The 113,183-nt window shown below is 58.6% G+C and carries 111 protein-coding genes, 2 tRNA genes, 1 pseudogene and 1 riboswitch; of the genes and pseudogenes, 88 read left to right on the top strand and 26 right to left on the bottom strand.

Annotated elements, in window-relative coordinates; translation table 11 throughout:
* Positions 1–26: 26 nt before the first annotated feature.
* The gene (locus AB5Y86_RS13485; protein ID WP_013724000.1) at positions 27–926 is read right to left on the bottom strand and encodes a DMT family transporter; all 900 of its coding nucleotides are present in this window, start codon (positions 924–926) and stop codon (positions 27–29) included.
* A 233-nt stretch (positions 927–1,159) separates the two neighbouring features.
* Between AB5Y86_RS13485 and AB5Y86_RS13480 the strand changes: the two genes are divergently transcribed.
* The gene (locus AB5Y86_RS13480; RefSeq protein WP_368193050.1) at positions 1,160–1,945 is read left to right on the top strand and encodes a helix-turn-helix transcriptional regulator; all 786 of its coding nucleotides are present in this window, start codon (positions 1,160–1,162) and stop codon (positions 1,943–1,945) included.
* Between the two features lie 80 nt (positions 1,946–2,025).
* Here AB5Y86_RS13480 and AB5Y86_RS13475 read toward each other — a convergent pair whose 3' ends face one another.
* Positions 2,026–3,543 (bottom strand): aldehyde dehydrogenase family protein, encoded by a 1,518-nt coding sequence (locus AB5Y86_RS13475; protein ID WP_368193049.1) that lies wholly within the window; start codon positions 3,541–3,543, stop codon positions 2,026–2,028.
* Between the two features lie 236 nt (positions 3,544–3,779).
* Between AB5Y86_RS13475 and AB5Y86_RS13470 the strand changes: the two genes are divergently transcribed.
* The 11 genes from AB5Y86_RS13470 (at position 3,780) to AB5Y86_RS13420 (ending at position 13,773) form a co-directional block, all read left to right on the top strand.
* The gene (locus tag AB5Y86_RS13470) at positions 3,780–5,459 is read left to right on the top strand and encodes a sigma-54-dependent Fis family transcriptional regulator (RefSeq protein ID WP_368193048.1); all 1,680 of its coding nucleotides are present in this window, start codon (positions 3,780–3,782) and stop codon (positions 5,457–5,459) included.
* A 130-nt stretch (positions 5,460–5,589) separates the two neighbouring features.
* On the top strand, positions 5,590–6,000 hold the full coding sequence (locus tag AB5Y86_RS13465; protein WP_107682390.1) for a VOC family protein: 411 nt from the start codon (positions 5,590–5,592) through the stop codon (positions 5,998–6,000).
* Positions 6,001–6,101: 101 nt separating this feature from the next.
* Positions 6,102–6,791, top strand: coding sequence for a phosphate regulon transcriptional regulator PhoB (phoB, locus tag AB5Y86_RS13460; RefSeq protein WP_005338414.1), 690 nt, complete (start codon positions 6,102–6,104; stop codon positions 6,789–6,791).
* An 8-nt stretch (positions 6,792–6,799) separates the two neighbouring features.
* Positions 6,800–8,095, top strand: coding sequence for a phosphate regulon sensor histidine kinase PhoR (gene phoR, locus AB5Y86_RS13455; protein WP_111900370.1), 1,296 nt, complete (start codon positions 6,800–6,802; stop codon positions 8,093–8,095).
* Between the two features lie 178 nt (positions 8,096–8,273).
* Entirely contained in the window at positions 8,274–9,248 is a 975-nt protein-coding gene (locus AB5Y86_RS13450) for a PstS family phosphate ABC transporter substrate-binding protein (RefSeq protein WP_005338411.1), read from the top strand.
* Between the two features lie 181 nt (positions 9,249–9,429).
* A complete protein-coding gene (locus AB5Y86_RS13445; RefSeq protein WP_005338409.1) occupies positions 9,430–10,236 on the top strand; it encodes a M48 family metallopeptidase in 807 nt (268 codons plus the stop codon).
* A complete protein-coding gene (locus AB5Y86_RS13440; protein ID WP_103251509.1) occupies positions 10,224–10,730 on the top strand; it encodes a GNAT family N-acetyltransferase in 507 nt (168 codons plus the stop codon). Before AB5Y86_RS13445 ends, AB5Y86_RS13440 begins: the two co-directional genes overlap by 13 nt.
* Positions 10,731–10,838: 108 nt before the next feature.
* Positions 10,839–11,741 carry an ROK family protein gene (locus AB5Y86_RS13435; protein ID WP_335875184.1) on the top strand — a complete coding sequence of 301 codons (903 nt, stop codon included), beginning with the start codon at positions 10,839–10,841 and terminating at the stop codon, positions 11,739–11,741.
* A gap of 41 nt (positions 11,742–11,782) precedes the next feature.
* Positions 11,783–12,508, top strand: a complete 726-nt coding sequence (locus AB5Y86_RS13430) for a copper homeostasis protein CutC (protein ID WP_368193047.1) — start codon at positions 11,783–11,785, stop codon at positions 12,506–12,508.
* A gap of 150 nt (positions 12,509–12,658) precedes the next feature.
* Entirely contained in the window at positions 12,659–13,270 is a 612-nt protein-coding gene (locus tag AB5Y86_RS13425; RefSeq protein WP_368193046.1) for an FKBP-type peptidyl-prolyl cis-trans isomerase, read from the top strand.
* A 188-nt stretch (positions 13,271–13,458) separates the two neighbouring features.
* Positions 13,459–13,773, top strand: coding sequence for a DUF2845 domain-containing protein (locus AB5Y86_RS13420; RefSeq protein WP_279460892.1), 315 nt, complete (start codon positions 13,459–13,461; stop codon positions 13,771–13,773).
* A 52-nt stretch (positions 13,774–13,825) separates the two neighbouring features.
* Here the strand turns inward: AB5Y86_RS13420 and AB5Y86_RS13415 are convergent, their stop codons facing one another.
* Positions 13,826–14,044 (bottom strand): DUF1107 family protein, encoded by a 219-nt coding sequence (locus tag AB5Y86_RS13415; RefSeq protein WP_005338403.1) that lies wholly within the window; start codon positions 14,042–14,044, stop codon positions 13,826–13,828.
* Positions 14,045–14,247: 203 nt separating this feature from the next.
* On the opposite strand from AB5Y86_RS13415, the gene yfcD reads away from it, so the two are divergent.
* Positions 14,248–14,730 (top strand): NUDIX hydrolase YfcD, encoded by a 483-nt coding sequence (gene yfcD / locus AB5Y86_RS13410; protein WP_021229132.1) that lies wholly within the window; start codon positions 14,248–14,250, stop codon positions 14,728–14,730.
* Positions 14,731–14,821: 91 nt separating this feature from the next.
* Here the strand turns inward: yfcD and AB5Y86_RS13405 are convergent, their stop codons facing one another.
* Positions 14,822–15,748 carry a phenylacetate--CoA ligase family protein gene (locus AB5Y86_RS13405; RefSeq protein ID WP_368193045.1) on the bottom strand — a complete coding sequence of 309 codons (927 nt, stop codon included), beginning with the start codon at positions 15,746–15,748 and terminating at the stop codon, positions 14,822–14,824.
* A 155-nt stretch (positions 15,749–15,903) separates the two neighbouring features.
* Between AB5Y86_RS13405 and AB5Y86_RS13400 the strand changes: the two genes are divergently transcribed.
* Both AB5Y86_RS13400 and AB5Y86_RS13395 read left to right on the top strand, forming a co-directional pair.
* Positions 15,904–16,377 carry a peroxiredoxin gene (locus AB5Y86_RS13400; protein ID WP_368193044.1) on the top strand — a complete coding sequence of 158 codons (474 nt, stop codon included), beginning with the start codon at positions 15,904–15,906 and terminating at the stop codon, positions 16,375–16,377.
* A gap of 126 nt (positions 16,378–16,503) precedes the next feature.
* Entirely contained in the window at positions 16,504–17,472 is a 969-nt protein-coding gene (locus AB5Y86_RS13395; RefSeq protein ID WP_100646525.1) for a calcium/sodium antiporter, read from the top strand.
* Positions 17,473–17,556: 84 nt separating this feature from the next.
* Here AB5Y86_RS13395 and AB5Y86_RS13390 read toward each other — a convergent pair whose 3' ends face one another.
* Complete coding sequence (locus AB5Y86_RS13390) at positions 17,557–18,723, bottom strand: type III PLP-dependent enzyme (protein WP_368193043.1); 1,167 nt, start codon at positions 18,721–18,723, stop codon at positions 17,557–17,559.
* A 507-nt stretch (positions 18,724–19,230) separates the two neighbouring features.
* Positions 19,231–19,346: riboswitch (glycine riboswitch) on the top strand.
* A 107-nt stretch (positions 19,347–19,453) separates the two neighbouring features.
* Here AB5Y86_RS13390 and AB5Y86_RS13385 point away from each other — a divergent pair.
* Positions 19,454–20,830 carry a sodium:alanine symporter family protein gene (locus tag AB5Y86_RS13385; RefSeq protein WP_005338391.1) on the top strand — a complete coding sequence of 459 codons (1,377 nt, stop codon included), beginning with the start codon at positions 19,454–19,456 and terminating at the stop codon, positions 20,828–20,830.
* A gap of 114 nt (positions 20,831–20,944) precedes the next feature.
* On the opposite strand, the gene AB5Y86_RS13380 is transcribed toward AB5Y86_RS13385, so the two are convergent.
* A complete protein-coding gene (locus AB5Y86_RS13380) occupies positions 20,945–21,661 on the bottom strand; it encodes a protein ligase (protein WP_368193042.1) in 717 nt (238 codons plus the stop codon).
* A 102-nt stretch (positions 21,662–21,763) separates the two neighbouring features.
* Entirely contained in the window at positions 21,764–23,161 is a 1,398-nt protein-coding gene (locus AB5Y86_RS13375; RefSeq protein ID WP_368193040.1) for a nucleobase:cation symporter-2 family protein, read from the bottom strand.
* Positions 23,162–23,407: 246 nt separating this feature from the next.
* Between AB5Y86_RS13375 and AB5Y86_RS13370 the strand changes: the two genes are divergently transcribed.
* The gene (locus AB5Y86_RS13370; protein ID WP_005349944.1) at positions 23,408–24,529 is read left to right on the top strand and encodes a GGDEF domain-containing protein; all 1,122 of its coding nucleotides are present in this window, start codon (positions 23,408–23,410) and stop codon (positions 24,527–24,529) included.
* Positions 24,530–24,562: 33 nt separating this feature from the next.
* Here AB5Y86_RS13370 and AB5Y86_RS13365 read toward each other — a convergent pair whose 3' ends face one another.
* Positions 24,563–24,811, bottom strand: a complete 249-nt coding sequence (locus AB5Y86_RS13365) for a YciN family protein (protein ID WP_005338382.1) — start codon at positions 24,809–24,811, stop codon at positions 24,563–24,565.
* A 123-nt stretch (positions 24,812–24,934) separates the two neighbouring features.
* Positions 24,935–26,314 (bottom strand): MATE family efflux transporter, encoded by a 1,380-nt coding sequence (locus AB5Y86_RS13360; RefSeq protein ID WP_005343930.1) that lies wholly within the window; start codon positions 26,312–26,314, stop codon positions 24,935–24,937.
* Between the two features lie 120 nt (positions 26,315–26,434).
* On the opposite strand from AB5Y86_RS13360, the gene AB5Y86_RS13355 reads away from it, so the two are divergent.
* Together AB5Y86_RS13355 and AB5Y86_RS13350 are read left to right on the top strand one after the other, a co-directional pair.
* On the top strand, positions 26,435–27,292 hold the full coding sequence (locus AB5Y86_RS13355) for a helix-turn-helix transcriptional regulator (protein WP_368193039.1): 858 nt from the start codon (positions 26,435–26,437) through the stop codon (positions 27,290–27,292).
* 69 nt (positions 27,293–27,361) lie between these two features.
* On the top strand, positions 27,362–29,056 hold the full coding sequence (locus tag AB5Y86_RS13350; protein WP_368193038.1) for an NAD-dependent malic enzyme: 1,695 nt from the start codon (positions 27,362–27,364) through the stop codon (positions 29,054–29,056).
* Between the two features lie 85 nt (positions 29,057–29,141).
* Here the strand turns inward: AB5Y86_RS13350 and AB5Y86_RS13345 are convergent, their stop codons facing one another.
* Positions 29,142–30,179 (bottom strand): OmpA family protein, encoded by a 1,038-nt coding sequence (locus AB5Y86_RS13345; RefSeq protein WP_123173541.1) that lies wholly within the window; start codon positions 30,177–30,179, stop codon positions 29,142–29,144.
* 559 nt (positions 30,180–30,738) lie between these two features.
* Here AB5Y86_RS13345 and AB5Y86_RS13340 point away from each other — a divergent pair.
* The 5 genes from AB5Y86_RS13340 (at position 30,739) to AB5Y86_RS13320 (ending at position 36,548) form a co-directional block, all read left to right on the top strand.
* Positions 30,739–31,977: a uracil-xanthine permease family protein gene (locus AB5Y86_RS13340; protein ID WP_005334784.1), complete on the top strand. Its 1,239-nt coding sequence runs from the start codon at positions 30,739–30,741 to the stop codon at positions 31,975–31,977.
* 551 nt (positions 31,978–32,528) lie between these two features.
* Positions 32,529–33,260, top strand: coding sequence for an ABC transporter substrate-binding protein (locus AB5Y86_RS13335; RefSeq protein ID WP_005334783.1), 732 nt, complete (start codon positions 32,529–32,531; stop codon positions 33,258–33,260).
* 64 nt (positions 33,261–33,324) lie between these two features.
* Positions 33,325–34,851 (top strand): methyl-accepting chemotaxis protein, encoded by a 1,527-nt coding sequence (locus AB5Y86_RS13330; protein ID WP_043822455.1) that lies wholly within the window; start codon positions 33,325–33,327, stop codon positions 34,849–34,851.
* 454 nt (positions 34,852–35,305) lie between these two features.
* Entirely contained in the window at positions 35,306–36,019 is a 714-nt protein-coding gene (locus tag AB5Y86_RS13325) for a transcriptional regulator (RefSeq protein WP_368193037.1), read from the top strand.
* A 10-nt stretch (positions 36,020–36,029) separates the two neighbouring features.
* Positions 36,030–36,548 carry a hypothetical protein gene (locus AB5Y86_RS13320; protein WP_088868743.1) on the top strand — a complete coding sequence of 173 codons (519 nt, stop codon included), beginning with the start codon at positions 36,030–36,032 and terminating at the stop codon, positions 36,546–36,548.
* Here AB5Y86_RS13320 and AB5Y86_RS13315 read toward each other — a convergent pair.
* Positions 36,538–36,948 (bottom strand): N-acetyltransferase family protein, encoded by a 411-nt coding sequence (locus AB5Y86_RS13315; protein WP_368193036.1) that lies wholly within the window; start codon positions 36,946–36,948, stop codon positions 36,538–36,540. The genes AB5Y86_RS13320 and AB5Y86_RS13315 overlap by 11 nt on opposite strands.
* Positions 36,949–37,108: 160 nt before the next feature.
* Here AB5Y86_RS13315 and AB5Y86_RS13310 point away from each other — a divergent pair, with 160 nt between their 5' ends.
* The gene (locus tag AB5Y86_RS13310) at positions 37,109–37,609 is read left to right on the top strand and encodes an SRPBCC domain-containing protein (RefSeq protein ID WP_157161186.1); all 501 of its coding nucleotides are present in this window, start codon (positions 37,109–37,111) and stop codon (positions 37,607–37,609) included.
* A 205-nt stretch (positions 37,610–37,814) separates the two neighbouring features.
* On the opposite strand, the pseudogene glk reads toward AB5Y86_RS13310, so the two are convergent.
* Positions 37,815–38,786 (bottom strand): annotated as a pseudogene (gene glk, locus AB5Y86_RS13305) (glucokinase); the annotation flags it as partial.
* A gap of 347 nt (positions 38,787–39,133) precedes the next feature.
* Between glk and AB5Y86_RS13300 the strand changes: the two are divergent.
* The 42 genes from AB5Y86_RS13300 to AB5Y86_RS13095 all read left to right on the top strand — a co-directional run bounded on the left by AB5Y86_RS13300 (position 39,134) and on the right by AB5Y86_RS13095 (position 78,775).
* Positions 39,134–39,988, top strand: coding sequence for a MurR/RpiR family transcriptional regulator (locus AB5Y86_RS13300; protein ID WP_005334759.1), 855 nt, complete (start codon positions 39,134–39,136; stop codon positions 39,986–39,988).
* 163 nt (positions 39,989–40,151) lie between these two features.
* A complete protein-coding gene (gene pyk / locus AB5Y86_RS13295) occupies positions 40,152–41,591 on the top strand; it encodes a pyruvate kinase (protein WP_005362071.1) in 1,440 nt (479 codons plus the stop codon).
* Between the two features lie 213 nt (positions 41,592–41,804).
* A complete protein-coding gene (locus AB5Y86_RS13290; protein ID WP_069555618.1) occupies positions 41,805–42,581 on the top strand; it encodes a hypothetical protein in 777 nt (258 codons plus the stop codon).
* A 179-nt stretch (positions 42,582–42,760) separates the two neighbouring features.
* Positions 42,761–43,078: a flagellar hook-basal body complex protein FliE gene (gene fliE / locus AB5Y86_RS13285; protein ID WP_005353687.1), complete on the top strand. Its 318-nt coding sequence runs from the start codon at positions 42,761–42,763 to the stop codon at positions 43,076–43,078.
* Positions 43,079–43,140: 62 nt separating this feature from the next.
* Positions 43,141–44,850, top strand: a complete 1,710-nt coding sequence (fliF, locus tag AB5Y86_RS13280; RefSeq protein ID WP_005334750.1) for a flagellar basal-body MS-ring/collar protein FliF — start codon at positions 43,141–43,143, stop codon at positions 44,848–44,850.
* Entirely contained in the window at positions 44,843–45,904 is a 1,062-nt protein-coding gene (fliG, locus tag AB5Y86_RS13275; RefSeq protein WP_005334749.1) for a flagellar motor switch protein FliG, read from the top strand. Before fliF ends, fliG begins: the two co-directional genes overlap by 8 nt.
* Positions 45,905–45,972: 68 nt before the next feature.
* Positions 45,973–46,797 carry a flagellar assembly protein FliH gene (gene fliH / locus AB5Y86_RS13270; protein ID WP_368193035.1) on the top strand — a complete coding sequence of 275 codons (825 nt, stop codon included), beginning with the start codon at positions 45,973–45,975 and terminating at the stop codon, positions 46,795–46,797.
* 52 nt (positions 46,798–46,849) lie between these two features.
* On the top strand, positions 46,850–48,181 hold the full coding sequence (gene fliI, locus AB5Y86_RS13265) for a flagellar protein export ATPase FliI (protein WP_005334747.1): 1,332 nt from the start codon (positions 46,850–46,852) through the stop codon (positions 48,179–48,181).
* A gap of 27 nt (positions 48,182–48,208) precedes the next feature.
* On the top strand, positions 48,209–48,649 hold the full coding sequence (gene fliJ / locus AB5Y86_RS13260) for a flagellar export protein FliJ (RefSeq protein ID WP_368193034.1): 441 nt from the start codon (positions 48,209–48,211) through the stop codon (positions 48,647–48,649).
* Between the two features lie 67 nt (positions 48,650–48,716).
* A complete protein-coding gene (locus AB5Y86_RS13255) occupies positions 48,717–50,855 on the top strand; it encodes a flagellar hook-length control protein FliK (protein ID WP_368193033.1) in 2,139 nt (712 codons plus the stop codon).
* A gap of 57 nt (positions 50,856–50,912) precedes the next feature.
* Complete coding sequence (gene fliL, locus AB5Y86_RS13250) at positions 50,913–51,428, top strand: flagellar basal body-associated protein FliL (RefSeq protein ID WP_040065335.1); 516 nt, start codon at positions 50,913–50,915, stop codon at positions 51,426–51,428.
* Positions 51,429–51,435: 7 nt separating this feature from the next.
* Positions 51,436–52,506 carry a flagellar motor switch protein FliM gene (fliM, locus tag AB5Y86_RS13245; RefSeq protein WP_005334736.1) on the top strand — a complete coding sequence of 357 codons (1,071 nt, stop codon included), beginning with the start codon at positions 51,436–51,438 and terminating at the stop codon, positions 52,504–52,506.
* A 49-nt stretch (positions 52,507–52,555) separates the two neighbouring features.
* Positions 52,556–52,948: a flagellar motor switch protein FliN gene (fliN, locus tag AB5Y86_RS13240; RefSeq protein WP_005298791.1), complete on the top strand. Its 393-nt coding sequence runs from the start codon at positions 52,556–52,558 to the stop codon at positions 52,946–52,948.
* On the top strand, positions 52,945–53,325 hold the full coding sequence (gene fliO / locus AB5Y86_RS13235) for a flagellar biosynthetic protein FliO (protein ID WP_368193032.1): 381 nt from the start codon (positions 52,945–52,947) through the stop codon (positions 53,323–53,325). Before fliN ends, fliO begins: the two co-directional genes overlap by 4 nt.
* Positions 53,312–54,085, top strand: coding sequence for a flagellar type III secretion system pore protein FliP (gene fliP, locus AB5Y86_RS13230; RefSeq protein WP_064340920.1), 774 nt, complete (start codon positions 53,312–53,314; stop codon positions 54,083–54,085). Before fliO ends, fliP begins: the two co-directional genes overlap by 14 nt.
* A gap of 25 nt (positions 54,086–54,110) precedes the next feature.
* A complete protein-coding gene (fliQ, locus tag AB5Y86_RS13225; RefSeq protein WP_069529536.1) occupies positions 54,111–54,380 on the top strand; it encodes a flagellar biosynthesis protein FliQ in 270 nt (89 codons plus the stop codon).
* Complete coding sequence (gene fliR, locus AB5Y86_RS13220) at positions 54,377–55,174, top strand: flagellar biosynthetic protein FliR (RefSeq protein ID WP_019444720.1); 798 nt, start codon at positions 54,377–54,379, stop codon at positions 55,172–55,174. Before fliQ ends, fliR begins: the two co-directional genes overlap by 4 nt.
* Positions 55,167–56,297, top strand: a complete 1,131-nt coding sequence (flhB, locus tag AB5Y86_RS13215) for a flagellar biosynthesis protein FlhB (protein ID WP_368193031.1) — start codon at positions 55,167–55,169, stop codon at positions 56,295–56,297. The genes fliR and flhB overlap by 8 nt, the downstream gene beginning before the upstream one ends.
* Positions 56,298–56,404: 107 nt before the next feature.
* On the top strand, positions 56,405–58,507 hold the full coding sequence (gene flhA / locus AB5Y86_RS13210) for a flagellar biosynthesis protein FlhA (RefSeq protein ID WP_005353675.1): 2,103 nt from the start codon (positions 56,405–56,407) through the stop codon (positions 58,505–58,507).
* A 16-nt stretch (positions 58,508–58,523) separates the two neighbouring features.
* Positions 58,524–59,948, top strand: coding sequence for a flagellar biosynthesis protein FlhF (gene flhF / locus AB5Y86_RS13205; protein WP_368193030.1), 1,425 nt, complete (start codon positions 58,524–58,526; stop codon positions 59,946–59,948).
* A 1-nt stretch (position 59,949) separates the two neighbouring features.
* Positions 59,950–60,825 carry a MinD/ParA family protein gene (locus AB5Y86_RS13200; RefSeq protein WP_013723550.1) on the top strand — a complete coding sequence of 292 codons (876 nt, stop codon included), beginning with the start codon at positions 59,950–59,952 and terminating at the stop codon, positions 60,823–60,825.
* The gene (locus AB5Y86_RS13195; RefSeq protein ID WP_368193028.1) at positions 60,818–61,537 is read left to right on the top strand and encodes an RNA polymerase sigma factor FliA; all 720 of its coding nucleotides are present in this window, start codon (positions 60,818–60,820) and stop codon (positions 61,535–61,537) included. The genes AB5Y86_RS13200 and AB5Y86_RS13195 overlap by 8 nt, the downstream gene beginning before the upstream one ends.
* 111 nt (positions 61,538–61,648) lie before the next feature.
* Positions 61,649–62,032 (top strand): chemotaxis response regulator CheY, encoded by a 384-nt coding sequence (cheY, locus tag AB5Y86_RS13190; RefSeq protein WP_013723552.1) that lies wholly within the window; start codon positions 61,649–61,651, stop codon positions 62,030–62,032.
* 12 nt (positions 62,033–62,044) lie between these two features.
* Positions 62,045–62,785 (top strand): protein phosphatase CheZ, encoded by a 741-nt coding sequence (locus tag AB5Y86_RS13185; protein WP_005353668.1) that lies wholly within the window; start codon positions 62,045–62,047, stop codon positions 62,783–62,785.
* Between the two features lie 11 nt (positions 62,786–62,796).
* A complete protein-coding gene (locus AB5Y86_RS13180; RefSeq protein ID WP_368193027.1) occupies positions 62,797–64,989 on the top strand; it encodes a chemotaxis protein CheA in 2,193 nt (730 codons plus the stop codon).
* 32 nt (positions 64,990–65,021) lie between these two features.
* Positions 65,022–66,137, top strand: coding sequence for a chemotaxis response regulator protein-glutamate methylesterase (locus tag AB5Y86_RS13175; protein ID WP_139731732.1), 1,116 nt, complete (start codon positions 65,022–65,024; stop codon positions 66,135–66,137).
* Between the two features lie 2 nt (positions 66,138–66,139).
* Positions 66,140–66,877 (top strand): flagellar motor protein, encoded by a 738-nt coding sequence (locus AB5Y86_RS13170; protein WP_368193026.1) that lies wholly within the window; start codon positions 66,140–66,142, stop codon positions 66,875–66,877.
* A 2-nt stretch (positions 66,878–66,879) separates the two neighbouring features.
* On the top strand, positions 66,880–67,800 hold the full coding sequence (locus AB5Y86_RS13165; RefSeq protein ID WP_368193025.1) for a flagellar motor protein MotB: 921 nt from the start codon (positions 66,880–66,882) through the stop codon (positions 67,798–67,800).
* 4 nt (positions 67,801–67,804) lie between these two features.
* Complete coding sequence (locus tag AB5Y86_RS13160; protein ID WP_236356160.1) at positions 67,805–68,599, top strand: ParA family protein; 795 nt, start codon at positions 67,805–67,807, stop codon at positions 68,597–68,599.
* Complete coding sequence (locus AB5Y86_RS13155) at positions 68,596–69,468, top strand: chemotaxis protein CheW (RefSeq protein ID WP_368193024.1); 873 nt, start codon at positions 68,596–68,598, stop codon at positions 69,466–69,468. Before AB5Y86_RS13160 ends, AB5Y86_RS13155 begins: the two co-directional genes overlap by 4 nt.
* Before the next feature lie 69 nt (positions 69,469–69,537).
* Positions 69,538–70,026 (top strand): chemotaxis protein CheW, encoded by a 489-nt coding sequence (locus AB5Y86_RS13150; RefSeq protein WP_005298836.1) that lies wholly within the window; start codon positions 69,538–69,540, stop codon positions 70,024–70,026.
* 28 nt (positions 70,027–70,054) lie between these two features.
* A complete protein-coding gene (locus AB5Y86_RS13145; protein WP_005334692.1) occupies positions 70,055–70,432 on the top strand; it encodes a DUF2802 domain-containing protein in 378 nt (125 codons plus the stop codon).
* A gap of 198 nt (positions 70,433–70,630) precedes the next feature.
* Positions 70,631–71,275 (top strand): cytochrome c biogenesis heme-transporting ATPase CcmA, encoded by a 645-nt coding sequence (gene ccmA / locus AB5Y86_RS13140; protein WP_368193023.1) that lies wholly within the window; start codon positions 70,631–70,633, stop codon positions 71,273–71,275.
* Positions 71,276–71,279: 4 nt separating this feature from the next.
* The gene (gene ccmB, locus AB5Y86_RS13135; RefSeq protein WP_005353658.1) at positions 71,280–71,948 is read left to right on the top strand and encodes a heme exporter protein CcmB; all 669 of its coding nucleotides are present in this window, start codon (positions 71,280–71,282) and stop codon (positions 71,946–71,948) included.
* A 170-nt stretch (positions 71,949–72,118) separates the two neighbouring features.
* The gene (locus AB5Y86_RS13130; protein ID WP_005334687.1) at positions 72,119–72,859 is read left to right on the top strand and encodes a heme ABC transporter permease; all 741 of its coding nucleotides are present in this window, start codon (positions 72,119–72,121) and stop codon (positions 72,857–72,859) included.
* A 2-nt stretch (positions 72,860–72,861) separates the two neighbouring features.
* On the top strand, positions 72,862–73,068 hold the full coding sequence (ccmD, locus tag AB5Y86_RS13125; protein WP_005353657.1) for a heme exporter protein CcmD: 207 nt from the start codon (positions 72,862–72,864) through the stop codon (positions 73,066–73,068).
* A complete protein-coding gene (gene ccmE / locus AB5Y86_RS13120; RefSeq protein WP_005334685.1) occupies positions 73,065–73,556 on the top strand; it encodes a cytochrome c maturation protein CcmE in 492 nt (163 codons plus the stop codon). The genes ccmD and ccmE overlap by 4 nt, the downstream gene beginning before the upstream one ends.
* An 82-nt stretch (positions 73,557–73,638) precedes the next feature.
* Positions 73,639–75,594 carry a heme lyase CcmF/NrfE family subunit gene (locus AB5Y86_RS13115; RefSeq protein ID WP_076491433.1) on the top strand — a complete coding sequence of 652 codons (1,956 nt, stop codon included), beginning with the start codon at positions 73,639–73,641 and terminating at the stop codon, positions 75,592–75,594.
* Positions 75,591–76,121 (top strand): DsbE family thiol:disulfide interchange protein, encoded by a 531-nt coding sequence (locus tag AB5Y86_RS13110; RefSeq protein WP_005353655.1) that lies wholly within the window; start codon positions 75,591–75,593, stop codon positions 76,119–76,121. Before AB5Y86_RS13115 ends, AB5Y86_RS13110 begins: the two co-directional genes overlap by 4 nt.
* 11 nt (positions 76,122–76,132) lie before the next feature.
* Positions 76,133–76,612 carry a cytochrome c-type biogenesis protein gene (locus AB5Y86_RS13105; protein ID WP_017788562.1) on the top strand — a complete coding sequence of 160 codons (480 nt, stop codon included), beginning with the start codon at positions 76,133–76,135 and terminating at the stop codon, positions 76,610–76,612.
* On the top strand, positions 76,609–77,877 hold the full coding sequence (ccmI, locus tag AB5Y86_RS13100; RefSeq protein ID WP_139731738.1) for a c-type cytochrome biogenesis protein CcmI: 1,269 nt from the start codon (positions 76,609–76,611) through the stop codon (positions 77,875–77,877). Before AB5Y86_RS13105 ends, ccmI begins: the two co-directional genes overlap by 4 nt.
* Before the next feature lie 85 nt (positions 77,878–77,962).
* Positions 77,963–78,775 carry a VacJ family lipoprotein gene (locus tag AB5Y86_RS13095; RefSeq protein ID WP_005334673.1) on the top strand — a complete coding sequence of 271 codons (813 nt, stop codon included), beginning with the start codon at positions 77,963–77,965 and terminating at the stop codon, positions 78,773–78,775.
* A 112-nt stretch (positions 78,776–78,887) separates the two neighbouring features.
* Here AB5Y86_RS13095 and sodB read toward each other — a convergent pair whose 3' ends face one another.
* Positions 78,888–79,472, bottom strand: a complete 585-nt coding sequence (gene sodB, locus AB5Y86_RS13090) for a superoxide dismutase [Fe] (RefSeq protein ID WP_005334664.1) — start codon at positions 79,470–79,472, stop codon at positions 78,888–78,890.
* Positions 79,473–79,760: 288 nt separating this feature from the next.
* On the opposite strand from sodB, the gene AB5Y86_RS13085 reads away from it, so the two are divergent.
* From AB5Y86_RS13085 to AB5Y86_RS13060, 6 genes are all read left to right on the top strand, one after another.
* The gene (locus tag AB5Y86_RS13085) at positions 79,761–80,105 is read left to right on the top strand and encodes a Grx4 family monothiol glutaredoxin (RefSeq protein ID WP_005353650.1); all 345 of its coding nucleotides are present in this window, start codon (positions 79,761–79,763) and stop codon (positions 80,103–80,105) included.
* Positions 80,106–80,464: 359 nt separating this feature from the next.
* Complete coding sequence (tdcB, locus tag AB5Y86_RS13080; RefSeq protein WP_368193022.1) at positions 80,465–81,469, top strand: bifunctional threonine ammonia-lyase/L-serine ammonia-lyase TdcB; 1,005 nt, start codon at positions 80,465–80,467, stop codon at positions 81,467–81,469.
* An 11-nt stretch (positions 81,470–81,480) separates the two neighbouring features.
* Positions 81,481–82,812: a threonine/serine transporter TdcC gene (gene tdcC / locus AB5Y86_RS13075; protein ID WP_019444738.1), complete on the top strand. Its 1,332-nt coding sequence runs from the start codon at positions 81,481–81,483 to the stop codon at positions 82,810–82,812.
* 199 nt (positions 82,813–83,011) lie between these two features.
* On the top strand, positions 83,012–84,220 hold the full coding sequence (tdcD, locus tag AB5Y86_RS13070) for a propionate kinase (RefSeq protein WP_368193021.1): 1,209 nt from the start codon (positions 83,012–83,014) through the stop codon (positions 84,218–84,220).
* 44 nt (positions 84,221–84,264) lie between these two features.
* On the top strand, positions 84,265–86,559 hold the full coding sequence (gene pflB / locus AB5Y86_RS13065; RefSeq protein ID WP_368193020.1) for a formate C-acetyltransferase: 2,295 nt from the start codon (positions 84,265–84,267) through the stop codon (positions 86,557–86,559).
* 69 nt (positions 86,560–86,628) lie between these two features.
* Complete coding sequence (locus AB5Y86_RS13060) at positions 86,629–87,012, top strand: RidA family protein (RefSeq protein ID WP_368193019.1); 384 nt, start codon at positions 86,629–86,631, stop codon at positions 87,010–87,012.
* Between the two features lie 81 nt (positions 87,013–87,093).
* On the opposite strand, the gene AB5Y86_RS13055 is transcribed toward AB5Y86_RS13060, so the two are convergent.
* The 3 genes from AB5Y86_RS13055 to AB5Y86_RS13045 form a co-directional block, all read right to left on the bottom strand.
* Complete coding sequence (locus tag AB5Y86_RS13055) at positions 87,094–88,305, bottom strand: RsmB/NOP family class I SAM-dependent RNA methyltransferase (RefSeq protein WP_042082464.1); 1,212 nt, start codon at positions 88,303–88,305, stop codon at positions 87,094–87,096.
* 247 nt (positions 88,306–88,552) lie between these two features.
* A complete protein-coding gene (locus tag AB5Y86_RS13050; RefSeq protein ID WP_005338217.1) occupies positions 88,553–89,938 on the bottom strand; it encodes an ATP-binding protein in 1,386 nt (461 codons plus the stop codon).
* Positions 89,938–90,612: a response regulator transcription factor gene (locus AB5Y86_RS13045; RefSeq protein ID WP_041201856.1), complete on the bottom strand. Its 675-nt coding sequence runs from the start codon at positions 90,610–90,612 to the stop codon at positions 89,938–89,940. The genes AB5Y86_RS13050 and AB5Y86_RS13045 overlap by 1 nt, the downstream gene beginning before the upstream one ends.
* Positions 90,613–90,811: 199 nt before the next feature.
* Between AB5Y86_RS13045 and AB5Y86_RS13040 the strand changes: the two genes are divergently transcribed.
* A complete protein-coding gene (locus tag AB5Y86_RS13040) occupies positions 90,812–91,492 on the top strand; it encodes a polymer-forming cytoskeletal protein (RefSeq protein ID WP_323874783.1) in 681 nt (226 codons plus the stop codon).
* An 87-nt stretch (positions 91,493–91,579) separates the two neighbouring features.
* On the opposite strand, the gene AB5Y86_RS13035 is transcribed toward AB5Y86_RS13040, so the two are convergent.
* Together AB5Y86_RS13035 and tsaA are read right to left on the bottom strand one after the other, a co-directional pair.
* Positions 91,580–92,128, bottom strand: a complete 549-nt coding sequence (locus AB5Y86_RS13035; protein ID WP_184232455.1) for a cytochrome b — start codon at positions 92,126–92,128, stop codon at positions 91,580–91,582.
* A 288-nt stretch (positions 92,129–92,416) separates the two neighbouring features.
* On the bottom strand, positions 92,417–93,121 hold the full coding sequence (gene tsaA, locus AB5Y86_RS13030) for a tRNA (N6-threonylcarbamoyladenosine(37)-N6)-methyltransferase TrmO (protein ID WP_368193018.1): 705 nt from the start codon (positions 93,119–93,121) through the stop codon (positions 92,417–92,419).
* A gap of 213 nt (positions 93,122–93,334) precedes the next feature.
* On the opposite strand from tsaA, the gene AB5Y86_RS13025 reads away from it, so the two are divergent.
* Entirely contained in the window at positions 93,335–94,333 is a 999-nt protein-coding gene (locus AB5Y86_RS13025; protein ID WP_368193017.1) for an NAD-dependent epimerase/dehydratase family protein, read from the top strand.
* A gap of 175 nt (positions 94,334–94,508) precedes the next feature.
* Here the strand turns inward: AB5Y86_RS13025 and AB5Y86_RS13020 are convergent, their stop codons facing one another.
* The 4 genes from AB5Y86_RS13020 to cydD all read right to left on the bottom strand — a co-directional run bounded on the left by AB5Y86_RS13020 (position 94,509) and on the right by cydD (position 98,942).
* On the bottom strand, positions 94,509–94,895 hold the full coding sequence (locus AB5Y86_RS13020) for a DUF488 family protein (RefSeq protein ID WP_335818663.1): 387 nt from the start codon (positions 94,893–94,895) through the stop codon (positions 94,509–94,511).
* 9 nt (positions 94,896–94,904) lie between these two features.
* The gene (gene rcsF / locus AB5Y86_RS13015) at positions 94,905–95,276 is read right to left on the bottom strand and encodes an Rcs stress response system protein RcsF (RefSeq protein WP_013723982.1); all 372 of its coding nucleotides are present in this window, start codon (positions 95,274–95,276) and stop codon (positions 94,905–94,907) included.
* A gap of 173 nt (positions 95,277–95,449) precedes the next feature.
* The gene (cydC, locus tag AB5Y86_RS13010; protein WP_368193016.1) at positions 95,450–97,180 is read right to left on the bottom strand and encodes a cysteine/glutathione ABC transporter ATP-binding protein/permease CydC; all 1,731 of its coding nucleotides are present in this window, start codon (positions 97,178–97,180) and stop codon (positions 95,450–95,452) included.
* A complete protein-coding gene (gene cydD / locus AB5Y86_RS13005) occupies positions 97,173–98,942 on the bottom strand; it encodes a cysteine/glutathione ABC transporter permease/ATP-binding protein CydD (RefSeq protein ID WP_368193015.1) in 1,770 nt (589 codons plus the stop codon). Before cydD ends, cydC begins: the two co-directional genes overlap by 8 nt.
* A gap of 201 nt (positions 98,943–99,143) precedes the next feature.
* On the opposite strand from cydD, the gene AB5Y86_RS13000 reads away from it, so the two are divergent.
* Together AB5Y86_RS13000 and AB5Y86_RS12995 are read left to right on the top strand one after the other, a co-directional pair.
* Positions 99,144–99,217, top strand: a tRNA-Gly gene (locus AB5Y86_RS13000).
* A gap of 15 nt (positions 99,218–99,232) precedes the next feature.
* A tRNA-Gly gene (locus tag AB5Y86_RS12995) sits at positions 99,233–99,307 on the top strand.
* A 161-nt stretch (positions 99,308–99,468) separates the two neighbouring features.
* On the opposite strand, the gene arcA is transcribed toward AB5Y86_RS12995, so the two are convergent.
* Positions 99,469–100,188, bottom strand: a complete 720-nt coding sequence (arcA, locus tag AB5Y86_RS12990; protein ID WP_005338193.1) for a two-component system response regulator ArcA — start codon at positions 100,186–100,188, stop codon at positions 99,469–99,471.
* Between the two features lie 396 nt (positions 100,189–100,584).
* On the opposite strand from arcA, the gene AB5Y86_RS12985 reads away from it, so the two are divergent.
* Positions 100,585–100,992, top strand: coding sequence for a DUF3293 domain-containing protein (locus AB5Y86_RS12985; RefSeq protein WP_368193014.1), 408 nt, complete (start codon positions 100,585–100,587; stop codon positions 100,990–100,992).
* 42 nt (positions 100,993–101,034) lie between these two features.
* Entirely contained in the window at positions 101,035–101,514 is a 480-nt protein-coding gene (locus AB5Y86_RS12980; protein WP_043818759.1) for a putative 4-hydroxy-4-methyl-2-oxoglutarate aldolase, read from the top strand.
* Position 101,515: 1 nt separating this feature from the next.
* On the opposite strand, the gene AB5Y86_RS12975 is transcribed toward AB5Y86_RS12980, so the two are convergent.
* On the bottom strand, positions 101,516–101,995 hold the full coding sequence (locus AB5Y86_RS12975) for a hypothetical protein (RefSeq protein ID WP_005338186.1): 480 nt from the start codon (positions 101,993–101,995) through the stop codon (positions 101,516–101,518).
* Between the two features lie 157 nt (positions 101,996–102,152).
* Here AB5Y86_RS12975 and AB5Y86_RS12970 point away from each other — a divergent pair, with 157 nt between their 5' ends.
* The 7 genes from AB5Y86_RS12970 (at position 102,153) to AB5Y86_RS12940 (ending at position 108,581) form a co-directional block, all read left to right on the top strand.
* Positions 102,153–102,551, top strand: coding sequence for an META domain-containing protein (locus tag AB5Y86_RS12970; protein WP_005359119.1), 399 nt, complete (start codon positions 102,153–102,155; stop codon positions 102,549–102,551).
* Positions 102,552–102,792: 241 nt separating this feature from the next.
* Complete coding sequence (locus tag AB5Y86_RS12965; RefSeq protein ID WP_005338181.1) at positions 102,793–103,161, top strand: helix-turn-helix transcriptional regulator; 369 nt, start codon at positions 102,793–102,795, stop codon at positions 103,159–103,161.
* A 4-nt stretch (positions 103,162–103,165) separates the two neighbouring features.
* A complete protein-coding gene (arsD, locus tag AB5Y86_RS12960; RefSeq protein WP_201909432.1) occupies positions 103,166–103,534 on the top strand; it encodes an arsenite efflux transporter metallochaperone ArsD in 369 nt (122 codons plus the stop codon).
* A gap of 27 nt (positions 103,535–103,561) precedes the next feature.
* Positions 103,562–105,325 (top strand): arsenical pump-driving ATPase, encoded by a 1,764-nt coding sequence (gene arsA, locus AB5Y86_RS12955; RefSeq protein ID WP_368193013.1) that lies wholly within the window; start codon positions 103,562–103,564, stop codon positions 105,323–105,325.
* A gap of 109 nt (positions 105,326–105,434) precedes the next feature.
* Positions 105,435–106,499 (top strand): ACR3 family arsenite efflux transporter, encoded by a 1,065-nt coding sequence (arsB, locus tag AB5Y86_RS12950; RefSeq protein WP_368193012.1) that lies wholly within the window; start codon positions 105,435–105,437, stop codon positions 106,497–106,499.
* Between the two features lie 89 nt (positions 106,500–106,588).
* Positions 106,589–107,014 (top strand): glutaredoxin-dependent arsenate reductase, encoded by a 426-nt coding sequence (arsC, locus tag AB5Y86_RS12945; protein ID WP_368193011.1) that lies wholly within the window; start codon positions 106,589–106,591, stop codon positions 107,012–107,014.
* Positions 107,015–107,372: 358 nt separating this feature from the next.
* Complete coding sequence (locus AB5Y86_RS12940) at positions 107,373–108,581, top strand: NupC/NupG family nucleoside CNT transporter (RefSeq protein WP_362784281.1); 1,209 nt, start codon at positions 107,373–107,375, stop codon at positions 108,579–108,581.
* Between the two features lie 77 nt (positions 108,582–108,658).
* On the opposite strand, the gene AB5Y86_RS12935 is transcribed toward AB5Y86_RS12940, so the two are convergent.
* On the bottom strand, positions 108,659–110,758 hold the full coding sequence (locus AB5Y86_RS12935; RefSeq protein ID WP_368193010.1) for a hypothetical protein: 2,100 nt from the start codon (positions 110,756–110,758) through the stop codon (positions 108,659–108,661).
* A gap of 444 nt (positions 110,759–111,202) precedes the next feature.
* Between AB5Y86_RS12935 and AB5Y86_RS12930 the strand changes: the two genes are divergently transcribed.
* Positions 111,203–111,352 carry a hypothetical protein gene (locus AB5Y86_RS12930; RefSeq protein ID WP_005338159.1) on the top strand — a complete coding sequence of 50 codons (150 nt, stop codon included), beginning with the start codon at positions 111,203–111,205 and terminating at the stop codon, positions 111,350–111,352.
* A gap of 181 nt (positions 111,353–111,533) precedes the next feature.
* Here AB5Y86_RS12930 and AB5Y86_RS12925 read toward each other — a convergent pair whose 3' ends face one another.
* Complete coding sequence (locus AB5Y86_RS12925) at positions 111,534–112,310, bottom strand: BPL-N domain-containing protein (RefSeq protein ID WP_368193009.1); 777 nt, start codon at positions 112,308–112,310, stop codon at positions 111,534–111,536.
* A gap of 347 nt (positions 112,311–112,657) precedes the next feature.
* On the opposite strand from AB5Y86_RS12925, the gene AB5Y86_RS12920 reads away from it, so the two are divergent.
* A partial coding sequence (locus AB5Y86_RS12920; RefSeq protein WP_368193008.1) for a metal-dependent hydrolase occupies positions 112,658–113,183 on the top strand: 526 nt, incomplete at its 3' end.

Here is a 113,183-nt window from a genome sequence, read left to right as displayed (position 1 = left end):
TTGTTGTTTCCGGACGATGTTGGTTCTTAGGCGGCTTCCCGTTCGGCTACCGGCGCACGCCCCTTCAGCTGGGAGGCCATCACCCCGCCCAGGATCAGCCCGCCACCCAGCAGGTGATAGCCGTGGATTGGCTCGCCCAGGCCGACGACGGCGATCAGCGCCGTACAGAGCGGCATCAGGTTCATAAAGACCGAGGTGCGCTCGGCGCCCATGCAGGCGAGGCCGCGCATCCAGCAGTAAGCCGCCAGCAGGGAGGAGGCAAGCCCGGCGAAGAGCACCAGTCCCCATCCTTCGGCTGGCACCGCCATCGAGTCGGCGCTGAGAGCGAGCGGCACCAGCAGCAGTACCGCCAGCAGGATCTGCATGTAGAGGTTGAGCCAGGGGCCAAACGGCAGGTGCCAGCGGCGGATCAAGAGGCCGTAAAGGGCGTAGCTGGCGGACCCCAGCAGCATCATGCCATCCCCCGGGTTGATGCCGTTATGGAGCAGGGCAAGCGGTTCGCCCTTGCCAAGCAGCCAGAGCACCCCGAACAGGGAAAGACTCATGCCGAGCAGTGCCTGTTTGCCGGGACGCTGGCCGAAGAAGAGCGCCCCTTGCAGCAGGGTGAGCAGCGGAATGAGGGAGCCGATCACCCCCATATTGGTGGCCGAGGTGCTGTGGGCAGCGTAGTAGGCCAGACACTGGTAGAGCACCATACCGAGCGCCGCCAGCACCAGCAGCTTGCCGAGCCAGGGGCGAACCTCACTGCGTCGCCGCCAAAGGGTGGGCAGGCAGAAGGGAGTCAGCGCCAGGGCGGCGATCACCCAGCGATAGAAGGAGATAGCCGCGGGGTCGAGCACGCTGGCGGCCGCCTTGGACACCACGGTATTGGTAGCCCAGATCAGCACCGCCATCAGCGGAAAGAGAAGAGGGGAAAAGATTCGCATCAGAGGCTCCTTATTAACAGGGGGCCAAGTCTACCCTTGTCTTTATATTATCAAGTAGCGTAAAACAGACAGATGACCCAGCAGAAAAGACAACTCTTTCTGATGTACCTTATTCCGGCCCACACGGGCTGCGTCTGCCCGCAGCTGATGGCTGCTTTTGACTTGTGCCGGAGACCGAGCCAACAGGGCGTTGCATCACGCCTGTTCTTCCCTCTCGCTGACAAGGGGCGCTGATGGCCACTCACCATTTTCAGCCGGTAGATGCCGTTCTGCCCGCTCCCAATCCGCTCTATTTCAGTTACCAGCAGATGCTGGCCGACAGCGCGACCGTGCTGCACTCCCACCCCTGGGGCCAACTCAACATGATCAGCCTAGGGATCATGGAGATAGAGCTGGGGGATCAGCGACTGGTGGCCCCTGCCGACTACCTTATCTGGGTACCGGCGGATCTCGACCACACCTCCTACAACGAGCAGACCCTCGACTACACCTCCATCTACGTCAGCCACGAGCTGGCGGCCAAGCTGCCGTCAGAGCCCCGATTGCTGCTACTCACCCCGTTGATCCGCGCTCTGCTGAGCGACTTTTGCGAACGGCGGGTAAGCCATATGGTGGATGAGTGGGATCAGCGTCAGGCCGAGTTGCTGGTGGAGCGACTGGCGCGCACCCGTTGTCAGGAGAGCTACCTGCCGATGAGTCAGGACAAGCTGCTGGCTCCCATGCTGGCGGCGTTGCACAGCGATCCTGCCGATCCCCGAACTCTGGCCCAGTGGGCCGGACAACTGCACACCACAGAGCGCACCTTGGCACGGCGCTGCCTGCGGGAGCTGGGGATGAGCTTCGGTCAGTGGCGGGCGCGGCTGCGGCTGCTCAAGGCACTGGCCTGGCTCAAGGGCGACATGCCCATTCAGGAGATCAGCTGGCGGCTCGGTTACGGCTCCACCTCGGCCTTTATCGCCATGTTCAACCGGGAGCTGGGCTGCTCCCCCCAGCGTTATCGCCAGCAGTCGGGCAGATAACTAATTGCCGGACATGTCATCTGGTAAAGCAAAACAAGGAGGGCGCCCGCAGGCGCCCTTTCTGATGGTATCTGCTCGCGCTAGAAGAAGCCGAGCGGGTTGATGTCGTGACTCACCAGCAGGTTCTTGGTGTTCTGGTAGTGGTCCAGCATCATCTTGTGGGTCTCGCGGCCGATCCCCGACTTTTTGTAGCCGCCAAAGGCGGCGTGTGCCGGGTAGGCGTGGTAGCAGTTGACCCAGACCCGGCCAGCCTGAATGCCACGCCCCATGCGCCAGGCCAGATTGCTGTCGCGGGTCCACAGGCCTGCCCCCAACCCGTACTGGGTGTCGTTGGCAATGGCCAGAGCATCGGCCTCGTCCTTGAAGGTGGTGACCCCGAGTGCCGGCCCGAAGATCTCCTCCTGGAACACCCGCATCTTGTTCTGGCCGGAGAAGATGGTGGGCTGGATGTAGAATCCCCCCTCCAGTCCGCTCACCTTGGCCGGGCCGCCGCCGATCAGCATCTTGGCCCCTTCGCCGCGGCCGATCTCCAGGTAGCCCAGGATCTTGTCGAACTGTTCGCGGGACGCCTGCGCCCCCACCTGAGTGGCGGTATCGAGGGGGTTGCCCTGAACAATGGTGCGGGCGCGGGCCAGCACCCTGTCCATGAAGTCGTCATAGATGCTGGCCTGCACCAGCGCGCGGGAGGGGCAGGTACACACTTCCCCCTGGTTGAAGAAGGTCATCAGCATCCCTTCTACCGCCTTGTCGATGTAGCTGCTCTCGTGCTGCATCACGTCGGCGAAGTAGATATTGGGGGACTTGCCCCCCAGCTCCACGGTGGAGGGGATCAGCTTGTCGGCGGCGCAGCGCAGGATATGGGCGCCCACTTCGGTCGAACCGGTGAAGGCGAGTTTCTGGATCCGGTTGCTGGTGGCCAGAGCCTGACCTGCCTCGGCGCCGAAGCCGTTGACCACATTGACTACGCCGGGGGGCAGGATGTCCTTGATGAGATCCATCATCAGCATGATGGTGACCGGGGTCTGCTCGGCGGGCTTGAGCACGCTGCAGCAACCCGCCGCCAGCACAGGGGCGAGCTTCCAGGCGGCCATCAGCAGCGGGAAGTTCCACGGGATGATCTGGCCGACCACGCCGATGGGCTCTTTGAAGTGGTAGCTGACGGTGTTCTGATCCAGCTCGGCGGCCGAGCCCTCCTGAGCACGAATGCAGCCAGCGAAGTAGCGGAAGTGATCCACCACCAGCGGCAGGTCTGCCGCCAGGGTTTCACGCACCGCCTTGCCGTTCTCCCAGGTTTCGGCGATGGCGAGCCGTTCGATGTTCTGCTCGATGCGATCGGCGATGCGCAGCAGCAGGTTGCTGCGCTCGGTGACGCTGGTTTTGCTCCAGCTGGTGAACGCCTTGTGTGCTGCATCAAGCGCCAGCTCGATATCGGCGGCGTCGGAGCGGGCGACCTCGCAGAATACTTTGCCATCCACCGGCGAGATGTTTTCAAAGTAGCGGCCGGCGCGAGGAGCCACCCACTCACCACCGATGAAGTTGTCGTAACGGGATTTGAAGCTGACCAGGGCACCTGCCTGACCGGGAGCGGTATAAATCATCTCATCATCCTTTATGTGTGTGATCCTGACCGGACTGGCTGACAGACCGGTTGCCAGCTGATATCGCAAGGGGCGTGCCAAAGGGTCTGACCAGCAGACAAAAGGTTACAAAAACGTTATCAAATGGGGTGTGGCAGCGTATCTTGGTTAACCAATGTCCACGGCTATTGCGATAAAACTGTACCGTTTCTGGACAGCGGCCGAGACAGTCGTGCTGTTTGTGAACAGGAGGCGTGATGAGTGAGTCACTTCAACCCGGTCCCGGTCCGATCCAGCGTTCCTGGCAGCGCTGCCTGCATCAGGGGCTGAGCCGCCAGCAGAGTGCCGATCTGGACTTGCTGCCCCTGGGGGAGCTGTCGGCCCGTCAGGAGCAGCACAGGGCTCTGATTTCCTGCTTCCAGCGCTTCGTGCTGCCGCTGTTTGCCCAGTTGCTGGCCGGTCGCCCCTGTCGCCTGTTGTTGTGTGACGGTGAGGGGGCCATTCTGGCCGCCAGTGGTGATGAGGGTTTCGCCCGTCATGCCGAGCGTATCTTTTTGCGCAGTGGTGCCCGCTGGGGTGAGGCGAGCAAGGGCACCAACGCCATCGGTACCGCGCTGGCCGAGCAGAGCGAAGTACAGGTGCTCGGCAATCAGCACTTCTTCGCCCAGCACAGCTTCCTCAGTTGCAGCGCTTGCCCGTTGCTCGGGCCAGATGGGCAATTGCTCGGGGTGCTCGATATCTCCACCGATGCGGCCCATCACGATGGCGACATGCTGGGCACGGTGCGGCTGCTGGCCATGACCCTCGAAAACGCACTGCTGGCGCGTCAGCCGGGCTGGCTGGTGGATCTCGATCCCCAGAGCCTCTGGTCCGCTCGCCTGTTGCTGGGAGAGGAGGGGGAACTGCTCGGCGCCAACCGGGCAGGCCGACTCTGGCTCGGCCAGCACCCTTTCGATGGCAGGCAACTGCTGCGCGAGGGGCGTGGCTTGCGGCTGGTGCCAGAAGCGGACGTGACACCTTCCCGCGCCGTCCTGCCGGGTCACTCAAGCTCGGTGCTACCTCCGCAGCAGGTGCCGCTCAAGATGCTGGAGCGCGGCATTTCGCTGCTTATCGAGGGGGAGACCGGCAGCGGCAAGGAGCATCTGGTGCGGGCCCTGCACCGAGCGTCCAGTCGGCGGGAGCAGCCACTGGTGTGCGTCAACTGTGGCGCGTTACCAGCAGAACTGGTGGAAGCCGAGCTGTTTGGCTATGTGGGCGGGGCCTTCAGCGGTGCCCGCAGCCAGGGCAGTCAGGGTTATCTGCGTGCAGCCCACGGCGGCATGCTGATGCTCGATGAAATTGGCGAACTGCCGCTGCAGGCTCAAACTCGACTGCTGCGGGTATTGCAGGAGCGCTGCGTGACGCCGGTTGGCAGTCACAAGCCGGAGGCGGTGGATTTCTGGCTGGTCAGTGCCAGCCACCGGGATCTGGCGGCCATGGTGCAGAGTGGCGCATTTCGCGAAGACCTCTATTACCGGATCTGCGGCTGGCGCCAGCAGCTGATGCCGCTGCGCCGTTGGCCTGCCGCTGAGCGTCTGGAGCTGATCCAGCGACTGCTGGCGGAGATGGACCCGACCCTGCGTCTGACCCGCGATGCGGAGCAACAGCTGCTGGCCCATCCGCTGCCCGGCAACGTGCGCCAGCTCAAGCAGGCACTGGAAGTGGCCTGTGTGCTGGCAGAGGGGTTGGGTTGGATAGAACCCGCCCACCTGCATCTGCCCAGTGTGGCCACAGAGCCCGGCGTCTTGCCGATGGGGGAGGCGACCAGCTTGCGTGAACAAACCCGGCGGCAGGTGCAGCAAACGCTGGCGGCATGCGGCGGCAACGTCAGCGAGGCCGCACGCCAGCTGGGGATCAGCCGCACCACCCTCTACCGGACGCTGCGCGAAGCCCCTTGAGTGCTCGCTCCCCCTCATCGGTCGTTTTCAAGACGCACATGCCGGCTGGAGCCCTGCCCGTCCAGCCGCTATGATGCGCCCTTGCCGGGGGCATTGCGCCCGTTGACTCATCCGTTGAGGATTTTCTGCCATGTCACAACACATCGGTGCATTGACCCTGCTGGTCGCCGATTACGATCAGGCCATTCGCTTTTTTACCGAGGGACTTGGCTTTGCGCTCCTGGAAGACACTCGGCTCGACGAGCCGGGCAAACCGGGCAAGCGCTGGGTACGGGTTGCTCCCAAAGGCGCTCCCGGTTCCGCGCTGCTGCTGGCACAAGCGGCCAATGCGCAGCAGCAGGCCGCCATCGGCCAGCAGGGCGGTGGCCGGGTATTTCTGTTCCTCGAGACCACTGATTTCTGGGGGGATTACCAGCGCATGCAGGCGTACGGTGTTCATTTTTGTGAACAGCCCCGTGACGAGCCTTATGGCACCGTGGTGGTGTTTGAGGATATCAGCGGCAACCGGTGGGACTTGTTGCAACGTACTGCTGCCAACTGAATCTGAAAACGTTTATCATCCCGCCTGTCATAAAGTCATAAAAGTGTCACAGAAAATTCTAATAATTGGCGCACCCATCTTCACAGAGGAGAGAGAAGGGAATGGCTAAGCGAATTCTGGTGGTCGAGGACGAAGCACCGATCCGCGAAATGCTCTGCTTCGTGTTGGAGCAGAAGGGATATGAGACGATTGAAGCGGAAGATTACGCCGATGGACTGGCGAAGGTGCGCGAACCCTACCCCGAACTCATCGTGCTCGACTGGATGATGCCGGGCGGCAGTGGCATCCAGTTTATCAAGCAGCTCAAGCAGGATGAGGTGACGCGCCAGATCCCGGTGGTGATGCTCACCGCCCGCGGTGAAGAGGAGGACAAGGTGCGTGGTCTGGAGGCCGGTGCCGACGACTATATCACCAAGCCGTTCTCGCCCAAGGAGCTTACCGCTCGCCTCCATGCAGTGATGCGCCGCGTGTCGCCCACCTCGGTGGACGAGGTGATCGAGGTGCAGGGGCTGAAACTCGATCCTGTCTCCCACCGGGTCAGTGCCGAAGAGAAGGCGCTCGACATGGGGCCGACCGAATTCAAGCTGCTTCACTTCTTCATGACTCACCCCGAGCGGGTCTACAGCCGTGAGCAGCTGCTCAACAATGTCTGGGGTACCAATGTGTACGTCGAGGACAGAACCGTGGATGTGCATATTCGTCGCCTGCGCAAGGCGATTGAAGAGACAGGGCACGACAGATTGATCCAGACGGTGCGTGGAGCCGGATACCGCTTCTCAACCCGTCTCTAGAGGCAGTTATGTTGCAACCTTACGCCTGGCGGCGACAGTTGTGGCGAATGGCGTTTTTTTACGCCCCCTTCGCATTGGTTGGCTGGTTGATTGATCATCTTGCCCTCTGCCTGTTGGTGGCGGCCGTGTTGCATCTGGGCTGGCACTATCGCTTCCAGAAGCGGCTCTCTGACTGGCTGTGGCACGACCGCAGCCTGGTGCCCCCCAGCGGCAATGGCAGCTGGGAGTACATCTTCAACGGTATCTACAAGTTGCAGCAGCGTCACCGTGCCCGTCGCCGCGAGCTGGCGGGGCTGATCCGCCGCTTCCGGGAGGGTGCCGAGGCGCTGCCCGATGCCGCCGTGGTGTTTCGCACAGATGGCAGTATCCTCTGGTGCAACCGGCTGGCGGAGCAACTGCTCGGTTTTCGCTGGCCGGAGGATGCCGGCCAGCATATCGGTAACCTCATTCGCAATCCGGCCTTTAACGCCTATCTGGGCAAGGGAGCGTATGACGAGCCCCTCGAGATGCACTCCCCGGTCAACGAGGAGAAGTTTCTCGAGTTTCGCATCATGCCCTACGCCTCGGATCAGGCGATGCTGGTGGTGCGGGATGTCACCCGCTTGCGCAGTCTCGAGAAGACCCGCAAGCACTTTGTCTCCAACGTCTCCCACGAGCTGCGCACTCCGCTGACCGTGCTCAAGGGTTATCTGGAGATGACCGAGGAGCCGCCCCCGCCTGCCATGTGGGCCAAGGCGCATCGGGTGATGATGGAGCAGACTATCCGGATGGATAATCTGGTCAATCAGCTGCTCACCCTCTCCCGTATCGAGGCGGCCCCGACCGTGGATCTCTCCCACCTGGTGGACATGCCTGCCATGCTGGGGCTGCTGGAGCAGGAGGCGCGGGCGCTCTCGGGGGAGCGGGCCCACCAGCTCGAATTTGTGGTGCAGCCCAATTTGCTGGTGCGCGGGGATCAGGAGCAACTGCGCAGTGCTGTCTCCAACCTGGTCTACAACGCCATTCACTACACCCCGGCGGGGCGAAAAATCAGCGTGGAGTGGCGCAAGCAGGGGGCGATGGCGCTGTTTGCCGTGAGCGATGAAGGGGAGGGGATTGCCCCCGAGCATCTGGCACGGCTGACCGAGCGGTTCTATCGGGTGGACAAGGCACGCTCGCGCCACACCGGCGGCTCAGGCTTGGGCCTTGCCATCGTCAAGCATGCCCTCAGTCATCACGACTGCCAGCTCGATATCGAGAGCCGGGTCGGCCTTGGCAGCCGCTTCAGCTTTCTCATCCCGAGCCGCATGGTGGTGATTAAATAGTCTTTTATGGCAATGGGTTAGCTGCAAAAAGAGGGCCTTTCAACGGGCCCTCTTTTCATTTGTTCAAATCTGTCGCCATGTCATTAAAGTGTCACATTAAATCCATAAATTTGTCACTGCCAGGTCAGATACTGGCGCCGTCTTAAGAACGGACCTTCTGTAACTTTGGAGAGATTGGATGAAACTCAACAAACTGGCTGGTGTAATCGGATTCACCGCAGCAACCCTGTTTTCTGTCAGCGCCCTGGCTGCCGGTGTGGATAAAGACCTGCCGGATTACACACCGACCAGCGGCATTTCGGGCAACCTGTCCTCTGTCGGCTCGGACACCCTGGCCAACATGATGACTCTGTGGGCCGAAGAATTTAAGCGTTTGTACCCCAACGTCAACGTGCAGATCCAGGCCGCCGGTTCTTCTACCGCCCCGACTGCCCTGACCGAAGGTGTTGCCCAGTTCGGTCCGATGAGCCGTGCAATGAAGGCCGGTGAAGAGGAAGCATTCGAGAAGCGTTACGGTTACAAGCCGACTGCCATCCGCGTTGCAGTCGATGCCCTGGCGGTGTTCGTCAACAAGGACAACCCCATCAAGGGGCTGACCATGCCGCAGATCGACGCCATCTTCTCCAGCACCCTCAAGTGCGGCGAAGCCAAGGCTGCCACCAAGTGGTCTGATCTGGGTCTGGACGGCAACTGGTCCTCTAAGGATCTGCAACTGTTTGGTCGCAACTCCGTATCCGGTACCTACGGTTACTTCAAGGAGCACGCCCTGTGTAACGGCGACTTCAAGAGCGGCGTGAACGAGCAGCCGGGTTCTGCCTCCGTGGTGCAGTCTGTCTCTGCCTCCCTGAACGGCATCGGCTATTCCGGTATCGGTTATGTCACCTCCGGTGTGCGTGCAGTACCGCTCTCCAAAGATGGCAAGACCTTCATCGAAGCGACCTCCGATAACGCCATCACCGGCAAGTATCCGCTGTCACGCTTCCTGTACGTTTACGTGAACAAGCATCCGAACAAGCCGCTCTCCCCGATGGAGCAAGAGTTCGTCAAGATGATGCTCTCCAAAGCGGGCCAGAACATCGTTGCCAAAGATGGCTACGTGCCGGTGCCGGCCAAGGTGGTACAGGCTGACCTGAAAAAGCTGGGTATCATGTAACTGCCCGCAGTCAGCATGCCCTGATAAAACGAGCCCCAAGCGGGCTCGTTTTGTTTTTGGCGGCTGTCAGTTTTGTTAATAGCGCTGGATGGATATTTTTCCGCCAGCCGGGGGCTGGCTCCCTTGCGTAGCCGGGCGGCATTTCCGAGAATAGGGCAACGTTATGGCAAAGGATCCCTTCATGATTGCGTCCCTCACCAAGTTTGGCATGGTAGCCCTCTGTAGTTCCCTGCTGGTCGCCTGCGCCCAGTCGCCGACCGGCCGCAGCCAGATGCTGCTCTACTCTCCCCAGCAGATGAACCAGCTGGGCGCTGACTCCTTCGAGCAGATGAAAAAGCAGGAGAAGGTGAGCAAGGATGCCAAACTCAACGCCTATGTCTCCTGTGTCGCCAAGGCGGTGACCGCCCAGGTGCCGGCCAGCTATGGCATCACCAACTGGGAAGTGGTGGTGTTTGACTCCAAACAGGTCAACGCCTTCGCCCTGCCCGGCGGCAAGATCGGGGTCTACAGCGGCCTGCTCAAGGTGGCCAAGAATCAGGATCAGCTGGCGACCGTCATCGGTCACGAGCTGACTCACGTACTGGCCCAGCACTCCAACGAACGACTCTCGCGCAGCCAGCTGGCGGGGATCGGTCTGGCGGCTGCGGACATTGCCATGGGCACCAGCGAGTACCGCGGCGCCACCATGGCCGCCCTTGGCCTCGGGGTCGAGGTGGGGGTGATGTTGCCCTATGGCCGAACTCAGGAGAGCGAAGCGGATCGGCTGGGGCTTGAGCTGATGGCGCGCGCCGGGTTCAATCCGGCCGAGGCAATCCCCCTGTGGCAAAACATGAGTGCCGCCGCCGGTGGCAACACGCCGCCGCAACTGCTCTCCACCCACCCGAGCAACGAGAACCGGATCGCCGAGTTGCAGGCGCAACAGGCGCAAGTGCTGCCGCTCTATGAGCAGGCCCGCGCCAATGGTCTGGTGCCCCAATGCAAGGCATAAGCCTGCGCATGGCGCGCAGCGACGATGCCGCCGCCATGACGGTGATGCAGCGAGCCAGCTGGCTCGCTGCTTATGGCCAGGTGCTCGGTGCCGACCTGCTGGAGCAGCTGGACGTCACCGCTCATCTGCAGATCTGGCAGAGCCGTCTGGCCGAGCCGGGCCCAAGGCCCATGCTGCTTTGTCTCGATGAGGTGGTGATTGGCCTGCTCTACTGGCAACCACAGCAGGAAGCGGGGCAGAGCAGCGCCCTGATCCGCGCCTTTTACCTCCATCCCGACCATTGGCGACAAGGCTATGGCAAACGGCTGTGGCAGGCGGTGGCGATGCAGATGCGCCGCGCCGGCTGCCATAGCGTCAAATTGTGGCTGCTCGATGGCAACCACATCGGCGAGGGGTTCTACCTGCGCCGTGGCTTCGTCTTTGATGGCGAGGAGCGTACCCTGATAAGCCTCGGGCAGCCCTGCCTGCAGCGACAAATGAGCCGTTTGCTCTGATCACTCTCCCGTTTTTCGCCTTCGGTCACTTTATTTTTTTTGCGAATTAATACAATGTCCCCCTTGGAACAGAGTTGGATAAACACGGGCTGACAAGGGAGTGCTGGCATGTATTACGGCTTTGATATCGGTGGCACCAAGATCGCTTTTGCGGTCTATGACGGTGCATTGAACCTGTGCCACGAGGAGCGCATGAGCACCCCGGGCAACGATTACGAGGGGCTGCAGCAGCTGATCCGCTCCCGGGTCGAGCAGGCAGATGCCCGCTTCGGCGCGCGGAGCTCGGTCGGCATCGGTTTCCCCGGTGTCATCAACAGCCATGATCACAGCATAGTGGCGGCCAATCTGCCCTCCATCAATGGTCGCCATCTGGGTGCCGATTTGGCCGAGCTGCTGGAGCGGCCGGTCAAGGTGGATAACGATGCCAACTGCTTCCTCTGGTCCGAAGTGCATCAGGGAGCCGCCGACGGCGCAGGCAGTGCGCTCGGCGTCACCATCGGCACCGGCATCGGCGGCGCTGTTTATCTGGCGGGCAAGCTTATTCAGGGGCGCAACTGGCTGGCTGGCGAGATTGGTCACTACCCCTTGCCCGCGACCATGCTGATGAAGTACCCCGAGTTGCCCCGTCCCCGTTGCGGCTGTGGCCGTCTGGTCTGTTTTGAAACCTATGCCTCCGGCACCGGTCTGGAGCGTCTCTATCACCATTTCCATGGCCAGCGCGCCACGGGTCACCAGATTGTGGGACGCTTCGAGGCCCATGAACCCCATGCGGTCGAGACGGTCGACTGCTGGTTGGAGATCATGGCCGCCGGGCTTGCCACCGCCATTTCGGTGATTGATCCCGAAGTGGTGGTGTTGGGGGGCGGCCTGAGCGGCCTGCCCACCCTCTATGAACAGCTGCCGCTGCGTCTGCCCGGTCACTTGCTGCCCGGGGTCGCCCTGCCCGAGATCCGCCAGGCCCGCTTCGGCGGCGCCGGTGGTGTGCGCGGCGCAGCCTTGCTCAATCTATGAGATCAGATGTGGGGTCTGATCTCCCCGAAAAAGGAGTCCTCATGACCCGTCTTGAAATCTGTATCGACAACCTGGAATCCCTGTTTACTGCCCAGCAATCCGGGGCAGATCGCATCGAGCTTTGCTCTGCGCTGGGTCTGGGCGGCCTGACCCCCTCCTACGGTTTTATGCAGCAGGCGGCCCGCCATGCCACAGTGCCGGTTTATGCCATGATCCGCCCGCGCGCCGGGGATTTTTGCTTCAACGACGGCGAGTTCGAGATGATGCTGCAAGATATCGCGGCCGCACGTGCTGCGGGGCTGCAAGGGGTGGTGGTCGGTTTGCTGGATGAGGAGGGGCGGGTGCCTGCAGCCAAACTCAAACAGCTGGTGGATGCAGCAGGGCCGTTGGGAGTCACCTTCCATCGCGCCATCGACCTCTCTTACGACTGGCGCCTCGATCTGGAGACCATAGTCGCTGCCGGTTGCGAGCGCATTCTGAGCTCGGGCCATGCGCCGACCGCGTTGGCGGGGCTGGAAACCCTGCAGGAGATGCAACAAGCGCTGGCGGGGCGTGCCAGCCTGATGCCGGGGGCCGGGGTCAATGCCGACAATGTGCGTACCATCATCGAGTTCACCGGAGTGAGCGAAGTGCATATGTCCGGCATGGGCTGGCGCGGTGGCATGGTGCCGCACGGAGTGAATATGGGTACTTCGGATGATGGTCGGGTCAATATCACCGATGGCGCCAAGGTGGCTGCGGTCAGAGTCTTGCTGGATCGCGGTTAAGCAGATCGCCGCCGTTGGGCGGCGTTCATCCGCATCTTGTGTGAAGTTCCTCCCACTGACGGGGAAATCAGGGGCGCCCCCGGCAGCACCCCGGCCAAAAGTCTGATATTATCCCGCCTCTTTACTACATGGATCTGGAGCAACATCTCAATGTCCCAATACGACTCTATCGAACAGAAGGCCAGCTATGGCATCGGCCGCAACATGGGTGATCAGCTGGCGCAGCAAGCCTTCGCCGGTCTGGATATCCCGGCCCTGCAACAAGGTCTGGCAGATGCCCTGAATGGTCTGGAGTTCGCGGTCAGCCGTGACGATATCAATGATGCCTTCCAGGTGATCACTGCGCGTATGCAAGAAGAGCAGGAAGCCGCCGCCAAGGCCGCCGCTGCTGACGGCGAAGCCTTCCTGGCTGACAACGCCAAGCGCGCTGAAGTGAAGGTGACCGACTCCGGTCTGCAGTACGAAGTGCTGGTAGAAGGCAACGGTGCCGTTCCGGTAGCCGGTCAGTCCGTGCGTGTGCACTACCACGGTACCTTCACCCACGGTGGCGTATTCGACAGCTCCGTCGCTCGCGGCCAGCCGGCTGAATTCCCGGTGACCGGCGTGATCGCTGGCTGGGTTGAAGCGCTGCAGCTGATGCAGGTTGGTTCCAAGTGGAAGCTCTACATCCCCCACGATCTGGCCTACGGTGCCCGTGGCGCGGGCTCCATCCCGCCTTACTCTGCACTGGTATTTGAAGTCGAGCTGCTGGACATCCTGTGATCCTGCTGGCTTGATGCAAACGGCGACCCTCGGGTCGCCGTTTGTTTTTGGGCTATGTGATAGACAGCATTTGTCGCGTCCAGCGGGCTGGAGAGCAGAAAAGGGCGGCACTTTTGCGCTTTTTACTGGTTTTTTCAGAAACGGGAACAGGCATACTGCGACTCATTAGAGAGGATAAGGAGAACCCGATGAGCAAGAAGATGAAGAAAGTAGCGGGGCTTGCTCTGTTGCTGCTGAGCATTCCGGCCAGTGCTGATGCCATGCGCTGCAAGAACGCCCTGATCACCGAGGGAGACACCACCGCCGAGATGCTGCTCAAGTGCGGCGAGCCGATGTTGCGGGAAGATATTACCCGTAACGAGGAGAATCTGCACGGCACTGTGGTTGAGGTCAAATATGGTGAACGCTGGACCTACAACTTCGGCAAGAACGAGTTCATGCGCTTTGTGACGGTGCGCAACGGCATCATTACCGATATCGAAAACGGCCCGCGCGGCCAGTAGCCGGCGGGCAAAGCATGGATGCACAACAGACAGTAGGGCAAGACCCTTTGACTCACATGTCCGGCAAGGGGTCGCGGTGACCAAGTTGTCTGACAGCCAGATTGATCTGGCGAGCCAGTCTTAGCCGCTGGCGGCAGGTCAGGCCATGGAGGCTGATCCTGCCCGCGTTGAATTCAAATGTCCCCAGCGACTCGATGGCAAAATAGCCTCGATGAAAGCTCTTGATGTAGCGAGCGATCTGCCGTGGGGATAACTGCTTGAATACCTTCATCACACGGTTCCCTGATTGCCTGGACAGGGCACACTATGGTGTCGGTCGATGACACTGATATGACGGTTTATAAAGATTTGCATGAATCCTTATTTTGCCAGTGAGCTCGGCAAATTGACGGCGTCATTGAAAAAGTTGTGCCATGACAAACCACCGCACCGATATACTGCGGGCTTGAATGGAACAAATAAAAGGGCCTGTGCGTGGAATGGGTTGATGTGGTGGACGGGAACAACCGGGTGATTGGCGTGGCCGAGCGAGCCAAGGTGCGGCGGGAGAATCTCTGCCATCGCGCCAGCTATATTCTGGTACTCGACGACGCGGATCGGATCCTGGTGCAGCGACGCACCCTCAGCAAGGATTTCTGCCCCGGTATGCTGGATGCCTGCGCCGGTGGCGTGGTCACCACCGGTGAGGAGATGGAGCGCTCCGCCCGCCGCGAGCTGGCCGAAGAGCTGGGGATTATGGATGTTCCCCTGCAGGGCTTTGGCAGCTTTTATGCGGAAGGGGAGGGCTACCGGGTCTGGGGTGGCCTCTTCAGTTGCCGTTATCAGGGGCCGCTGCAGTTGCAGGCCGAAGAGGTGAGCGCGGTGCACTGGATGAGCCTGGCCGAGATTGCCGAGCGCGCCAGCGAATTTACCCCCGACTCCCTGCTCGCCATCGCCACCTGGCAGGCGAGACGCTAACGTCTCTCTTTAGATATTTTCTTTTCCAGTTCAGAGACAAGACGGGCAGCCTGATGGCTGCCCGTCTGCCTTTGTGCATTTACTTGGTCTGCTACACCAGCTTGAGGCGCCGGTTGGTGCGCCCGCAAGCGCTCTGCTTGGCGAGCCAGTGCCCCTGCCAGTCGGTGGCCAGACGCAGTAGGGGATACTCCAGATCGAGTCGGGTCACCACCAGCTGGCCGGTCTCGTCGCCACTCACGGGATTGCCGCTGGCGGGATCGATGATTTCGACGATGCAGCTCTCGTTGACGATAAAGCCCTGACCGGGCTGACTCTCGTAGGCCACCACCCCCACATCCTGCCACACCAGACAGTTGAGGGCCGCAATGCCGTGAATGGCGCGCAGTGGCGCGGTTTCAGGATGGGTTGCTTCACACAATAAGGCGCGGCGCAGCGAGTCGCTCGGGATCTCCGCTGCCTCGGCCGCTTCCAGCAGGTCGAGCAGGGTCACCAGCGGGCCGACATAGCCGGTGGGTTGATAGCGCAGCAGTGCCTCCAGCTGGCGCTGGGTATCCTGGGGCCCGCAGGGTACCACTGGAGCCCCCAGTTGGCGGGCGCCGTTATCGAAGATAAAGGCGGTGGGGCCAGCATGATAGTCGTGGCCGTTGAGCATCACTTCCCCCGCCTTGAAACCGGCGGCAAACAGTGCTCGGGCGGCCCCCCACCAGTCAGCACCCGCATATTCGGGGATGGCCAGCTGGCCCGGACAGGAGAAGACCCGCAACGCCTGACTGGCCGGACGGCCGGTGAGACCGGCAAAGGGGGGATGAGCCTGCTGGGCGGCAAAGAGTTCTTTGCTGTCGAGCAGTGGCAGGGTGGCCAGCTCTGCCAGATCCTCGAGGCGGCACTGGCGATAGGCGCTGGAGTAACCGGCGCAATATTGACTGACATGGGTAAGCTGATGATTTAGCTGGTCCAGTTGCTGCTGTTCGCGCATGGCGGGGGGACGAATTTCCAGACCATCGTAATAGTGTTGCATGGGGCCTCCTGGCGCCGTGAAACCAGCTCAAGAGTAGTCTGCCCAAGGGGAAAATGCCTGCCGCTATCCATGGTCAGGCTCAGAGCCGCTGTTAGGCGGCATCGTCACTCAGGGATAAACTGGCGACTTCCCATCACGACTCAGGACGAGAAATCATGATTGCTGTAGGACAACCCCTGCCTGCGGGCGAATTTACCTTTATCACCGCCGAGGGTAAGCAGTTGCGGGATAGCCAGACGCTGTTCGCCGGTAAAAAAGTAGTGCTGTTTGCGGTACCCGGTGCTTTTACTCCCACCTGCTCCAATGCCCACCTGCCCGGTTATGTGGTGCTGGCCGATCAGTTTATGGCCAAAGGGGTGGATGCCATCTGCTGTCTGTCGGTCAACGATGCTTTCGTGATGCGTGCCTGGCAGACGGCCCAGAATGCCGAGGCGATCACCATGCTGGCAGATGGCGATGGCAGCTGGACCCGGGCGCTGGGCTTGGCCAAGGATACCGGCGCCTTTGGCGGCATCCGTGCCCAGCGCTTTGCGTTGATCGCCAACGATGGTGTGGTCGAGCAGCTGTTTGTGGAGGCTCCGGGCAAGTTCGAGGTCTCCGATGCCGCGAGCCTGCTGGCTGTGCTGTGAAATGTTAATCACGGTTTGATTTCCCCTTGAAATGGAAGGTGGCACAGCTACACTGGCGCCACTTTCCCATGGTGCCTGCCCGTTCGGGCTGGCGCTTCGTTGCAGATAACAAGAGATGAAGATCCTATGACCCTGGCTTTTGTTGCCCTGATTGCCGGACTGGCGCTGCTGGTCTGGAGCGCAGACAAGTTTGTCGACGGCGCTGCCGCCACCGCCCGTTATGCGGGGATGCCGCCGCTGCTGATCGGCATGGTGATCATCGGTTTTGGTACCTCGGCCCCGGAGATGGTGGTTTCGGCGCTGGCGGCGTCCCAGGGCAATCCCGGGTTGGCGCTCGGCAATGCCTATGGCTCCAACATCACCAATATCGCGTTGATCCTGGGTCTGACGGCACTGATCAGCCCTATCGCGGTGGCCTCTCAGGTAGTACGCAAGGAGATCCCGATCCTGCTCGGTATTACCCTGCTCTCTGGCGCCCTGCTGATCGATGGCCATCTGGGCCGGATGGATGCGGTCATTCTGGGGGCCGTCTTCGTTGCCCTGATGGGCTGGTCTATCTGGGCTGGCATGAATGGCAAGGGAGATGCGCTGGATACCGAGACCGCCGAGGATATCGAGAGCGAGGGGATGTCCCTCAAGAGCGCTATCTTCTGGCTGGTGGTCGGGCTGGTGCTGCTGATCGGTGCTTCCCGTCTACTGGTCTGGGGGGCGGTGACCATCGCTCAGGCGCTTGGTATCAGCGATCTGGTGATTGGCCTCACCATAGTCGCGGTGGGAACCTCCTTGCCGGAGCTGGCCTCGTCGCTGATCGCCATTCGCAAGAACGAGCATGATCTGGCCCTTGGCAACGTGCTCGGCTCCAACCTGTTCAACACCCTGGCGGTGGTGGGGATCGCGGCGGGCATCCACCCGCTCGATGTGGCGCCGGAGGTGCTCACCCGTGACTGGAGCATCATGATGGGGCTGACCCTGCTGCTGCTGGTGATGTGTCTGGGCCGCAAGGGGCAGGGCCGTATCAACCGGCTGGAGGGGGGCTTGCTGCTGACCTGCTTCGTCGCCTACACCGGCTGGCTGCTGACCAGTCAGTTTATCTGATAGGGGTTGGTGAAATGAGAGAGGGGGAAGCTCAAGCTTCCCCCTCTTGTTTTTGCCCAGTGAACCTGTTGGCGAGCGGTGTGCTCAGGCTACTGCCACCAGCTTCTGCCCCTTCTGGCTGCTGTCCAGAATCAGGATGCTGGCCTTGGGGAAGAAGTTGAAGGTGGAGGCGGAGGCCCAGGTGTAGGCACCCATTACCTTGCCTACCACCAACTCGCCGATAGCCAAATCCGGCAGCATGATGCCGTCGCGGATCACATCCACGCTGTCGCAGGTGGGGCCTGAAAGCACCGAATTGTGCTGCTCGCCACTGGCATAAGGTGTGCTAACCGGATAGGTGACGTGGTCATAGAGCTGGCCGTTGTAGCTGCCGTAGAGACCGTCATCCAGGTAGTACCAGATCTTGTCGCCGCGGTGCGCCTTGCCCATCACGCTTGATACCGAAGTCATGGCCGGCGCGCTGATAAAGCGGCCCGGTTCGGCAATCTTCTGCACGGTAGCGGGCAACTTGGCCAGCGCTTCGCGGATCGGCGCGCAGAAGCCGTCGATATCGAACTCGCCCCCCTCATAATCCACCGGGAAACCGCCGCCGATATCCAGCACCCAGGGCTTGAGCCCGAGCGCCCAGGCCTGCTCCATGATCTCGCGGCAGGCGTCGATGGCCTGCACATGGCGACGGGCGTGGGGTACTTGGGAGCCGACGTGGAACGACAGCCCCATCACCTTGATCCCCTTGGCGTGGGCCAGTTGCAGCAGCGGCAGCGCCTGCTCCGGAGTGCAGCCGAACTTCTTGGAGAGATCGACCTTGGTCTCGGGGTTCGGGAAGCTGACCCGCAGTAGCAGTTTCACTTCGTCCTTGTAGGGAATGAACTTCTCCAGCTCCAGCGGGTTGTCGTAGACAAACACGGTGCAGCCAAACTCCAGCGCATAACGGATATCGCTGTCGCGCTTGATGGGATGGGTATGAATGCAACGTCCCGGGCGAACCCCCTGACTGCGCACCAGATCCACTTCGCCATTGGTGGCCAGATCGAAACAGGCCCCCTCTTCCTTCAAGACAGAGACCACCGCCTCATGGGGCAGGGGTTTGAGTGCATAGTGCAATCGTACATCGGGCAGGGCGGCGGCCAGGGCCCGATACTGTTTGCGGACGGCTGCCTTGTCGAGCAGCAGCAGGGGGGAGCCGAATTGTTCAACCAGCGGACGGTAATCTTGTGCGACCACATCTTTTGCAACCAGGGTCTCGTTCATTCTCTTTTGGTCATCCTTAGGGGGCGTGATATGCCCAAGCCATATGCGATTGAACCGGCGACGGCCGGGTCAGGCGAGCGGTCCGGTGGGACCAACCGAACACAGTGCATAAATTGATGGCAAAGTGCTTGGTTATGCAGCGGATTATCGGCTTATTGATTCTGTGTGCAAGCATTTTGATTGGATATGTCGGCAAGATTTTCTTGGCGAAACGAGAGGGATCACTGTTCTCTATCCGCCATTTTTCCCGTTTGGGCCACATTTGATGCGTGATAGCCTAACTTGTTGATAGTTAACTAACATTTAACATTCTTGCCGCGGTTCTGGTGGTCACTAAAAAAATATAAATGGGGGCGGCCAAGTGCGAGACAGCTCACATTTTTTGGATTAACATGCCGACTTCCTAATCCAAACTAGTTCGGATGAAGGTAGCAGGAGAGCGATGGGCAACCATCCACCGAAGAAGTGAATCTTTCAGGTACTGGGCAACCGGTGTGGACTGCTACTGGACGATACTCTGGAGAGACCCGTTAAATCGGGCGCCGAAGGAGCAAGGCACCATGACTACCCGCAAGGGCAGGCTGGCGCCGGAAACTCTCAGGCAAAAGGACAGAGGGGATGGGATGGTTGTACCTGGGCTTGGCCCGCATCCGATCGCCTCTGGCCGATCGTGACACCTATGGGAAGATCATCCTTCTCCTCCTTAATTTCTGTTTCTTAAGGAGGATGCATGTCATCAATTCAATCGGCGTTAACCGCCATCGATAGCTTTATCTGGGGGCCGCCCCTGCTGATCCTGCTGGTCGGGACCGGTATCTATCTCACCCTGCGTCTGGGTCTGCTTCAGGTGGTGCGCTTGCCGCTCGCTCTGCGGCTGGTTTTTGGTCGCGATCAGGGGCAGGGCAAGCAGGGAGATGTCTCCAGCTTCGGCGCCCTCTGTACCGCACTCTCTGCCACCATCGGCACCGGCAATATCGTCGGGGTGGCCACCGCCATCAAGCTCGGTGGTCCCGGTGCCCTGTTCTGGATGTGGATGGCGGCGCTGTTCGGCATGGCCACCAAGTACGCCGAGTGTCTGCTGGCGGTGAAATATCGCGAGCAGGATGCCAACGGCCAGATGGCGGGTGGCCCCATGTACTATCTGGAGAAGGGGCTCGGCTCCAAGCCGCTGGCCAAGCTGTTTGCCCTGTTTGGCATCGGCGTGGCCTTCTTCGGCATCGGTACCTTCCCTCAGGTCAATGCCATCTCCGACGCCATGAGCCTCTCCTTCTCGGTGCCCCGTGAAGCGACCGCCGTGGTGCTGACCCTGATCGTGGCGCTGGTGACCCTGGGAGGGATCAAGTCCATATCCAGCGTGTCGAGCAAGGTGGTGCCCTTCATGGCCATCTTCTACATCGTCGCCTGTCTGGGCGTGCTGGTGAACAACGCCAGCGCCCTGCCCGATGCCGTCATGCTGGTGATCGAGAGTGCCTTCACCGGCCATGCGGCGACCGGCGGCTTCGTCGGTGCCAGCATCATGCTGGCCATTCAGTCCGGGGTGGCGCGCGGGGTCTTCTCCAACGAATCGGGACTGGGCTCTGCGCCCATCGCGGCGGCGGCAGCCAAGACCGATTCGTGCGTGGAGCAGGGGCTGGTCTCCATGACAGGTACCTTCATCGACACCATCATCATCTGCACCATGACCGGCCTGACCCTGGTGGTGACCGGGGTGTGGAGCGGCGATGCAAGCGGTGCGGCCATGACCAGTCTGGCCTTTGCCCAGGGGCTCGATGCTCATGTCGGCCAGTATCTGGTGAGCATTGGCCTGCTGTTCTTCGCCTTTACCACCATCCTTGGCTGGAACTACTACGGCGAGCGCTGCACCGAGTACCTGTTCGGGGTGAAGGCAATCAAGCCCTATCGTCTGGTCTATCTGGCGCTGGTGGCGAGCGGTGCTTTCCTCCATCTGGATATGATTTGGCTGCTGGCCGATATCGTCAACGGCCTGATGGCGGTGCCCAACCTCATCGGCCTGATTGGCCTGCGCCATGTGGTGATCGCCGAGACCCGCGCCTACTTTAGCCGTGATCTGGATAGCGAAGCCGAGCCGGAGCCGCAGACGGCCTGAACGCCTCAGCCCGTTTCACGTTCCCATTGAAAAGAACAAGCCACGACTCCGGTCGTGGCTTTTTTGTGCGCCGTGTCTCTGGATGGGGACTTTCCCTCTCCCTTCGGGATAAGGTCAGGATGAGGAGGATAGCCCCTCGCTCAGCAGGCTATCCAGACGTGCTCGCACTTTCTCTACCAGTGCCTGATCGCTACCGTGCCAATCGATGCAGCTTGCTAGCGTGGTGGAGGTTCCCGCCATAAAACGCAGCTCGCCGCCCGCCAGCTCGTAGAAGCGGCTCGCCATTCTGGTTCCCTCATCCACATCACCCGCCACCAGCAGCATGGCTTGCGCCAGCACGGCGCCTTGGTGATCCTGCCCCGGCGCCAGCCAGCGCTGGGCGGTACCGGTGATCTTGCGTCCCCCGATCACCAGATTGTACTGACCATCGCAAAAGGAGCCGGGTACGAAGTCATAGCTTCCCTCAAGGCCGTACTCCGCCAGCAGGGTCAGCAGTGGCGCCCCCAGCAGCCGGTAGTAGTGGGCGAGATCTGTGGTGGTACGAGGCAGCAGCAGGGATAGGTTGAGGATCCCCGCCCCGTGGGGCACGGCGGTGCCGCCACTGTCGCGCACATGTACCGGCCAGCCTTCAGCTGCAAGTTGCTGGCAGGCAGCTTCGTAACGGGGGAGGCGGGTATCCTTGCGAGTGACAATCAGGCATTGGGGCGCCTGCCACAGGTGAGCGCGGGGCTGGCCGTCATGGGCACAGTCGCGCAGCCAGCACTGCTCTTGCGCCAGTATCTGTGCGGGTGAAGCGGTATTGGATAGGGGGGAGAGCAGGCGATAGGGCATGGCGGCATCCTCAAAAAAGGCTGCCCAGCACACTACCCGTGGCGACTGGCAAGGTAAAGCCCCGCAGTGCGGGGCTTGGGTTGGCTATCGGTGGACGATGTCTCAGGAGTGGCGCGCTTCGCGCTTGGGCAGCAGCAGGTTGAGCACGATGGCGGTGATGCCACCGGTGGCGACGCCGTAGGAGAGCACACTCTTGGCCAGCTCCGGCAGGTGTTGCAGCACTTCCGGCACCTGTGCGACCCCCAGCCCCATGGCCAGCGACACTGCCAGGATCATCAGGGCGCGGCGATCCAGCTCCTCGCGGGCAATGATGCGCACGCCAGCGGCGGCGATGGTGCCGAACATCACGATAGTGGCGCCCCCCAGCACGGGCTCGGGGATCTGCTGCACCAGACTGGCGACCGCCGGGAACAGGCCAAGCAGCGCCAGCATGGCGGCGATAAAGAGCCCGACGTGACGGCTGGCGACGCCGGTCAGCTGAATGACGCCGTTATTCTGGGCGAAGGTGGACATGGGGAAGGTGGAGAAAACTGCCGCCAGCATGGAGTTGGCACCATCGGCCAGCACGCCGCCTTTGATCCGCTCCATATAGACAGGCCCTTCCAGCGGCTCGCCGGAGATGTCCGAGGTGGCGGTCATGTCGCCGATCGCTTCGAGCGCCGTGACCACGAAGATGATGGCGAGCGGCACGAACAGCTGCCAGTCAAAGCCGAGACCGTAGTGGAGCGGAATGGGCACCACCACCAGCGGGCCGTCGAAGGTGGGGGCGCTCACTTTGCCCAACAGCAGGGCCACGGCATAGCCCGCCAGCATGGCGATCATGATGGCGGAGAGGCGCAACCAGGGGTTGCGACTGCGTTGCAGCAACACGATAAGGCCGAGCACCAGCAGGGAGAGGAAGAGGTTGGTGTGACTGGCGAAGCTGCCATCAGAGAGGGCTGCATAGCCGCCGCCCATGCTGATGAGACCGACCTTGATCAGGGTCAGGCCGATCAGCAGCACCACTATGCCGGTGACCAGCGGAGTGATGATCCGTTTCACCAGATGGAGGAAGCGGCTCATCACCACGATAGTGAGTGCGGCAACCATCATGGTGCCGAACAATGTGCCCAACAGATCCTCGGTGGGCATGGCCGCCTGTTTGAGGGCGAGACCGGAGGCGATGATGGGGCCGAGGAAGTTGAAGCTGGTGCCCTGTACCGAGAGCAGGCCGGAACCGATGGGGCCGAAGCGGCGGGTTTGAATGAAGGAGGCGATGCCGGACATGACCAGCGACATGGAGACGATATAACGGGTGTCGGCGGCAGGGAGGCCGAGGGCATTGGCGATAATCAGGGGCGGGGTAATGATGGCGACAAACATGGCGAGCATATGCTGCAGGGCGGCGAACAGCGTCTGGGGCAGAGGCGGGACATCCTCTATGCCATAGACCAGTTCGCTATGGGCTCGCCTGGGTGGATGTGCCTCTCGATTGGCGCGTGTGACAGCAGCCTGTTCCATAAGTACCTCGAATTGTGTGGGGAGGGGGAGAAAATTGGGCGCTATTGTAGTGATTGAAATGAGGCTGACCAGCGCTAATTATGCAAAAAAAGGTTTATTTTTTGATGGGTTGAAACGTTTGCGCGCTGAGATTATCATCTGTCGGTTTGTGTGATCGACCTCTCCTTTTTATTCTCCCCGCTAATGACATTTTTACCACTTTGTAGGTGTAGAATGAGCCCTCAGTATTCATCGTGGAGACTCTGGATGCTCAAGTTGTCAGAGTTCTGGAGTGCGAGGGTTCACTCCGAAGATTTTACTCGTACTCGCATGGGGTTTATGACGGTGCGGTTGCGCCTGCTGACCTGCTTGCTGATGCTTGGATTGCCCGCCTGGGCAGTGGTGGATTGGTTGACCTTGCCCGCCGTTCATTTCGAGCAGCTGTTCCAGGCCAGGATCTTCTGCACCCTGGCGCTCTCGCCACTTATTCCGCTCTCGTACCTCATCCACTTCAAGCGGGAAAGAATGAAGCTGGCCCTTGGCTACCTGATGGCCGTGATGATGCTCTTCTCCCTCTTCTGCCTGAACAGCTTTGGCGCCGGACAGGAGTTGCAGGCGGGTTATGCGGCCTTTCCCTATCTGCTGATCACCCTGTTTGCCATCTTCCCCATCCCCCTATCCCTCGGCTTGCAACTGGCAGGCGTGGTACTGGTGACCATGCTGCTGGGCCACTGGCTGCTGGTGGGACAGAGCATCTGGAGTCAGGCCACCCTGAATCAGGTGTGGGTGCTCGGCATGTTTACCATGGCCAGTTGCTGGGTGCAGTGCGGCCAGCTCAATATGCTGCTGCGGCTATATCGGGAATCGACCACTGATGAGCTGACCGGCATGATGAACCGCCGCCTGCTGATGAAGCAGCTGGAGCAGGCCAGAATCCGGCTGCAACTCAAGAAGAAGCCCTTTGCGGTGATGCTGCTGGATCTCGATCGCTTCAAGCGGATCAACGATATCTACGGCCATCTGGCGGGGGATGCGGTGCTCAAGGAGGTGGCGACCACCCTGGGCGAGCAGCTGGAGCCTGACATGGTGCTGGGGCGTTATGGCGGCGAAGAGTTTGCTATCCTGATGCACAACTGTGCCGATCCGGCGCTGGCGAGCAAAATGGCCGAGCGGCTGCGCATTGCCGTTGAGGCGCGGCTGGTGAAGAGTCCCACTTCGGATGAATTGCTGGAGGTGACGGTGAGTATCGGGATTGCCATGGCTCGTTCCGATGACACCATCGATATTCTGATCAACCGTGCCGACGAGTGTCTCTATCAGGCCAAGATGGCGGGACGCAACTGCGTGGTGGTTGAGGGGCAGAACCGCGCAAAAACAGATGCCGCCTGAGGGCGGCATCCTGTTGGCAATGTGCTGGCGAGATCAGGCCAGCTTGTACTTGCCGGAGAGTTGCTGGGCCAGCAGCTTGAACATGTTGAAGACCGCCATGGTCTTGCCGGTCGGGGTGCCATCTTCGGCCAGGAAATACTCCCCCTTGAACACCAGAATATCCCCCTTCTGCTCCACCGAATCGGCGCGCATACCGTGGATGAAGTCTTCATGCTCTTTAATGATCTTGTTGGCCATCTCAAGCAGGGCCGTCTCGGTGATCAGCTCTTTCTGTGGTTGCATGCTCGTCTCCTTAAACGACTACTGGACAGGGAGATCGTGGATCCCTGCCTCTGATTGAAGAGGCGCCCAGCATACTGCAAACAGGGTTTTTCTGTCATTGATATGACCCCGATTTGTGGCTGTTTATCCGATCACCAGATTCTTCAACCAGCAGCGCTGGCGAATACGGCGCTGCACCAGCAACACCTTGCTGAGCTCCTCCAGCAAGACCACCGCCACCACCCAGGAGAGGGGCCAGCCGAGTAGCGTGACCGCCACCCAGGCGAGCGGGATGCCGATGCACCACATGCCGACGATGTCGATAAAGATGCTGTAGTTAACATCGCCGCCAGAGCGCAGCACCCCGATGATCCCCACCATGTTGAACACCTTGAGCAGCATCCCGAGACACATGATGCCGAGCACCTGACCCGCCTCCGTCATCAGCTCGGGGGGCAGGTTGCCGACCCACTGCAGCAGGTTGGCTTGCAGCAACCAGACGATGATCCCCACCAGTAGCGCGCCAATCGGTGCCAGCAGCAGGAACAGCTGGGAGTGCTGCCAGGCAATCTCGTACTCCTCGGCCCCGAGCCGGTGGCCGAGCAGGGTGGAGCAGGCCACCGCCAGTCCGAAGAAGAGGGAGATAAGGATGCTCTCCAGGGTGCCGAGGGTGGTCATGATGGCCAGCGAGTCAGTGCCAAGATGGGCGTAGAGAAAGCCGTAAATCAGCATGCCGAAGGCCCAGAGGCCGTCATGGAACAGCAGCGGCAGGGCGATCAGGGTAAAGCGCACCACCTCCTTGCGCTTGAAGGCGGCCAGCCAGTCTGGTGCACGCGGGATCAGGCGCGCCTCATAACGCTTTACGTAGAGCAGCAGCAGGGCTGTCTGCAGCAGCCGGGAAATGGTGGTGCCCCAGGCCGAACCGGCGACCCCCATCGCCTCGAAGCCGAAGTGACCGAAGATGAGGGCGTAGTTGAGGATGACGTTGGCGATGATGGCGATAATGCCGATGCGAGTCGGCGCGGCGGCATTGCCGACCGAGCGCAGGGCTGACTCCAGCGGCACCACGATGGCGGTACAGAGGATGGTAGCGCCGGTGATCATCAGGAATTGATCCGCCAGCTCGCGCAGTGCCGGATCCTGACTGGCAAAGCCGAGTACGCTGCCCGGTGATAACACATAGATGAAGGCAAAGGGCAGGGTGACCAGCAGGGCGCCCACTATGGCCAGCGCCAGGGAGCGGCGCACCCCGGCCATCTCACCTCGCCCGAAGTATTGTGCTGCCAATACCGAGACCCCGCCCGCGAGGCCCGCTATCACCAGCAGATTGAAGAAGAAGACCCGGTTACCCAAGCCGACCGCCGCCACAGCCGTGGTGCCAAGCTGGCTCACCATCATGATATCGATGAGGCCGAGCAGGGAGAACATCATGGATTGCAGCGAGACAGGCAGAGCCAGCCGCCACAATCGGGTCATGAACTCGCGATCGGTGGTTTGTTTTAAAATCGCTTGCCAATAATTCATAGTTGTTAACCGAGTATGAGAAAAGCAAGGTTTGTCAGGGGTATGATAGGGGCTGATGAGGCTCTTCTCACTGTGAGTAGCTCTCGATTTTCTTGTGTAAAACTATCCTGTTGAGGTGTTATGCCATTTGCCAGCGAGTGTCTGGAGATAGCGCCAGCCTGTGAAGAGCAGATGCTGGGACGTGAAGGGCTGCCCCTGCTCGGCGAGGCAGGGATCTTCCTGACCGGCCTCTCCCGCGTGCGGGATCACTACCTCATCCGCCGCAATCGCCCCGAGTTTCACATCCTGATGATGAGTCATGATGAGGGGGGCGCGCTGCTCACCGACGAGGGGGAGCAAGCCATTCCGGCCGGGTCGCTGATTTTCCTGCCCGCCGCCGTGCCCGGTGGTCTCAAGCTGATTGGCGAAAGCTGGCAGATCAGCTGGATTTTGCTCGATGACGTGCCGCGCTGGCAGCACCTGCATCGCCTTGGTCACCGTATCTGGCAAGGGGATGGCGGCGATCAGCTCTACCATCTGCTCAGCCTGATGCAGGGGGAAGGGGTTCGCTCTTCGCTGCAACCTCAACTGCTCAGCCTGTTGCTGGCGCTGCTGGAGCGCACCCTGCAAGGGGAGGTGCGCGGTACCCCTGAACTCAGGTTGCAGGCACTGTTTCGCCGGGTGGAGGCGCGCCTGGACGAACCCTGGAGTGTCGCCCTGCTGGCCCGACAGATGGCCTGCTCCGTTCCCCATCTGTACCGGCTCTGTCAGCAAGCGTTCGGTATGGGGCCGATGGCGAGGGTGACCGAGCTCAGAATGAACAAGGCGCGCCAGCTGCTGCTCTATACCAACTGGCCACTTGGCGAGCTGGCGGCCCGGGTCGGTTACAGCGATGGGGCCAACTTTGCCAACCGCTTTCGTCGTCTGACTGGTCAGACCCCCGGCGCCTTTCGTCGACTGGGTCGCAAACCTTTTGCAACGGATGTGCAAACTCTTTGAAATTAATGAGACAAGCCCCTAGGATCGGCGGGTCCCTGCGTCTAGCTAACCGTTTAGGTACCAAGATCCATGTTTGAAGATAATAACCAGAAACGTCCTCTCTACATTCCCTACGCCGGTCCCGCCCTGCTGGAGACCCCTTTGCTCAACAAGGGCAGCGCCTTCACCAGCGAAGAGCGCAGTAACTTCAACCTCGAAGGTCTGTTGCCCCAGAATATCGAGACCATCGAAGAGCAGGCCGAGCGCGCCTATCGCCAGTTCATGGCGTTTGGCAACGACATGGACAAGCACATCTACCTGCGCAACATCCAGGATACCAACGAGACACTGTTCTACCGTCTGCTGCACAACCACCTGACCGAGATGCTGCCCATCATCTACACCCCGACCGTCGGTAAGGCGTGCGAGGAGTTCTCCAACATCTATCGCCGCGCCCGTGGCCTGTTTATCTCCTATCCGGACAAGGACAGGATCGATGACATGCTGCAAAACGCCACCAAGCAGAACGTCAAGGTGATCGTGGTGACCGATGGCGAGCGGATCCTGGGTCTGGGTGATCAGGGGATCGGCGGCATGGGCATTCCCATCGGCAAGCTTTCCCTCTACACCGCCTGTGGTGGCATTTCGCCCGCTTACTGCCTGCCGGTAGTGCTGGATGTCGGCACCAACAACCAGCAACTGCTGAATGACCCCTTCTATATGGGGTGGCGCCATCCGCGTATCTCGGGGGATGAGTACGCCGAGTTTGTCGATGCCTTCATTCAGGCGGTCAAGCGCCGCTGGCCCGACATCCTGCTGCAGTTCGAGGATTTCGCCCAGAACAACGCCATGCCACTGCTCAACCGCTACAAGAACGAGCTCTGCTGCTTCAACGACGATATTCAGGGTACTGCTGCCGTGACACTGGGCAGCCTCATCGCCGCATGCAAGGCTTCCGGCGCCAAGCTCTCCGAGAAGCGGGTTGCCTTCCTCGGTGCGGGCAGCGCCGGTTGCGGTATCGCCGAGCAGATCGTGGCACAGATGAAGGCCGAGGGGCTGACCGATGCCCAGGCCCGCAGCCGTGTCTTTATGGTGGACCGCTTTGGTCTTATCACCGACAAGATCCCCAACCAGCTCGACTTCCAGCGCCGTCTCTCCCAACCGGTGGAGCGCATCGCCGACTGGCCGGTGGGTGACAACATCTCCCTGCTGGAGGTGATGGAGCACGGTCGCCCGGACATCCTGATCGGGGTATCCGGTCAGCCGGGGCTGTTCACCGAAGAGGTGGTCAAGACCATGCACAAGCACTGTACCCGTCCCATCATCTTCCCGCTCTCCAACCCCACCTCCCGGGTCGAGGCGACGCCGGCTGACCTCATCCGCTGGACCGACGGTCAGGCGCTGGTGGCCACCGGCAGTCCGTTTGCACCGGTGGAGCACAAGGGCAAGCGCTACGTCATCGCCCAGTGCAACAACTCCTTCATCTTCCCGGGGATCGGTTTGGGTGTTATCGCCTCCGGCGCCACCCGGGTGACCGACGCCATGCTGATGTCGGCCAGTCGCGCGCTGGCGGAGTGTTCACCGCTGGTGAAAGGGGAGGAGGGCTCCCTGCTGCCGGATCTGGCGGATATCCATCAGGTCTCCCGCTACATCGCCAAGATGGTGGCCAAGACCGCCATGCTGCAGGGCAAGGCGGTGCAGACCCCGGACGAGGTGATCGATCAGGCCATCGACGCCAACTTCTGGCATCCGGAATATCGCCGCTACCGCCGCACCTCGTTCTGATTTCTGCGGGAAGTGGCAAAGCAAAAGGGATGCCTCGGCATCCCTTTTTACTGCACGTCTGACATGGTTATCGCCTCAAGATGAACTACTCGCTGCCGCCCTGTACGCCGGTGACACGCACCTCTACCCGGCGATCCGGCCCAAGGCAGTCGATGAGCGCCGCCTTAGCCTTGATGGCATCACACTGGTTGCCGGTGACCGGATTACTCGCGCCATTGCCCTGGATGCTCACCTTGTCGGCAGGCAATCCCTTGCTGATCAGAAAGTCGGCAACGGTTTGCGCCCGAGCTTCTGACAACCGCTGATTGTTGGCATCCGAACCGATACGGTCGGTATAACCCATCACGACTGCACTGCCATCCTTGGGCTGCACGTCGACGATCTGCTGGTAGAGATCGTCCAGCGCACTCATCCCCTCCTGTTTGAGGTCCGCTTTGCCAAAGGCGAACAGCACATCGGAACTGAGGTTAAAGGTCTGATCCACCACCTCCGGTTCGGCCGGTGGCGGGGGAACCACGACCGGGGCGGGCGTGGGGGCTGCTTCTTTGGGTTGGCTGCGGTTCGGGTGGATCACCAGCTCCAGCGTGGCGGTGCTGATGTCGCTGACCCAGCGCTGGGTGCCGCTGTTGGCTTTGCCGTTATCCGGATCATCGCCAACGCGCACTATGTAACGGTAGCGTGCCTGCAGATCGACCCAGTCATGGAGCCGGGCCGTCACTCCCAGACCCGCCAGCGGCGCCAGGTTGTCGTCCCCGCCATTGACCGACTCGACGTGATAGATATAGCCACCGCCCTCGGCAAAGAGCGAGAACATCTCGCTGAGCGGCAGGCGGCCAATGACTGACAGCGTGGCTCCCTTGCTGTTGAAGTCATGGCCGCTGATATCCCAGTCACCGGTGGAGAGATAGCCAATCTCGGCCCCCAGGTTTTCCGTGAAGTTGTAGCCGCCAAACAGGGAGAGCGCAGTCGCATCCTTGCCGACATCCTGACTGAAATCATTCAGATTGTGGGCAATGGCCCAGCCACCGCCAACCCCGGCATACCAGTCGTGAACCGGTTCCGCTTGTGCGCCTGTGCTCGCCAATGCCAGTGCAATCCACACAGGTTTTACTCTTATGTTCATCGCGTATCCTCGTCGATGTTTGGTGTAGTGGGGTTGCCTGCTGGTCAAACCCCACACTTATGTATAGGTGACGGGCTGTTTTTAACCACCAAAGAGGTATGGGGGGCGACACGCCGTGAACCATGGCGCGAGACGGGAAGAGGAAGGGGGCAATAGAGGGTTACAAGGTGGGTGAAATAAGCGGCAAGAAAAAGGAGGCCAGGTGGCCTCCTTGTTATGTCGGATGTGTCCTGGTATTGGTTGCCAGATAGTGAGCGTGTCAGCATCGGGGTCAAGTCCCCGCCGTTTTCTTCATTTAGCGCACAAAACATCACCCTGTTGAATGGGGTTTCAATAAACCGGTCAGAAAAACGATTGGCGTTCGTCACAATAATGCGTAAAATCGCATACTCGATGCTTGTAGCAACGAATCCTGCCTAAAAAGCCAGTTTCATGCCCTTCCCAAGCAGTAAAAGGTAACAGGTGACGCATTTGTGTTCATTTCGTGCCTTGAAAAAGTCTTGTGATAACTGAAAAGTGATAAATATCCCCATCAGTTATCAAATAATTAAGGACATCCATGTTTTCCTTAGTCAAGCAAAGTGTCGCCGGGCTGCAAATCCTGTTTGTCGCCTTCGGTGCCATGGTTCTGGTGCCTCTGCTCACCGGGTTGAACCCCTCCATGGCCCTGCTTGGTGCCGGTGTGGGCACCCTGTTGTTCCAGCTCTGCACCCGCCGCCAGGTTCCGATTTTCCTCGGTTCCAGCTTTGCCTTCATCGCCCCCATCATCTACGCCACCCAGACCTGGGGATTGCCATCCACCATGTTTGGCCTGTTTGCCGCCGGTTTCATGTATTTCATTCTGGCTGCGTTGATCCGGGCAAAAGGGATGGGGTTTGTGCACAAATTGCTGCCCCCGGTGGTGATTGGCCCGGTGATCATGGTGATCGGTCTTTCTGTGGCGCAGGTTGCCTGCAACATGGCGATGGGCCGTGCCGGTAGTGAGCAGGTAGTACCTGCGGGGACTGCGCTGACGCTGGCCGGTATCTCGCTGGCGGTCACCCTGATTGCAGCTGTGTTCTGCAAGGGGTGGATCAAGCTGATCCCCATCCTGTGCGGCGTGATTGCCGGTTATGTCTCGGCGGTCTTCATGGGCCAGGTGAGTTTCGATGGCATGGTGAACGCCCCCTGGTTGGCGCTGCCCCACTTCGAAACCCCGGAGATCAACTGGGCTGCTGCGTTGTTCATGTTGCCGGTAGCCATCGCCCCCTGTATCGAGCATATCGGTGGCGTGTTGGCGATTGGTGGCGTGACTGGCAAGGATTACACCAAGGATCCGGGTTTGCACCGTACGCTGGCCGGTGACGGCATCGGCGTCTGCTTCGCCGGTTTCATCGGTGGCCCACCCGTGACCACCTACGCCGAAGTGACCGGTGCCGTGATGATCACTCGCAACTTCAATCCGGTCACCATGACCTGGGCAGCCGTGTTTGCCATCATTCTGGCCTTCTTCGGCAAGTTCAATGCGCTGCTTACCTCCATCCCGATGCCGGTGATGGGCGGTATCATGCTGCTGCTGTTTGGATCCATCGCTGCCATCGGTCTCAAGACGCTGGTGGAATCCAAGGTGGATCTGGGGCTGTCACGCAATATCGCCATCGTCGCCGTGACTCTGACCGTCGGTGTCGGTGCGCTGGAGATGAAGATTGGCGACTTCGCGCTGGCCGGTGTTGGCCTGGCTTCTGTTGCCGCCATCCTGCTCAACCTGATCCTGCCTGCGCACTCCGAAGAGGGTGTGATGGACGCGGCCAAGGATTGAGTTTCACCAGACGTTCATTGTTGATTTGGAGAAGGCCACCTCGCGGTGGCCTTCTCATTTTCGGGTATCTAGCGCCACTTTGTGGCTCGACGGAGCTCATCTGGAATCTAATTTGGAAGCAGATGAGGGGGTTAGCATTCTCATTTGACGTATCTCTTTTCGTGACCTTAGCTAAAGGACAGGTTTGGCTCTGAGGTCTTCTCGAGCAGTATGGGAAAATGGATGTTGGCGTTTTATATCATTTCTCTCCCAGACCCCTGTCATAAAACGATGCGCTTCTTCTTTGCCACGGCGCTGTTGTATGGCAGAGGCTTATCCGCCCCACTCCGCACACCCCTTATGCTGCCCTGGCATGTTTCCACCTCGATTTGGTGTGAGCCTCCCTCGCCGGTTGCGTTTCGTTACGCACAGGCAAAATCCGGATCTGTTTGCTGCTGCACATGGGTGGGCGGCGAGCCGTGAAAGCCGGCATGACCCCAGCGGGTCAAACGTGCACCGCCATCGGTAACGGCGGATGTTCAGGGATGAATGGCAAGCAAAGCGAGGTTGCAATGAACTATCAACTGCTGTGGAAAAGTGCAATTTTTTCAGTCTCTTCCATGATGGCGATAAGCGCTGTTCAGGCTGCGCCACTGAATGTGATGACCGAGGATTACCCGCCATTCAACATGCAGGGAGAGGGGGGCAAGATTGTCGGGCTGTCGACCGAGGTGGTCGAAGAGCTGTTCAAGCGTGCTGGGGTCGAATACAAACTGACCCTGATGCCCTGGAAACGGGCGTACGAAGATACCCTCGGTACTCCCAATACCGCCCTCTACTCCACGACCCGCACTCCGGAACGGGAAGCACTGTTCAAGTGGGTAGGGCCGCTGGTCAATAACAACTGGGTGTTTTTCTCCAGTTCGACCGCCAATATCACGGTCAAGTCGCTGGAAGATGCCAAGCAGTATTCGGTGGGTGGCTATAACGGTGATGCGGCCGCCGAATATCTCAAGGCCCAGGGATTTGCCAAGTTGCAGCTTGCGGCCAACGATACCGCCAACGTGAAGAAACTGGAGGCCGGCCGCATCGATCTTTGGGCAACCGGCCAGTATCTGGCGCCCTATCTGGCCAGCAAGGAGAAGGTGGCCTCACCCAAGCCGGTCTTCGTGTTCAAGGAAACCCAGATGAGCTTGGCGTTTAACAAGGATACGCCCGATGAGCTCATCACCAAGCTCAACGAGATCCTCGCTGCCATGAAGGCGGATGGCACCATCGACAAGATCAATGCCAAGTACCAGTAACAGTACCAATAGCAAGTGCCGCTCAATGGCACTGCGCCGGCTGCCGTAAAACCGGGAGGAAACCATGGATTGGAAAAGTCTGACGTTCAGGATTGCCGTGTTGACCTCCTTGTCGGTGAGTCTGCTACTGGTGTTGTTTGGCGCTTACAACTACAACGCGGTCAGGGCGGAGAGCTACAGCAAACAGAGTGCGCTGGTCGAACAGGCCATCGGCCGGCTGCAGCTCTCCCTGCCCGGCCCGCTGTGGAATTATGAATCGGCCTTCATCGAGGCATCGCTCAAGTCCGAGCTGGCGGCCGATATCCTGAGTGCTTTGCTGGTGGTCAACAAGGACAAGCTGGTTGCCGGGTTTGCCCGTGACACGGCGGGGAGCATTGCCCCCGTGACAGCCATGCCTGCCGATACCGCTGCCTATGGGGGATATGATCTGGTCTATGACGACAGCGGCCAGAAAAACACCGTGGCTCGATTGCTGGTGCAAACCAGTGATGCCGCCATTCAGGCCCAACTGCGCCAGCAGTTGATCACCACCGTCTGGCAGATCCTGGTGCTCGATCTCTGCATCATCGCCCTGTTGATGGTGCTGATTCATCGCAATGTGCTCAGGCCGCTTCACCAGATGAATCAGGCGGTGTTCGATCTGGCCAAAGGAGAGGGGGATCTGACCCGGCGTCTGAAGATCAGCCGTCAGGATGAGATGGGCGCGCTGGCCACCAACATCAACCACTTTATTGCCAAGTTGCAGGAGATGGTGGCGGAGATCAACGAGCTCTCTGCCGGTGTGTTGCAAACCGCCGAACTCTGTGACTCCCTCTCGGCAGATACCCGGGTAGGCAGTGACGCCCAGCAATCCGAGTTGGATCAAGTCGCCACCGCCATCACCGAAATGAGTCAGGCTGTGCAGGAAGTGGCTGGCAATGCGGTGAAAACCTCTGGCGCCACCGATGAGGCCAACCTCTATGTGGAGCAGGGTTACAATCTGGCGGGCCATGCCAATGAGGCCATCCATCAACTGGTGGGGGAGGTGGAGCGGGTCGCCACCCTGATGCGCACCCTTTCGACCGAAAGCAGCAGCATTGGCACCATCATCGAGGTGATCAACGGAATTGCCGAGCAGACCAATTTGCTTGCCCTCAACGCGGCCATCGAGGCGGCGCGGGCGGGTGATCAGGGACGCGGTTTTGCGGTGGTGGCGGATGAGGTACGCACCTTGTCGGGCCGTACTCGCCAGTCGACGGAGGAGATAAGCGCCAGTATCAAGCGGTTGCAGCAAGCGACCCAGAATGTCGGTGCCGGCATGCAACAGAGTCAGGAGAAGGCATCCCGCGCCGGCATCGAGGCGGCAGATGTGCAGACATCGGTGGAGAAGATTAAAAATCAGGTCAGCCTGATCCGCGAGATGAACATGTATATCGCCCAGGCATCGGAAGAACAACACTCGGTGGCAGAGGCGGTCAGCCACAGCGTCAACCGGATTGCGACGCTCAACAGCGAGAGTGCGGCCAGAGTGGCAAAGGTTGCCGAGGCCAGCAGCGATCTGCGGCAGCTGTCGGCCCAACTCGACACCCTCCTCAAGCAGTTTCGGGTCTAGTCAGTTCACTTCGCCCCGTTGGATCATCCTGCGGGGCAGGCCAGTTCCCATTATTTTGAGGCGCTGCGAGATGTCGTGAGGGGCAAGGGGCCTTGTCCTGCAGCGCTTTTCGTCATGCCCATGTCACTGTTCAGCTGAGATTGGCGTGACCGCGATACGCGAAACTCGCAGCATCATGCTCTGCCCGATACGCAGTTCGACAGCGCTGGACGCATATTTTCATTTTCCCCGCTCATGCCTGCTTGCATCTATTGTGCCGCTGATCTCGACCCTTTAGAATTTCGTTTAATTACAGCGAGTCCTGAGCCGCCATCTGGCTTTATCAGGTGTGGAATCCCATCTTCTTCATGATGAATGCAAATAACAGGTGGTTGGTATGACGGGTGTTGCGCCAGGCAATAACATATCAGCCTATCACTTCGGTGATTATGTCTTTGATGTCAAAAGGCGAGAGTTGATCTTCTGTGCCGACAAGGACAACTTGCAAAGCGCCCGGGTGGTGCGCTTGTCATCGGCAGAGAGCCTCATTTTCAGCTATCTGCTCGATCACCATGACGAGGTGTGCGACAAGGATCTGTTGCTCGATATCGGCTGGTTGGGTCGCCCCATCAGCCCCAACTCCCTGAACGTGGCCATCGCCAATATTCGCCGCCACTTCGCCTCATCCCCCCAGACGCTGGATATCAGAAGTACCCCGAAAAAAGGGTACTCCCTGCATCTTAACTGCAAGATGAAGAGCTATTACGGCAAGGCACTGCCAGCAGAGAGTGAGCCCTTGCCCGAGCCGATGAGCGTGCCCACGCCTGCAGCGGCTGCGCAGCCACCGTCGACATCACCAAGCTCCGACCACGAGGTCATCAAAGAGCCTGCAGCTCCCCGTTCTTTTGGTGAGCGCGCCAAAATTGCCTTTCTCAGCGGTATCGGGCGGCCAATGCTGGCAAGGGGCCTGATGTACGTCAATCTGCTACTGGTTGTGCTGGTGGCGTTTGTCGCCAGCTATCTCCATTTCGAGTGGCTCCATGTGCACTGCACCGACTCGCCGACCGGCGTTGTTTGCCAGATGGAGGCACGGAGCGACGTGCCACAAGTCAAACCAGCATCGCTGGTGCTTGTCTCCGGCCACCAGGTTCGCGTGCTTTCCTATAAAGAGCTCGAAAAAACGCTGTAAGGGATCTCTGATGAAACGAACGCTGAAAAATACCTTGCTGCTGTTGCCACTGCTTGTCGTGCTGCTGTTTGTGGTCGGGATGTTTATCAACAGTCTGGGCTGCCATTACGACCTGAAAATGTCGGCCAATGGAGTCAACTATCACGGGGTGTGCCGCTGGGGCAAAATCACCGTGATCGAAGAGGAGGAGGCGACCAGGGAGAAGTGGCGAGTGACCGGTTTTCAACTTACTTTCTTCAACCAGCTTGTTTACCTCATCGACAGTCGCACCCAACTGCACGAATCGGGTAACGATGACTCCTACCTCAATGAGTACAACCTGATCCAGTCGCAATATGCGCTGGTCAACTATGCCTGGGTGCCACTGACAGAAAACAAGGTGGCGATCTTCCAGCGCGATCCGGTGCATGAGGTCGTGATTGCCCAGCGAGATGGCTGGTTCGATCTCTACCGCTGGTTCTTCCCCCCGGCACCGCTGGTACCTGTTCAGCCGCAAAACGCAGGTGCCGGGCGTCCCGCTAGCTTCTAAGCAACTTGCACCAGGGGCCGGTGAGGCCTGTCTCATCACTCTTTTGCCAGCCCAGCCGATGGTAGAAGGCTACTGCCGCCGTGTTGCGGGTCGCAACCTTGAGCGAGCCGTGCGGCGAATCAGCGAGGCCCCGCTCCAGCAGGGCGCGCCCTATCCCCTGACCGTGCCAGTCGCTTGACACATAGAGGTGATGGATGAAGTGATCGGGTTGCCAGATGGCGATAAAGCCGCAAATATTGCCCCCCTGTTCGGCCACCCACACCTGTTCACCTTTGGTCTGCACTTCGAAATCCTCGAGTTGGAAACGGGCGGGATCGACCCAGTGAAAAGTGTGGCGGCGACTCTTTAAAAACAGCCGGGCCAGTTGGGGAATATCGTGTTCTTCCATGAGCCGGATCATGATGCCCTCCCGGATCAAGCCAATGTTCATTGAGGCAGCTGCACAGCGGCAGGTTAATCGATGCAAATGACAAGGGTGTGATTAAGCACTGTCCATTGTATTTGCCATGGGGCTATACTGCCGGAGTCCCTTGTATGGATGGCTTGAGGATCGCTGATTTATGGACAATAAACTGATTGAAGGCAACATTTTTGTTCCGGCGCACATAGACGATGTCTGGCACGCCTGGACTACCGAAAGCGGTCTGCGCAGTTTTCTGGCTCCCGAATGTTTGATGGTGGCCGAACCGAATGGTCCTTTCGAGATCTACTTCAGGCCTGATGCCCCGCTGGGTGAACGTGGCAGCGAAGGGTGCCGGGTCATGGCCGTCATGCCCTATGACTTGCTCAGTTTCAGCTGGAATTTCCCGCCCAGCCTGCCCCATATCCGCCAGCAAAAGACCCAGGTTTGCTTGCGATTCCTGCCGGAAGGGCAGGGCACTCGCCTCTACTTCCTCCAGAGCGGTTGGGCCAATGATCCGGATTGGGATCAGGGTTATGCCTATTTTCGGGAAGAGTGGCTGGAGACCAGCCTGCCACGGTTGCAGTACCGTTTTACCCACGGTCCCATCGACTGGAACAATCCGCCAGACAAGGCGCAGTTGAAGGCGCTGGCCCAGTAATCCCGGATATCAGACATAAAAAAAACCGGCCAAAAGGCCGGTTGAAACAGTTCAGGCTTGTCAGGTGACAAACGTATCCAGCGGATGAGAGTCGCTTTCCACTCCTTGTGAAGCACAACACTCTTGGTTACGTGCGGCCACTTTATGCCATTCACACTGAATCGAGGCTGAACCATGGATGATCCCGCCTCGTTCCCCTCTTCAATCAGATTGTGATCCCCATCGACTGGCGCAAGTAAGCGCCTGCACCGAGCAGCCCCGGCCCTTCATGGGTGATCAGAAACACCGGGATCTCCTTGAGGTAGGACTTGAAGCGCCCCTTGTCTTCAAAGGCGACCCGGAAACCGGAACCGGTAAAGAACTCCTGGAAGCGCGGCACTATGCCACCTGCTATATAGACGCCGCCAAAGGTGCCCATATTGAGGGCCAGATTGCCGGCAAAGCGGCCCATCAGTACGCAGAACAGGCTCAGGGTGCGACGGCAATCGAGGCACTCCCCGGCCAGTGCGCGCTCGGTAATGTCTTTGGGGGCAAACGGTTCGGGCTCACGGCCATCGGATTTCACCAGCCCGCGATAGAGATTGACCAGACCCGGGCCGGAGAGGAACCGCTCTGCCGAGACATGGCCCAATTCGCCTCGCATTACTTGCAGCACCGCATCTTCCTCTTCGGTGTTGGCAGCAAAATCCACATGACCACCTTCACCCGGCAGGCTCAGCCACTGCTCACCCGCCTTGACCAGATGGGCGACCCCAAGGCCGGTGCCCGCACCATAGATGGCGATGGGCTTGCCAGCCACCGGCGCGGCGCCGCCCAGCTGGATGCGATCCGATTCAGCCAATACCGGCACCGCCATCGAGACCGCAGTAAAGTCGTTGATCACTTGCAGGCGTGCCAGCCCGAGATTGCTCTGCATCTCGCTGATGGAGAACTCCCAGCTGTGGTTGGTCATGGCAACCCAGTCACCGTTGATGGGGCAGGCGATGGCGATGCAGGCTTCAGCCACCTGTACCTTGTGTTCCTCCAGATAGAGGCGTACCACGGCTTCAAGGCTGGGATGGGCCAGACCTGAGTAGGTCTTTGCCTGAGAGATAGTTCCGGTGGCCAGCTCACACAGGGCCAGACGCGCATTGGTGCCGCCGACATCGCCGACCAGCGCATGGGTATGCTGCATAACAACTCCTTCGTTACAGGATGGGGACGACTCTGGTGTCCCGAGATTATTGTTGGATTATGACGGCCCATTCTATCCGAGCTCAGGCTTGCTCACCCGCCGGATCGATACAAACGTGCGCCTGCTCACAGTGTTGTTGCTTTGCAACATTTGTAAGCGCTTTCATGGCTAGGTGACGTTTTGTAACGAAAAGTACGAAATAATTAGAGATGAGTCATACTTTGTATGGCAGGCGTTAGTTGCCATAACCGCTTGTCTTGTATAGTCCTTAGCTTGAATGGAAACTTGCTTAGCCGTAGATTGAGTGCAAAGACACTGAAGCTAAATTACAAAAACGCCTGGTGGTGATGATGAATACCCTTGATAAAATTACGAACAACTTGGAAAGTTTCAGTAAATCAGAACGCAAGGTTGCCGAGGTGATCCTGGCGTCTCCCCAGACCGCCATCCACTCCAGCATCGCCGCTCTGGCCAAGATGGCCGACGTCAGTGAACCGACCGTCAACCGCTTTTGCCGCCGTCTCGATACCAAGGGCTTTCCTGATTTCAAACTCCATCTGGCCCAGAGCTTGGCCAATGGCACCCCTTACGTAAATCGTCATGTGGAAGCGGAAGATGGGCCCGATACCTACACCGCCAAGATTTTCGAATCCACCATGGCCTGTCTGGATGCCGCCAAAAACAGCCTGGATATCTCCGCTATCAACCGCTGCGTCGATATCCTGACCCAGTCCAAGAAGATCAGCTTCTTCGGCCTTGGCGCCTCCTCCGCCGTTGCCCGCGATGCCCAGAACAAATTCTTTCGCTTCAACATTCCGGTAGTGAGCTTTGACGATATCGTCATGATGCGCATGAGCTGCATCAACAGCAGCGAAGGGGATGTAGTGGTGCTGATCTCCCACACCGGTCGCACCAAGGCGCTGGTCGAAATCGCCGCGCTGGCTCGCGAGAACGACGCCACCGTGATCGGCATGACCGCCAAGGACTCCCCGCTGGCCCGCGAGTGCAATCTGGTGCTCTCCATGGATGTGCCGGAAGATACCGATGTCTATATGCCGATGGCATCCCGCATCGCCCAGCTGGCGCTGGTGGATGTGCTGGCGACCGGTTTTACCCTGCGCCGGGGGATGAAATTTCGTGAAAATCTGAAGAAAGTAAAAGAGGGATTGCGCGAATCCCGCTTCGAAACCCCGCACTCTTCCTGAACCGTCGGGGGCTCCGGCCCCCGACTGTCTATGCCACCCACCTTGGTGTAGTATTGTAATTTAATAACAAAAACCACCCAGATGGTTTGCAAACGGGTGCATCGAGCCATGGGCTTGATGGGGCAGAATCTCAAGTCATATCAACTTCATATTGGAGTCTTTCATGCCTAGACGTACAAAGATTGTAACCACACTCGGTCCGGCTACTGACCGCGAAGGGATCCTCGAAGGGATCATCCGCGCCGGGGCCGACATGGTGCGGATGAACTTCTCTCACGGCACTGCTGAAGACCATATCCTGCGCGCCAATCAGGTGCGTGACATTGCTGCCAAGCTCGGTCGTCACGTCGCCATCATGGGTGATCTGCAAGGCCCGAAAATCCGTGTTTCCACTTTCAAGGATGGCAAAATCTATCTGGCCATCGGTGACAAGTTCATTCTCGACGCGGCACTCGGCAAGGGTGAAGGTTGTCAGGAGCAGGTCGGTATCGACTACAAGAGCCTGCCAGACGATGTGGTGCAGGGCGACATCCTGCTGCTGGACGATGGTCGTGTGCAGCTGAAGGTCGAGCAGGTTGAAGGCACCCGCATTCACACCACGGTGACCGTGGCCGGGCCGCTCTCCAACAACAAGGGCATCAACAAGAAAGGGGGCGGTCTCTCCGCTCCGGCCCTGACCGAGAAAGACAAGGAAGACATCAAGACCGCTGCCCGCATGAATGTGGACTATCTGGCTGTCTCCTTCCCGCGCTGTGGCGATGATCTGCGTTACGCCCGCGAGCTGGCCCGCGAAGCCGGTTCCAATGCCAAGATCGTGGCCAAGGTTGAGCGTGCCGAAACCGTCGCCACCGATGAGGCGATGGAAGACATCATCCTCGGTTCCGATGCTGTGATGGTCGCCCGTGGCGATCTGGGTGTCGAGATCGGTGACCCCGAGCTGGTTGGCGTACAGAAGAAGTTGATCCGCCACTCCCGTCGCCTGAACCGCGTGGTGATCACCGCTACCCAGATGATGGAGTCGATGATCAATGCGCCACTGCCGACTCGTGCAGAGGTCATGGACGTGGCCAACGCCGTGCTGGATGGTACAGATGCGGTGATGCTCTCAGCCGAGACCGCCGCAGGGCAATTCCCCATCGAGACCGTGACCTCCATGGCGAGCGTCTGTGTCGGTGCCGAGAAGCACCCGAGCCTGAACGTCTCCAACCACCGCATGAGCTACACCTTCACCTCGGTAGAAGAGGCGGTGGCCATGTCCACCATGTATGCGGCCAACCACCTGGAAGGGGTCAAGGCGATCGTGGCACTGACCGAGTCCGGCACCACGCCGCTGCTGATGTCCCGTATCAGCTCCGGTCTGCCGATCTTCGCCATGTCTCCCCACAACAAGACCCTGGCTTGGACCAATCTCTACCGTGGCGTTACCCCAGTGATGTTTGACGGTGACGAGACCAAACCGGTCTACGAAGTGTGCCGCGATGCGCTGGCCGTGCTCAAGGAGAAGGGGCTGCTGCAGAGCGGCGACATGGTGCTGCTGACTCACGGTGACAAGATGGAAACCGTGGGTAGTACCAACACCTGCAAGGTGATGATGGTCGAATAAGCCCGTCCGGTTTTACTGTGCTTAACAAGGCTGCTCCTCTTTGATGAGCAGCCTTTTTGTTAACCGCTGTTAGGCTGTAGCGGGATAAACAGGACTCAATGATTGCTTAACTGGATTCCCCTTCCGATAATGCGGGAGTGATTTTCAGCGGGTAGCCTGTTGTAGGTGATCGTCCCAGGTAACCCAGACACTCGACAATACGGGAGTGAAAAAATGAACAAGCGTAACTGGTTGCTGGCCTTGTCACTGAGTCTGGCCTTCTCACCCTGTTATGCCGACTGGGCCAAGCTCAAGGCCGCAGCGTCCGATCTGGGAGCGGCAGTGAGCGAGACCAGCAAGGAGGTGTGGCAGGATGTCAGCGATTTTTCCAAAAAGAGCTGGGCTTCCATCTCGGCCTGGGGGGAGGATGCCTTCAATACCGCCGGGGTCTGGACCGACAAGAGCATCGCGACCGGCAAGGAGTGGCTGAAGGCGGCCGACAAGGAGCTCAACGAGATGCTCAACCCCAAGACGGCGAAAGAGGCGAGGATCGCGCTCAATACCATGGCCGACACTGCGCTGATCCGGTTGTTCAACGAGCAGCCATCAGCCAAGTTATTGTTTGACAAGGCTTATGGCTATGCAGTGTTCGATTCGCGCAAGTTCTCCCTGATGCTGCATACCAATCAGGGGGCCGGGGTGGCGGTCAATCGCAAAACCGGCAAGCACACCTATATGAAGATGTTTGGTGCGGGTCTGGCGGCCGGGATTGGTGGCAAGTTCTATCAGCAGGTGATCCTGTTTGAAGACAAGGCCAGATTCGATGCTTTCGTGACCCAGGGGTGGGAGGCTACTTCCGAAGTGGGCGTGGTGGCTGGCAAGGAGAGCGCCGAGTTGACCGCCAAATATAATGGCGGCATGGCCATCTACCAGATTGGCGAGAAGGGTTTGCTGCTCGATGCCAATATCTCCGGCTCCAAGTACTGGATTGACAAGGACTTGACTCAATAAGGTGACCCGCCTCTGCCGGTTACGTACCAAGGTTCCACTACCGGCAGTAGCGCTCGCTTTTTACACATCTTATCCTGCTGATGACCCCGCAATACCCCTTGCCTGGCATGAGTTTTATCTGATTGGCACTCTAATTGCTTGTTGCATGCCAGCGTCAATGATTTGTCTGGGGATGGAAAATGGAAATTAGTGCAAGCAGCCTGATGCAAGAGATGCAGGCGCTCAAGATCGAAGCAGGCGCAACGCCGCTGGCACAACCCGGTCGTCAGGTAACCTCCGACTTTGGTCTGCTGCTGCAACAGGCGCTTGGCAACGTCAACGAGCTGCAAGGGGCCGCCAATGATCTGCGCACCCGTTTCGATATGGGCGACAAGTCGGTGGATCTGGCCGAAGTGATGATCGCGGGCCAAAAATCCTCCATCGCCTTTGAAGCCACGGTACAGGTGCGCAACAAGATGGTCGATGCCTACAAGACCATCATGAACATGCCGGTATAAGCGACGCCAATAAACCATGACGACTGAACATCATGAACATGTCAGCAATAAGGACATAAATCGTGGCTACTGACCAAAACGGCGATCTGCTGATAAACGATGAGGGCACCGCCGCCCTCGATGAAAATGAGCAGAAGAGTTCGGCGCTGGGCTTCCTGTCCAACACCGATGTGCTGCGGCAAATCACCCTGATCTTGGGGCTTGCCATCTGTCTGGCCATTGCGGTGTTTATCCTGCTGTGGGGCAAGGAGCCGGACATGCGTCCCCTCGGCACCTACACCACCCAGGAGCTGGTGAAGACTCTCGACTTCCTCGATCAGCAGAAGATCCCCTACGAGGTGGATGGCAAGAGCGTGCTGGTCAACGCCGAAAGCTACCCCACTATCCAGCTGGCCCTGACCCGTGCCGGTCTTGCCAATGCTACCGATAGCAACATCGGTGGTGAAGATATCCTGCTCAAAGATTCCAGTTTCGGCGTCAGCCAGCGGATGGAGAGCGAACGTCTGAAGCTGAGCCGCGAGCGCCAGCTGGCGAGCGCCATCGAGCAGTTCCAGAATGTGGCCAAGGCCCAGGTGCTGCTGGCTATCCCGAAAGACAACGTGTTTGCCCGCAACGAACGCAAACCCAGTGCCACCGTGGTGCTCAACCTGAAAGGGGCGGCGCTGGGGCAGGGGGAGGTGGACTCCATCGTCGATATGGTTGCCTCTGCCGTGCACGGTCTCGAGCCGACCCGCGTCACCGTCACCGACCAGAATGGCCGTCTGCTCAACTCCGGCTCGCAAGACCCGATCTCGGCCCAGACTCGCAAAGAGTTTGCCATGCAGCAGAAGCAGGAGCTGGAGTACAAACAAAAAATTGACGCCATCCTGATCCCGGTGCTGGGGGCCGACAACTATACGGCGGAAGTGGATCTCTCCCTCGACTTCTCCCAGCAGGAGCAGACCCGCAAGACTTACAACCCGGATCTGCCTGCAGTGCGCTCCGAAATGACCATGGAAGAGAACAGCGCCAGCGGCAGCAACGGTGGTGTGCCTGGCGCCCTCTCCAACCAACCCCCTGCTGCCTCCAATATTCCCGAGGAGGCGACCGGTGGTGATGGTGCCAGCGCTGCCGCTTCGGGCCGTTCCCGCAAAGAGGCGACCCGCAACTTCGAACTGGATACCACCGTCAGCCATACCCGTCGCCAGATGGGAGGCATTCGCCGCATGACCGTCTCGGTTGCCGTGGATTACAAAGCGGTACCCGGTGCCGACGGGGCCGTGACTCGTGAGGCGCGCACCCAGGCAGAACTCGATACATTGCGTCGTTTGCTGAGTGGTGGCCTTGGCTTTGATGTGACCCGTGGTGATACCCTTGAGGTGGTCGCGATTCCGTTCAATCGCCCAGAGCTGGATACCGTGGCTGAAGTGCCGCTCTACGATCAGCCCTGGTTCTGGCGTGCGGTGCGGATTGCCGCCTCGGTACTGGTGATCATCGTCTTGATCGTCACCGTGGTTCGCCCCATGCTCAAGCGACTGCTCTACCCGGATGCCAAACCGGAAGGGGAAGTGGATTTCGACAACCACACCGTACTGGGTGGCGACGACGAGTTGAGCCTGCTGTCAGCACAAGTCGAGAACGATCAGGTATTTGGTGTACGCGATGGCCAGCTGAAACTGCCGGATCTGCACCGTGATGAAGACTTGCTCAAGGCGGTACGTGCGCTGGTGGCGAACGAGCCGGATCTGGCCGCTCAGGTCATTAAAGAATGGGTAACGAACAAAGATGCCTGAAGAAAAGAAGAGTCAAGTCACCGGCAATGACATCACCGACAGTCAGCGCCAGATCCTCGACCAGATGTCGGGGATGGAGATGGCTGCGGTGCTGATGCTGAGCCTCAATGAAGAGGATGCCGCCCAGATCTTCCGTCATCTCGAGCCCAAGCAGGTGCAGCGGCTCGGTATGTCGATGGCCTCCATGTCTGACTTCAGTCACGATCGGGTGGCGGCGGTGCACCGTCAATTCATCGACGATATCCAGAAGTACACCAACATCGGTATCGGCAGCGAAGACTTCGTGCGCAAGGCGTTGGTGGCGGCCCTTGGCGAGGACAAGGCGAGCAATCTGGTGGACCAGATCATTCTCGGTTCCGGCGCCCGTGGCCTCGATTCGCTCAAGTGGATGGATGCCCGTCAGGTGGCCAGCATCATCCAGAACGAACACCCGCAGATCCAGACTATCGTGCTCTCCTATCTGGAGCCGGAGCAATCCGCCGAGATCCTGAGCCAGTTCCCGGAGCAGGTGCGCCTCGATCTGGTGATGCGTATCGCCAACCTCGAAGAGGTACAACCGGCGGCATTGCAAGAGCTGAACGACATCATGGAGAAACAGTTCGCCGGTGCGGCCGGTGCCCAGGCAGCCAAGATGGGCGGCCTGAAGGCAGCCGCCAACATCATGAACTATCTGGATACCAATATCGAAGGCCAGCTGATGGACTCCATCCGCGAGTCGGACGAAGAGATGAGCCAGCAGATCCAGGATTTGATGTTCGTGTTCGAAAACCTCATCGATGTGGACGATCGCGGCATCCAGACCATGCTGCGGGAAGTGCCGGGGGATCTGCTGCAACGTGCCCTCAAGGGCTCCGACGATCAGATGCGCGAGAAGATCTTCAAGAACATGTCCAAACGGGCGGCCGAAATGCTGGCGGACGATCTGGAGGCCATGGGGCCGATCCGGGTCTCAGAAGTGGAAGCGGCCCAGAAAGAGATCCTCTCCATCGCCCGTCGTCTGGCGGATGCCGGCGAAATCATGCTGGGTGCCGGTGGCGGTGAGGAGTTCCTCTAAGCCATGGCCCATAAACAGAATTGCGATGACAAGCCCGCATCAGGCAGTGGTGAGGAGCCGCGCAAAGCATGAACAACAAACTGCGTGGTTATGTGCGCCCCGAGGGCGATGATGCCCGGGTTGAGACTTGGGGCTGGCCCGAGATGGAGGTCGAGGTAGAGGCGGGAGCGCCTACCAATGCTCTTGGCCTGGCCCCTGACTGGTATCAGCAGGAAGAGGAGGTGGTGGAGCCGGAGCCCGAACAGGAGCCGGCCCCCAGCATCACCGCCGAAGAGCTTGAAGCGATCCGTCAGGCCGCCTGGGAAGAGGGGATGGCCGAGGGGCGCGAGTCCGGTTATGCCAAGGGGATGGAAGAGGGCAAGCTGGAAGGATTGCAACAGGGCCACTCTGCCGGTCTCGAACAGGGGCGCGAGGAGGGGCTGGCCATGGGGCGCGAGCTGGTGGAGCAGGAGATCGCCCACTGGCAGGGGCTCGCCGCCCGCCTTGCCAATCCGCTTAACGAGCTGGATCAGGCGGTGGAGCAGCAGCTGGTCTCGCTGGTGATGCAACTGGCCCGCGCGCTTATTCGTCACGAAGCGGAGACCTCTCCTCGTATTTTGCTGGAGGCGCTCAAAGAGGGGCTGGCCTTGCTGCCCGCCGCCGAGCAGGGGGTGACTCTGATGTTGCATCCCGACGATATAGCGCGAATCGAACAGGCATTTGGCGCCGAAGAGTGCGCCAAGCGCCACTGGCGATTGCAGAGCGATCCCACCCTCTCCCCCGGCGATCTGCAACTGGCGACCGAGCTCTCCAGCATCGATTTGACCCTCTCCGCGCGCATCGATCAGTTGCTGCGCAACTTCTTGCGGGATAATGCGTCGCAGAAACCGGCTTCGCCGGACTCACGCCCATAACCGATGCTGGACGTTGCCGTCCGGCTGCACTTTTTAGCTCTCAGGAGGCCAGATGAGCGGCTCGCTATTGAACCGGTTGCAAGGGTACAAGGTACGCGACAGCGCCCCCAAACCGCCGGTCGCCGGCAAATTGACCCGGGTGGTGGGGCTGACCCTCGAAGCCATCGGCTGCCGTGCCGCCATCGGTGCCCTCTGCCGCATCGATACCCTTGATGGGACGCTGGAGGCTGAAGTGGTCGGTTTTTCTGGCGATCGCCTTTATCTGATGCCGAGCGAGCAGCTCAAGGGGGTGATCCCCGGTGCCCGGGTGGTGCCCATCACCGAAGAGCACGGCATTCCGGTTGGGATGAACCTGCTTGGTCGGGTCATCGATGGCATTGGTCAGCCACTCGATGGGCTCGGTCCCATTCTCTCCTCCCAGACCGTGCAGTTTGCCCAGCATCGCATCAATCCGCTCTCTCGCCGCCCGATCCATCAGCCGATGGACGTGGGGGTGCGTGCCATCAACGCCGTGCTGACGGTGGGTCAGGGCCAGCGGATGGGGCTGTTTGCCGGTTCCGGTGTCGGTAAATCCGTGCTGCTTGGCATGATGACCCGTGGCTCGGTGGCGGATGTGGTGGTGGTCGGCCTCATCGGTGAACGAGGCCGGGAAGTTAAAGAGTTTATCGAAGACATTCTGGGAGAGGAGGGCCGTGCTCGCTCCGTGGTGGTAGCGGCTCCCGCCGACGCCTCGCCGCTGATGCGGCTCAAGGGGTGTGAAACGGCGCTGGCCATTGCAGAATATTTCCGCGATCAGGGGCTTAATGTGCTGCTTTTGATGGACTCCCTCACCCGTTACGCTCAGGCCCAGCGGGAAATCGCGCTGGCGGTGGGCGAGCCGCCGGCGACCAAGGGTTATCCGCCCTCGGTATTTGCCAAATTACCGGCGCTGGTGGAGCGGGCGGGTAACGGCAGTGACGGCCAGGGCTCCATCACGGCATTCTTCACCGTACTGACCGAGGGGGATGACCTGCAAGATCCCATTGCCGATGCGGCGCGGGCGATCCTCGATGGCCACATAGTGCTGTCGCGCGAGCTGGCCGATGCGGGCCACTATCCGGCCATCGATATCGAGAAGTCCATCAGCCGGGTCATGCCCATGGTCACTTCGCCGGAACATATGGATTTGGCGCGCACCCTCAAGCAGTTCTACTCCCTCTATCAGCAGAACCGGGATCTCATCACCATCGGTGCCTATAGTCAGGGTTCCGATCCGCGCATTGACCGCGCCATCATTCAAAAACCTTATCTGGATCAGTTCTTGCAGCAGGGGATGCGCGAGGTCATTCACTACGATGATGGCCTGCAAGCCTTGCAGATGGTGGCGATGCCATTGATGCGCTGATGATGGTCGGTAACAGAGAGGTCGACGATGAGTAAAGGGTTGGTATTGTTGGCCGATCGGCTGGTGGAGGCGGAGCAGCAGTGTGCGCTGGCACTGGTGAAGGCGCAGCAGGATCTCAAGCTGTTCATGGATCAGCAAAATGCCCTCAACCAGTACCGCCAGATCTATCACCAGCAGTGGACCGATCGCGGCCTGCAGGGGATTTCACCCCAGCAAAACACCCAGTATCACTCCTTTATCAACAAGCTCGAACAGGCAGCGACCCAGCAGTACGAAGGGGTGTTGCAGGTGCGTCAGGCGCTAGAACAGCGCCGTGAAGAGTGGCTGGCAGCCCAGCAGCGGCGCAAGGCGGTAGAGCTGTTGCTGGAGAAGCAAGCGAGCCGCGAGCGGCAGAAAGCCCAGCGTCAGGAGCAGAAGATGCTGGATGAGTACGCCATGTTGCGACGATTTCATCAATCTGGCCTGTAACTTGCTTTGATATGGACATTGTCGGCGGCCATCTCTTTGGGGGCCACCAGAATTCAGGGATCCCATCATGATGCAGACACTGTTGACACAAACGCCTTCGGCTCCGGCCAACGGGTTGGACAAAACGCCTCTGAGCGGTTCCGTCGAGAGCAAAAGTATCGATGGGGGAACCGGTAGCGACAGCAAGGGTGATTTCGCCACCCTGATTGCCAAGGCCCGGAACAGCGAACAGGGCGCCGCCGAGGCCACTCAGGGCGGTAACCATGTTCGATCAGCCAAATCTTTGGCGACCGAAAGCGCCTCTCCCAAAGAGGAGACCAGCAAGGAGCAGGATCCTGACGCCGACAACAAGGTGGAGGAGGTCCCTGCCACCGACTTTCTGCTGCGCCTGCAAGACTCCCTCAAGCTCGATACCTCGCTAGTGACTCCCCAGCCGGCGGTGGCGGCCCAACAGAGCGCCACTGCGGTAGACGGCAATCCGTTGCCGCAAGAGGGTGAGCAGGAGGGGATTGCACTTGATGAAGGCAAGCAGACTCCTGCCGCTGCCAGAATTGCCAGCCAGCTTGCCGGTCAGACCGGGGCGCAGTCGCCGCTGGCGACGACCGCCAATTCGACTCTTGATCCCACGGTATCGTCCTCAGCGGCGCGAGTGGTGGCTAAGGGCGATGCCTCTGCTGCCGTTCTCTCATCTGAAGGTGAAGATGCCGCCACTACTGCAGATGGGCAGGCCGGGAATAAAGCCTCTGCCAAGGGCGAAACCCTCGGGGCAGATGGCAAGCACACCAAGCCCCTCACGGGGGCAGAGCGAATGGCCCAGCTGGCCAAGGTGTTGCCGGTCGATGAGTCGACAAGCACTGCCAAATCCGCTGAGTCTCTCGCTGCAAACGAGGCTGGCGACAGCAAATCCGATCTCGCCGCCAGCAATGCTTTGACTAACAAGGGGCAGGCGACGCAAGCCACAACTCAGGGGGCTGCGCTCAAGGCTTTCAGCGAGGGGCTTTCAGCTACCGTAGAGGGGCATGATGGTCATAAAAGTGCGGGCAATAGCAGGGCTAAGGGGAATCAGATTGACGAATTGCTTACCGTTAAACAGGAAGAGCGATTAACAGAGAAAAAGAAGGGCGACAGCAAATCCGACACCACCGCCAGCAATGCTGTGATTAACAAGGGGCAGGCGACGCAAGCCGCGACTCAGGGGGCCGTCCTCAAGGCCTTCAATGAGGGGCTCAAGCAGCCTGAGGCTGGCACAGCTACAGCCACGGCTGAGGGCAGTGGTGCAACTGGCAAGGGGGCAGAAAAGGGTGCCGCTGAGGGTAGCCAGCAGCCAGCCACCGCCGCTAATCAAGGTTCGGCGCCCGTGGCGACGGCGCAAAGTGCCGCAGCCCAGAGCAGCGTAACGACAAATGCGACGACTCCAACCGATAGTGCTGCCGCCCCCGTGATGGTGGCGCCGCAGCAGGTGTTGGCACAGGCTGAATCTCAGGGGCCGCAAGCGCCGTTGTCGACCATTTCAGCCGGCATCAAGCAGATGGAAGTGACCGGCACCGACGAGGTGCGCAAAGCGGTTTCGCTTGAGGTAAAACCGAAGGCCGGTGAGGCGGAGAAGAGCCTGGTTGCGACGACATCTAGCAGTGAGAGCAGCCCGAGCCAGACCGTTCAGCATGGCCAGAACAGCCAGACTCAGCCACAGGTAGCCGATAGCCGGGCGCCCGCCGCTGAGACGACGCTGCGCCGTGAGCCGCAGAATTTACCCCATTTGAAACTGGCCAGCCAGGAAGCGCCTGCCGAATTGCACCAGAAGGTCAATGTGATGCTGGCCGAAAAACTGCAACAGGCGGAAATTCAGCTCGACCCCCTCGGCCTTGGCAAGATGAAGATCCAGATCCAGATGGGGGCCGACAGCCAGGCCAACGTCCATTTTGTGGTACAACATGGACAGACCCGCGAGATGCTGGAGCAGGCGATGCCCCGGCTGCGTGACATGCTGGCAGGGCAGGGGATCCAGCTTGGTCAGACGCAGGTGCAGCAGCAGTCGCAACAACAGCAGCAACAGGGCCAGCCCACTTTTAACGGGCAGGGTCAGCAGGGGCAGAGTAGTGGTCAGCCGCGGTCCGGTAACGGGCTGGTTGAAGGGGAACTCACCACTTCCAACCCCAGTTTGCTGGTGGAATCGACAAACGGTTCCGGAATTGATTTCTATGCTTGATGCAATCCCGAGTAAGTTTATGATATCGAACAAGTTTGAGACTAGGGTGGACAAGGGATGGCTGACGATAACGAGTTGACGCTAAAAGACCCGGCTGCGGGCAAGAAAAAGAAGCTGATCATTATCATTGCCCTGGCGGTTATTTTGCTGGGCGGTGGTGGTGTTGGCGCCTTCCTGATGCTCTCCGGCTCCGATAAACCGCCTGCTGAAGCGGCGGAAGGTGCCGAGGCCACACCCAAGGAGGAAGCGCCTAAACCTTCCCTCTATGTCGGTATGCCACGCCCCTTTGTCTTCAACGTCGCAGGTGCCCAGCGAGATAGACTGGTGCAGATCAAGATCCAGCTGATGGTGCGCGGTACCGCCGACGAGACGCTGGCCAAACAGAATATCCCCCTGATTGAAGGCACCTTGCTGCGGGTATTCAGCGCAGCCAGTGCCGAACAGCTGATGACCTTTGAAGGCAAGGAGAAGCTGCGCAAGGATTCACTGGAAGAGTGCCGTCGGGTGCTCAAGGACCTGGTCTCTTCCCCCGTTATCGAACAAGTGCTGTTTACCGGCTTTGTAATGCAGTAGGTGAAGCGTGAGCGATCTGTTAAGTCAGGACGAAATTGATGCCCTCTTGCACGGTGTCGATGATGTCGAAGAGGAAGAGATAGGCGGCGCTGGAGACCCCGGCGTAGCCCAGTTTGACTTCTCCTCCCAAGACCGCATCGTCCGTGGTCGCATGCCGACGCTGGAGCTGGTGAATGAACGTTTCGCCCGCCATATGCGGATCAGCCTGTTCAACATGATGCGTCGTACCGCCGAGGTCTCCATCAACGGCGTGCAGATGCTCAAGTTTGGCGAGTATGTTCATACCCTGTTTGTGCCGACCAGTCTCAACATGGTGCGCTTCCGCCCGCTCAAGGGGACGGCGCTCATCACCATGGAGGCCCGACTGGTCTTCATCCTGGTAGAGAACTTCTTCGGTGGCGATGGCCGTTATCACGCCAAGATTGAAGGGCGCGAATTTACCCCGACCGAACGGCGCATTATCCAGATGCTGCTCAAACTGGTGTTTGAGGATTACAAGGATGCCTGGGCGCCGGTGATGGACGTGGGGTTCGAGTATCTCGACTCCGAAGTGAACCCGGCGATGGCCAACATCGTCAGCCCGACCGAGGTGATCGTGGTCAGCTCGTTCCACATCGAGCTCGATGGTGGCGGCGGCGACTTCCACGTGGCGATGCCCTACTCCATGCTGGAGCCGATCCGCGAGCTGTTGGACGCCGGTGTGCAGAGTGACAAGGGGGATACCGACGTACGCTGGAGCAAGGCGCTGCGTGACGAGATCATGGACGTCAAGGTGGAGCTGCGGGCCAAGCTGCTGGAGACCGAACTCACCCTGCGTGAACTGATGGAGCTGAGACCCGGTGATATCATTCCGGTCGATATGCCGGAAAATCTGCTGGTTTTTGTCGAGGACTTGCCCACTTTCCACGCCAAGATGGGCCGCACCAAGGATAATGTGGCGCTCAAGATCACCGACAAGCTCAAACGTCCGGAAGGGGTCAAGACGGAGATGCATCTGGTGACCCGGGGCGGGGTACGAATTGATGGCGAGGCCGAGCTGGAAGAGCTCGAGCGCAGTATCGAAGATCAACAGCGATAATTGACGGTTTATTACGGTAAACGGTCACGAAGTAGCATAAGGAAACAAGATGAGCGGAACTGAGGAAGAGGATCTGATGGCTGATGCCTGGGCTGCGGCTCTTGAGGAGCAGGTGACGGCGGAAGCCAAGCCAGCCCCGCTGGAAGAGTTGAAAGATGATGCCCCCATCAGTGCCGAGGAGCGTCGCAAGCTCGACACCATTCTCGATATTCCGGTCACTATCGCCATGGAGGTGGGCCGCAGCCAGATCAGCATCCGCAACCTGTTGCAGCTGAACCAGGGCTCGGTGGTGGAGCTGGATCGGGTTGCTGGCGAGCCGCTGGACGTATTGGTTAACGGCACCCTGATCGCTCACGGCGAGGTGGTGGTGGTGAACGACAAGTTCGGTATCCGCCTGACTGACGTCATCAGCCAGATTGAACGGATCAAGAAGCTTAAATGATGCGCCTCCTGTTGTTATTGATGCCTGTTCCGGCCTTTGCCGAGACAGGGGCATCTGCCAACGTGCCTAGCCTGAGCTCCTGGTTGCTCTCCAGTCTGATGGTGATTGGTCTCATTCTGGTGCTGGGCTTTCTGCTCAAGAAGAGCAAGCTGGCAACCGCCATGGGGGGCGGCCAGATGCGGGTCATCGCCTCGTTGCCGGTGGGTTACAAAGAGAAGCTGCTGGTGGTCAAGGTGGGCGAACAGCAACTGCTGGTCGGCGTAACACCGCAGCAGGTCAACTTTCTCTACCGGCTGGAGGAGCCGCTGGACGAAAACCAGCCGCAGGCGTTTTCCCAGCAGCTTGGCAAATTGATGGGCAAGCATGAAAAAAGCTAACGGCTTATGGCTGAAAACGGGGCTGCTGGTCAGCCTGCTGATACCACTGTTTTGCTCCTGGCCTACGCTGGCACAGGACGCCATGTCGGCGGTGACCGTCAAGACCATGGGGGATGGCTCTCAGGAGTACAGCCTGACCCTGCAAGTGCTGGCGCTGATGACCGCGCTCTCCTTCTTGCCGGCCATGGTGATCATGATGACCTCGTTTACCCGCATCATTGTGGTGTTGGGTATCTTGCGCCAGGCGATCGGTCTGCAACAGAGTCCCTCCAACCAGGTGTTGATCGGCATCGCCCTGTTTATGTCGTTCTTCATCATGTCGCCGGTGCTGGATCGCATCAATGATGAGGCGTTGCAGCCCTATCTGGCCGAGACCATTCAGGCAAAGGAGGCGCTGGAGCGGGCCGAGTTGCCCATCCACCAGTTCATGCTGGCCCAGACCCGGATCAAGGATCTCAATACCTTTATGGAGATCGCCAACGTGCAGGTGGAGAAACCTGCCGATGTGCCGCTACGAGTGTTGATCCCGGCGTTTGTCACCAGCGAGCTGAAAACCGCATTCCAGATTGGTTTTATGCTGTTCCTGCCGTTCCTGGTCATCGATCTGGTGGTCGCCAGTATCCTGATGGCGATGGGGATGATGATGCTCTCGCCGATGATCGTCTCGCTGCCCTTCAAGCTGATGCTGTTTGTGATGGTGGATGGCTGGAACCTCATTTTGGGGTCACTGGCCAACAGTTTCGGACTGGGTGCCGGTTAGCCGGTCGAGCGCAAGGAGCCCGAACATGAGTCCTGAAACCTTTGTCGACGTCTTTCGCGAGGCGCTCTGGTTGGTCAATATCATGGTCAGCGCCGTGATCCTGCCCAGCCTCGCAATCGGACTGGTGGTAGCCATCTTTCAGGCGGCCACCTCCATCAACGAACAGACCCTGAGCTTTCTGCCCCGTCTCATCGTGACACTGTTTGCGCTGGGGGCTGGCGCTCACTGGGGTCTGCAGAGTCTGATGGACTTCTTCATACTGATGGTCAATCAAATCCCCGAGGTGGTGGGATGACCTACACAACCGCTCTGATCATGGAGTGGTTGTCTTCCATCCTCTGGCCGCTGGCGCGGGTGAGCAGCCTGCTGATGGTGATGGCGGTGTTTGGCAGCCGCCTTGCTCCTGCGCGGGTACGGATGGGGCTGGCGCTTGCTATCACCTTTCTGATTGCCCCGCTGCTTCCGAAAATGCCCCCTATCGAGCTCTTCTCTGCCGGCAGTTTTCTGGTATTGGGCCAGCAGCTGCTGATCGGTATTGCACTCGGCCTGATGACCCAGTTTCTGATGGAGAGCTTCGTGATGGCCGGTCAGGTCATCGCCATGCAGACCAGCTTGGGTTTTGCCACCCTGGTGGACCCGATGAATGGCCAGTCGGCTCCCGTGGTGGGTCAGTTCTATCTGATGTTGGCGACCCTGGTGTTTCTGGCGCTGGATGGTCATCTGGTGATGCTGCGGCTGGTGATCCTCAGTTTTGAGACCTTGCCGGTGTCGGACGCCGGACTCACTTTACCGGCCATCCGTACCCTGATCGGTTTTCTCGGTGTGATGTATCAGGCCTCACTGGTGATGGCCCTTTCTGCCATCGTCGCCTTGCTCTTAATCAACTTCGCCTTTGGTGTCATGACCCGGGCTGCGCCGCAACTCAACATTTTCAGTATCGGTTTTGCGGTCAGCATGATGTCGGGTCTGCTGATCCTCTGGCTCACTATCGGCGGGTTCCTCGGCCACTTCGACATCATGTGGGAGCGGGTGCAGGAGGTCAGCTGCGAGCTGATCAACACCCAGTGCTTCGGGGGCGCTCATGGCTGATACCGACCAGGAACGTACCGAACAACCCACGGGCAAACGACTGCAACAGGCCCGTGAAAAAGGGCAGATTGCACGTTCAAAAGAGCTGGGGACCGCTAGCGTTCTGCTCTCGGCGGTATTTGGCCTGCTGATGCTCAAAGCCTCGCTGGCGACGGCCATGATCAAGGTTGTCACCATGGGCTTTACCCTGGACAGGGAGCAGGCTTTCGATCCCAATGCCATGATCGCTATGGTGCCGGCGCTGCTGGGGGAACTGGTGCTTCCGCTGGGACTCTTGTTTGCACTGGTGGCGATTGCCGCTTTTATCGGCAACACCCTGATGGGGGGGATGAACTTCTCCACCGAAGCCATGATGCCCAAGATGAGCAAGCTGAGTCCACTCAGCGGCCTCAAGCGCATGTTCGGGGTGCAGTCGCTGATCGAGCTGGTCAAATCCATCGCCAAGGTGGTGTTCATCACCCTGTTTGCCTGGTGGATGCTATCCAGCCAGTTCAATCACCTGCTTAACCTCTCTATGGAGGGTTTCCCCGGCGGTATTATCGATGCGCTGGAGTTGTTTCTCTGGATGTTGATCATCCTCTGCTGCGCCCTGCTTCCCATCGTTGCCATCGACGTGCCGTTCCAGCAGTGGAACCACATGCGTCAGCTCAAGATGACCAAACAGGAGGTCAAGGACGAGTTCAAGGACAGCGAAGGCAAGCCTGAGGTAAAGGGCAAGATCCGTCAGTTGCAGATGCAGATGGCGATGCGCCGGATGATGGGGGATGTACCCAAGGCCGATGTGGTGATCACCAACCCGACCCACTACTCGGTAGCGCTCAAGTATGATGCGGGAAAACCCGGTGCCGCGCCCAAGGTCGTGGCCAAGGGCACCGATGAAATTGCAATGAAGATCAGGGAGATCGCCAGAGAGTACGAGATCCCCATCATGCCGTCACCGGCTTTGACCCGGGCTATTTACCACTCAACTGAGCTGGGCCACGAGATCCCGGAAGGGCTGTTTGCGGCGGTTGCCCAGGTGCTCGCCTATGTCTTCCAGCTCAAGAAATTCCGCCGCGGTCAGGGGCGCCGTCCCCAGCCGCTGGCTAAAGATCTCCCCATTCCGACCGAATATCGCAAATGACAAAGTTCTGACGTAGTCAAAATAAATCCATTGCATTTCAATGTCTTGTATTGTTGGCTTGATGTTTGCTTTAATCTGGCACCAGCAGGTTGAAATTGAGAAGCGCGATGGAATTCAAGGCAGTATTGGGCCAGTTCAAAGAGTACCGGGGAGTATTGGGCAAAGGCCTTGGCACCCCTCTGCTGGTATTGGCCGCGCTCGGTATGGTGGTGTTACCCATCCCGCCGCTGATGCTGGACGTGCTCTTCTCCTTTAACATTGCCCTCTCCATCGTGGTGCTGCTGGTATCCGTCTATACCCGCCGCCCCCTCGAATTTGCGGCCTTCCCGACCGTACTGCTGCTCGCTACCTTGCTACGGTTGGCGTTGAACGTTGCCTCGACCCGGGTGGTGTTACTGGAAGGCCATAATGGCAGTGCGGCGGCCGGCCATGTGATCGAGGCGTTCGGTAACGTGGTGATCGGCGGCAACTATGCGGTCGGCATCATCGTTTTTACCATCCTGATGATCATCAACTTTGTGGTGATCACCAAGGGTGCCGGGCGGATCGCGGAAGTGAGTGCCCGTTTTACCCTTGATGCGATGCCGGGCAAACAGATGGCCATCGATGCCGATTTGAACGCCGGCCTCATCAATCAGGAAGAGGCGAAGAAGCGTCGTCAGGATGTGACCCAGGAAGCCGACTTCTACGGCTCCATGGATGGTGCCTCCAAGTTTGTCAAAGGGGATGCCATTGCGGGCATCATGATCCTCTTTATCAACATTATCGGCGGCTTCATCATCGGGATGATGCAGCACCAGCTGACCTTCAGCGAATCTGCCGAGATCTATACCTTGTTGGCCATCGGTGACGGTCTGGTGGCGCAGATCCCCTCCCTGCTGCTCTCCATCGCCGCCGCCATCATAGTGACCCGTCAGAATACCGATCAGGACATGGGTACCGCAGTACTAGGCCAGCTGTTTGACAATCCCAAGGCGCTGATCATCTCGGCCGGGATTCTGCTGATGATGGGGCTGGTGCCGGGGATGCCGCATTTCGCCTTCCTGAGTCTGGGGGCTCTTGCCGCCGCTGGCGCCTGGTGGTTGCTGCGCCGCGAGAAACTGGCTGCCGCCAAAGCGGCTAAGGGCGAGCTGCTGCCTGCCACTGCCGAACAACCTCATGAGCAGAAAGAGCTGAGCTGGGATGATGTGATGCCGGTGGACATCATCGGGCTGGAAGTGGGTTATCAGCTGATCCCGCTGGTGGATCGCAATCAGGGTGGCGAACTGCTCAACCGGATCAAAGGGGTGCGCAAGAAACTCTCGCAAGAGCTGGGCTTTCTGGTCCCGGCCGTCCACATTCGCGACAACCTGGATCTGGCGCCAAACCAATACCGCATCACCTTGATGGGGGTCAGTACCGGCGAGGCCAATGTCTACCATGATAAGGAGATGGCCATCAATCCGGGGCAGGTGTTCGGCCAGATCCAGGGGATAGCGACCCGGGATCCCGCCTTCGGGCTGGAAGCGGTCTGGGTTGCCAAGGAGATGGTCTCTCAGGCACAGACGCTGGGGTATACGGTGGTGGATACCGCGACCGTGGTGGCTACCCATCTGAGCCAGATCCTGACCAACCATGCGGCTCTGCTGCTGGGCCATGACGAGGTACAACAACTGCTCGACATGATTGGCAAACATCAGAGCAAGCTGGTCGAAGGGTTGGTACCGGAAGTGATCAGCATGGGTAACCTTGTGAAGGTATTGCAGAATTTGCTCAATGAAGGCGTGCCAATCCGCGATATGCGCACTATCCTGCAGACCCTGGTTGAATACGCGCCGCGCAGTCCGGATCCGGAAGTGCTCACGGCCGCTTGCCGGATTGCCCTGCGTCGCCTGATTGTGCAGGAGATTGCAGGCCCCGATCCCGAGCTGCCGGTGATTACCTTGGCGCCGGAATTGGAACGTATATTGCATCAATCCCTGCAGGCTGGTGGCGGTGATGGTGCCGGTATTGAACCGGGTCTGGCAGAGCGGATGCAGCGCTCGCTGGTGGAAGCCACTCAACGACAAGAGTTGGAAGGCCAACCGGCCGTGCTTCTGACATCGGGGATCTTGCGCAATACCCTGGCGAAATTTGTCAAGAATGCCATTCCTGGATTGCGCGTTCTGTCTTATCAGGAAGTGCCTGACGACAAGCAGATCCGCATCGTCAGTGCGGTAGGGCAGAACTAGTTAGCGGAGACGACGGGTGAAGATTAAGCGGTTTTTTGCCAAGGATATGCGAACGGCTCTGGCCGAGGTCAAGGAGACTCTCGGGCCTGACGCCGTCATCATGTCCAACAAGAAGGTCACCGGAGGGGTAGAGATAGTCGCCGCAGTCGATTATCAATCCCAGATCCCGGGGCCCAAAGATGCGCCGGTTCGCCGTCAGCTGAACGATGAGAGCGTCAATATTTCGTCTGCTGCACGGCAGATGATCCGCCCCGAGCCGTCGCCGGCGAAGGAGCAGAACGAACATTATGCCGATACCCTGGCCGCCTTGCTGGCGCGCCAGCAGAAGCTCAAGCCGGGCAATGGGGCGCCACTGGGTAATATCCAATCGGCCGGTCTGGCCGCTGCCAATGCTGCGCCCAGAACATTGGCCGAGCAGGGGCAGTGGGGCGCCGCTCCGGAACCTGCCAAGCCCAAGGCCCGGGTTGCGTCCGGCCAGCGCCCCCCTCAACCTGCTCAGCGGGATCAGGAGATGGAGGGGATGCGCAAGGAGATGGCCAGCATCCGCAAATTGCTGGAGCACCAGATCTCCGGGCTGATGTGGCAAGAGGTGGAGCGCCGCGAACCGATGCGGGCTCTGCTGATCAAGGAGCTCAAGAAGCTCGGCTTTGATGATGCCTTTGCCGATCAACTGGCGGGACTGATCCCCGAAGATATGTCCATCCATCAGGCGATGGCCCAGTTGGCCGAGGTGTTGACGGCCCAGCTCAAGATCAGCGAGGACGAGATCATGCGTCAGGGCGGCGCGGTGGCGCTGCTTGGCCCGACCGGGGTGGGCAAAACCACCACTATTGCCAAGCTGGCGGCCCGTTTCGCCATGAAGTATGGCGCCGAGCAAGTGGCGCTGATCACCACCGACAACTACCGGATTGGTGCCCATGAACAGCTGCAGACCTATGGCCGCATCATGGGTTGCCCGGTACGGCAGGTGCGTGATGCCGAAGAGCTGGCCAATGCCCTTTATCAGTTCCGCCATCGTCGGCTGGTACTTATCGATACGGCCGGGGTTGGCCAACGGGATATCCGCCTGACCGAGCAGCTCGATACCCTGGTCAAGAATGCCAAGGTACGGATCCGCAGTTATCTGGTGATGTCGGCAACTTCCCAGCGTCGGGTGATGCAGGAGGCGGTTGACCATTTCCGGCGTATTCCATTAAGCGGCTGCATACTTACCAAATTGGATGAAAGTCTGAATCTGGGCGAAGTGATTAACGTGTGTATCCAGAATTCATTGCCCATCAGCTATATCACTGACGGACAAAGGGTTCCGGAAGATATTCAGGTTGCCAATGCGGCGCAGCTCGTCGGGGCTGCCATGGGCTCGCTGGAGCGAGAAACAGAGGAGCCCTATTTCTGGGGCGCAGGCTTTGGCGAGGCCGAAGATTCGGAGTTTTATGAGTAACATGTATATGGATCAGGCGAGTGGTCTGCGCAAAATGCGTCAAAACAATCGAGTAAAAGTAATCGCCGTTTCCGGTGGTAAAGGTGGCGTGGGCAAGACCAACGTGACCCTGAACGTGGCCGGAGCGATGGCCGCCCAAGGCAAGCGGGTGATGGTGCTGGATGCCGACCTGGGTCTGGCCAACGTCGACGTCATGCTGGGGTTGCGGGTTCATCGCAACCTCTCTCATGTCCTGGCTGGTGAATGCACCATCGACGATATCATCGTCGAAGGCCCCTACGGCATGATGATCGTGCCTGCGACCTCGGGCACCCAGTCCATGGTCGAGCTTTCTCCGGTGCAGCATGCCGAGCTTATCCGTGCCTTCAGCGAAATGAAGACCCAGGTCGACATCCTGCTGGTGGATACGGCTGCGGGGATCTCCGACATGGTGCTGAGCTTCACCCGCGCAGCGCAAGACATCATGGTGGTGGTCTGCGATGAACCGACCTCCATCACCGATGCCTACGCCCTCATCAAGATCCTCTCCAAGGATCACGGTGTGTTTCGTTTCAAGGTAGTGGCCAATATGGTGCGCAGTCTGCGTGAAGGGCAGGAGCTCTTTGCCAAATTGACTCGGGTCACGGATCGTTTCCTCGACACCTCGCTGGAGCTGGTCGCCTGTGTACCCTATGACACCAATCTGCGTGCCGCCGTGCGCAAGCAGAAGCTGATTGTCGAGGCGTTTCCCAAGTCGCCGGCCGCACTGGCGTTCCGTGCCCTTGCCAACAAGGCGGCGAGCTGGCCGGTTCCTAATCAGCCGGGCGGCCATCTGGAGTTTTTCCTGGAAAATTTGTTGCAGAAACCGGCCACAACACAGGAAGGTTCCCGTGAATAAAGCCCAAGCGTACTTGCGTCATCAGGATTCCTACGTGCTGGTGGAGCGTCATGCTCCCCTGGTCAAGCGAATTGCCCAGCATTTGTTGGCTCGCCTGCCCAGCAGTGTCTTGCTGGATGACCTGATCCAGGCAGGTATGATTGGGCTGCTTGAAGCCTCCCGCAACTTTGACGGTAGCAAGGGGGCCAGCTTCGAGACGTATGCCGGGATCCGCATCCGAGGCGCCATGCTGGATGAGATCCGGCGTGGTGACTGGGTACCCCGCTCTGTGCATCGCAACAGTCGCGCTATTGCAGAGGCGATCGAGAGTGTCGAGCAGACTCACGGGCGTGACGCGCGAGATACCGAGGTTGCTGCCGAGATGGGGGTATCCATCGCTGATTACCATGCGATGCTGCAAGATGTCTCCTGCGGCAAAATTATCGGCATCGAAGATTTGGGGGTCAGCGAGGATGTGATCGGCAACACCGATGATGCCCATTCAGGCTCGGGATTCGATGAATTGGCTGCCGAGCGATTTCAGATTCAATTATCCGAGCAAATTGGTCGTCTACCAGAGAGGGAGGCTTTGGTTCTCTCTCTTTACTACGATGAAGAGCTGAATTTGCGTGAAATTGGCGAAGTTTTGAATGTCAGCGAGTCGCGTGTGAGCCAGATCCACAGTCAGGCAATGCACAGATTGCGTGCTCGTTTGAGAGATTGGCATCTATAAGTGTTTGTACTGGCTACACTGAGATGAAACTCTAAGGCATAATCCGCACGACACAACCCGTTTTTAGCATCATGTAAGTGAGCCACTCTGGTGGCTATTTAGGAGGGAATTTTGGACAAGAACATGAAAATCCTCATTGTTGACGATTTTTCAACGATGCGCCGGATTATCAAGAACTTGCTGCGCGACTTGGGATTCAACAATACCCATGAGGCGGATGACGGCAATACAGCGCTGCCGATGCTGAAAAATGGTGATTTTCAGTTTGTAGTTACCGACTGGAACATGCCTGGCATGCAAGGTATTGACCTGCTTAAAGCCATCCGTGTCGATGAGAAGCTCAAGCATCTGCCGGTACTGATGGTAACCGCTGAAGCCAAACGTGAGCAGATCATTGAAGCCGCCCAAGCTGGCGTCAACGGTTACATCGTCAAGCCCTTCACCGCAGCAACGCTCAAAGAAAAACTCGACAAAATTTTCGAACGAATTGGCTAAGGAGCTGCAGGGATGATGGCCAAAACGAGAGCAATGATTTCGCTCGACCAGGCAAGGATGCTTGTTGCTCATCTGGAGCAAGGCGAATTTGAGCTGGCCGATGAACTGCTTGCCGAAGTATGTGCCCCCAACGCAGCCGATCTGTTTGAAAAAGTAGGTCAGCTGACCCGACAACTGCATGATTCACTTCAAGAATTTCGCCTTGATCCCCGTATTCCCGATTTGGCTACTCATGATATTCCCGATGCTCGGGAGCGCTTGAGCTACGTTATCGATATGACCGACAAAGCGGCCAATCGCACAATGGATGCGGTGGAAGCCAGTTTGCCGATAGCGGATCGCCTGAATGACAATATCCAGCTGGTGATGCCGAACTGGAATGCCCTGATGTCTCGTGACATGAGCGTGGGGCAGTTCAAATCCTTATGTCACCAACTTGATGATTTTATTAAGGCTTCAGAGTCTGATGCCGATAAATTACGGCAACTGCTGACAGAAATCCTGATGGCACAAGATTTTCAGGATTTGACAGGTCAGATGATCCGCAAGGTCATCAAGCTTGTTCAGGAAGTTGAAACAAAATTAATAGAAATGCTGACCATGTTTGGTGAGGCTTCTGCTGAGCATTCAACTCGTAGTATTCCTGTCAACGGGATTGAAGCAGAGGGCCCTATCATGAACCCCGAGGCTCGTGCCGATGTGGTCAATGGTCAGGATGATGTGGACGATCTGCTGTCTAGCTTGGGATTCTAATGGAGTGACGCATGGCCTTCGAAGTTGATGAAGACATACTGCAAGACTTTCTGGTCGAAGCATCCGAAATATTGGAACAGTTGTCTGAACAACTGGTCGACTTGGAAAAGCGGCCCGATGACAAGAACCTGTTGAATGCCATCTTTCGCGGTTTCCATACCGTGAAAGGGGGGGCAGGTTTTCTGTCGCTCGGTGAACTGGTTGATGTATGCCACGGTGCGGAAAACGTGTTCGATATCTTGCGTAATGGCAAGCGAACCGTTACTGCGGAGCTGATGGATGTGATCCTGCAAGCGCTGGATGCCATCAATGTCATGTTCGCCCAGGTTCAAAATCGCGAAGCACCCAGCCCTGCGTCAGATGATTTGCTTCATGACCTCCATGAGTTGTGCAAGCCAGAAGGGGAAGAGCAACTGCGCACTGCTACCAGTGCGGCTGCGGCTGTAGAATCTGAACCTGCAGCACCGGTAGTTGTTGAAGAAGTTGCTCCAGAAGTTGTTGAACCCGCAGCCATCAGCAGCGAGCCTGCTCCTGTCAATGGCGGCGGCTCGATCGATGAAATTTCTGCAGACGAATTCGAGCGTCTGCTGGACGAACTCCACGGCGTGGGTGGGGCTCCGACCAAGACGGCTGCAGCAGCCCCGATAGCGGGTGGCTCTGGCGATATCACCGATGATGAGTTTGAGGCCTTGCTGGACCAGCTCCATGGCCAGGGACAGCACATGGGGGCGCCAGAGGTGAATCCTCTGAAGTCCGTGCAAAAAGAGGTGGACGAGCTTATCGATGATGATGAGTTTGAACGCCTGCTTGATGAATTGCATGGTCGTGGTCAAGGGCCTCAGAGTACTATGGCACCTGCCGCACCTGCCGCACCTGCCGCACCTGCCGCACCTGCTGCGGTGACTCCGCCCAAACCGGCCACACCTGTAGCCAAACCAGCACCGGCTGCTCCCGCAAAACCTGCCGAAGCAGCCAAGGCACCAACGCCTGCCGCCAAGGCGGCGCCTGCGCTAGTAGAAAACAGTGCCGTGCAAAGCGATACGACGGTGCGGGTGGATACCAAGACCCTCGATGTCATCATGAACATGGTAGGCGAGTTGGTACTGGTTCGTAATCGGCTGGTGAGCTTGGGTATTGCCAGCAATGATGAAGAGATGTCAAAGGCGGTTGCCAATCTGGATGTGGTAACGGCTGACCTGCAAGGTGCGGTGATGAAAACCCGCATGCAGCCAATCAAGAAGGTATTTGGTCGTTTCCCGCGCGTGGTGCGTGATCTGGCCAGAACCCTCAAGAAAGAGATTGAGCTGGTGATGGTGGGGGAAGAGACCGATCTTGATAAAAACCTGGTAGAGGCGCTCGCCGATCCTCTGGTTCACCTCGTTCGCAACTCCTGCGATCACGGGGTCGAAATGCCGGATGTGCGGGAGAAAGCGGGCAAACCGCGGCAAGGGACGATCACCCTTAGCGCCTCCCAGCAAGGCGATCATATCCTGCTTTGCATCGAGGATGATGGGGCTGGGATGGATCCGGAGAAGCTCAAGTCCATCGCTATCAGTCGCGGTGTTCTGGATGCAGATACTGCCGCTCGCATGAGCGACAACGATGCCTATAACCTGATCTTTGCCCCGGGCTTTTCAACCAAGGCCGAGATCTCCGATATATCTGGCCGTGGTGTCGGAATGGATGTGGTTAAAACCAGCATTGTCAGCCTCAATGGGTCGGTGCATATCGATTCCACTTGGGGGAAAGGTACCCGTCTCGAAATCAAGGTTCCGTTGACGCTAGCCATTCTGCCGACTCTGATGGTTGAAGTGGGTGAGCAGACCTTCGCGCTTCCCCTTGGTTGTGTGAACGAGATTTTCCATCTGGACCTGAAAAAGGCCAACATGGTTGATGGCCAGCTCACCATCATTGTGCGCGAGAAGGCGATACCGCTTTTCTATCTGCATAAATGGTTGATCCGCGGCGCCAACAAGCGTTCACGCCAGGATACCGGACATGTGGTGATCGTGCAGATTGGCACTCAGCAAATCGGGTTTGTGGTAGACAGCCTGATTGGTCAGGAAGAGGTGGTGATCAAGCCACTTGATAACCTGCTGCAAGGCACCCCTGGCATGGCCGGGGCGACAATTACCAGTGATGGCGGAATTGCTCTTATTTTGGATGTGCCGAGTCTGCTCAAAGCATATGCGCGTAGACATTAATAGCTCAGGCCCAAGGAGTTAGAAAAACAACAATGGCAGTCAAGGTATTAGTTGTCGACGATTCGAGCTTCTTTCGCCGTCGGGTGAGCGAGATCATCAATCAGGATCCCATGCTGACGGTGATTGATACGGCCCAGAATGGACGTGAGGCGGTGGACAAGGCGATGTCGCTGCGCCCTGATGTGATCACCATGGACATCGAAATGCCCGTCATGGATGGCATCAGTGCGGTGCGGGAGATCATGGCCAAGTGCCCAACCCCCATTCTGATGTTCTCCTCCCTGACCCATGAAGGGGCCAAGGCTACGCTGGATGCGCTGGACGCCGGTGCCCTAGACTTTTTGCCCAAGAAGTTTGAGGACATTGCCAGAGACAAAGATGAAGCGGTCAGACTGTTGCAACAGCGGGTAAAGGAGATCTCCCGCAAGCGCTTCCTGATGACATCCGCTGCTCGTCCCAAAGCACCTGAACCGGTTGCTCGTGCTCCTCTGGGCAGCACTTCACCCAGAACTCCTGATCGTCAGCCTGACCTGCAACGCACTGTGCCAAGTGCTTCATTCAAGCGCAGTGGCAAGAGTTATCAGTTGGTGGCGATCGGTACTTCTACCGGCGGACCTGTTGCTTTGCAAAATGTGCTGACCAAGTTGCCGGGGGATTTTCCCCATCCCATCCTGCTTATCCAGCATATGCCAGCCACTTTTACCGCCGCGTTTGCTGCCCGTCTCAACGGGTTATGCCAGATTGGCGTCAAGGAAGCGGAAGATGGCGATGTGCTTAAACCAGGGCATGCCTATCTTGCTCCCGGTGGCAAACAGATGCTGTTGGAAGGTCGTGGTGCAGGGGCCCGCATTCGCATCGTGGATGGCAACGACAAGGTAAATTACAAGCCTTGTGTGGACATCACCTTTGCCTCTGCGGCCAAAACCTATGCCGACAAGGTATTGGCGATTGTGCTGACCGGTATGGGTGCTGATGGCCGTGATGGCGCCAGACTGCTGAAAGAGCAGGGCTCAACCATCTGGGCTCAGGATGAGGCTTCCTGCGTGGTATATGGTATGCCGCAAGCGGTAGCCAAAGCGGGGATTGCCAGCGAATCACTCCCTCTGGACAAGGTGGCCCAGCGTATTCTGGTTGAGTTGGGGCGCTAATCATGGGCTTGCTCGGTCTGCTCCTGGCATTGGGGGCTATTGCCATTGCCCAACTGTGGCATGGCGGCTCCCTGTTGACGCTGGTGGACGGCCCTGCTTTTTTGATCGTGCTGGGGGGTACCGTCGGTGCCGTCACGTTGCAGACTCCAGCCAAGTACATCCTGCTGGCGTTGCGCCAGCTGTTATGGATTTTTACTCCTCCCCGCCAGGATCTTGCGACGCAGGCCGAACGGTTACAGTCGTGGGCCGTCTTTGCGCGCCAGCAAGGGCTGCTGGCTCTTGAAAATCAGGCTGAGCAGGAGGAAGACAACTTTACCCGTCAAGGGCTTGGCATGATTGTCGATGGAGTATCCACGGAGGATATTCGCATGTTGCTCGAAGCCGATATCGATATCGAGCAGGAGAGTAATGAACATGCCGCCAGGGTATTTGAAGCTATGGGGGGGTACAGTCCGACCATCGGGATCATCGGTGCCGTGCTGGGCCTGATCCAGGCCATGTTTCATCTCGAAGACCCGTCAGCGCTGGGGGCGGGTATCGCAGTGGCATTTGTGGCAACCATCTATGGAGTGGGGTTTGCCAACCTCATCTACCTGCCTATCGCCAACAGGCTACGCGCATTTCACTATCACTATGCACTCTTTCAGGAGATGACCCTGGAAGGGCTGCTGGCTATCGCCCATGGTGAAAACGGCTTGCAGGTTGAACGCCGGCTCAGGGCCTATTTGAAAGGAGAGTAGCCATGCGCAAGCGCTATCGGTTGCACTTGCAGGGTCGCGAGCATCTTGACCGCTGGCTGGTCTCCTATGCCGATTATATGACGCTGATCTTTGCCTTGTTCGTGGTGCTCTACTCTGTTGCATTGGTGAATAAGGACAAGTATCGCGCGGTGATTGATGGTATGAGCCAGGCGTTCAGTGTCATGCAGTCTGGCGGCAATGGCTTGCTTGAAGGGCAGGGTAATTCCCTGCTGGATAACCCGGTATCTGCCTCTCTATCATTGCTGGAAAGCCCAGCATCCCCCTCTCCTTCACTTGCTCCTATTTCTGGTGTGCCAGTGCTGCAAGATGGCGCGACACTTGCAAAACTCGATATGCAGTTGCAACAGAGCATGGGCTCGCTGGTGGATGCCGGTATCGTCAAACTGACGCAAGATGAGAATTGGCTGACGATAGAACTTAGTTCCGGGTTGTTGTTTGGCAGCGGCAGTGCCTTTTTGGGACCAAACGCTGCACCGGTCATTAATACTCTTTCAAGTATTCTCAAACCGGTCGATAACTATGTAAGGGTTCGGGGTTATACCGATAACCAACAGATAAATAATGAAATTTATCGTTCTAACTGGGCGCTTTCTGCTGCTCGGGCCGAAGCGGTACTCAATGGCTTGATTGCTGATGGGATCGCCCCCCAGCGTCTGGCGTTCGAGGCATATGGCGAGTTTTCCCCCTTTGCTGACAACGGCAGCGAGCAGGGCAGACTGCAGAATCGCAAGGTTGTGGTCGCTATCTCCAAGTTTGCCTGGGTGCCGCCAGCACCTGTGGTTGCAACGCCTACGGTAGTTGCCGAACCGGTTCCTGCTGTACAACAGGCTGTGGATGCAGGAGAGATCAAGGTGATCGCCTTGCCCGGTGGTGGCATACGCATAACAACAAGGCAGGATTGATACAGTGATTGTTTGGACGGTTGCCAACCAGAAAGGTGGTGTGGGTAAAACCACCACAGTGGTCTCGCTTGCGGGGATCCTGGCCCAGCGTGGCCAGCGGGTGCTGTTGATTGATACCGACCCCCATGCTTCGCTGACTGCATATCTTGATTTTGATTCAGATCGCCTGGATGGAACCCTCTATGAGTTGTTTCAAGCTGTCAAACCGACAGCCGAGCTTGTCAATAAACTGACGCTCAAGACCAAATTCGAAAATATCAACTTGCTGCCAGCATCTATTACCTTGGCGACCCTTGATCGGGTGATGGGCAATCGTGAGGGGATGGGACTGGTACTGAAACGGGCACTGCTGCGCATTCAGGATCAATATGATTACGTGCTGATCGATTGCCCGCCAGTGCTGGGGGTGATGATGGTCAACGCGCTGGCTGCCTGCGATCGCATTCTGGTGCCTGTCCAGACCGAATTTCTGGCCCTCAAGGGGTTGGAGCGGATGATGAAAACATTCGAGATCATGCAGCGTTCCAAGCGTGACAAGTTTCGCTATACCGTGATCCCGACCATGTTCGACAAGCGCACTCGTGCCTCTCTGATGACCTTGAAGTCGATTAAGGATCAATATGGTGATTCGGTGTGGAATGCGGTGATCCCTATTGATACCAAGTTTCGGGATGCCAGCTTGCTGCATATCCCCCCGTCTATCTATTCTCCCGGGAGTCGTGGAACCTATGCATATGAAACGCTGCTCAACTATCTTGATGCCCTTGAGCGGCAACGGGTTCATGAGGTGACGGCATGAGAGATACCATTCAAGTTCGGGCGATGGATGACTATTTCCATTCTCTGCTGCTCGATGAGCCACTGGCGCTGGATGAGGTAGAAGAGGCTCAATCTGCCCCTGTTTTACAGTTGCAACGTCAGCCCCAAAGCGTCCCCGAGGTAGTCGCTGCACCTTACCTCGAAAGCGATCCACGGCTTGCCCAACTTGGTGAACTATTGGCTCAGGTGGGACAAGTCCAGTTCGAAAATGATGCCTTCACCCAAGAGATAACACTCACCACTCCGCTGGAGATTGTGGCAGAGGAATCACTGCTGCCGGTGGAGCCTGAATGGCCTGCGGAGGTGCTGCTCCCCGAGGTTGCGGAACCCCATACTACTATCCTGACCGAGACGGCGCTGGAGGTTGCTCCGGTAGAGGCCAGTGAACCTGTTACCTGGGAAAATATCGATACCGGTAAAGAGTTTCAGGCCCTTTTCTTTGAAGTCGCGGGCGTGACGTTTGCGGTGCCGTTGACCGAGCTGGGTGGTATTCATCAGCTGGGCGAGATCACCTCACTGTTTGGCCAGCCAGGTTGGTACAAGGGGATCATGACCTCCCGCGAGCAGAAGATGAATGTGGTCGATACTGCCCAGTGGGTCATGCCGGGTCAGCATCTCGAGATGGATGATTACAAGTATTTGATTATGCTTGGTGAATCTCCGTGGGGATTAGCCTGCCATCATCTCAAAGGGACTGAATTGTTACACCGTGACCAGGTGAAATGGCGCCATCAGGAGGGCAAGCGCCCCTGGTTGGCGGGCATGGTCAAAGAAAAAATGTGTGCCCTGTTACACGTCCGCGAACTGCTCCTGTTGCTGGAACGTGGGGTTAACATAGAAGGTCGCTGATAACTTCTGCAATCGAGCTGTTTTATTGCTAGTTTTAGCAGTAGACGTTTTCATAAAAGGAATAAAAACATGACAGAAAAGCGCAATATTGCACAGAATCTGGCCGAAGATGAAGTGCTGCAATGGGTAACCTTCCAACTGGAAAACGAAACCTACGGCATCAATGTGATGCAGGTTCAGGAGGTGTTGCGCTACACCGAAATTGCACCGGTGCCGGGTGCGCCTGAGTACGTACTGGGGATCATCAACCTGCGTGGCAATGTGGTGACTGTCATCGATACCCGTTCCCGTTTCGGTCTGCCTTCCGGTGATGTGAGTGAAAACTCCCGGATCGTGATCATCGAGGCCGAGAAGCAGGTGATCGGCATCATGGTCGACAGCGTGGCGGAAGTGGTTTATCTGCGCTCTTCCGAGATCGATGCGGCACCTGCGGTCGGCACTGAAGAGAGTGCCAAGTTTATTCAGGGGGTGAGCAACCGCGATGGGCAACTGCTGATCCTGGTTGACTTGAACAAGCTGCTCTCCGATGAAGAGTGGGAAGATATCGGTTCCCTCTGATAAGTAAGGTGATGTTTTGATAATCGAGATGGTTGCCTTGGGGATGTCCCTGATTGCCTTGGCGTTTGCCTCTTATATCTGGTTCAAGAGCAAGCGCAGCAAGCAGGAGTCCGAGGCCAGTGTGGCAACCCTGCAAGGTCAGTTGGAAAGCTTGCGCAAGCAGATGATGGAACTCCATACCGGCGCTATTGGCATGGGGCAGCGTCTGCAGTCGGTGGAAGGGGCGATGCAGCAGGTCAATGAGCGCCAGCAAGAGCTGACCATGCAGGATCCCGAACGCAGGCTCTACAGCCGAGCGGCAAAGATGGTCGAACTGGGCGCCGATCTTGATGAAGTCATGAGTGAGTGCGAGTTGCCAAAGGCAGAGGCTGAGCTCTTGATATCGTTGCGAAAAGGTCGCTCTTGATGATTCAGGAAGGCAATTGCCTTCCTGAATTTTATGGCGTGCAGCCGCTTTTCCCCCAGCAGCGTTGAGCGAGTAGTTTCTACCGTATTTTCTTTGTGATCCCGGTCGCCAGTCAGTTCAATTGTTGCATCTTTGAAAAGACGTATTCGAATACTGTGTTAAGATGCAGACCGCTTCATTTTCTCTGAAAAAATCCCCATGCTGCTTCAAGTTAACAATCTGAGCTGCGTGCGTGAAGATCGCACTCTGTTTGAACACCTCTCTTTCTCTGTTGCGCCCGGCGATCTGGTGCAAATTGAAGGGCCCAACGGGGTCGGCAAGACCAGCCTGTTGCGATTGTTGACCGGGCTGTCGCAGCCGTTTGCCGGTGAGGTGTGCTGGAATGGGGAGAATATTCGTCACTGTCGTGATGAGTATCATGCCAATCTGCTCTATCTCGGCCATCAGCCCGGTGTCAAAGCGGCGCTGACCCCTTTTGAAAACCTGAAGTTCTACCAGCAGTTGCATTACCCGCAGCAAACAGAGACTGACTTGTGGCAGATATTGGCCCGGGTAGGGCTGGCCGGATTTGAAGAGTACCCGACCGGCCAACTCTCTGCCGGCCAGCAACGCCGGGTGGCTCTGGCCAGACTCTGGCTGTCACAGAAACCGGCACTCTGGATCCTCGATGAACCCTTTACCGCCATCGACAAGCAAGGGGTCAAGGTGCTCGAACAGCTCTTTCTGGCCCACGCCGAGCGGGGCGGCATGGTGATCCTCACCACTCATCAGGATCTGACCCTGATGCAGGGACGGCTGAAGACTATCTCGTTGACCCCCTTCGCATCGACATTGCAGGAGTAACGCCATGTTGCGCGCTGTTATGCACCTTATTCACCGTGAACTGCTGATGGCTCTGCGCCAGCGTTCCGATATTCTCAACCCGCTCTGGTTTTTCCTCATCGTCATCACCCTGTTTCCGTTAGGCATTGGCCCGGAGCCCAAACTGCTGGCCCGTATTGCCCCGGGGATCATCTGGGTGGCGGCGCTATTGGCGGCCATGCTGTCGCTGGAGCGGCTGTTTCGCGACGACTTTGCCGATGGCGCGCTGGAGCAGATGATGCTGATGCCGCACCCGCTGGGCTTGCTGGCGCTGGCGAAAGTGGTTGCTCACTGGCTGCTGACCGGCTTGCCGCTGCTGCTTATCTCTCCCTTGCTGGCGATTTTGCTGTCGCTGGATATGAACACCTATCTAGCCGTCGTCGCGACGCTGGCACTGGGCACTCCTGTATTGAGCCTGCTCGGCGCGGTCGGGGTCGCGTTGACGGTGGGATTGCGCAAAGGCGGGGTGCTGCTTAGTCTGCTGATCCTGCCGCTCTATATTCCGGTACTGATTTTTGCCACCTCAGCCATCGATGCCGCGGGGATGAGCTTGCCCTATGGCGGGCAGCTTGCCATTCTGGCCGCCATGCTGGTGGGGGCTTTGACACTGACGCCGCTGGCTGTGTCGGCGGCGTTGCGGGTCAGCCTCAACTGATGGCCGTGAGCTGAACCGGATTTGGCTCCGAACGGAGTCTTTTTGCAAAAAATAATGTTGCGATGGATCAAGGAGAGTGCCGCTTATTGCTTTCGGGGTATTTGATGCTGCCCTGCGGTCGGTATGGTAGGCCTCGCCAAACGATTAATAACAAAAAGGTTTTGTGAGCTATGTGGAAATGGTTGCACCCTTATGCCAAACCGGAGCGTGCCTATCAGCTGGCAGGCACGCTGTTGCCCTGGTTTGCGGTAATTAGTCTGCTCTCGTTTGTGATCGGTACTGTCTGGGGCCTCGCGTTTGCGCCAGCGGATTACCAGCAGGGAGATTCGTTCCGGATCATCTATATCCACGTGCCTTCCGCCATTCTCTCCATGGGAGCCTACTCCACCATGGCGGTGGCCGCCTTTATCGGCCTGGTGTGGCAACTGCGGATGGCGGACATGACGGTTGCAGCCATTGCGCCGGTCGGCGCCGTATTTACCTTTATTGCCCTCTTTACCGGTGCCGCCTGGGGCAAACCGATGTGGGGTACCTGGTGGGTGTGGGATGCGCGGCTCACCTCTGAACTGATCCTGCTGTTTCTCTACCTCGGCGTGATAGCCCTCTACAACGCCTTCAGCGACAAGGTGGTCGCTGGCCGTGCGGCCGGCATTCTGGCACTGGTTGGGGTGATCAACCTGCCCATCATTCACTACTCGGTGGAGTGGTGGAACACCCTGCATCAGGGGGCTACCATCACCAAATTTGACAAACCCTCCATTTCACCCGAGATGCTTTGGCCGCTGCTGATCATGATCCTGGCATTTGCCGCATTTCTCGGGGCCCTGACCCTGATGCGTTTTCGCAATGAACTCCTGATGCGGGAGTGGCATCGCCCTTGGGTCAAAGAGATTGCAGAGCAGGAGAAGTAAGCATGCACTTTGCCTCTTTCAGTGATTTTATGGCGATGGGCGGTTACGCCTTCTATGTCTGGCTCTCTTTTGGCCTGACGCTGGTGTGTCTGGTCGGCATCATCATTTCTACCCGCATGAAAACCCGCAGCCTGCTCGCCGAATTGCGCAGCAAGCAGGCGCGTGAGGCCCGTCGCAAGGCGGCCCAGCAGATGGAGAACACCCTATGAACCCGAGACGCAAAAAACGCCTCACCATCATTCTTGCCATCACCCTGGGTCTGGCGACCGTCAGCGGGCTGGTGCTCTACGCCCTCAGTCAGAATATCGACCTCTTCTACACCCCGAGCGAGCTGGTGGAGGGGAAGGGGCCGGACAAGATCAAGCCGGAAGAGGGGCAGCGCCTGCGCATCGGTGGATTGGTCGTGCCGGGATCGGTACAGCGGGATCCCCAGAGCCTCAAGGTTGCCTTCAAGCTGGTGGATAACGGCGGTCATCTGGTGAAGGTCGAGTTTGACGGCATCCTGCCGGACTTGTTCCGTGAAGGGCAGGGGATTGTTGCCCAGGGCACCCTCAAGGATGCCACGACCGTAGAGGCGTTCGAGGTGCTGGCCAAGCACGATGAGAACTACATGCCGCCGGAAGTGGCCGATGCCACCAACGGCATGCACTTCAAGCCGGAGTATACCGAGGCGCAATTGAAGGGAGCCAAGCAGTGATCCCTCTGGTGTTTGCCTTTTCCGCTTTGCCTGCCGTGCGTGGTGCGGCTGTTGTCACCGTTCAATTGAAAGGAATGCCTTCATGATCCCGGAATTAGGTCAGTTTGCGCTGATCCTGGCCTTTGCCACCGCTCTGCTGCTGGGCAGTTACCCGCTGCTGGGCGCCAGTTGGGGGCGTCTTGGCATGATGTCGGCGGCTCGCCCGCTCGCCTATGCCCAGTTTTTGTTGCTGCTGCTGTCGTTTCTCTGCCTGACCTGGGCCTTTATCGATAACGACTTCACCGTGCAGTATGTGGCCACTAACTCCAACAGCCTGCTGCCGCTGGCCTATCGCATCTCGGCTGTGTGGGGCGCCCACGAAGGTTCCCTGCTGCTGTGGGTTCTGACCTTAGGGGGCTGGACTGCAGCGGTAGCCATGTTCAGCCGCCGTCTGCCGCTTGATGCTGTCGCGCGGGTACTCGGCGTGCTGGGGCTGATCTCGGTCGGCTTCACCGCGTTCGTGCTGTTCACCTCCGATCCCTTCACCCGCACTTTGCCCTATTTCCCGGTAGATGGTCGTGACCTCAATCCGCTGCTGCAGGATCCGGGTCTTATCTTCCATCCGCCGATGCTCTACATGGGTTATGTGGGCTTCTCGGTAGCGTTTGCCTTTGCCATTGCTTCGCTGATGACCGGTCGTCTCGATGCGACCTGGGCCCGCTGGTCTCGTCCCTGGACCATGGCTGCCTGGGTATTCCTGACCCTCGGCATAGTGCTCGGCTCCTGGTGGGCCTATTACGAACTCGGTTGGGGCGGCTGGTGGTTCTGGGATCCGGTAGAAAACGCCTCGTTTATGCCCTGGCTGGCGGGTACCGCTCTGCTGCACTCGCTGGCGGTGAGCGAGAAGCGCGCCACTTTCAAGGCGTGGACCGTGCTGCTGGCCCTGTCAGCCTTCTCGCTGAGCCTGCTGGGTACCTTCCTGGTGCGCTCCGGCGTGCTGGTGTCGGTCCATGCGTTTGCCTCCGATCCGACCCGCGGTCTGTTTATTCTCGGCTTCCTGCTGGCGGTGATCGGTTCATCCTTGCTGCTGTTTGCCTTTAAAGGCTCGCAGGTGAAGAGCCACGGCAAACACGAACTGTGGAGCCGCGAGACCCTGCTGCTTTGCAACAACATCATGCTGGTGGCGGGTCTGCTGACCGTGCTGCTCGGTACATTGCTGCCGCTGGTGCACAAGGAGCTGGGGCTGGGGAGCATCTCTATCGGTACTCCCTTCTTCAACCACATCTACAGCTGGCTGATCATCCCGTTTGCCCTGCTGCTGGGGGTTGGCCCGCTGTTTCGCTGGCGCCGTCAGGAGCTGGGGGAACTCAAAAGCAAGGTGGTCGTGGCACTGGTGCTGAGTCTGGCCGCAGCCTTGCTGTTGCCGCTGCTCTTTGCCGAAACCTTCAAGCCGTGGGCGGCGGTAGGGATTGGTCTGGGTGCCTGGATCATCGTCACCAGCGTGCAGGAGACCTGGGCGCGGGCTACCCACAAGCACAGCTTTGCAGTCGGTGTGCGCAAGCTTGGCAACAGCCACTGGGCCATGATCCTCGGCCATGTGGGGTTGGCAGTCAGCATCATAGGTATCGCCTGCACCCAGAACTACAGCATCGAGAAGGATCTGCGGATGCAGGCGGGTGATCGGGTGCACTTTGCCGATTACGAGTTCGTCTTTGCCGGGATCAAGGAGAAGAACGGCCCCAACTACGATGGCTTCAAGGGCGTGCTGGAAGTGCACCGCAATGGCGAGCAGGTCGCTCTGCTCAAGCCCGAGAAGCGGATGTACAAGGTGAGCCGGATGCCGATGACCGAAGCGGCCATCGATGCCGGTATCACCCGCGATCTATATGCGGCGCTGGGGGAACAGCTCGACAACGGAGCCTGGGCGGTGCGGATCTACTACAAGCCGTTCGTGCGCTGGATCTGGTTCGGCGGCGTCTTTATGGCCATTGGTGGCGTGCTGGCGATGCTGGACAAGCGTTACCGTTTCGGCCGTCGTGAGGAGGAGGCCAAGGCATGAACAAAAAGACCTGGTTGTTTTTAATCCCCTTTATCGTCTTTTTGCTGGGGGCAGTGTTCCTGTTCAAGGGGCTCTACTCCGATCCCACTAAGCTTGAGTCCGTGATGGTGGGCAAAGAGGTGCCGGTGTTCACCCTGCAGGACATTTACGATCTGAACAAGCAGCACGATCGCAGTATCCTGACCGGTCGCCCCATGCTGCTCAACGTTTGGGCCACCTGGTGCCCGACCTGCTATGGCGAGCACACCTACCTCAAACAACTGGCGGGGCAGGGCATTCCCATCATCGGCATGAACTACAAGGATGAGCGTGACAAGGCGATCAAATGGCTGGCGGAGCTGGGCAACCCCTATCAGGTCAACCTCTATGATCCGGACGGCATGCTGGGGCTGGATCTCGGGGTATATGGCGCGCCGGAGACCTTCTTTATCGACAGCAAGGGGATCATCCGGTATCGCCACGTGGGGGATATCAACCCCGAGAACTGGGCGTCGACCCTCAAACCCATCTTTGATGCCATGAAGTGAGGGGAGTCTTGATGAGAGTATTTATTGCTTCCCTGCTGCTGTTGCTGGGATGGGTGGTGCAAGCGCCGGCCATGGCCGCTATCGATGTCTACACCTTCGACAACGACAATCAGGAGCAGGTCTTTCGCGAACTGACCAAGGAGCTGCGTTGCCCCAAGTGTCAGAACCAGGATATCGCCGACTCCAATGCGGGGCTGGCCAAGGACTTGCGCGACAAGACCTACCAGATGGTGCGCGAGGGTAAGGATAAAGAGGAGATCGTGGATTACATGGTGGCCCGCTACGGCAACTTTATCCTCTATAACCCGCCCCTGATGGCCTCCACCCTGATCCTCTGGCTTGGCCCGCTGCTGGTGATCCTGATTGGTGGCGCCGTGGTCGTGATGCGCAGCCGCCGGCCCCCTGCGGTGAAAAAACAACTGGATAACGCCTTGAGCGAGGAGGAGCAGCGCCGACTGGCCGAGCTGCTCAAAGAGGAAGAGAAACAATGACCGCTTTTTGGATAGTGATTGCGGGCTTGCTGGTGCTGGTGAGTCTGGCGCTCGTCGTGCCGCTGTGGCGTGGTGAAGGCAAACAGAGCATCAGTCGCTCGGCACTCAACAAACAGCTCTATCGCCAGCGGCTGCTGGAGATTGGCGAAGAGCGCGAGCAGGGTGTCCTGGCTGAGGAGTCCGACTCGCTGGTCGAGCTGCAACGAAGTCTCTTGGATGATATCCCTGATGTGGAGCAGACTGCCCGCAGTGGCAAGAGTCTGATCTGGATCCCGGGTGTACTGGTGCTGTTGGTGGTGAGTCTGGGGCTCTACTACAAGTTGGGCTCCTGGCAAGAGGTGAGTCGCTGGCAAGATGCCAGCAGCCGTCTTGGCGAGCTGAGCAACCGCATTTTGGTGGAGCGGGATGCCAAGGTGACCGAGCAGGATCTGCTGGATTTCACGCTGGCACTGCGTACCCGCCTCAAGGATGAACCGAACGACTACCGTGGCTGGCTGCTGCTGGGACGTTTGGCGCTGGATGGCAATGATCCTGAAATGGCCAGCGAGGCGCTGGAGCGGGCCTACACGCTGGCTCCCCAGAAATCGCTGGTGGCGGTGCCTTACGCGCAGGCGCTGATGATGACGGGGGATGAGGCGCAAGCGGATGCCCTGTTGCAGGCTGCTATCGCGCAGGATCCGGACAATATCGAGGCGCGCTCTGTCTATGCCTTTATGGCGCTGCAAAAAGAGGACTTCCAGACCGCGCTGGCTCGCTGGCAGGCGATGTTGCCACTGATGGAGAAAGGTACCCCCCGTTACGTGATGGTCGAGCGCTCCATGGAGTACGCCCGCGCGCAGCTCAAGCAGCGCGGCATCGAGGTGACGAATTCAGGCGCAGCCAAAGCGGGCGCAGTTGAGGGACAACCGCTGGCGGTGAAGGAGGGGGAATTCCCCATCCACGTCACGTTGGCGGCGGGCATTCAGATGCCGGAAGATGCCCATCTCTTCGTCTTTGCCGTGGTGCCCAACGGGCCGCCTATGCCCATCGCCGTGAAGCGTATCGCAGGGCCAACCTTGCCTGTTACCCTGTCACTCGGGGATGGCGATGCCATGATGGAAGGCAGCAAACTGGCGGCCTATCCGGAGCTGCAGTTCAAGGCACGTCTCTCGCGCGGTGGCAATGTGATGAACAAGGAAGGAGCCTTCGAAGGGGTATCCGTGCCGGTCAAGACGGCCGAGATCCCTGCTGCTCCGATTGACATCCGCATCGATCACGCCCTCTAATATGCCTTTGGATAACCCGGCCCCTGGATGGGGGCTGGGTTATCTATACTTCTGATAAATCAAAATAAAACGTCAGGACAATCATATGTATCTTCGTTCAGGGGCCATACTGGCAGCCCTCTTGCTGGCTGGCTGTGCCGGTGGTCCACCCAAGCCTGGCCCAGAGAGTCTGGATCTCAATCCCGGCATGAATAATCCGGGTGCAACCAGTACGGCGGCCGATCCGCGCGATCCCTTCCAGGGGGCCAACCGGGCCATGTGGGCGGTCAACTATGATGTGCTGGAGCCCTATGTGGCACGTCCTGTGGTACATGCCTATGCCCGCTACATTCCGGTCGGGGTGAAGGATGGCATTGCCAACTTTGTTGCCAACTTTGATGAGCCAAGCAGCATGGTGAACCATCTGATCACCGGTGATTTGAAGGGGGCGGGCACCAACCTGGGGCGCTTTACCCTCAACACCACGGTCGGTCTGCTGGGTATCTTCGATGTGGCCAAACATGCCGGCCTCGAGCGCAACAAGCTGGAGATGGACACAGTGCTGGGCAGGGCCGATATCGGTAATGGTGCCTACATCATGGTGCCTGTCTACGGTCCGACCACCACCCGGGAGCTGGTTGGTGATGCGATTGACAGCTTCTACTTCCCCTATGCCCTGTTAACCTTCCCGATGAAGGTTGCACACTGGGCACTGGATGGCTTGGGCACACGTGCCAAGCTGATCGATCAGGAGCGGATCATCGACAACTCCCTCGATCCTTATGCGCTGACCAAGGATTTCTACCTGCAATATAATCAGGGCAAGGTGACGGGCAAGCAGACCGAGCTGAAAGCGTCTCAGCAAGAGCAGGCTGACGATGCCAATCTGGATGAATACATGGACGAGCTGGACCAGTAAGCGGGTCATCTCGATATGTAAAAGGCGCCTGCGGGCGCCTTATTCATTTTCGCAGCCATATCGAGATAAAAAAACGCCCCGCAGTGCGGGGCGTTTTGGCAAGCGAGGCTGATTAGGCAGCCAGATTCTTGGCCACGAATTCCCAGTTAACCAGAGCCCAGAAGGTTTCCATGTACTTCGGACGCAGGTTGCGGAAGTCGATGTAGTAGGCGTGCTCCCACAGGTCAACGGTCAGCAGCGGGGTGGTACCGGCTTCAGTCAGCGGGCAGCCAGCGTTGGAGGTGTTGACGATAGCCAGAGAGCCGTCAGCTTTCTTCACCAGCCAAGTCCAGCTGGAACCGAAGTTGCCGATGGCTGATTTGGTGAAGGCATCTTTGAACTCGGCGAAGGAGCCGAATGCCTTGTTGATGGCATCAGCCAGGGCGCCAGTCGGCTCGCCACCGCCATTCGGGGAGAGGCAGTGCCAGTAGAAGGTGTGGTTCCAGATCTGGGCGGCGTTGTTGAAGATGCCGCCGTTGGAGGTCTTGATGATCTCTTCCAGAGACTTGCCTTCAAACTCGGTACCCGGCACCAGATTGTTCAGGTTGACCACGTAGGTGTTGTGGTGCTTGCCGTGGTGATATTCCAGAGTTTCCTGGGAGATGTGCGGTTCCAGAGCGTTGATTGCATAGGGCAGAGCGGGAAGTTCGAATGCCATTTTCTACTCTCCATTGGCTGGACCGTGCGAAGGCGACGGTTGCAAGACATTGCGTACTCTTTTCTATATGTGAAAAGAGTTGTTTTTAAAATGATGGGGCTGGGTAGCCCAAAGCCAAGGGATTGTAGCAGTATCAAAGATGGCCTAACAACTCTTGATTGGCGCCATGATCGCGATCAATCCTGTGTGGGTTCTTTGCACAATTCGAGCCGGGTCACCCCTTTGTCAGTTTGTGCTCGGGCAAGATTGCAGTAGAATGGCCGCCGAAATCGCTCTAGTGAGGCACCTATGGAAACTATTGAAAAGATTAAGCAGCAGCTGGCTGACAACCCCATCATCATCTACATGAAGGGCTCCCCCAAGCTACCCAGCTGTGGCTTCTCTGCCCAGGCCTCCCAGGCTCTGATGTCCTGCGGCGAGCCGTTTGCATACGTTGATATCCTGCAAAATCCGGATATCCGCGCCGAATTGCCAAAATTCGCCAACTGGCCGACCTTCCCCCAACTGTGGGTTGAAGGTGAGCTGATCGGTGGCTGTGACATCATGATCGAGATGTTCCAGGCTGGCGAGTTGCAGGCTCTGATCAAAGAGACTGCTGCCAAGTATAAGAAAGATGATGCTGCAGCCGAGTAATCGGTTTTGTGTTGTCGAGAGGGAGCCTTATAGGCTCCCTTTTTTATTGTCCCGGTTCTGGCAGGCAAGCAACCGATTGCCGGTTGCAAAAAGCAACGCAATTGCCCTTAAAAATCTAATCTTTACGGCTTTGTTTTGGAGTTGTTAATTATATTCTTTACCAATATCTGATTACTTTTTTTAATCCATTTGGATTCACGTGTTGCTGCCATCACATTTTTTGATAATTTCACCGTAACGCAGTCTCTTTGTAGATTTTTTTGTGTTTATGCTCACATTAATTGCAAGTGATAGAACCTAGTATCGCTTCGCCCTGTGAAATAAAACCCTACAAATTAATAAATAAAAAGAGATTTGCGATGAAGATGTATAGCAATCTGCCCATTGGTCTTCATGATATTACTGAAGCCAAAAAAAGACTGACCAATCATATATACAAGACCGCGCAACTACCCTCTAACTACATCAGCGAACGTTGCCATGGCGAGGTTTACCTCAAGCTTGAAAACATGCAACGTACAGGCTCTTTTAAAATTCGTGGCGCCTTCAACAAGCTCAGTTCATTAAGTCTGGAAGACCGACAAAAAGGTGTTGTCGCCTGCTCGGCGGGTAATCATGCCCAAGGTGTATCACTCTCCAGTGCTATGCTGGGAATTGATGCCAAGGTGGTCATGCCTTGCTGTGCCCCCAAATCAAAAATTGCTGCAACCAGTGACTATTCAGCCAAAGTGATCCTCCATGGAAATAGCTTCAATGACACCATTGCCAAAGTCAGCGAAATCGTGGAGATGGAAGGCCGCGTATTTATCCCCCCTTTCGACGATGCGAAAGTGATTGCCGGCCAGGGCACCATTGGCCTGGAAATTATCGAAGATTTGTATGATGTCGATAACATCATAGTGCCGATCGGTGGCGGTGGTTTGATTGCCGGTGTTGCCATGGCTATCAAATCTATTAATCCGACCATCAAGGTGATTGGTGTGCAATCCGAGAATGTGCACGGTATGGCGGCCTCTTTCTATGCCGGTACCATGACCAATCACAGAACCGGCAGCACGCTGGCCGATGGCTGTGATGTGGCAAGACCCGGTTCACTGACCTTCGAAATCGTCAAACAATTGGTGGATGATATTGTACTGGTCACCGAGGATGATATTCGTCATAGCATGGTTGACCTTATTCAGCGCAACAAGGTGATTACCGAAGGGGCGGGAGCTCTGGCCTCGGCAGCGCTGCTGAGCGGCAAACTCAAACATTATGTCGAAGGCAAAAAAACCGTCAGCATTATTTCTGGTGGCAATATTGACCTGACCCGGATCACCGAAATTATCGAACAGAACAATATTCGTCAATTTAGCCTGTAAGGAATGCAGTCATGATATTAGACAGTGTTGTCACCGGCAGTAAAGAGAATACACGTGCATGGCGTAAATCGGATACCACATGGGGATTAGGTCTGTTTGGTACAGCGATCGGTGCAGGTGTTCTATTTTTCCCTATTCGGGCCGGATATGGTGGCCTGATACCTATATTAATCATGTTGGTGCTGGCTTACCCTATTGCATTTTATTGCCACAGGGCGTTGGCCAGATTATGTCTTTCTGGCAGCAATCCATCGGCAAATATTACCGAGACCGTTGAAGAACATTTTGGCAAAATGGGTGGGGTAGTGATTACCTTCCTCTATTTCTTTGCCATCTGCCCACTGCTGTGGATATATGGTGTGACGATCACCAATACCTTTATGGCATTTTGGGAGCATCAACTACAGTTGGTTCCGCTTAATCGAGGTGTGGTTGCACTGGCATTGTTGATGTTGATGGCATTCGTGATCTACTTCGGTAAAGATCTGATGGTCAAGGTGATGAGCTATCTGGTCTTTCCCTTTATTGCCAGTTTGATCGTTATCTCTCTCTCCCTCGTCCCGTACTGGAACAGTGCCGTCTTTGATCAGGTCAATCTGAGCGAGATATCGATGTTTGGTCACGATGGTATTCTGGTTACCGTCTGGCTGGGGATCTCCATCATGGTCTTCTCCTTCAACTTCTCGCCGATTGTCTCCTCTTTCATCGTCTCCAAGCGGGAAGAGTATGAGCAGGAGTTCGGTCGTGATTTTACCGAGAAGCGCTGCTCGAAGATTATCTCCGGTGCCAGCATGCTGATGGTGGCCGTGGTGATGTTCTTTGCCTTCAGCTGCCTGTTTACCCTGTCGCCGCAAAATATGGCGGAAGCCAAGGCCCAGAATATTCCGGTGCTCTCCTATCTGGCCAACCACTTCTCCTCGATGACGGGCAGCAAGTCTGCGTTTGCCACCACTCTGGAGTATGCGGCGTCCATTATCGCGCTGGTTGCTATCTTCAAATCCTTCTTCGGTCACTATCTGGGGACGCTGGAAGGGTTGAATGGCCTTATCCTCCGCTTTGGCTATCAGGGCGACAAGAGCAAGGTTTCCAGTAAAAAACTCAACATGGTCAGTATGTTGTTCATCATGGGCTCCACCTGGCTGGTCGCTTATGTGAACCCCAACATCCTCGACCTGATTGAGGCAATGGGGGCGCCAATCATCGCCTCCCTGCTCTGTCTGCTGCCGATGTATGCGGTGAGCAAGACACCGGCACTTGCAAAATATAAAGGTCAGGCCAGCAACCTGTTTGTCACCATCATCGGTGTGCTGACCATCCTGAATATAGTTTCCAAGCTGTTCTGAAAACCTTTTCTGCAAGTCATCAACCATTCAGGCCCCCCTGGCGGGGTCTGGATGGTGCAGTCAGACATGAGCAATAACCGGTTCTTCGTTGGCCACAATTATGTGGGCCCTGGGTAAGGCTTGCCGTTTTTTGACTTTCTGTTTATGGCGAAATGCCCTGACTGCAGTGACTCGACACTATTAATCTCGAGGCGATGTAATGAAGTTTGATTCGTTGGTTCTGGTTATCAATTGCGGCTCCTCATCGGTCAAATTCTCGGTACTGGAGAGTCAATCCTGTGAGGTGGTGATATCCGGTATGGCGGATGGTATTGAGACGGCCCATCCCCAATTGCAAGTGGGTAAAGAGCCCGCTATGTCATTACCTGAAAATAACCACACCTGTGCATTGGCTGCCATTGCGGCTGAATTGAAAAAGCGCGATCTGCTGGATTCGATTGTGCTGATGGGTCATCGGATTGCGCATGGTGGCAGTGAATTTAGCGAAGCCGTGATCATTGATGAACATGTCTTGGCCAAAATAAAGCAGGTGTCACCCTTGGCCCCCCTGCACAATCACGCCAATTTAAGTGGCGTGATGGCCGCCCGCCAGCTATTTCCCAACCAGCCCCAAATTGCGGTATTTGATACCGGCTTTCACCAGACCCTCAAGCCGGAAGCTTATATCTATGGGCTGCCTTACCAATATTTGCAGGATTACGGCGTGCGCCGCTATGGCTTCCATGGCACCTCCCATCGCTATGTGGCCGAGCAGGCCTGCGTATTTATGGGGCTGGATGAGCAGCATGCCGGTCTGGTCATCGCCCATCTGGGCAATGGCGCCTCTATTTGCGCGGTGCAGGATGGCAAGAGCGTCGATACCTCGATGGGGATGACGCCGCTGGAGGGGCTGATCATGGGCAGCCGCAGCGGCGATATCGATTTTGGCGCGCTGGCCTATATCGCCAGCAAGACGGGTCAATCTATCGAGGATATCGAGCGGGTATTGAACAAGCAGTCCGGCCTGCTGGGTATTTCGGGGCTCTCCTCCGATATGCGGGTATTGGAAGCTGCCTATCACGAAGGACATCCCGGGGCGAAACTGGCGATCCACGCCTTTGTCCACCGTATTGCCCGCCATATCGGCGGCCATGCCACCTCATTGCGCCGGCTGGATGCCGTTATTTTCACCGGAGGGATCGGCGAGAACTCGGCCTTTATCAGAAAGCTGGTATGCGAACGACTTCAGGTATTTGGCGTAGCGATCAGCGAGCCGTTTAACCAGCGTCCCAATAGCGAGGGCTGCCGGGTAATTTCGGCGGCAGAATCCATGGTACTGGCGGCGGTTATTCCCACCAATGAAGAGAAAATGATCGCGCTGGATGCCATTCGTCTGGGGCTGAAGGTTCGTCAGGCCGAGTGCGTCTGACATCTTCCACTGTAGTGTCATGAGTAGTGAATGAGGTTTATTTTATGAAAGTTGATATGCAATTGGATCAGGATAAATTCCGTCAGGCATGGCAAGGGTTTGCCGGTGAAAACTGGAAGCACGAGATCAACGTCCGTGATTTTATCCAGCAGAACTACACCCCCTATGAAGGTGACGAACAGTTTTTAGCAGATGCGACCGAAGCGACCACCACTTTGTGGAATAAGGTGATGGAGGGGATCTGCATTGAGAATGCCACCCACGCACCGGTCGATTTTGATACCAATATTGCCACGACCATTACTGCCCACGGGCCGGGTTATATCGAGCAGGGGCTGGAAAAGATTGTTGGCCTGCAAACCGACAAGCCCCTTAAAAGAGCGCTGCACCCGTTTGGCGGCATAAATATGATCCGCAGCTCTTTTGAAGCATATGGCCGGGAGATGGATCCCGAATTTGAATATACCTTCAGCGAATTGCGCAAAACCCATAACCAGGGAGTATTCGACGTCTACTCTCCCGAGATGTTGCGCTGCCGAAAATCGGGAATTTTGACCGGTTTGCCGGATGGTTACGGCCGTGGTCGCATTATCGGAGATTATCGTCGGGTCGCGCTCTATGGCATAGATTATCTAATCCGTGAGCGGGAGTTGCAGTTTGCCGATCTGCAACCGGCGCTCGAGCGGGGAGAGCAGCTGGAGAAGGTGATCCGCCAGCGCGAGGAGCTGGCCGAGCACAAGCGGGCATTGGTGCAGATCAAGCAGATGGCGGCCAGCTATGGCTTTGACATCTCCGGGCCGGCGCGCACGGCGCAGCAGGCAGTGCAGTGGCTCTACTTTGCCTATCTGGCGGCGGTGAAGTCGCAAAATGGCGGGGCCATGTCCCTCGGTCGTACCGCCACCTTCCTCGACATCTATATCGAGCGGGATCTAAAGGCGGGGCTCATCAGCGAGCAGGATGCCCAGGAGCTGGTCGATCACTTCATCATGAAGATCCGCATGGTACGTTTCCTGCGAACCCCCGAGTTTGACTCCCTCTTCTCCGGCGACCCCATCTGGGCGACCGAGGTGATCGGTGGCATGGGGCTGGATGGTCGCACGCTGGTGACCAAAAACTCCTTCCGCTACCTCCACACCCTCAAGACCATGGGGCCAGCGCCTGAGCCCAACCTCACCATCCTCTGGGCGGAAGGGCTGCCGCGGGCCTTCAAGACCTATGCGGCTCGCGTCTCCATCGATACCTCATCCCTGCAGTATGAGAATGATGACCTGATACGCACCGATTTCGAGAGCGATGATTACGCCATCGCCTGCTGCGTGAGTCCCATGGTGATCGGCAAGCAGATGCAGTTCTTCGGTGCCCGCGCCAACCTGGCCAAGACCCTGCTCTACTGCATCAACGGTGGGGTGGACGAGAAGCTGAAGATCCAGGTCGGCCCGAAAGTGGCGCCTATCATGGACGAGGTGCTGGATTACGACACCGTCATGGCCAGCCTCGACAGCTTTATGGATTGGCTGGCGGTGCAGTACATCAGCGCGCTCAACCTTATTCACTATATGCATGACAAATACAGCTACGAGGCTTCCCTGATGGCACTGCACGATCGTGACGTCTATCGCACCATGGCCTGCGGTATCGCCGGTCTATCGGTAGCGGTCGATTCGCTGGCAGCCATCAAGTACGCCCGGGTCAAGCCGGTGCGCGATGCGGATGGGCTGGCGGTCGATTTCGTGATTGAGGGGGAGTATCCCCAGTATGGCAACAATGACGAGCGGGCCGACTCCATCGCCTGCGATCTGGTCGAGCGCTTTATGAAGAAGATCCAGGCGTTGCCGACCTACCGCAATGCGGTGCCGACCCAGTCGATCCTGACCATCACCTCCAACGTTGTCTATGGCCAGAAGACCGGCAACACCCCGGATGGTCGCCGCGCCGGTGCGCCCTTTGCGCCGGGGGCTAACCCGATGCACGGTCGGGATCGCAAGGGGGCGGTCGCTTCGCTGGCATCGGTGGCCAAGCTGCCGTTCAAATACGCCAAGGACGGGATCTCCTACACCTTCTCCATCGTGCCGGGGGCGCTCGGCAAGGAACCCGCCAATCGCGAGAGCAATCTGGTGGGGTTGATGGATGGCTACTTCCACCATGAGCGGGATGTAGAAGGGGGTCAGCACCTCAACGTCAACGTGATGAATCGCGAGATGCTGCTGGATGCCATCGACAATCCGGACAAGTACCCCAGCCTGACTATCCGGGTCTCCGGCTATGCGGTGCGCTTCAACGCCCTGACCCGCGAGCAGCAGCAGGACGTCATCTCCAGAACCTTCACCAACATGATGTAACTCTCATGCCCGGGGTGAGCAGGCTTGCTCCGGGCCTACTTTTTGTTTGTCAGCACGAGGAAGTAACAGATGCGACAGGTTATCACTACCAAGGCGGCGCCGAGCGCCATCGGCCCCTATGTGCAGGCCACCCGGATTGGCAACATCCTCTACACCTCCGGTCAGATCCCGCTGGACCCGGTGAGCGGCGACGTTGCGGAGGGGATCGAAGCGCAGACCCTGCGCTCCCTGCAAAATCTACAGGCGATTGTCGAGGCGGCAGGCGGCGAGGTGCGCAACATCTTCAAGACCACGGTGTTTGTCTCTGATCTGAACGACTTTGCTGCGGTGAATCAGGTCTACAACGACTTCTTCACCGAGCACGATGCCATGTATCCGGCTCGCTCCTGCGTAGAAGTGGCTCGGTTACCGAAGGATGTGAAGATCGAGATAGAGGCGATTGCTGCGCTGTAACCCCATCGGGAGTGTGTCAGCAAGCCAAAACAGAGCGGCTGCCAATGGCAGCCGCTTTTTTCTATATGGTCATCGGGCAGATCAGGCGATCCGTTCGATACGAGCCATGTAGAAGCCGTCGAAGCCGGTCTCGGACGGGCTCACGGTGTGATCGTCACGCAGACGGAAGTTTTCGTTGGCGGCGAGGAACTTGTCCACCTGCTGGCGGTTCTCCTCGGGCAGGATGGAGCAGGTTGCATAGACCAGCAGGCCGCCGACTTTCACCATCTGGCTGTAACGCTGCAGGATCTCTTCTTGCAGCGCGACCAGCACCGGCAGACGCTCGGCGGTATCACGCCACTTGGCATCCGGATTGCGCTTGAGTACGCCCAGACCGGAGCAGGGCACGTCCAGCAGTACGCGGTCGGCGCTCTCTTTGAGGCGCTTGACGGTCTTGCTGCTGGTGATGACCCGGGTCTCCACGTTGTGGGCACCGGCGCGACGAGCGCGTTGCTTGAGGTTCTCCAGCTTCCACTCTTCCACATCCATTGCCAGCAGACGTCCTTTGCCCTGCATCATGGCGGCGATATGCAGGGTCTTGCCACCGGCACCGGCGCAGGCGTCGATAACGCGCATGCCTGGGGCAACTTCCAAAGCGGCAGCAACCAGCTGGGAGCCTGCGTCCTGCTGTTCGAAGCAACCATCGGCAAAGGCTTTGGTGCGGAACAGGGCGGCGTCGGAGGTGACCTGCAGGGCAGTCTCCACACCTTCAACCGGAATGGTGGTGACCTGCTCTTTGGCCAGTATGGCCTGCAGCTCATCACGGGTGCACTTGAGGGTGTTGACCCGCAGGTAACGCTTGGGCATCCAGGCCAGGGCTGCACGCTCGGCAGGCCAGGCTTCACCCAGCTGCTCGCTACCCAGTTTCTCCAGCCAGCTCGGGCAACCATCCATCAATACCGGGTTCTTCTTCGCCTCGGTCAGACGGCGGCGGAATGCCTCTTCATTGAAGCGATCCAGGGTCGGGTGGTTGGGCTGGGCAATTTTGTGGAATGCATGCCAGCTGTGCAGCAGCGGCCAGACATTCTTTTCGGCCTGACGCACCTGAATACCGGTGAGGAAACAATAGAGGCTGAGACGGCGCAGCAGGTCGCCGGTGACCAGGGCAATCCTTGCCTGTTCTTGCGGTTTGAGTTCGATGCCGGAGAAGTGACGGGCATAAGCGCGGTCGAGGGTAAGACCCTGACCGAGCACATCGTCAACAATGGCAACGACCAGATCCCCGAAACGGGGCAACAGTGGGGATTTGAGCATGAGATTAACCTTGGCCAGATAAAGATGAACCGCACCTTTGTGAAGAGGAGCAGTTCTAAAATTGACAAATCCGCGCAATGATAGGGGTTAGACGGGGTTGGCGCAACACTCCCCATGCTGGAATGATAGATGGGGGATTGTTCTTGCGAGCCCGCAATGTGTTTTTGTTTGCCCTACCACAAGGCCCCCTAGGTTGGGGGCCTTGTGGTAGGGCCATCACTGGCGAGGCTGAGCAGGGCAATGCCGATCAGGGCAAGTCCAGGGTAAAGCGGGCGCCGCCGAGGGGGGATTCATCGACCCGGATCTGGCCGCCATAGCTGTGGACGATTTCGGTCACCACTGCCAGACCTATGCCCTGACCGGGTGAACTGTCTGCCCGCACGCCGCGCTGGAAGATCTGCTCCGATTTGGCCGGGTCAATACCCGGGCCATCATCTTCCACTTCGATACGCAGCCGCTCGAGATGGCGACGCACCGTCACCTTCACTTCGCTGATGGCAAACTTGCAGGCATTGTCGAGCAGGTTACCCATCAGCTCCATCAGGTCGCCCTGTTCGCCGTGGAAGAGGGCGTCATCATCGAACTTGAAGTGGGTTTGCAGCTTCTTGTGGCGATAGACCTTGGTCAGGCTGGCCAGCAGTTTTTCAATCAGCGGCACCGGCTCGGTGCCCTTGCTGGCAAGGCGCTGGCGGCCGGTCACGGCCCGTCTGAGCTGATACTGGATCATCTGATCCATGGTGAGGATCTGCTCATTGATGTTGTCGTGGATCTCCCGCCCCAGCTTCACTTCGCGGGTGGTGATCTGGATCAGCGCCAGCCGGGTTTTCAGGCTGTGGGCGAGATCGTTGAGGGCGTGCTGGTAGCGCTGGGTCTGCTGGCGTTCGTTCTCCAGCAACTGGTTGATGGAGTCGGTCAGCGGGGCCAGCTCCCGCTCAAAATCGCTCGAGAGGTCATCGCGCTTGCCGGCCCGAATATCGTCGATCTGACGGGCGATGGTGCGCAGGGAGCTGAGGCTCCAGAAGGTGGTGAGCAGCAGCAGCCCGGCCAGCAGCATATAGGCGAGCAGTGCCTGTTTGGCGGTCTGGTAGAGGTAGGTGCGGGACTCTTCGTGGTAGCGTTTGGCCGAGTCGATCATCACCACGTAGTAGGCGGTGGTGCCGCTGCCGGGATTGCGGATAAACCGCAGGCTGTAGACGAAGTAGCTCTCGCCGTTCTTGATGGTGTGCTTCTTGAAGAAGTAGTCGAGATCCATCCCCCCCAGATACTTCATCAGATCGCCGCAGATGGTCTGTTTGGCCTTGATCACCTCCGGCATATGGAGGCTTGACCAGACCAGATCGCCATCGGCGCGGCAGATCAGGGTATCGAGGTTGCGATCCCCCGCACCACGGGATATCCGCCCCAGCTCGACGTTTGACCCCTTGTCATCCGGCTCGGTGGAGGAAAACAGCTTGGCCAGGTTCTCCTGCATCCGGGCGCTGGCCTTCTGGGTCTGCTCCTCGACGTGACCAAGATAGAGGGCGTAGACGGCAAACCCCATGATCAGCGCGATGACCAGCAGCGAGCTGAGCAGCAGTTTGATGTGCAGTGAGCTGCGGATCATCTTGATGGGGCGCGGCAGATGAAACTGCATCAGTTACAGGAGAGGTTGAAGATATAACCCTGACGCCGGATGGTGGAGATGGGTTGAATCGTCCCCTCCGGATCCAGCTTCTTGCGCAGGCGGCTCACCATCACCTCGATGGTGTTGGGGTCCCCCTCGCCGTCACCGTAGAGCTGGTCGAGCAGTTGCTGCTTGGAGACCACCTGACGGGCGTTGCGCATCAGGTACTCCAGAATGAGGTATTCAAAGCTGGTGAGCACCGCCACTTCTCCGGCGATAGTCAGCTCCTTGCGGGAGAGATCCAGCTCGTAATCACCGGCTTTCACCCTGGGCGAGATAAAGCCGGCGCTGCGGCGCACCAGCGCATTGAGTCGGGCCAGCAGCTCATCTTTCTGGAACGGTTTGACCAGATAGTCATCAGCACCCGCTTCCAGTCCTTCGACCTTGTCCTGCCAGTTGCCACGGGCGGTCAGCACAATGATGGGGAAAGGGATCTGCCGTTCACGCAGTTGCCGGATCAGTTGCAGGCCGTCCATATCGGGCAGACCGAGGTCGATGATGGCCACATCAATGGGATAGTCGGCGGCGTAGTGCAGTGCAATCCCGGCCTGGTCGGTGCTGTAGACCTGATTGTCGGCTTCGGTCAGCAGAGAGGAGAGGTGGTGATTGAGCAGCTTGTCGTCTTCGACCAACAGAATTTTCATGATGTGAGCGGTCATAGGGATCCAGGCTGTCAATTAGAAAGTGTATGTCGCTTCGAGTCAATTCGAATCCTAATGCATCCCGGCTGTATCGGGACTGAATCAGCGGGACTTCAGAGTTCGCGCCAACTGGTCGTTTAACCATGGTCCGGGTTGTCGATGGCCTGCTGGTCGGCAGCCATGTTGCGAAAGGTTTGGTGTGATGAGAGAGATGGCCGGGAGGCTGCTGGCGCGACTGCAACAGCGTGAGCGCAGCGACCTCCTCTATATTGTCTGGCTCTGCTGGGGGGCAGCCTTGCTGCTCTACGTGCTGGGGTCGCCCTGTTTTCTGTGGCCAGTGGCGCCGATGCCGTTGGTTCTGCTTGTGTGGTTGGTGGAGAGAGTACGGATGTTTGGAAGAAACAAAGGTGGTGCGGCTACTGGGTCGGCCGGGGCCACCGTGATTGCAGCCGGTGCCCGCTTCAAGGGCGAGTTGCAGGTGGAGGGGGATCTGGAGGTGCGCGGTCAGATCAATGGCACCATCCAGCTCATCGGTGGTGTGCTGCGCATCATGCAGGGCGGTAGCGTTGAGGGAGAGGTGAGTGCGCCCCACGTGATCATCAATGGTCTGCTGGAAGGCACCTGTACCTCTGCCGAGGTGGAGATCCTGGAGAGCGGCAAGATGCAGGGGATCTTCAAGGGTGGCAGCCTCTCCATCTGCAAGGGCGGCAACTTTGTTGGTCAGTCCCAGCCCACCGTGGCCGGCAAGGCCGATCCTGTGTTGCAAGCCTTGTCTGAAAACAGTTCGTCCGGGAGTAAGCAGCCAGAGAACAAGAACAATGTGAAGAAGCTGCCGCACGAGCCGAAAGGCAAGGTGACCGAGGAGCTGGCCAAGCAGGCGTGATGCCATTTGCCAGCGGTGCAGATGACGGTTGTTCAGGAAAACAGAGAGGGGGCCATAACGGCCCCCTCTGCGTTTATCTGTCACCCGTTAGCTGCGGCGCGGCGGCAGCATATTGGTGAGGGTGTTGTCTTTGAGAATATGGTGGTGATAGAGGGCCGCCACCGTGTGCAGGCCGATCAGGGCGTAACCGATATTGCCCAGCGTCTCGTGCACCTCCTTGATCAGTCCCTTGAGATCCGGACTGGGGGAGAGCAGAGCAGGCAGCTCAAGCCCGAAGAAGGGGACGGGCTTGCCTGCGGCGCTGAGCAGCAGCCAGCCAAACAGCGGGGTCAGAATAAGAAAACCGTAGAGGGCGAGGTGGGCCAGTTTTGCCAGCTTGTGCATGATCGGGGAGAGCTCGGGCACGATACGCGGTGTCGGGCTCATCCAGCGCAGGGCCAGTCTGACAAAGACCAGGGCGAAGATGAGCAGCCCCAGCATAAAGTGCCACTCTTTCATCAGGTCCCTGCCAGGGTCCCCTTTGGGGAATATATCGCGAAATTCGATCAGGGCGTAGACGGCGACCATGGCCCACAGGGTCAGCCAGTGCAGCCCGATATTCAGGGTGCCATAACGTTGTTCACTGTTCATCAGCATAGGTTTGTTCCTTCGAAGTGCTGTCACATCCGTGTGGCATCCCCGCACTCAAACGTGTCGGGGCGAGGCCAGATCCTTTGACGGCAACAGCCGGACTACCATGTTTGCCATACATCGATAGCCTGTCGTTGGCCTCAGTCAGAGAGGAGATGCCCTCTGTTGTCTGCATGGTATCACTGGCAACCGGGTGGATAGTCTGATCAATGCCACACAATTTACAGGCTCATTAAGCCCCTTGTGACGTGAAGAAGGCGTGAAATAGCATCCGTGATGTCGGCCCGCCCAGGTTCAAGCGGGCTCGATGGCCACTACCAGACACGCGGGTTCGTTGATGCGAAAACGGACGTTGCAGTCAAACAGCCGCACCCCGTACTCCTTCTCATCGGGCTTGCCCTTCTTGTAGGCGGGGCGCGGATCTTGCGCCAGCACTTCACTCACCAGCTGGCGCAGCTCGGGATGGGCCTTGAGCCAGGGTTGCAACTGCTGCTCGGCCTCGACACTGAAGCTCACCGCTAGCGGCGGGGTGGGCGCGTCGGGGGCAAAACCACCACGGGCATCCGGCAGGCTGTCGGCATAGGGAATATAAGGCTTGATATCGACGATGGGGGTGCCATCGAGCAGATCCACCGCCCCCAGCTCTAGCCACAGCTTGCCCCGCTCACGGCCGATCCCGTGCAGCTCGACCACCGAGAGCCCTAGCGGATTGGGGCGGAAGGTGGAGCGAGTGGCAAAGACGCCGACCCGCTCGTTGCCGCCAAGGCGCGGCGGGCGCACCGTCGGGTGCCAGCCCTGCGCCATGGTCTGGTGAAAGACGAAGCTGAGCCACAGATGGGAGAACTGCTCGATGCCGCGCAGCACATCCGGCTGATCGTAAGGGGGGAGCAGCTCGAGGCGGGCACGGGCCGATTTGACCAGTCCGGGCTGGCGGGGGATGGCGAACTTCTCCTTGTAGGGAGAGCGGATGATCCCGAGGGTGTCAATTTCGAACTTCATGGCGGATCCTGACTGAAAACCCCGGCAATTTAGCACAGGCGGCCCCAAAACGCAGGCTTGGCCTCACTACGCCCTTTTTTGCGGCGCTGCCGTGATCCCTGTCCCATCCAGGCCAGTCGGGGGCTGTGCCATACCGTCAAGTTGCGTAGGGTGGAGGCAACTGGTGTGTCAGGATGAAATGTGCGCACTCGCGCCGAAGGGGGAGGGAGAGGGATGAAACTGCTGATTATCGGTGGCACCGGCTTTTTGGGGCGCCACCTCACCGCGCTGGCGCTGGATTGGGGCCATGAAGTGACGCTGTTCAACCGCGGTCTGCACCAGCATCCGGACTGGCGCGATCTGGTGCAGCTCACCGGCGACAGGGACAAGAGCCTGAGCGCCCTGCAAGGGGCCGGGTTGCAGTGGGATCTCGTCATCGATACCTGCTGCTATCGCCCCGAGCAGGCGGCGAGCCTCTCGGCGGCCTTGCTAGGGTGCTGCGCGCGGCTCATCTTTATCTCCACCATCAGCGTCTATCGCGATTTCTCACTGCCCGGGATGGATGAGTCTGCGCCGTTGCACCCTATCCCCGAAGGGGAAATGCCCACTGACTATGGTCCCCTCAAGGTGTTGTGCGAGCAGGAGTATCGTGCTCGCTGGGGCGAGCGGCTTTGCATCCTGCGCCCGGGCGTGCTGTGCGGCCCCCATGATCCCACCGGTCGCATGGCCTGGTGGATTAAGCGGGTACAGCAGGGCGGGCCCTGGTTGCTGCCGGGCAGTGGCGAGGATCGCTTGCAGTATCTCGATGTGCGCGACTGCGCCGAGTTTGTGTTGCGCGCGGCCGAGCAGCAGTTGGGGGGCACATTCAACCTGCTCAAACCCGGTATTACCTTGAGTGACTGGCTGGAGCGGCTGAGCGCCCGGTTGCAGCCCACTCGCCCCATCCAGCCCGAGTGGCTGCCCTGGCCCACCCTGATGGCGGCCGGTATCGAGCCCTGGCAGAGCTATCCCATCCTCTTGCCCTGCGCGCAGGCGGAATTTGCCGGTTACGGCTCTATAAGCGCCGAGGCGGCCATCGTTAAGGGATTGAACTTTCGGCCGCTGGAGGAGACCGCCGCCGACCTTGCCCACTGGCTGGCCATCGAGCCTGCCGCCGGGGTGGCGGCGAATGCCATGACTCAGGCCGAGGAGACTTCGCTACGGCAGCAGTTGCTGGAGCCCAGTCTGCAATAGGAGAGGGGGCATCGAGCCGCTGCTGCCGAGCGTGGCGCGGCAGGTGTGAATACAACGAGAGAGGGCATCCCGCGGGATGCCCTCTCTGTCTATCCAATGTCTGATGGTTGCCGAATAAAGGCTGACGCGATTCCCCATCCCATCCCATCCCATCCCATCGCTGTCGCTCACCGAGTTAGCGGATGGCGGCCCCCGCGGCTACCAGCAGCTCTTTCAAAATGGTGCGATGGCAGCGGGACTCCTGCTCGCAGTAGCAACCCACCGACAGATTGGTGGTGTGGGAGAGGGCGGCCAGCAGCACCAGATCATGCCTGGCGGCAGGTTGCGCCATCTCGGCCTTGTACTGTTTGCCAAACGCCGCCCATTGGGCGGGTGTCTCGGCTGCCTGCCCCAGCTTCATGGTCTCGCTGCTGGGGGCCAGATTGGGGAACCAGACATCGTACCAATGCTGGCTGGCAAATTCGCTCTTGGGTACGCCGCGGGGTGGGCGGCGCACCGTGCCGATCCGCAGCCCCTCATCGGGCAGGCGCGGGCTGCCAAGGCGAACGATAGCGAGGGCCATGACAGCGGGTTACTTCTCTTCGGCCACTTTCAGCGCCTGCCCGTAGCAGATCACCTGTTTCAGGCAGCCCGGGGTGTCGCTGAACTCGGCGCATTTGTCGATGGTGACGCCGTTGCCACCCATGTCGGCTGCGCGGCGGCGGGCCAGGGTGCGCGCTTCACCGGCGTTGGGCACCGGCTGGTTGGCATCGGCCTGGCAGGATTCACCCTCGATGGTGCCGAGGTAGAGGTAGTTGAGGTCAGCCAGCTCATCCTGTTCATAGATGCGCACGCTACCGGGTTTGAAGTATTCGTCGAAGTTCTCTTTATCCAGATTGCTGTTGAAGGCGTAGTTGGCACAGCCGGAGGCAATCAGGGGCATCATCAGGATCAGGCGTTTCATCGTCTCGTATCTTGTGTCGGTGATGAGGACAGTAGAAATGCGCAGGCGCTCCATGTCGGCATCTTGTTGAATAATGAGGGGGACATTATAGGGGCCAGCCGCCTGCGGCGACCAGCCCCGTTTTACGCCCGGTTGTCGGGGTGTGACCCCATCAGCCTGATATCAGCCTGATATCAAACAGGAGCCAGTCGCTGATAGAGGCTGCGGTAGTAATCATCCCCCAGCAGCTCGTTGTGAGGGGCGCACAGGCGGATCTGTCCCTCTTCCATCAGGGCAATCCGGTCCATCTGCTCCATCCCCAGCAGGCGGTGGGAGATGAGCAGCAAGGTGCGATCAGCCCCGAGCCGGAACAGCAGATCCATGATCTCCCGCTCGGTCTGGCTGTCGAGCCCTTCGGTCGGCTCATCGAGTAGCCAGAGCGGCGCATCGTGCAGCAGAGCGCGGGCAATGCCGATACGGCGACGCTCGCCACCGGAGAGGGGGCGGCCGCCGTCACCGAGCCAGGCGTCGAGGCCCGCCTTATCTTCCAGCAGATTGGCCAGCCCGACCTGGGTCAGCACCGCAATCAGCTGCTCGTCAGTGGCGGTCGGGGCGGCCAGTTTGAGGTTGCCCCGCAAGGTATCGGCAAACAGATGTACCCGCTGGCTCACCACCGAGATGGAGGCGCGCAGCGCACCTTCGCTGTAGTCGGTGAGCGGCTTGCCACCCAGCAGGATCTTGCCAGCCTGCGGGCTCCACTCCCGGGTAAGCAGCCCCATCAGGGTCGATTTGCCGCAGCCGGTCTGGCCCAGCAGGGCCAGCTTCTCACCGGCGTGCAGTTGCAGGGTGCAGCCACGCAGCACCGGTTGGGGGTTGCCGGGGTAGCCAAAATAGAGGTCATTGATCTGCAGCGCGCCAGCGGTGGCGTGGGTCTGCTCGTCGCCCCACACGGGGGCTTTGGCCTCTTGCAGGATCTCGTTCAGGCGGCGTGCCGAGGTAAGGCTGGTGGAGAGGTGCTGGAAAGCACCCGCCAGCGGCATCAGTGCCTCGAAGCTTGCCAAGGTGGCAAAGACCATCAACGCGGTTATGGGGTCGGGCGCAGCGCCCGCCACCCCATGACCGGCCAGCCAGAGCATCAGGGTCAGGGTCCAGCCGCTCAGCAGTTGCACCGAGAAGTTGGCCAGCCCGCTCACCTTGGCCATCCGGGCCTGCGCGGCAAGCAGCGCCTGTTCGGCTTGTTGCAGCTCAACCAGCGCCTTGGGGGCGGCGGCAAACATCTGCAGCTCGGCCTGACCATCCAGATAGTCCACCATCCGGGTACGCAGGGTCGATTTTTCGGCAATCAGCGCCTGACCGGGGCGACGGCCGAGGAAGTAGAACACCAGCGGCAGGGCAATCATGCCAAACAGCAGAATGGCCCCCAGGGTGAGGGCGAGGCGACTGTCGAAAAACGACAGGAAGAAGACCAGTCCGGCGGTGCTGAGCAGAGCCGCGCCTATGGGGGTGATCAGCCGCAGATAGACGTGATCCATCGCATCGATGTCGGCCACCAGCCGGTTGAGCAGATCCGCCTGACGGAAACCGGCCAGGGTACCGGTGGAGAGCGGCGAGAGTTTCTGCCAGAACCAGACCCGCAGTCGGGTCAATACCCGGAAGGTGGCGTCGTGGCTTACGACCCGCTCACCCCAGCGACCGGCGGTACGGACGATGGAGAAGAAGCGCACCCCGCCTGCAGGGGTCATGTAGTTAAAGGCATGGGTCGTCGCAACTGTCATCCCCGCCACGGCGGCGGCGGAGAGGAACCAGCCGGAGAGGGAGAGCAGCCCCATGCCGGCGGCCAGGGTCACCAGTGCCAGCAGCAAACCAATGGTGAGGCTGAGCCAGTGTTGGCGATAGAGGCGCAGAAACGGCAACAGATCACTCATCGAGAGAACCTCCGGAACGTTGGGAGAGCAGGCGGGCAAAAGGCCCATCCGCCTGACTCAATTGTTGGAAGCTGCCTTGCTCCACCAGCTGGCCGTGGGCCAGCACCATTATCTTGTCCATCTTGGTAAGCTGGTCGAGGCGGTGGGTGATCATCAGCAGGGTCTGGCCAGCCATCGCCTGCTCGAGGGTGGTCATGATGGCGCGCTCGGAGTGGCGATCCAGACTGGCGGTCGGCTCATCGAGCACCATCAGCTGGGTTGATTTGAGCAGGGTTCGCGCCAGGGCAAGGCGTTGGGCCTGACCAACCGAGAGGCCGCCTGCCTGATCGCCGACCGGATAGTCGAGCCCCTTCTCCATGGCAAATTCCCACGCCTGCGCCCGTTTCAGGGCATCTTCCAGCTCGGCATCGCTGGCCGTTGGCTTGGCCAGCAGCAGGTTATCGCGCAAGGAGGCGTGGAACAGCTGCGGGTTTTGCGAGAGCCAGCCCAGTTGCAGGCGCCACTGGCTCATGTCGAGGGTGGCAAGCTCCTGTCCGTTGACCTTGAGCTCGCCACGATAGGGGGCAAAGCCGAGCAGGGCGTTGACCAGCGAGCTTTTGCCTGCGCCGCTGACGCCGATGAGGGCGGTGCGCGAACCGGCTTCCAAAGTGAAGTCGATGGGGCCGACCAGCACCTTGCCTTCGGCGCTCAGCACTTCAAGCCCTTTGGCTTCTACCTTGACCGGGCTGTCGGCATGGAAGGGCGCCGTGCCTGCGGCCGGTTCGCTCACCTCGGCTTCGAGGAATTCAAGCAGCTGCTCGGCAGCGCCGATAGCCTGCGCTTTGGCGTGGTAGTGGGCACCCAGTTCCCGCAGCGGGGCGTAGAACTCGGGGGCGAGAAACAGCACGAACAGGCCGGTAAAGAGGGTGACCTTGACCCCATAGCTACCAAAGTTCAGATGGTCGATATAAGAGAAGCCGAAGTAGACGGCAACCAGCGCTACCGAGATGGCGGCGAAGAACTCCAGCACGGCGGTGCTCAAAAACGCCAAGCGCAGCACTTCCATGGTGCGCTCGCGAAAATCTTCCGAGGCGTCGCGAATAGCGTCACCTTCTGCCTGGGTACGCATAAAGAGTTGCAGCGTGCGCAGCCCTTTCAGCCGATCGAGGAAGTGGCCGGAGAGACGGGCCAGCGCCTGAAAATTGCGGCGGTTGGCATCGGCGGCGCCCACACCGACCAAGATCATAAAGATGGGGATGAGGGGCGCCGTGCCCAGCAGGATAAGGCCCGCAGCCCAGTTGACCGGGAACACGGCCACCAGAATGACCACCGGAATAAAGACGGCGATGGCCATCTGCGGCAGATAGCGGGAGAAGAAATCCTGCATATTTTCAATCTGTTCCAGCAGCAGGCTGGCCCAGCTACCGGCCGGACGGCGCTGGATATAAGCAGGGCCGAGACGGCTCAAGCGAGTGAGCACCAGCTGGCGGATGGTCTGGCGTACTGCACTGCCTGCCTTGAAGCTGGCCACTTCGCGGCCATAGGCCAGAGCGGCCTTGCCAAGCGTCACCAGCAGCAGGGTAATAAAGAGTGTGATGGATTGCTCAGGCGTTGAGCCTTCGATGATAAAGCCGTGCAACAGGGTCGCCAGCAGCCAGGCTTGCGCCACCATCAGAATGCCCTGGCCAAGGCCAAAAACGATGGATATCGTGATCCAGCGGCGACCGTGACTCGATTGCTTGCGCAACCAGCCATAGAGACGTTTTTGCGTTTTTTTATCCATTACCACCATCCTCGCGTCGAGTGGCGCAAGACTATCCTTGCCGTTTGGCCTTGGCAACCTTGTAAATTATCTGTGTTGAAAATGTTTGATTGAAAAAGCAACCGTCTGTTCAATCCTTGTCCGAACAGATTGATTTATTGAAAAAAGTGGCAAAGGCGCCATTGCGCTCGGCGGCAAAATGCATATAGTAGGAGCCCTGACGCGGGTGTAGTTCAATGGTAGAACGGTAGCTTCCCAAGCTGCATACGTGGGTTCGATTCCCATCACCCGCTCCAAATTTCAGATGCCAGGCGGGCATCGTATAATGGCTATTACCTCAGCCTTCCAAGCTGATGATGCGGGTTCGATTCCCGCTGCCCGCTCCAGCTTCAAAGCGAAAAGCCCACTCCTGCGAGTGGGCTTTTTGTTTTTCATCTATCTTGTGCGCCGTTCGACGTCACGCTTACCGTTTCTCAGCTTTAAGGCAAACCGCAGAGACAGAAAAGGCGCCCGAGGCGCCTTTTCAGATCAACAGCGTAGCGGGAGCTTATTCCTGCTCCAGCTCACCACAGAAACGGTAGCCTTCGCCGTGGATGGTGGCGATGATCTCCGGAGTATCGTTGACGCTTTCGAAGTGCTTGCGAATGCGACGGATGGTCACATCGACGGTACGGTCATGCGGCTTGAGCTCACGGCCGGTCATCTTCTTCAGCAGCTCGGCACGGGTCTGGATCTGGCCCGGGTTTTCGCAGAAGTGCAGCATGGCGCGGAACTCGGAGCGCGGCAGCTTGAACATGTCGCCAGTCGGGCTGACCAGTGCGCGGCTGTTGATATCCAGCGCCCAGCCGTTGAAGAGGTAGCGCTCAACCAGCTTCTTCTCTTCGCCACCGGCAGCCACGTTCATGGTGCGGCTCAGCAGGTTGCGGGCACGGATAGTCAGCTCGCGCGGGTTGAACGGCTTGGTGATGTAATCATCGGCGCCGATCTCCAGACCCAGGATCTTGTCCACTTCGTTGTCACGACCGGTCAGGAACATCAGGGCGATGTTGTCGTTCTCACGCAGCTCACGGGCCAGCAGCAGGCCGTTCTTGCCCGGCAGGTTGATGTCCATGATCACCAGATTGATGGTGTGGGAAGTGAGGGCCTGGTGCATCTCGTCGCCGTTGTTGGCTTCGAGCACGATGTAGCCTTCGGCTTCAAAAATGCTTTTCAGGGTATTGCGTGTGACCAGCTCGTCTTCGACGATCAGAATGTGTGGTGTTTGCATGAGTATTCCCAGATTCTTATCAGTTAATTATCTTAAATTTAACACTCTTTGGCGTTTCAAACCGATTTCCTGACTGATCCTGAAAATTTATTACGTCATCCTGGGTATGAGAGTCAGGTCGGAATATCGCGAATTAGGCATCAGTACCGGCAAGTATCCCTGTGCCACTTATAGGTTCCCGACAAGTCTGGTCGAGCAGAGCCTGGAAAGGTCGTCCATTACGAAAGTGGCCGCATTTTATCAGTTAACAGGAGCATAACAACACTCTTTGCCGTCAGATAGCAACTTTTTAACTCTGATTTGATATAGGTCAAACCCTGGTACAGCAGCATCATACTTGGCCTGAACCGGGTTTTCGCCCCTACAAAATGTAATGGAATGTAACATGTGATTGACATGAATTTGTGGGAAAACTACAAGAAAATCTGCTTTATCGCGCCATTTGAGCCACCAGATTGGTCTGCCTTTGCCATCATCACAGCCTGGAATCCGGCCAGCCAGTGGGTCACAGAACGACGCAATATGCGGCGGGAACGGGCGATGTGGCGCCATCTGACCGTGGATTTGCAGGTGTCAGTGGCGGGGCCGTTTTGGGGATCTGACCCGGACGAACGCTGGCAGGAGTCATCGCTGGCGGTGGCGCTATCCCTGCCACAAGCCCGTCAGCTGGCAGCGCGTTTTGGCCAGAATGCTCTCTACTGGGTGGAGGATGGCCAGCTCTGGTTGACACCAGTATTGACGGATAAATCAGCAGTTTATCTGGGCAATATTGAATCCTTCTGGATTGCCAGAAACCTTGCCTGATGAAAGAATGAACACCTTCATGTATCTGAAAGGAATCAAATCATGCTGGATCTCCTGCCCGACCTCTGCGATCAACATGGCGACTTGCTGCAAGTGGCCGACCCGGTGTTTCAGGATTTTGGCGGCAAGGCCATCTTCTATGGTCGCGCCGTAACGCTCTCCTGTTATGAAGACAACAGTCTGGTGCGGGATCTGGTGACCCGCCCCGGTCACGGCAAGGTGATGGTGATCGACGGCGGCGGCTCGCTGCGCCGTGCGCTGCTTGGCGATCAGCTGGCGGTCAAGGCGGTGGAGCAGGGGTGGGAGGGGATCCTGATCCACGGCGCGGCGCGGGATGTGGGCACCCTGGCGACACTGGCGCTCGGGGTCAAGGCGCTGGCGGCCTGTCCGGTCAAGACCGAGAAACGGGGATTGGGTGAGCTGGGGGCCGTGGTCAGCTTTGCCGGGGTGACCATCCACGAAGGGGATTATGTCTATGCGGATCGCAACGGCGTGGTGGTGAGTGCCACGCCGCTGATCTGATTCAGAAGTTGAAACCGACCCCCAGGCTCAGCGCCTGATCGGCAGTTATGGCGCTGACGCCGTAGTTGGCGGTGAGGGAGAGTCTGGGGGTCAGCAGCAGGCTGGAGTTGAGCTCCAGCAGGGTGCTGGCCTTGTTGAGATCAAGATGCTTGATCTGGCTGCCGATATTGAATGCCGGAGAGAGTTGGTAGCGTATCCCCGAACTCATATTGAAACCGGATGTGCGATTCTGATCCGCCACCGCCGGGCCCGCTTCCATAAAGAGGGTCACATCATCCACCACCGGATATTGATAACCGCTATTGACCAGCCAGAGATCAAAACTGTCGCTGTGATGGCTATGGCCATTGAGCAGCACACCCGAGTAACTTTTGACATAGAGAGACGGGTTGGATTGCGGCTGAACCACTGCCCAGTCGGCGGCCTGTACGGCCATGCTGGCGCAGGTTGCAAGCAGTGTGATGATGAGTGATTTGACCATTCGTTTCCCCTCCCTGGGTCCGGAACTGAGCCTAAGCATGGCACATGCCAGCTGGTAGTAAAGTGAAGGGAGATCACAATAAAATCCTTTGGCATGGGCGTCAGCCATGATAAACAGGCTGCCGTATTGATGGCTCTAATCATTAAGAGGTGAATCCATGAACAAGAAACTGACTCTGCTGGCCGCGCTGGCACTGGGAGGCTGCGCTATGGCAACAGGTTCCAGCATGGCTCAACTGCAAGCATCCAGCTGGCAGCTGCAAGGCGCCACCGGCGATACCTTCACCCTGCAAGTGGTCGACGGCAAGGTGGCGGGCAAGGGCGGCTGCAACCGCTATTTTGGCGGTATCACCAAACAGGGTGACGGTGTCTTGACGCTGGGCGCCATGGGCTCCACTCGCATGATGTGCATCGGCGACGCCATGAACAAAGAGACCGAGTTCCTGCAAAAGCTGGAGAAGGTGGCAACCTACTCCATCAACGGCAACCAGCTGACTCTGAGCGATGCCAACAAGGCGGCCCTGCTCACCTTCAACGCTGTGCCAGCTGCCAAATAAGGCACGCGTTCGTCTGATTGCCCCGACAGCTCTGACTGTCTGATACACGCCCTCCTTCTGGAGGGCGTCTGTTTATCTGCGATGAACCCTGTGTGGTCATCCGCGATTGTTGTTCACTCGTCGATTCTCCAGTCTGCCCGCTTTGATGCCAGAACCTCGTATCTTCGCTTCGGTACGTATCTTGATCATTTCGATAATTCTTGTATAGTTGAAATGAAAGGTCGCACCAAGGGGAGTGAAGATGAACAAAGAGATGGCCACCAAGGTCTTTGAATCGCTGGCATCCGGCATCCGGCTCGATGTATGGCGGCTGCTGGTGAAGGCCGGGCTGGAGGGGCGGGTCGCCGGTGAACTGGCCAGCGAGCTCGATATTGCCCCCAATACCCTCTCGTTTCACCTCAAGGCGATGCTCAATACCGGTCTGCTGTCGGTGGAGCAGGAGGGGCGCTTTCTACGCTACCGCGCCAATATTCCCCTGATGCTGGATGTGATCGCCTACCTCACCGAGGAGTGCTGCGCCGGTCATCCCGAGGCGTGCGGCGTGATGCGTGCCGAGTCAGCCTGCTCCCCCCATGTTCTGCCTGCGCAGCCCTGCTGCAACAAGGAGTAATGCCATGTCCTCCATTCAGATTTTTGATCCCGCCCTCTGCTGCTCCAGCGGTGTCTGCGGTACCGAGGTTGATCAGGCACTGGTCACCTTCGCAGCCGACCTTGCCTGGGCCAAGGAGCAGGGGGTGGCCATCGAGCGTTTCAATCTGGCCCAGCAGCCGATGCAGTTTGCCGAGACACCTGCCGTCAGCGCTTTTCTGACCCACGCCGGGGAGGAGGGGTTGCCACTGGTGCTGGTGGAGGGGCAGGTGGTGTTGACTGGCCGTTATCCGAGCCGTAGCGAGCTGGCTCGTTATGCCGGGTTGCCTGCGCCTCAAGCGACCATCAAGGGGATCGTCAAGGGCGGCTGCTGCTCCGGCAGCGGTTGCTGCTGAGCCGTGACGCACCATTCGGGAGAGGCTATGTATCATTTTCTGACCAATCCACCGCCGTTTCTCTTCTTCACCGGCAAGGGCGGGGTGGGCAAGACTTCGCTGGCCTGCGCCAGTGCGGTGGCTCTCTGTGATATTGGCAAGCGCGTACTGCTGGTGAGCACCGACCCTGCCTCCAACGTGGGGCAGGTGTTTGCCACCGAGATCGGCAATCGGGTCACCACCATCGCCACGGTGCCCGGTTTGTCGGCGCTGGAGATAGATCCCCCCGCGGCGGCCAAAGCCTATCGGGAGCGGATTGTCGGGCCGGTACGCGGCAAGTTGCCCGAGAGCGTGGTGCGCAGCATCGAGGAGCAGCTCTCCGGCGCCTGCACCACCGAGATCGCCGCCTTTGACGAATTCACCGCGTTGCTGACCGACCAAACGCTGCTGGCCGAGTATGACCACATCGTCTTTGATACGGCCCCAACTGGCCACACCATCCGGCTGCTGCAACTGCCGGGCGCCTGGAGCGAATTTCTGGAGCAGGGCAAGGGGGATGCCTCCTGCCTTGGCCCGCTGGCGGGGCTGGAGAAGCAGCGCAGCCAGTATGCAGAGGCGGTCGCCGCGCTGGCTGATGCCGCTCGCACCCGCTTGGTTTTGGTGGCACGCGCCCAGCACTCCACCCTGCGGGAAGTGGTTCGCACCCACGAGGAGCTGGCCGCCATCGGTTTGTTGAATCAGCAACTGGTGATCAATGGCCTCTTCCCCGAAGGCGCCATTGCCGGAGATCCGCTGGCAATGGCGCTCTGGCAGCGCGAGCAACAGGCTCTCGCCCAGATGCCGCAAGGGATCAAGGGGCTGGCGCAGGATCATATTCCGCTGCTGGCTACCAATCTGGTGGGGGTCGAGAGCCTGCGCCAACTGCTGCAACCACAGGATGCTGGTGAGCAGGCACCACTGGCAACGTCAGCCCATCAGCCAGCCCAGCCCGAGTTGAGTTCGCTGGTGGACGAGCTGGCCGCCGACGGTCACGGCCTTATCATGCTGATGGGCAAGGGCGGGGTGGGCAAAACCACGCTGGCGGCCGCCGTTGCGGTGGAGCTGGCTAGCCGCGGCTTGGCGGTGCACCTCACCACCTCGGATCCCGCCGCGCACCTGAGCGAGACGCTGGCAGCTAGTCTGCCCCATCTTGAGGTGAGCCGCATCGACCCCCACGCCGAGACCGAGCGTTACCGCGCTCAGGTGCTGGCCACCAAGGGGGCGGCCCTGGACGAGCAGGGGCGGGCACTGCTGGAGGAGGACTTGCGCTCTCCCTGTACCGAGGAGATCGCCGTGTTCCAGGCCTTCTCGCGCATCATTCGCGAAGCGGGCAAGCGCTTTGTGGTGATGGATACCGCCCCTACCGGCCACACCCTGCTGCTGCTCGACGCTACCGGCGCCTACCACAGGGAGATCGCTCGTCAGATGGGAAACAAGGGGATGCACTTCACCACCCCCATGATGCAGTTGCAGGACCCCAAACAGACCAAGGTACTGATTGTGACGCTGCCCGAGCCGACGCCGGTACAGGAGGCGGCCAATCTGCAATCCGATCTACGCCGGGCTGGCATCGAGCCTTGGGGCTGGCTCATCAACCACAGCTTGCAGCAAGCCGCGGTCAGCTCGCCGCTGCTGCAACTGCGGGCTGAACGCCAGCAGCCCTATGTCGAGGCAGTCGAGCAGCAACACGCCAGCCGCTACGCCGTGGTGCCGCTGCTCGCCGAGGAGCCGGTGGGGCCCGATGCCCTGCGCCGTCTCTGCCAGCACCATTGAGTCGCCGCCCCGGCCTGCTGCCGGGGCGGCTTGAATATGCCGTTACTTGTTATAAACCCGTGTTTTGAACCAATAGAAGATGCGAAATTGCGCCGCATCGGGAGCTGTGATGTCTGCAACATGTGATGCCAAGGCCGTGCCTGCCATCGGCTTTTTTGAACGTTATCTGACCGCTTGGGTCGCCCTCTGCATTCTGGTGGGGATTGGGCTTGGGCAGGGTTTGCCGGATCTCTTCAAAGCGATCGGTGCCATGGAGGTGGCCAAGGTCAACCTGCCGGTGGGGCTGCTGATCTGGGTGATGATCATCCCCATGCTGCTCAAGATCGACTTTGGCGCCCTGCATCAGGTGAAGGGCCAAATGAAGGGTATTGGGGTCACCCTCTTTATCAACTGGCTGGTCAAGCCCTTCTCCATGGCCTTCCTCGGCTGGCTCTTTATCCGCGTGCTGTTTGCCGACTGGCTGCCGGCGGATCAACTCGACAGTTATGTCGCGGGGCTGATCCTGCTGGCGGCGGCCCCCTGCACCGCCATGGTGTTTGTCTGGAGTCGCCTCACCAACGGCGATCCCTACTTCACCCTGTCGCAGGTGGCGGTGAACGACCTCATCATGGTGTTTGCCTTCGCGCCGCTGGTGGCTCTGCTGCTCGGGGTCTCCAGCATCATAGTGCCGTGGGATACCCTGCTCACCTCTGTGGTGCTCTATATCGTCATCCCAGTCATCATCGCCCAGCTGCTGCGCAAGGCTTTGCTGAAAAAGGGAGAGGCCCATTTTGACGGCGTCATGACCCGCATCCAGCCCTGGTCGGTGGCGGCCCTGCTGCTCACTCTGGTGCTGCTGTTTGCCTTTCAGGGCAACGCCATCATTGAGCAGCCGCTGGTTATCGCCCTGTTGGCGGTGCCGATCCTGATCCAGGTGCTGTTCAACTCCGGGCTGGCTTACTGGCTCAACCGCAAGGTGGGGGAGAAGCACTCGGTCGCCTGTCCTTCCGCCCTGATCGGTGCCTCCAACTTCTTTGAACTGGCGGTAGCTGCCGCCATCAGCCTGTTCGGCTTTCACTCCGGCGCGGCGCTCGCCACCGTGGTCGGGGTGCTGATCGAGGTGCCGGTCATGCTGCTAGTGGTGCGGGTGGTTAACGCCAGCAAACCCTGGTACGAAGCGGGACTAAACCGTTAACAGATGACCGTTGACTGGTGGCCGTTAACAGACGGCCGCTAACTGATGCTATCTATTTTCTATTCACTTGATTAATGAGAGACACGCAAATGAGTGCAATCACCATCTATCACAACCCGGAATGTGGTACCTCCCGCAACACCCTGGAGCTGATCCGCAACAGCGGCGTGGAACCTACTGTCATCCACTATCTACAGACGCCCCCCTCCCGCGACCAGCTGGTGGCGCTGATCGCCGCCATGGACATGCCGGTGCGTGATCTGTTGCGCAAGAACGTGCCGCCTTACGAGGCGCTCGGGCTGGCGGAAGATCGTTTCAGCGATGATGAACTGATCGATGCCATGCTGGCTCACCCCATCCTCATCAACCGGCCCATCGTCGTCACGCCGCTTGGCACCAAGCTGTGCCGTCCGTCGGAAGTGGTGCTCGATATTCTGCCCGATCAGCAAAAAGGGGCCTTCGCCAAGGAAGATGGCGAGCAGGTGGTGGATGCGAGCGGCAAGCGCCTCAAGTAATCGTCTGAACGCTCAAGTACGGATTGAAACAGGGCCAGCTTCACGCTGGCCCTGTTTCGTTGTGTGAACAAGTTGAAAAAGTTACTCCGGCCAATCGTTTTACCGCTTTTTCTGTGACGATGATCACTGTACCATCGCCGCCCGACCTGCCACCCGGCCGCATCTCCCCCTGCGACGGCGCTGGCGTCACCCGATACATGCTGTCACCCGGAACGTGAATGACCCCAGGATGGGACCCGCCACTAACCTGTAGGTTTGTGGTCTGCGTGTCGCGTGGGTCGGCACCTCTCCCGCCGGATCGCCCGCGACGCCTGTCTGCAGACTTGCCATATGAAACTCCTCTCTTCATAGGTGCAAGATGACACTGTTATTGAGTCTGGTCGGTATGCTGGCCCTGATGTTTATCGCCTGGCTGGCCAGTGAAAACCGCCGAGCCATCCGCTGGCGAACCGTGCTGGGTGCGCTCGCCCTGCAAACCGGTTTTGCTGCGCTGGTGCTCTATTTCCCCCCCGGACAAATCATGCTCGGTGCCATGAGCAATGGCGTCTCCGCCCTGCTCGGCTTTGCCGACAGCGGCATCCGTTTCGTGTTTGGCGATCTGGCCAGCAACGGATTTATCTTCGCCGTGCGGGTGCTGCCGCTGGTGATCTTTATCAGCGCGCTGATCGCCGTGCTCTACCACTTCGGCATCATGCAGTGGGTGATCCGGGTACTGGGCGGCGCCGTGCACCGCCTGCTCGGCACCAGCCGCGCCGAGTCACTGGTGGCCACCGGCAATATCTTCCTGTCGCAAGGGGAGTCGCCGCTGCTTATTCGTCCCTTCCTCGCCGGTATGACCCGCTCCGAACTCTTTGCGGTGATGACCTGCGGCATGGCCTCGGTGGCGGGCTCGGTGCTGGGCGGTTACGCCGGTCTGGGGGTGGATCTGAAATACCTGATTGCCGCCTCCTTTATGGCGGCGCCGGGTGGCCTGCTGATGGCCAAACTGCTGGTGCCGGAGCAGCAGCAGGTGAGCGATCAGACCGAGATCACCCTCGACAAGAGCGACTACAGCAACGCCATCGACGCGCTGGCGGGCGGCGCCATGGGCGGCATGAAGATCGCCGTAGCCATCGGTACTATCCTGCTCGCCTTTGTCAGCGTCATCACCATGATCAACGCCGGTCTCACCAGCGTCGGTGAGTGGTTCGGCTGGGCCGATCTCTCCTTGCAGCAGCTGCTGGGCTATCTGTTTGCTCCGGTGGCCTGGCTGATTGGCGTGCCCGCCAGCGAGATGATGGCGGCAGGCTCCCTGATCGGTCAGAAGGTGATCATGAACGAGTTTGTCGCCTATCTGGACTTTGCCAATATCAAAGCGGATCTGAGCGCCCACACCCAGATCATCATCACCTTCGCGCTGTGCGGTTTCGCCAATCTGGGCTCCATTGCGGTGCAGCTGGGTTCTATCGGCACCATGGCGCCGGAGCGCCGTCACGATGTTGCCAATATGGGCTTCAAGGCTGTGTTGGCGGCGACCCTGGCCAACCTGATGAGCGCCACCCTGGCCGGGATCTTTGTCTCGCTCTGATGAGATAAAGCCAGGCTGCGCCAGTAAAAAAGCGCCCGCCCCATCTGGGGCGGGCGCTTTGCTTTATGGCCAGGGTGCTAGCGAGCGTTCGCTTCCCCCAGCCGTGGGTTGAGGGAGAGGATACGGGTCTTGCTGACCCGGTGGCGATAGATCTCCCGCAGATAGAGCAGCGCCTTTTTCACCGATTCACGGCTGAGGCGAATATCGTTGATGGAGACGAACTTCTCTTTCTCGCGGATAAGCTCCCGATATTTCTTCTCATACATGGGCTTGATGGCGTACCAGTTGGTATCGAGGATCTTGGCCGGGTTCTCGAACTCGTTGAGCATGCTGTCGAGCAGCGCATCGTTCCACTCCTCATTGCAGATCATCTCGATCACCGCTTTGTCCAGATGCTCATCGAAGCGATAGTGATCCTTGGCAAAGCAGCGCTTGATAAAGGCCACGATCAGGGTCAGGAAGTCATCGCTCAGGCAGGGGCTCTTGACGATCAGGGTGGTGAGGGAGATGTTGGCCGACGCCCCGATGACCAGCGCATAGCGCTTGAGGGTGGTATTGGGGAAGAGCCCGTTGAGATGAGACTTGAGCCGGTTGAGATCCATATAGGAGAGCTTGTACTCCTTGGGCAGGGAGATGATCGACACCACAGAGGAGCAGTTCTTGAAGAAGTGCAGCTCGTTGAGGTGGGCCGGGTCATGGCCGCTTTTCACATAGTCGTCCAGATACTCCCGATAATTGCCCGCCTCGATGGGCAGCAGACTGATCCCCTCGATGGCCTGGGTCATCTTGTTGAAGTGGGGCAGCTCGATGGAACGGGTGAAGAGATCGTCCACATTGAGCCCGTCCTCCTTGTCAAACAGGCCGCCGGGGGGCGAGATGGATTCGGCATACGCCACCGCCACCGGTCCCGCCAGACTCATGAAGAGGTCGTTGGCATCGAGGCGAATGGTCTCGCTGATGTCGATGCCCGCCCGGCGAAAGTAGTTCTCGTCGTAGTCGGTGGTGACGGCCTGGGCGGTGAGAATGTTGAAGATCTGCTGGGAGATGTACTGGTTGGCGTACTTCTCCATGGTGTTGACGTCAACGTGCTGGATCTCGCCATCGTCGCTCTCTTCGGCGTAGCGCATGATGTCGTTGGAGATCAGCATCATGGCATTCCAGGGCCTGATCCGCTTGAGCATGCTGGCGTCGCACGCCTGTTCGTTGTCGAAGTGATAGGAGAAGTCCCACTCCTCGGCCAGGTACTTGCACAGCAGGCGCCCGGCATTGATGTGCAGCGCTTCTGAAATCTCGATGCCCCGATCACAGATATTGGGCAGTATGCAGATGCCGCTGGTGAAGATGGGATCGAACATGAAGTGTTCCCCGAGGGAGAGGTGCTCCTCCTCTTCTGACGGGGGCGAGAAGGTCTTGCTCATGTAGGAGTACTGCTGGGCCAGCCCGAATTCGGAGGCCATGCCGGAGCCGGTGCCGCCCCCGGCACTGAAGATATAGAAATAGAGGCGTGACTGGTTGGCCTTGATGCCGCAGGAGTCCACCAGATAGGTATGTATCGCCTGCCACTCGGAGTTGGCGAAGTAGTGGGGGCTCTTGTTGAGAATGATCTTGGCCAGATACTGACCCAGGATGGGGGCGTTCCCCGCGCCCCCCGCGTGGATCTCCGACAAGTCCATCACCCGCATCTTGGCGTAGTCGCGCAAGGATCCACCTTCGCCGCTGCGATTGGAGTGGCGGATGCGGCCATCTATGTCCTTGTCCAGGTCCCCCAGCATCACCATGGGTTCGATCAGAAAGACAGGGCGGGCGCCATTGCTGGGCAGTCGCAGGTTGCGGCGGATCCAGCTCAAGGGGCCAAACTCCTTCTCCCGCTTGCGCTGCTCCTCGCTGTTGAACTCGTTCATGTAAAAGCTGCGGGCGTTGTAAACCAGCGAGGCCACATCCTGGGCGATGTTGGAGCCGCAGCGTCCCAGCCCCACCAGACAGACGGACGGAAAGTTGTGGGGCACGGCGGCGCCCGTTTCACTCTCTCCGATGGCGGCCGGAAACACCGAGTGGCGCAGCTGTTCCAGATTGGCGAGAATGCGGGCCAGATCCCCTTCGGTGTAGTAGAGGTAACGGTTGCCTGCGTCCTGCTCATCATCCGTGTTGATAGGTAGCAGATCGATATGCTCGGTCATGAAAAAAGATCCCTCTTGGCGGCGAATGTATATAAATCAGCAGCTTTTCGACTGCCCGCTAACTCTAGATGATAAAAAGCGGGGGCGCGGTGAGAGGAGGGCGAGAGTTGTGACTGTGTGATCATGGGCACAGCAACACCCCGTAAATCTGCCGGTACCCCGACTGGACGGATGGGGCAACGGCGTCCCATTCCCCTGACAATCGGGGCGACTGCACTCAACAACCTGTTGGCCGTGTGCCGGATTATCCCGCTCTGAGCGGCCTGTTTCCCCTTGCGCTGGCGTGGTGGAATAAACACAAAAAAGAATTTTTAGATTGGTTTCGGCACTTCCAATCGAAAATTTGATTGGGCAGTAACGGCATTAGCGGTGTCAGATTAGGGGAGCAGGTTGGCCAACGCGCCGTCAGCCAGTCTTTACGCGGTCACACAAGGAGACACTCTGATGGAAACACTTGACCAGAAAATCGACACCATGCGAGAAGCATTTATGCAGCAGGAGCGCAAACAGGCCCACGACAAGTGGCAAGCCAGGGTCGAGGAGCTGCTACAGATACGGGGTGAGGAGAGACAACCGGAGGAGCAGGAAGAGTAGTGCTCGCTCCCGGGCGAAAGTTGAGGTAGCGCACGTTTCGTATCGGCTACCCGTTATCTACCACCGATAAAAAACCACCGACCTTTTGCAGGTCGGTGGTTTTTTTATGGATTGCTGCCGATTGGATGGCCTGACTTCCGGGCCGGGCTATGGGGCCAAATCCAGGGGCGTAGGGATGCGACTACTTCGAATGGGTGACGGGCTCTTCGGAGAGCAACTCGTTGACGAATCCAACTGCTAAATGAATATTGGACTCCATCTTGTCGCCGTCCACCGCATTCTCTTTCCACGATTCAGGGGCTTCAGGATGTGGCCCGGAAACGGCCACCTTGCCTTTGCCGTATGAGCTGATCAGCGCGGCAATCTGATGGTTTTGAAAATGGGCGATAACCTTGACCTGCTCGGGGCTTGGCACCGGCGTAAATTGCGGGCCGGCCTGGTAATACATCTGGCGCTCTTCACCAAGCCAGCTGATCGGGAAGATCCTGGCGCTAAAGTCGCCGTCATAATCATCGGATGTGGCAGGGACAAGGCCCAGCGCCGGCACAAACCCCGCTTCTTCAGACCAGCCGGTGGATGCCACAAATGCCCCCCCACAGATCCCGAGGTAGCGGCCGCCGTTCTGCAAATAGGTTTTTAATGCCGAACGAGCGTCCGCAGTGAAGGCGTTGAGCAGCGGCTCAACATCGTCCTCAGTACCGCCAACGATAAACACCCTGGCATGATCGAGCTCTGCAGGCAGCTCCCCGATATTGGAGAGATACCTGACTGGCAACCCCACCTGCTTGACCACATCCGCAATCGCCTTGGTGCTATCCCCATCAGATACCGGCCCGTTATAGATCAGCGCGTACGGCTCTTGTTTCGGCTGTGCAGAGGCGGCCTCAGCCATGCATCCTGTCATTAACCAAAGGCTGATAACGCTCGCAATCCGCACGAGGCTTTTTGATACATTCATCGCTGCCACTATCCCTGTGATATGAACCGAAGAGACTACTTATCACGATCACGTTCTGCATGTCAGCTGCAGTTAAATGAACATTTCAAGTTAACGCACCAACGCTGATTGGGCCTGCGTTCGACACACAACGAACGAGCCAATACAGAAGGGACAAACGACAGAAGCTCGGCTCCGGCTTAGGGGGCTCGTGTAACAGCCGTTTTCATCACTTTCTGAGTGACGCCTCTTATGGCTGATGGATAAGGATTCGAGGGGGAATACAGCAACATAAGAGGGGGCACTTCACCTTCACTTCACCGAGCGGGGGTAGGGTAGGCTCACGTTTTCAGTTGGAGCTTCACTCTATGCCCACCATCGTCACCCACGCTGCCGTACCCCTCTGCCTTGGTCTCGGGCTTGGCAGCCGGATTATCCCGCCGCGCCTGCTGCTGGCTGGGGTCGCCATCGCCATGCTGCCCGATGCCGATGTGCTCGCCTTCAAACTGGGGGTCGCCTACGGCCATGTCTTTGGCCACCGCAGCTTTACTCACTCATTGCTGTTTGCCTTTGTCCTGCCCACTCTGGCCATGCTGTTTCACCGCCAATTTCGGGCCAGCGCCGCCATCGTCTGGTCGTTTCTGCTGCTCTCTCTGCTTTCCCACAGCCTGCTCGATTCCCTCACCACCGGCGGCAAGGGGGTTGGCTGGCTCTGGCCGTGGCGTGACGAGCGCTTCTTCGCCCCCTGGCAGGTGATCCGGGTTGCCCCCTTCAAGCTGGAGGCTTATCTCACCGCTCGGGGTGAAGCGGTGATCCTCTCCGAGCTCTACTGGGTCTGGCTGCCGGGGGCTGTATTGATGGTGGGATTGATGGGGTGGCGGGTGTGGGGAAGGG

This window comes from Aeromonas sp. s8 (genome assembly GCF_040907785.1).
In the GTDB taxonomy this organism is placed as follows: domain Bacteria; phylum Pseudomonadota; class Gammaproteobacteria; order Enterobacterales; family Aeromonadaceae; genus Aeromonas; species Aeromonas veronii.
The sequence above is the reverse complement of the archived record's forward strand: the minus strand, read 5'-3'. Positions and strand labels throughout refer to the sequence as shown.

Coding starts and splice junctions, on each gene's coding strand:
- pyk (WP_005362071.1), top strand. CDS start 40,152: ATGCCTAGACGTACAAAGATTGTAACCACACTCGGTCCGGCTACTGAC.
- AB5Y86_RS13320 (WP_088868743.1), top strand. CDS start 36,030: ATGAAACGAACGCTGAAAAATACCTTGCTGCTGTTGCCACTGCTTGTC.
- AB5Y86_RS13310 (WP_157161186.1), top strand. CDS start 37,109: ATGGACAATAAACTGATTGAAGGCAACATTTTTGTTCCGGCGCACATA.
- AB5Y86_RS13440 (WP_103251509.1), top strand. CDS start 10,224: ATGCAAGGCATAAGCCTGCGCATGGCGCGCAGCGACGATGCCGCCGCC.
- AB5Y86_RS13105 (WP_017788562.1), top strand. CDS start 76,133: ATGAGAGTATTTATTGCTTCCCTGCTGCTGTTGCTGGGATGGGTGGTG.
- AB5Y86_RS13465 (WP_107682390.1), top strand. CDS start 5,590: ATGTCACAACACATCGGTGCATTGACCCTGCTGGTCGCCGATTACGAT.
- AB5Y86_RS13155 (WP_368193024.1), top strand. CDS start 68,596: ATGAGAGATACCATTCAAGTTCGGGCGATGGATGACTATTTCCATTCT.
- AB5Y86_RS12985 (WP_368193014.1), top strand. CDS start 100,585: ATGAATTTGTGGGAAAACTACAAGAAAATCTGCTTTATCGCGCCATTT.
- AB5Y86_RS13315 (WP_368193036.1), bottom strand. CDS start 36,948: ATGATCCGGCTCATGGAAGAACACGATATTCCCCAACTGGCCCGGCTG.
- AB5Y86_RS12925 (WP_368193009.1), bottom strand. CDS start 112,310: ATGAATGTATCAAAAAGCCTCGTGCGGATTGCGAGCGTTATCAGCCTT.
- AB5Y86_RS13415 (WP_005338403.1), bottom strand. CDS start 14,044: ATGAAGGTATTCAAGCAGTTATCCCCACGGCAGATCGCTCGCTACATC.
- AB5Y86_RS13110 (WP_005353655.1), top strand. CDS start 75,591: ATGAACAAAAAGACCTGGTTGTTTTTAATCCCCTTTATCGTCTTTTTG.
- AB5Y86_RS13395 (WP_100646525.1), top strand. CDS start 16,504: ATGACCCTGGCTTTTGTTGCCCTGATTGCCGGACTGGCGCTGCTGGTC.
- AB5Y86_RS13180 (WP_368193027.1), top strand. CDS start 62,797: ATGGCCTTCGAAGTTGATGAAGACATACTGCAAGACTTTCTGGTCGAA.
- fliE (WP_005353687.1), top strand. CDS start 42,761: ATGGAAATTAGTGCAAGCAGCCTGATGCAAGAGATGCAGGCGCTCAAG.
- AB5Y86_RS13300 (WP_005334759.1), top strand. CDS start 39,134: ATGAATACCCTTGATAAAATTACGAACAACTTGGAAAGTTTCAGTAAA.
- AB5Y86_RS13430 (WP_368193047.1), top strand. CDS start 11,783: ATGACCCGTCTTGAAATCTGTATCGACAACCTGGAATCCCTGTTTACT.
- arsA (WP_368193013.1), top strand. CDS start 103,562: ATGTATCATTTTCTGACCAATCCACCGCCGTTTCTCTTCTTCACCGGC.
- AB5Y86_RS13095 (WP_005334673.1), top strand. CDS start 77,963: ATGTATCTTCGTTCAGGGGCCATACTGGCAGCCCTCTTGCTGGCTGGC.
- AB5Y86_RS13185 (WP_005353668.1), top strand. CDS start 62,045: ATGATGGCCAAAACGAGAGCAATGATTTCGCTCGACCAGGCAAGGATG.
- phoR (WP_111900370.1), top strand. CDS start 6,800: ATGTTGCAACCTTACGCCTGGCGGCGACAGTTGTGGCGAATGGCGTTT.
- AB5Y86_RS13255 (WP_368193033.1), top strand. CDS start 48,717: ATGATGCAGACACTGTTGACACAAACGCCTTCGGCTCCGGCCAACGGG.
- AB5Y86_RS13420 (WP_279460892.1), top strand. CDS start 13,459: ATGAGCAAGAAGATGAAGAAAGTAGCGGGGCTTGCTCTGTTGCTGCTG.
- pflB (WP_368193020.1), top strand. CDS start 84,265: ATGAAAGTTGATATGCAATTGGATCAGGATAAATTCCGTCAGGCATGG.
- AB5Y86_RS12980 (WP_043818759.1), top strand. CDS start 101,035: ATGCTGGATCTCCTGCCCGACCTCTGCGATCAACATGGCGACTTGCTG.
- AB5Y86_RS13375 (WP_368193040.1), bottom strand. CDS start 23,161: ATGGAACAGGCTGCTGTCACACGCGCCAATCGAGAGGCACATCCACCC.
- AB5Y86_RS13020 (WP_335818663.1), bottom strand. CDS start 94,895: ATGGCCCTCGCTATCGTTCGCCTTGGCAGCCCGCGCCTGCCCGATGAG.
- tdcD (WP_368193021.1), top strand. CDS start 83,012: ATGAAGTTTGATTCGTTGGTTCTGGTTATCAATTGCGGCTCCTCATCG.
- AB5Y86_RS13200 (WP_013723550.1), top strand. CDS start 59,950: ATGTATATGGATCAGGCGAGTGGTCTGCGCAAAATGCGTCAAAACAAT.
- ccmB (WP_005353658.1), top strand. CDS start 71,280: ATGTTGCGCGCTGTTATGCACCTTATTCACCGTGAACTGCTGATGGCT.
- ccmI (WP_139731738.1), top strand. CDS start 76,609: ATGACCGCTTTTTGGATAGTGATTGCGGGCTTGCTGGTGCTGGTGAGT.
- AB5Y86_RS12935 (WP_368193010.1), bottom strand. CDS start 110,758: ATGACCGAGCATATCGATCTGCTACCTATCAACACGGATGATGAGCAG.
- AB5Y86_RS13145 (WP_005334692.1), top strand. CDS start 70,055: ATGGTTGCCTTGGGGATGTCCCTGATTGCCTTGGCGTTTGCCTCTTAT.
- rcsF (WP_013723982.1), bottom strand. CDS start 95,276: ATGAAACGCCTGATCCTGATGATGCCCCTGATTGCCTCCGGCTGTGCC.
- AB5Y86_RS13340 (WP_005334784.1), top strand. CDS start 30,739: ATGTTTTCCTTAGTCAAGCAAAGTGTCGCCGGGCTGCAAATCCTGTTT.
- AB5Y86_RS13470 (WP_368193048.1), top strand. CDS start 3,780: ATGAGTGAGTCACTTCAACCCGGTCCCGGTCCGATCCAGCGTTCCTGG.
- fliL (WP_040065335.1), top strand. CDS start 50,913: ATGGCTGACGATAACGAGTTGACGCTAAAAGACCCGGCTGCGGGCAAG.
- cydC (WP_368193016.1), bottom strand. CDS start 97,180: ATGAGTGATCTGTTGCCGTTTCTGCGCCTCTATCGCCAACACTGGCTC.
- fliJ (WP_368193034.1), top strand. CDS start 48,209: ATGAGTAAAGGGTTGGTATTGTTGGCCGATCGGCTGGTGGAGGCGGAG.
- AB5Y86_RS12930 (WP_005338159.1), top strand. CDS start 111,203: ATGGAAACACTTGACCAGAAAATCGACACCATGCGAGAAGCATTTATG.
- sodB (WP_005334664.1), bottom strand. CDS start 79,472: ATGGCATTCGAACTTCCCGCTCTGCCCTATGCAATCAACGCTCTGGAA.
- tdcB (WP_368193022.1), top strand. CDS start 80,465: ATGAAGATGTATAGCAATCTGCCCATTGGTCTTCATGATATTACTGAA.
- arsD (WP_201909432.1), top strand. CDS start 103,166: ATGTCCTCCATTCAGATTTTTGATCCCGCCCTCTGCTGCTCCAGCGGT.
- AB5Y86_RS13380 (WP_368193042.1), bottom strand. CDS start 21,661: ATGCCCTATCGCCTGCTCTCCCCCCTATCCAATACCGCTTCACCCGCA.
- tdcC (WP_019444738.1), top strand. CDS start 81,481: ATGATATTAGACAGTGTTGTCACCGGCAGTAAAGAGAATACACGTGCA.
- AB5Y86_RS13480 (WP_368193050.1), top strand. CDS start 1,160: ATGGCCACTCACCATTTTCAGCCGGTAGATGCCGTTCTGCCCGCTCCC.
- AB5Y86_RS13175 (WP_139731732.1), top strand. CDS start 65,022: ATGGCAGTCAAGGTATTAGTTGTCGACGATTCGAGCTTCTTTCGCCGT.
- AB5Y86_RS13425 (WP_368193046.1), top strand. CDS start 12,659: ATGTCCCAATACGACTCTATCGAACAGAAGGCCAGCTATGGCATCGGC.
- AB5Y86_RS13390 (WP_368193043.1), bottom strand. CDS start 18,723: ATGAACGAGACCCTGGTTGCAAAAGATGTGGTCGCACAAGATTACCGT.
- AB5Y86_RS13050 (WP_005338217.1), bottom strand. CDS start 89,938: ATGCAGTTTCATCTGCCGCGCCCCATCAAGATGATCCGCAGCTCACTG.
- ccmE (WP_005334685.1), top strand. CDS start 73,065: ATGAACCCGAGACGCAAAAAACGCCTCACCATCATTCTTGCCATCACC.
- fliR (WP_019444720.1), top strand. CDS start 54,377: ATGACCTACACAACCGCTCTGATCATGGAGTGGTTGTCTTCCATCCTC.
- ccmA (WP_368193023.1), top strand. CDS start 70,631: ATGCTGCTTCAAGTTAACAATCTGAGCTGCGTGCGTGAAGATCGCACT.
- AB5Y86_RS13360 (WP_005343930.1), bottom strand. CDS start 26,314: ATGAATTATTGGCAAGCGATTTTAAAACAAACCACCGATCGCGAGTTC.
- flhB (WP_368193031.1), top strand. CDS start 55,167: ATGGCTGATACCGACCAGGAACGTACCGAACAACCCACGGGCAAACGA.
- fliH (WP_368193035.1), top strand. CDS start 45,973: ATGAACAACAAACTGCGTGGTTATGTGCGCCCCGAGGGCGATGATGCC.
- fliP (WP_064340920.1), top strand. CDS start 53,312: ATGAAAAAAGCTAACGGCTTATGGCTGAAAACGGGGCTGCTGGTCAGC.
- AB5Y86_RS13365 (WP_005338382.1), bottom strand. CDS start 24,811: ATGCAACCACAGAAAGAGCTGATCACCGAGACGGCCCTGCTTGAGATG.
- AB5Y86_RS13150 (WP_005298836.1), top strand. CDS start 69,538: ATGACAGAAAAGCGCAATATTGCACAGAATCTGGCCGAAGATGAAGTG.
- fliQ (WP_069529536.1), top strand. CDS start 54,111: ATGAGTCCTGAAACCTTTGTCGACGTCTTTCGCGAGGCGCTCTGGTTG.
- AB5Y86_RS13035 (WP_184232455.1), bottom strand. CDS start 92,128: ATGCTGATGAACAGTGAACAACGTTATGGCACCCTGAATATCGGGCTG.
- fliN (WP_005298791.1), top strand. CDS start 52,556: ATGAGCGGAACTGAGGAAGAGGATCTGATGGCTGATGCCTGGGCTGCG.
- AB5Y86_RS12965 (WP_005338181.1), top strand. CDS start 102,793: ATGAACAAAGAGATGGCCACCAAGGTCTTTGAATCGCTGGCATCCGGC.
- AB5Y86_RS13045 (WP_041201856.1), bottom strand. CDS start 90,612: ATGAAAATTCTGTTGGTCGAAGACGACAAGCTGCTCAATCACCACCTC.
- AB5Y86_RS13060 (WP_368193019.1), top strand. CDS start 86,629: ATGCGACAGGTTATCACTACCAAGGCGGCGCCGAGCGCCATCGGCCCC.
- AB5Y86_RS13170 (WP_368193026.1), top strand. CDS start 66,140: ATGGGCTTGCTCGGTCTGCTCCTGGCATTGGGGGCTATTGCCATTGCC.
- AB5Y86_RS13435 (WP_335875184.1), top strand. CDS start 10,839: ATGTATTACGGCTTTGATATCGGTGGCACCAAGATCGCTTTTGCGGTC.
- arcA (WP_005338193.1), bottom strand. CDS start 100,188: ATGCAAACACCACACATTCTGATCGTCGAAGACGAGCTGGTCACACGC.
- AB5Y86_RS13335 (WP_005334783.1), top strand. CDS start 32,529: ATGAACTATCAACTGCTGTGGAAAAGTGCAATTTTTTCAGTCTCTTCC.
- arsB (WP_368193012.1), top strand. CDS start 105,435: ATGTCTGCAACATGTGATGCCAAGGCCGTGCCTGCCATCGGCTTTTTT.
- AB5Y86_RS13130 (WP_005334687.1), top strand. CDS start 72,119: ATGTGGAAATGGTTGCACCCTTATGCCAAACCGGAGCGTGCCTATCAG.
- arsC (WP_368193011.1), top strand. CDS start 106,589: ATGAGTGCAATCACCATCTATCACAACCCGGAATGTGGTACCTCCCGC.
- AB5Y86_RS13055 (WP_042082464.1), bottom strand. CDS start 88,305: ATGCTCAAATCCCCACTGTTGCCCCGTTTCGGGGATCTGGTCGTTGCC.
- AB5Y86_RS13345 (WP_123173541.1), bottom strand. CDS start 30,179: ATGAACATAAGAGTAAAACCTGTGTGGATTGCACTGGCATTGGCGAGC.
- AB5Y86_RS13290 (WP_069555618.1), top strand. CDS start 41,805: ATGAACAAGCGTAACTGGTTGCTGGCCTTGTCACTGAGTCTGGCCTTC.
- flhA (WP_005353675.1), top strand. CDS start 56,405: ATGGAATTCAAGGCAGTATTGGGCCAGTTCAAAGAGTACCGGGGAGTA.
- AB5Y86_RS13370 (WP_005349944.1), top strand. CDS start 23,408: ATGCTCAAGTTGTCAGAGTTCTGGAGTGCGAGGGTTCACTCCGAAGAT.
- AB5Y86_RS13485 (WP_013724000.1), bottom strand. CDS start 926: ATGCGAATCTTTTCCCCTCTTCTCTTTCCGCTGATGGCGGTGCTGATC.
- AB5Y86_RS13400 (WP_368193044.1), top strand. CDS start 15,904: ATGATTGCTGTAGGACAACCCCTGCCTGCGGGCGAATTTACCTTTATC.
- AB5Y86_RS13040 (WP_323874783.1), top strand. CDS start 90,812: ATGAGAGAGATGGCCGGGAGGCTGCTGGCGCGACTGCAACAGCGTGAG.
- tsaA (WP_368193018.1), bottom strand. CDS start 93,121: ATGAAGTTCGAAATTGACACCCTCGGGATCATCCGCTCTCCCTACAAG.
- AB5Y86_RS13025 (WP_368193017.1), top strand. CDS start 93,335: ATGAAACTGCTGATTATCGGTGGCACCGGCTTTTTGGGGCGCCACCTC.
- AB5Y86_RS12970 (WP_005359119.1), top strand. CDS start 102,153: ATGAACAAGAAACTGACTCTGCTGGCCGCGCTGGCACTGGGAGGCTGC.
- AB5Y86_RS12940 (WP_362784281.1), top strand. CDS start 107,373: ATGACACTGTTATTGAGTCTGGTCGGTATGCTGGCCCTGATGTTTATC.
- AB5Y86_RS13475 (WP_368193049.1), bottom strand. CDS start 3,543: ATGATTTATACCGCTCCCGGTCAGGCAGGTGCCCTGGTCAGCTTCAAA.
- AB5Y86_RS13115 (WP_076491433.1), top strand. CDS start 73,639: ATGATCCCGGAATTAGGTCAGTTTGCGCTGATCCTGGCCTTTGCCACC.
- ccmD (WP_005353657.1), top strand. CDS start 72,862: ATGCACTTTGCCTCTTTCAGTGATTTTATGGCGATGGGCGGTTACGCC.
- AB5Y86_RS13385 (WP_005338391.1), top strand. CDS start 19,454: ATGTCATCAATTCAATCGGCGTTAACCGCCATCGATAGCTTTATCTGG.
- fliG (WP_005334749.1), top strand. CDS start 44,843: ATGCCTGAAGAAAAGAAGAGTCAAGTCACCGGCAATGACATCACCGAC.
- fliO (WP_368193032.1), top strand. CDS start 52,945: ATGATGCGCCTCCTGTTGTTATTGATGCCTGTTCCGGCCTTTGCCGAG.
- AB5Y86_RS13355 (WP_368193039.1), top strand. CDS start 26,435: ATGCCATTTGCCAGCGAGTGTCTGGAGATAGCGCCAGCCTGTGAAGAG.
- AB5Y86_RS12975 (WP_005338186.1), bottom strand. CDS start 101,995: ATGGTCAAATCACTCATCATCACACTGCTTGCAACCTGCGCCAGCATG.
- fliI (WP_005334747.1), top strand. CDS start 46,850: ATGAGCGGCTCGCTATTGAACCGGTTGCAAGGGTACAAGGTACGCGAC.
- AB5Y86_RS13445 (WP_005338409.1), top strand. CDS start 9,430: ATGATTGCGTCCCTCACCAAGTTTGGCATGGTAGCCCTCTGTAGTTCC.
- cydD (WP_368193015.1), bottom strand. CDS start 98,942: ATGGATAAAAAAACGCAAAAACGTCTCTATGGCTGGTTGCGCAAGCAA.
- AB5Y86_RS13085 (WP_005353650.1), top strand. CDS start 79,761: ATGGAAACTATTGAAAAGATTAAGCAGCAGCTGGCTGACAACCCCATC.
- AB5Y86_RS13405 (WP_368193045.1), bottom strand. CDS start 15,748: ATGCAACACTATTACGATGGTCTGGAAATTCGTCCCCCCGCCATGCGC.
- phoB (WP_005338414.1), top strand. CDS start 6,102: ATGGCTAAGCGAATTCTGGTGGTCGAGGACGAAGCACCGATCCGCGAA.
- AB5Y86_RS13350 (WP_368193038.1), top strand. CDS start 27,362: ATGTTTGAAGATAATAACCAGAAACGTCCTCTCTACATTCCCTACGCC.
- AB5Y86_RS13450 (WP_005338411.1), top strand. CDS start 8,274: ATGAAACTCAACAAACTGGCTGGTGTAATCGGATTCACCGCAGCAACC.
- AB5Y86_RS13165 (WP_368193025.1), top strand. CDS start 66,880: ATGCGCAAGCGCTATCGGTTGCACTTGCAGGGTCGCGAGCATCTTGAC.
- AB5Y86_RS13330 (WP_043822455.1), top strand. CDS start 33,325: ATGGATTGGAAAAGTCTGACGTTCAGGATTGCCGTGTTGACCTCCTTG.